The sequence below is a fragment of the Streptomyces johnsoniae genome (assembly GCF_031845565.1).
GTDB classification, from domain to species: Bacteria; Actinomycetota; Actinomycetes; order Streptomycetales; family Streptomycetaceae; genus Streptomyces; species Streptomyces johnsoniae.
Genome location: NZ_JAVREV010000008.1, coordinates 1 through 115,343 on the forward strand (window position 1 = coordinate 1; position 115,343 = coordinate 115,343).

At 72.0% G+C, this 115,343-nt stretch carries 70 protein-coding genes and 3 pseudogenes (1 of these 73 running past the window's edge); 30 read left to right on the forward strand and 43 right to left on the reverse strand.

The features are described from left to right. A pseudogene (locus tag RM779_RS15880) lies at positions 1–106 on the forward strand (IS982 family transposase); the annotation flags it as partial. A 232-nt stretch (positions 107–338) separates the two neighbouring features. Here the strand turns inward: RM779_RS15880 and RM779_RS15885 are convergent. Next, positions 339–977, reverse strand: a complete 639-nt coding sequence (locus tag RM779_RS15885) for a sulfite oxidase-like oxidoreductase (RefSeq protein WP_311618353.1) — start codon at positions 975–977, stop codon at positions 339–341. A 195-nt stretch (positions 978–1,172) separates the two neighbouring features. Between RM779_RS15885 and bfr the strand changes: the two genes are divergently transcribed. After that, positions 1,173–1,655, forward strand: coding sequence for a bacterioferritin (gene bfr, locus RM779_RS15890; RefSeq protein WP_077061945.1), 483 nt, complete (start codon positions 1,173–1,175; stop codon positions 1,653–1,655). 13 nt (positions 1,656–1,668) lie between these two features. Here the strand turns inward: bfr and RM779_RS15895 are convergent, their stop codons facing one another. Continuing rightward, entirely contained in the window at positions 1,669–1,929 is a 261-nt protein-coding gene (locus RM779_RS15895) for a (2Fe-2S)-binding protein (protein WP_311618567.1), read from the reverse strand. Positions 1,930–2,040: 111 nt separating this feature from the next. Beyond that, complete coding sequence (locus tag RM779_RS15900) at positions 2,041–3,390, reverse strand: class II 3-deoxy-7-phosphoheptulonate synthase (protein WP_077061944.1); 1,350 nt, start codon at positions 3,388–3,390, stop codon at positions 2,041–2,043. Between the two features lie 293 nt (positions 3,391–3,683). Here RM779_RS15900 and RM779_RS15905 point away from each other — a divergent pair, with 293 nt between their 5' ends. Further along, the gene (locus tag RM779_RS15905) at positions 3,684–5,591 is read left to right on the forward strand and encodes a chorismate-binding protein (protein ID WP_311618568.1); all 1,908 of its coding nucleotides are present in this window, start codon (positions 3,684–3,686) and stop codon (positions 5,589–5,591) included. Positions 5,592–5,658: 67 nt separating this feature from the next. Here the strand turns inward: RM779_RS15905 and RM779_RS15910 are convergent, their stop codons facing one another. The 3 genes from RM779_RS15910 to RM779_RS15920 are packed head-to-tail and all read right to left on the reverse strand — an operon-like array spanning position 5,659 to position 8,306. Then, positions 5,659–6,318, reverse strand: coding sequence for a response regulator transcription factor (locus RM779_RS15910; RefSeq protein ID WP_311618354.1), 660 nt, complete (start codon positions 6,316–6,318; stop codon positions 5,659–5,661). Beyond that, complete coding sequence (macS, locus tag RM779_RS15915) at positions 6,315–7,499, reverse strand: MacS family sensor histidine kinase (protein ID WP_311618355.1); 1,185 nt, start codon at positions 7,497–7,499, stop codon at positions 6,315–6,317. The genes RM779_RS15910 and macS overlap by 4 nt, the downstream gene beginning before the upstream one ends. 48 nt (positions 7,500–7,547) lie before the next feature. Then, positions 7,548–8,306, reverse strand: a complete 759-nt coding sequence (locus RM779_RS15920; RefSeq protein ID WP_311618356.1) for a lysophospholipid acyltransferase family protein — start codon at positions 8,304–8,306, stop codon at positions 7,548–7,550. A 122-nt stretch (positions 8,307–8,428) separates the two neighbouring features. On the opposite strand from RM779_RS15920, the gene RM779_RS15925 reads away from it, so the two are divergent. Continuing rightward, positions 8,429–9,199: an alpha/beta hydrolase gene (locus RM779_RS15925; protein ID WP_311618357.1), complete on the forward strand. Its 771-nt coding sequence runs from the start codon at positions 8,429–8,431 to the stop codon at positions 9,197–9,199. Beyond that, the gene (locus tag RM779_RS15930) at positions 9,186–9,761 is read left to right on the forward strand and encodes a hypothetical protein (protein WP_311618358.1); all 576 of its coding nucleotides are present in this window, start codon (positions 9,186–9,188) and stop codon (positions 9,759–9,761) included. Before RM779_RS15925 ends, RM779_RS15930 begins: the two co-directional genes overlap by 14 nt. A 49-nt stretch (positions 9,762–9,810) precedes the next feature. Here the strand turns inward: RM779_RS15930 and RM779_RS15935 are convergent, their stop codons facing one another. The 5 genes from RM779_RS15935 to RM779_RS15955 all read right to left on the reverse strand — a co-directional run bounded on the left by RM779_RS15935 (position 9,811) and on the right by RM779_RS15955 (position 14,016). Next, positions 9,811–10,536: an endonuclease/exonuclease/phosphatase family protein gene (locus tag RM779_RS15935; protein ID WP_311618359.1), complete on the reverse strand. Its 726-nt coding sequence runs from the start codon at positions 10,534–10,536 to the stop codon at positions 9,811–9,813. Between the two features lie 16 nt (positions 10,537–10,552). Next, positions 10,553–11,494, reverse strand: a complete 942-nt coding sequence (locus RM779_RS15940; RefSeq protein ID WP_311618360.1) for an ROK family glucokinase — start codon at positions 11,492–11,494, stop codon at positions 10,553–10,555. 251 nt (positions 11,495–11,745) lie between these two features. Next, a complete protein-coding gene (locus tag RM779_RS15945) occupies positions 11,746–12,288 on the reverse strand; it encodes a DUF5304 family protein (RefSeq protein ID WP_311618361.1) in 543 nt (180 codons plus the stop codon). Positions 12,289–12,323: 35 nt separating this feature from the next. Then, positions 12,324–13,550, reverse strand: a complete 1,227-nt coding sequence (locus RM779_RS15950) for an ArsA family ATPase (protein ID WP_311618362.1) — start codon at positions 13,548–13,550, stop codon at positions 12,324–12,326. 4 nt (positions 13,551–13,554) lie between these two features. Next, positions 13,555–14,016, reverse strand: coding sequence for an SRPBCC family protein (locus RM779_RS15955; RefSeq protein WP_311618363.1), 462 nt, complete (start codon positions 14,014–14,016; stop codon positions 13,555–13,557). Positions 14,017–14,165: 149 nt separating this feature from the next. Between RM779_RS15955 and RM779_RS15960 the strand changes: the two genes are divergently transcribed. Further along, positions 14,166–15,974, forward strand: a complete 1,809-nt coding sequence (locus RM779_RS15960) for an AMP-dependent synthetase/ligase (protein WP_311618364.1) — start codon at positions 14,166–14,168, stop codon at positions 15,972–15,974. Between the two features lie 29 nt (positions 15,975–16,003). Here the strand turns inward: RM779_RS15960 and RM779_RS15965 are convergent, their stop codons facing one another. The 4 genes from RM779_RS15965 to RM779_RS15980 form a co-directional block, all read right to left on the reverse strand. After that, entirely contained in the window at positions 16,004–17,158 is a 1,155-nt protein-coding gene (locus tag RM779_RS15965; protein ID WP_311618365.1) for a glycosyltransferase family 4 protein, read from the reverse strand. 24 nt (positions 17,159–17,182) lie between these two features. Continuing rightward, the gene (locus RM779_RS15970) at positions 17,183–18,256 is read right to left on the reverse strand and encodes a C40 family peptidase (RefSeq protein ID WP_394813305.1); all 1,074 of its coding nucleotides are present in this window, start codon (positions 18,254–18,256) and stop codon (positions 17,183–17,185) included. Between the two features lie 187 nt (positions 18,257–18,443). Continuing rightward, the gene (locus RM779_RS15975; RefSeq protein ID WP_311618367.1) at positions 18,444–19,502 is read right to left on the reverse strand and encodes a C40 family peptidase; all 1,059 of its coding nucleotides are present in this window, start codon (positions 19,500–19,502) and stop codon (positions 18,444–18,446) included. A gap of 322 nt (positions 19,503–19,824) precedes the next feature. Further along, complete coding sequence (locus RM779_RS15980; protein ID WP_311618368.1) at positions 19,825–21,183, reverse strand: NYN domain-containing protein; 1,359 nt, start codon at positions 21,181–21,183, stop codon at positions 19,825–19,827. Positions 21,184–21,311: 128 nt separating this feature from the next. Between RM779_RS15980 and RM779_RS15985 the strand changes: the two genes are divergently transcribed. Then, complete coding sequence (locus RM779_RS15985; protein ID WP_077061929.1) at positions 21,312–21,593, forward strand: Lrp/AsnC family transcriptional regulator; 282 nt, start codon at positions 21,312–21,314, stop codon at positions 21,591–21,593. A gap of 10 nt (positions 21,594–21,603) precedes the next feature. On the opposite strand, the gene trpD is transcribed toward RM779_RS15985, so the two are convergent. The 5 genes and pseudogenes from trpD to ctaE all read right to left on the reverse strand — a co-directional run bounded on the left by trpD (position 21,604) and on the right by ctaE (position 27,031). Next, a complete protein-coding gene (trpD, locus tag RM779_RS15990; protein ID WP_311618569.1) occupies positions 21,604–22,782 on the reverse strand; it encodes an anthranilate phosphoribosyltransferase in 1,179 nt (392 codons plus the stop codon). Positions 22,783–22,842: 60 nt separating this feature from the next. After that, positions 22,843–24,471 (reverse strand): annotated as a pseudogene (qcrB, locus tag RM779_RS15995) (cytochrome bc1 complex cytochrome b subunit); the annotation flags it as partial. Further along, a complete protein-coding gene (gene qcrA, locus RM779_RS16000; RefSeq protein WP_311618369.1) occupies positions 24,468–25,538 on the reverse strand; it encodes a cytochrome bc1 complex Rieske iron-sulfur subunit in 1,071 nt (356 codons plus the stop codon). The gene qcrA and the pseudogene qcrB, both read right to left, overlap by 4 nt. Further along, positions 25,535–26,344, reverse strand: coding sequence for a cytochrome bc1 complex diheme cytochrome c subunit (gene qcrC, locus RM779_RS16005; RefSeq protein ID WP_311618370.1), 810 nt, complete (start codon positions 26,342–26,344; stop codon positions 25,535–25,537). Before qcrC ends, qcrA begins: the two co-directional genes overlap by 4 nt. 69 nt (positions 26,345–26,413) lie before the next feature. After that, positions 26,414–27,031 (reverse strand): aa3-type cytochrome oxidase subunit III, encoded by a 618-nt coding sequence (ctaE, locus tag RM779_RS16010; RefSeq protein WP_311618371.1) that lies wholly within the window; start codon positions 27,029–27,031, stop codon positions 26,414–26,416. A gap of 133 nt (positions 27,032–27,164) precedes the next feature. On the opposite strand from ctaE, the gene RM779_RS16015 reads away from it, so the two are divergent. Continuing rightward, entirely contained in the window at positions 27,165–27,566 is a 402-nt protein-coding gene (locus RM779_RS16015; protein ID WP_077061924.1) for a response regulator transcription factor, read from the forward strand. Between the two features lie 60 nt (positions 27,567–27,626). Here RM779_RS16015 and RM779_RS16020 read toward each other — a convergent pair whose 3' ends face one another. From RM779_RS16020 to ctaC, 4 genes and pseudogenes are all read right to left on the reverse strand, one after another. Continuing rightward, a complete protein-coding gene (locus tag RM779_RS16020; RefSeq protein ID WP_311618372.1) occupies positions 27,627–28,889 on the reverse strand; it encodes a L,D-transpeptidase in 1,263 nt (420 codons plus the stop codon). 111 nt (positions 28,890–29,000) lie between these two features. Continuing rightward, on the reverse strand, positions 29,001–29,399 hold the full coding sequence (locus RM779_RS16025; protein WP_311618373.1) for a cytochrome c oxidase subunit 4: 399 nt from the start codon (positions 29,397–29,399) through the stop codon (positions 29,001–29,003). Beyond that, positions 29,396–31,063: pseudogene (ctaD, locus tag RM779_RS16030) on the reverse strand (aa3-type cytochrome oxidase subunit I); the annotation flags it as partial. The gene RM779_RS16025 and the pseudogene ctaD, both read right to left, overlap by 4 nt. 53 nt (positions 31,064–31,116) lie before the next feature. Continuing rightward, positions 31,117–32,082: an aa3-type cytochrome oxidase subunit II gene (gene ctaC / locus RM779_RS16035; RefSeq protein WP_077061920.1), complete on the reverse strand. Its 966-nt coding sequence runs from the start codon at positions 32,080–32,082 to the stop codon at positions 31,117–31,119. 248 nt (positions 32,083–32,330) lie between these two features. On the opposite strand from ctaC, the gene RM779_RS16040 reads away from it, so the two are divergent. Then, positions 32,331–33,749 (forward strand): cysteine desulfurase/sulfurtransferase TusA family protein, encoded by a 1,419-nt coding sequence (locus RM779_RS16040; protein WP_311618374.1) that lies wholly within the window; start codon positions 32,331–32,333, stop codon positions 33,747–33,749. A 62-nt stretch (positions 33,750–33,811) separates the two neighbouring features. Here RM779_RS16040 and RM779_RS16045 read toward each other — a convergent pair whose 3' ends face one another. Further along, positions 33,812–34,786 (reverse strand): carbohydrate kinase family protein, encoded by a 975-nt coding sequence (locus RM779_RS16045; RefSeq protein ID WP_311618375.1) that lies wholly within the window; start codon positions 34,784–34,786, stop codon positions 33,812–33,814. A 201-nt stretch (positions 34,787–34,987) separates the two neighbouring features. Between RM779_RS16045 and RM779_RS16050 the strand changes: the two genes are divergently transcribed. Continuing rightward, positions 34,988–36,646: a hypothetical protein gene (locus tag RM779_RS16050; RefSeq protein WP_311618376.1), complete on the forward strand. Its 1,659-nt coding sequence runs from the start codon at positions 34,988–34,990 to the stop codon at positions 36,644–36,646. Between the two features lie 84 nt (positions 36,647–36,730). Here the strand turns inward: RM779_RS16050 and RM779_RS16055 are convergent, their stop codons facing one another. Continuing rightward, positions 36,731–37,084 carry a HesB/IscA family protein gene (locus RM779_RS16055; protein WP_077061917.1) on the reverse strand — a complete coding sequence of 118 codons (354 nt, stop codon included), beginning with the start codon at positions 37,082–37,084 and terminating at the stop codon, positions 36,731–36,733. Between the two features lie 239 nt (positions 37,085–37,323). Here RM779_RS16055 and nadA point away from each other — a divergent pair, with 239 nt between their 5' ends. Together nadA and RM779_RS16065 are read left to right on the forward strand one after the other, a co-directional pair. Next, positions 37,324–38,511, forward strand: a complete 1,188-nt coding sequence (nadA, locus tag RM779_RS16060) for a quinolinate synthase NadA (RefSeq protein WP_311618377.1) — start codon at positions 37,324–37,326, stop codon at positions 38,509–38,511. A gap of 34 nt (positions 38,512–38,545) precedes the next feature. Next, complete coding sequence (locus RM779_RS16065; RefSeq protein WP_311618378.1) at positions 38,546–39,397, forward strand: GNAT family N-acetyltransferase; 852 nt, start codon at positions 38,546–38,548, stop codon at positions 39,395–39,397. Positions 39,398–39,431: 34 nt separating this feature from the next. Here RM779_RS16065 and RM779_RS16070 read toward each other — a convergent pair whose 3' ends face one another. Genes RM779_RS16070 through RM779_RS16085 form a run of 4 tightly spaced genes read right to left on the reverse strand, consistent with a single transcriptional unit; the run spans position 39,432 to position 42,487 of the window. Next, positions 39,432–40,115, reverse strand: coding sequence for a response regulator transcription factor (locus RM779_RS16070; protein WP_394813306.1), 684 nt, complete (start codon positions 40,113–40,115; stop codon positions 39,432–39,434). Further along, entirely contained in the window at positions 40,103–41,392 is a 1,290-nt protein-coding gene (locus tag RM779_RS16075; RefSeq protein WP_311618380.1) for a sensor histidine kinase, read from the reverse strand. Before RM779_RS16075 ends, RM779_RS16070 begins: the two co-directional genes overlap by 13 nt. A gap of 17 nt (positions 41,393–41,409) precedes the next feature. Next, positions 41,410–41,688 carry a PspA-associated protein PspAA gene (pspAA, locus tag RM779_RS16080; protein WP_311618381.1) on the reverse strand — a complete coding sequence of 93 codons (279 nt, stop codon included), beginning with the start codon at positions 41,686–41,688 and terminating at the stop codon, positions 41,410–41,412. 16 nt (positions 41,689–41,704) lie between these two features. Continuing rightward, on the reverse strand, positions 41,705–42,487 hold the full coding sequence (locus RM779_RS16085; protein WP_077061911.1) for a PspA/IM30 family protein: 783 nt from the start codon (positions 42,485–42,487) through the stop codon (positions 41,705–41,707). A gap of 219 nt (positions 42,488–42,706) precedes the next feature. Between RM779_RS16085 and RM779_RS16090 the strand changes: the two genes are divergently transcribed. Continuing rightward, positions 42,707–43,297, forward strand: a complete 591-nt coding sequence (locus RM779_RS16090; protein ID WP_311618382.1) for a DUF3043 domain-containing protein — start codon at positions 42,707–42,709, stop codon at positions 43,295–43,297. Between the two features lie 130 nt (positions 43,298–43,427). Further along, positions 43,428–44,489, forward strand: a complete 1,062-nt coding sequence (locus RM779_RS16095) for a S1C family serine protease (RefSeq protein ID WP_311618383.1) — start codon at positions 43,428–43,430, stop codon at positions 44,487–44,489. 27 nt (positions 44,490–44,516) lie between these two features. Here RM779_RS16095 and RM779_RS16100 read toward each other — a convergent pair whose 3' ends face one another. Continuing rightward, complete coding sequence (locus RM779_RS16100) at positions 44,517–44,726, reverse strand: hypothetical protein (RefSeq protein WP_077061908.1); 210 nt, start codon at positions 44,724–44,726, stop codon at positions 44,517–44,519. Between the two features lie 125 nt (positions 44,727–44,851). On the opposite strand from RM779_RS16100, the gene RM779_RS16105 reads away from it, so the two are divergent. Continuing rightward, positions 44,852–46,048 carry a bifunctional adenosylcobinamide kinase/adenosylcobinamide-phosphate guanylyltransferase gene (locus RM779_RS16105; protein WP_311618384.1) on the forward strand — a complete coding sequence of 399 codons (1,197 nt, stop codon included), beginning with the start codon at positions 44,852–44,854 and terminating at the stop codon, positions 46,046–46,048. Positions 46,049–46,081: 33 nt separating this feature from the next. Continuing rightward, on the forward strand, positions 46,082–47,230 hold the full coding sequence (cobT, locus tag RM779_RS16110; RefSeq protein ID WP_311618385.1) for a nicotinate-nucleotide--dimethylbenzimidazole phosphoribosyltransferase: 1,149 nt from the start codon (positions 46,082–46,084) through the stop codon (positions 47,228–47,230). A 7-nt stretch (positions 47,231–47,237) separates the two neighbouring features. On the opposite strand, the gene RM779_RS16115 is transcribed toward cobT, so the two are convergent. Continuing rightward, positions 47,238–47,987: a hypothetical protein gene (locus RM779_RS16115; RefSeq protein WP_311618570.1), complete on the reverse strand. Its 750-nt coding sequence runs from the start codon at positions 47,985–47,987 to the stop codon at positions 47,238–47,240. 34 nt (positions 47,988–48,021) lie between these two features. On the opposite strand from RM779_RS16115, the gene RM779_RS16120 reads away from it, so the two are divergent. The 6 genes from RM779_RS16120 to RM779_RS16145 all read left to right on the forward strand — a co-directional run bounded on the left by RM779_RS16120 (position 48,022) and on the right by RM779_RS16145 (position 55,841). Continuing rightward, positions 48,022–48,870 carry an adenosylcobinamide-GDP ribazoletransferase gene (locus tag RM779_RS16120; protein ID WP_311618386.1) on the forward strand — a complete coding sequence of 283 codons (849 nt, stop codon included), beginning with the start codon at positions 48,022–48,024 and terminating at the stop codon, positions 48,868–48,870. 88 nt (positions 48,871–48,958) lie between these two features. Next, complete coding sequence (locus tag RM779_RS16125) at positions 48,959–50,482, forward strand: leucyl aminopeptidase (protein ID WP_311618387.1); 1,524 nt, start codon at positions 48,959–48,961, stop codon at positions 50,480–50,482. Between the two features lie 186 nt (positions 50,483–50,668). Continuing rightward, a complete protein-coding gene (gene lpdA / locus RM779_RS16130) occupies positions 50,669–52,057 on the forward strand; it encodes a dihydrolipoyl dehydrogenase (protein ID WP_311618388.1) in 1,389 nt (462 codons plus the stop codon). Positions 52,058–52,124: 67 nt separating this feature from the next. Then, on the forward strand, positions 52,125–53,888 hold the full coding sequence (sucB, locus tag RM779_RS16135) for a 2-oxoglutarate dehydrogenase, E2 component, dihydrolipoamide succinyltransferase (protein WP_311618389.1): 1,764 nt from the start codon (positions 52,125–52,127) through the stop codon (positions 53,886–53,888). Between the two features lie 114 nt (positions 53,889–54,002). Then, the gene (locus RM779_RS16140) at positions 54,003–54,626 is read left to right on the forward strand and encodes a GntR family transcriptional regulator (RefSeq protein WP_077061901.1); all 624 of its coding nucleotides are present in this window, start codon (positions 54,003–54,005) and stop codon (positions 54,624–54,626) included. Between the two features lie 243 nt (positions 54,627–54,869). Beyond that, a complete protein-coding gene (locus tag RM779_RS16145) occupies positions 54,870–55,841 on the forward strand; it encodes a helix-turn-helix transcriptional regulator (RefSeq protein ID WP_311618390.1) in 972 nt (323 codons plus the stop codon). 7 nt (positions 55,842–55,848) lie between these two features. Here the strand turns inward: RM779_RS16145 and RM779_RS16150 are convergent, their stop codons facing one another. Next, positions 55,849–56,778 carry an SDR family oxidoreductase gene (locus tag RM779_RS16150; RefSeq protein ID WP_311618391.1) on the reverse strand — a complete coding sequence of 310 codons (930 nt, stop codon included), beginning with the start codon at positions 56,776–56,778 and terminating at the stop codon, positions 55,849–55,851. A 160-nt stretch (positions 56,779–56,938) separates the two neighbouring features. Here RM779_RS16150 and RM779_RS16155 point away from each other — a divergent pair, with 160 nt between their 5' ends. Continuing rightward, positions 56,939–57,856, forward strand: a complete 918-nt coding sequence (locus RM779_RS16155) for a TIGR01777 family oxidoreductase (protein WP_311618392.1) — start codon at positions 56,939–56,941, stop codon at positions 57,854–57,856. A gap of 211 nt (positions 57,857–58,067) precedes the next feature. Next, a complete protein-coding gene (locus tag RM779_RS16160; RefSeq protein WP_311618393.1) occupies positions 58,068–59,363 on the forward strand; it encodes an FAD-dependent oxidoreductase in 1,296 nt (431 codons plus the stop codon). A 3-nt stretch (positions 59,364–59,366) separates the two neighbouring features. Here the strand turns inward: RM779_RS16160 and RM779_RS16165 are convergent, their stop codons facing one another. Next, the gene (locus tag RM779_RS16165; RefSeq protein WP_311618394.1) at positions 59,367–60,956 is read right to left on the reverse strand and encodes a regulator; all 1,590 of its coding nucleotides are present in this window, start codon (positions 60,954–60,956) and stop codon (positions 59,367–59,369) included. Positions 60,957–61,460: 504 nt separating this feature from the next. On the opposite strand from RM779_RS16165, the gene lipB reads away from it, so the two are divergent. From lipB to RM779_RS16185, 4 genes are all read left to right on the forward strand, one after another. Then, positions 61,461–62,255 (forward strand): lipoyl(octanoyl) transferase LipB, encoded by a 795-nt coding sequence (lipB, locus tag RM779_RS16170; RefSeq protein ID WP_077061896.1) that lies wholly within the window; start codon positions 61,461–61,463, stop codon positions 62,253–62,255. A 64-nt stretch (positions 62,256–62,319) separates the two neighbouring features. Further along, entirely contained in the window at positions 62,320–63,252 is a 933-nt protein-coding gene (gene lipA, locus RM779_RS16175) for a lipoyl synthase (protein ID WP_077061895.1), read from the forward strand. Positions 63,253–63,351: 99 nt separating this feature from the next. After that, positions 63,352–63,570 (forward strand): hypothetical protein, encoded by a 219-nt coding sequence (locus tag RM779_RS16180; protein ID WP_311618395.1) that lies wholly within the window; start codon positions 63,352–63,354, stop codon positions 63,568–63,570. A 51-nt stretch (positions 63,571–63,621) separates the two neighbouring features. Next, positions 63,622–64,329 (forward strand): DUF4191 domain-containing protein, encoded by a 708-nt coding sequence (locus RM779_RS16185; RefSeq protein WP_311618396.1) that lies wholly within the window; start codon positions 63,622–63,624, stop codon positions 64,327–64,329. A gap of 233 nt (positions 64,330–64,562) precedes the next feature. Here the strand turns inward: RM779_RS16185 and RM779_RS16190 are convergent, their stop codons facing one another. Beyond that, complete coding sequence (locus tag RM779_RS16190) at positions 64,563–65,027, reverse strand: RDD family protein (protein ID WP_311618397.1); 465 nt, start codon at positions 65,025–65,027, stop codon at positions 64,563–64,565. A gap of 196 nt (positions 65,028–65,223) precedes the next feature. Between RM779_RS16190 and glnA the strand changes: the two genes are divergently transcribed. Together glnA and RM779_RS16200 are read left to right on the forward strand one after the other, a co-directional pair. Beyond that, positions 65,224–66,639 carry a type I glutamate--ammonia ligase gene (gene glnA / locus RM779_RS16195; protein WP_077061891.1) on the forward strand — a complete coding sequence of 472 codons (1,416 nt, stop codon included), beginning with the start codon at positions 65,224–65,226 and terminating at the stop codon, positions 66,637–66,639. A 145-nt stretch (positions 66,640–66,784) separates the two neighbouring features. Then, the gene (locus tag RM779_RS16200) at positions 66,785–67,426 is read left to right on the forward strand and encodes a response regulator transcription factor (protein ID WP_311618398.1); all 642 of its coding nucleotides are present in this window, start codon (positions 66,785–66,787) and stop codon (positions 67,424–67,426) included. Positions 67,427–67,495: 69 nt separating this feature from the next. Here RM779_RS16200 and RM779_RS16205 read toward each other — a convergent pair whose 3' ends face one another. From RM779_RS16205 to RM779_RS16240, 8 genes are all read right to left on the reverse strand, one after another. Then, complete coding sequence (locus RM779_RS16205; protein WP_311618399.1) at positions 67,496–68,605, reverse strand: HAD-IIIC family phosphatase; 1,110 nt, start codon at positions 68,603–68,605, stop codon at positions 67,496–67,498. A gap of 68 nt (positions 68,606–68,673) precedes the next feature. After that, complete coding sequence (locus RM779_RS16210) at positions 68,674–69,777, reverse strand: acyl-CoA dehydrogenase family protein (RefSeq protein WP_311618400.1); 1,104 nt, start codon at positions 69,775–69,777, stop codon at positions 68,674–68,676. Continuing rightward, entirely contained in the window at positions 69,774–70,058 is a 285-nt protein-coding gene (locus RM779_RS16215) for an acyl carrier protein (protein ID WP_311618401.1), read from the reverse strand. Before RM779_RS16215 ends, RM779_RS16210 begins: the two co-directional genes overlap by 4 nt. After that, positions 70,055–70,945 carry a 3-hydroxyacyl-CoA dehydrogenase family protein gene (locus tag RM779_RS16220; RefSeq protein WP_311618402.1) on the reverse strand — a complete coding sequence of 297 codons (891 nt, stop codon included), beginning with the start codon at positions 70,943–70,945 and terminating at the stop codon, positions 70,055–70,057. The genes RM779_RS16215 and RM779_RS16220 overlap by 4 nt, the downstream gene beginning before the upstream one ends. Further along, positions 70,938–81,044 carry a type I polyketide synthase gene (locus RM779_RS16225; RefSeq protein WP_311618403.1) on the reverse strand — a complete coding sequence of 3,369 codons (10,107 nt, stop codon included), beginning with the start codon at positions 81,042–81,044 and terminating at the stop codon, positions 70,938–70,940. Before RM779_RS16225 ends, RM779_RS16220 begins: the two co-directional genes overlap by 8 nt. A gap of 80 nt (positions 81,045–81,124) precedes the next feature. Beyond that, positions 81,125–94,960: a type I polyketide synthase gene (locus RM779_RS16230; protein WP_311618404.1), complete on the reverse strand. Its 13,836-nt coding sequence runs from the start codon at positions 94,958–94,960 to the stop codon at positions 81,125–81,127. Between the two features lie 6 nt (positions 94,961–94,966). Continuing rightward, complete coding sequence (locus RM779_RS16235; protein WP_311618405.1) at positions 94,967–108,859, reverse strand: type I polyketide synthase; 13,893 nt, start codon at positions 108,857–108,859, stop codon at positions 94,967–94,969. A 68-nt stretch (positions 108,860–108,927) separates the two neighbouring features. Next, a protein-coding gene (locus RM779_RS16240; RefSeq protein WP_311618406.1) for a type I polyketide synthase crosses the window boundary here: on the reverse strand, positions 108,928–115,343 show its end. Its footprint extends 20,908 nt past the window's final position; the window shows 6,416 of its 27,324 coding nt (coding positions 20,909–27,324); its start codon lies beyond the right edge, outside the window — the gene reads right to left on this strand; it ends in the stop codon at positions 108,928–108,930.

Genomic DNA, 115,343 nt, shown 5'->3' on the forward strand with positions numbered 1-115,343 from the left:
CACCGTCCGCGTCAGCCAGCGCATCCTCGCCCTGACCGCCGCCATCTGGCACAACCGAGCCACCGGCCAGCCCATCACCCGCTCACTAATCGCCTTCGACCACTGAGATCGGCATAACTCGTCTAGGTCCTGTGCTGTCGATCTTGTCGGATCAGCCCGCGGCTCCCCCGGGCTCCTCCCCCAGACTCCTCCCCCAGACTTCGTCTGGGAGGTGCCCCCAGGGAGGTGCCCCCAGATGCGGTGCTCCCCCAGCCTGGCGGCTGGGGGAGTGCCGTAGCTGGCGTCGCGGGCCCGGCAAGATCGGCAGGACAGGGCCTAGGGTCTGGGCGGGGAGCGGCCTACAAGTCCGGGCCGTCGCCCGGCTCCTCCTGGTAGGAGTAGCGCTGCTCACGCCAGGGGTCGCCGATGTTGTGGTACCCGCGCTCCTCCCAGAAGCCGCGCCGGTCGGCCGTCATGTACTCGACGCCGCGGACCCACTTGGGGCCCTTCCACGCGTACAGCTGCGGCACCACCAGGCGCACCGGAAAGCCGTGCTCCGCCGTCAGCAGCTCGCCGTCGCGGTGGGTGGCGAAGACCGTGCGCCGGGCCGCGAAGTCCGCGAGCCGCAGATTGGCGCTGTAGCCGTACTCGGCCCACACCATCACGTGCGTCACCTCGGGCGCGGGCGGGGCGAGGGCGAGGAACGTGCCCGCCGACACGCCGCCCCATTCGGCGTCCTGCATGCTGAACTTCGTGACGCAGTGCAGGTCGGCCACCACCGTCTCGTACGGCAGCGCCGAGAACTCCTCGTGCGTCCAGCAGCGCTTGCCGCCGTCGGCCGTCGCGCCGAAGACGCGGAACTCCCAACGCTCGGGCCGGAAACGTGGCACCGGGCCGTAGTGCGTCACGGGCCATCCGCGCTGGGGCCGCTGCCCCGGCGGGAGCCGGTCCGCGCCGTGCTGCGGCGCCTGTCCCCCGCGGCTGTCCGGCTGACCCATGCCCTCCATGGTGACAGACCCGCTCCCGGCGCTCGCACCGCCACCCCGGCACCCCTGTGACCTCGGAAAACGGCGGAGAATCCGGCAAATTCGGTAAGCCTTCGCTTACTGGACGGATCGCCGCGGCGGTGCCACGATGCGCGGGCAGCAGCAACGAATGACGACCCACGCAGCCGACAGAAGGAGCGCGCCGTCATGCAGGGCGACCCCGAGGTCATCGAGTTCCTCAACGAGCAGCTGACCGCCGAGCTGACCGCCATCAACCAGTACTTCCTGCACGCCAAGATGCAGGAGAACTTCGGCTGGACCAGGCTCGCCGCCTACACCCGCGCCGAGTCGTTCGACGAGATGCGGCACGCCGAGGTGCTGACCGACCGCATCCTCTTCCTCGAAGGGCTGCCGAACTACCAGCGGCTGTTCCACGTGCGGGTCGGGCAGACGGTCACCGAGATGTTCCAGGCGGACCGGCAGATCGAGGTCGAGGCGATCGACCGGCTGCGCCGCGGCGTGGAGGTGATGCGCGCCAAGAGCGACATCACCTCGGCGAAGATCTTCGAGTCGATCCTCAAGGACGAGGAGCACCACATCGACTACCTCGACACGCAGCTTGAGCTGATCGACAAGCTGGGTGAGGCGCTCTACATCGCGCAGCAGATCGAGCAGCCGAGCAGCGCCTGAGAGCCGCCGGAGGTCACGGCAGCGGGGCCGCCACCCCCGCGGACGGCACCGCGGACACGGCGGCAACCGCGGGCGCCGCCGGCACCGTCCCGGCGACGGTCTCCCGGCGCGGGCATCCACCGCGGCCCAGCAGGCCCTGGATGCGCCGCACGCACGAGCCGCAGTCCGTTCCGGCCTTGGAGGCGGAGGCGATCTGCCGCGGGGTGCACGCACCGGCCGCGGCGTGGTCACGCACCTGCTGCTCCGTGATGCCGAAGCACGAGCAGACGAACACGGTCACCCCTCCGGTGGCTTACTGAGGTAAGGCTCACCTTACCCGCCCACCGTGACGACGCACCAGTGCCCCGGGATGTGGCTCGGGCCACCCCGGGGCACCACCACCTGGTCAGGCCCGGTACATCTCCGCCACCAGGAACGCCAGGTCAAGCGACTGGCTCCGGTTCAGCCTGGGGTCGCAGGCCGTCTCGTACCGCTGGTGCAGATCGTCGACGAAGATCTCGTCGCCGCCGCCGACGCACTCCGTCACGTCGTCGCCGGTCAGCTCCACGTGGATGCCGCCCGGATGCGTGCCCAGGCCCTTGTGCACCTCGAAGAAGCCCTTGACCTCGTCCAGCACGTCGTCGAACCGCCGGGTCTTGTGCCCGGAGGCCGCCTCGAAGGTATTGCCGTGCATCGGGTCGCACACCCAGGCCACCTGGGCGCCCGACGCGGTGACCTTCTCCACCAGCGTCGGCAGCCGGTCGCGGATCTTGTCCGCGCCCATCCGCGTGATGAACGTCAGCCGGCCCGGCTCGCGCTCCGGGTCCAGCCGCTCGATGAGGGCCAGCGCCTCCTCGGGCGTCGTCGTCGGACCGAGCTTGACGCCGATCGGATTGCGGATACCGGCGGCGAACGCGATGTGCGCGCCGTCCAGCTGCCGGGTCCGCTCGCCGATCCACACCATGTGGCCCGAGACGTCGTACAGCTTCCCGCTGCGGGAGTCCGTGCGCGTCAGCGCCGCCTCGTAGTCGAGCAGCAGCGCCTCGTGCGAGGCGTAGAACTCCACCGAGTGGAACTCGGCCGGGTCGGCGCCGCACGCCTTCATGAAGTTCAGCGCGTTGTCGATCTCCCGCGCCAGCGCCTCGTACCGCTGCCCCGAGGCCGAGGTGCGCACGAAGTCCTGGTTCCACGCGTGCACCTGCCGCAGGTCCGCGTAGCCGCCGGTGGTGAAGCCACGCACCAGGTTCAGCGTGGAGGCGCTCGCGTGGTACATCTTCCGCAGCCGCTCCGGGTCGGGCATCCGCGCCTCGGCCGTGAACTCCGCGCCGTTGACCGAATCGCCGCGGTAGGTGGGCAGCGTCACGCCGTCCCTGGTCTCCGTCGGCTTCGACCGCGGCTTGGAGTACTGCCCCGCGATCCGCCCCACCTTGACCACGGGCACCGCCGCGGCGTAGGTGAGCACCGCGCTCATCTGGAGCAGCGTCTTCAGCTTGGCGCGGATCTGGTCGGCACCGACCTGGTCGAACGCCTCGGCGCAGTCCCCGCCCTGGAGCAGGAACGCCTCGCCCCTGGCCACCGCGCCCACCTGGGCACGCAACTGGTCGCACTCGCCGGCGAAGACGAGCGGCGGATAGGTTTCCAGATCCGTGGTCACAGCGCGCAGAGCTTCGAGATCCGGGTAATCGGGCTGCTGCGCCGCGGGCAGGTCCCGCCATGAGGTGGCGATGGAGGTGCTGCTGTCAGCGTTCACGGTCACCGTTCCAGATTACGGGGTCGGGTCCACCGCGTTCCGCCCCTGATCACGGAGTGAGACGCTGGTCCAGGCTTCGCGTATAGTGCCCGCATGTTCGCGCAAGCCAGCCGCACCTGGTGGTGGCCCGCTCATCCGGCGGCCACCTGACTGCGCGTTCCCCACAACTCGCATCGTCCGACGCGAAGGCCGCCCGAGGGGCGGCCTTCGGCGCGTGTACGGGCCGCCCTTCCCCGATTCCCTGAAGGGGACCCGTTCCCGTGACAGATTTCACGACAGCACCGGCAGCCGCCGGGGCTCTGCTCTCCTCGCTCGCCGCGGGGAACACCCCGTTCGCCCTGCTGCGCCGCCGCACGCCCGGCCACGACGACAGTGTGGTCGAGGTCATGACCGGGCCGGTGACCGAGGCCGCCAGGCTCGCCGACCTCCCGGTGCCGGACGCGGGCGCGCTGGCGCTGGTCCCGTTCCGGCAGATCGCCGAACGCGGCTTCGAGGCCACCGACGACGGCACGCCGCTCGCCGTGCTGCTGCCCGAGCACACCGCCCGCCTCCCGCTGGACGACGCGCTCGCCGCGCTGCCCGCGCACCCCGTCACCGTCCGCGAGGGCGGCTTCGACGTTTTTGATGCCGCGTACGCGCGTACCGTCGCCGACGTCCTGACCGAGGAGATCGGCGCGGGCCAGGGGGCCAACTTCGTCATCAGGCGCACCTTCACCGGCCGGATCGACGGCTTCGGCGCGCGCGACGCGCTCGCCCTCTTCCGCCGGCTGCTGCTCGCCGAACGCGGGGCTTACTGGACGTTCGTCGTCCACACCGGGCGGCGCGTGCTGGTGGGCGCGAGCCCCGAGGTCCACGTGCGGATGACCGGCGGCACGGTCGTGATGAACCCGATCTCCGGCACCTACCGCTACCCGCCCGGCGGCCCCGACCTCGACGGGCTGCTCGCGTTCCTCGACGACCGCAAGGAGCGCGAGGAACTGTCCATGGTCGTCGACGAGGAGCTGAAGATGATGTGCACCGTCGGCGACCGCGGCGGCCACGTCGTCGGCCCGCGGCTGCGCGAGATGGCCCACCTGGCGCACACCGAGTTCGAGCTGCGCGGCCGCACCTCGCTCGACGTGCGGGAGGTGCTGCGCGAAACGATGTTCGCGGCCACCGTCACCGGCAGCCCGGTGGAGAACGCCTGCCGCGTCATCCGCCGCCACGAACGCGGCGGGCGCGGCTACTACGCGGGCGCGCTGGCGCTGCTCGGACGCGACGCGTCGGGCGGGCAGACCCTCGACTCCCCCATCCTCATCCGCACCGCGGACATCGACGCCTCCGACGGCACCCTGCGCGTCCCCGTCGGCGCGACGCTGGTCCGCGGCTCCGACCCGGCGGACGAGGTCGCCGAGACGCACGCGAAGGCGGCCGGCGTGCTGGCCGCCCTCGGCGTGCGGCCGGCCGCCCCGGAGCCCGCGGCGCGCGGCCCGCGGCCGGGCGCGTCCCCGCGGGTGCGGGCCGCGCTCGCCGGGCGGCGGGCCGGGCTCGCGCCGTTCTGGCTGCGGATGCAGGAGCCGCCCGCGGGCGGCGGGGACGGCGCGGACGGTGGGAGTGCTGACGACGTGCTGGTGATCGACGGCGAGGACACGTTCACGTCGATGCTCGCTCACCTGCTGCGCTCCACCGGCGCCCGGGTCGAGGTGGTGCGCTTCGACGCGCCGGGCGCGCACGACCTGGCGCTGCGCCACTCGGGCCCGGTCGTGCTCGGCCCCGGGCCCGGCGACCCGAACGACGCGGCCGATCCGAAGATGCGGCTGCTGCGCGGGCTGACGGCCGCGCTGCTCGGCGGCCATCCGCATCCGGTGGCCGGCCTGTGCCTGGGACACGAGCTGATCGCCGCGGAACTCGGCCTGCCCGTGGTGCGCAAGGACCGGCCGTACCAGGGCGCCCAGGAGCGGATCGACCTTTTCGGCCGCGAGGAGACCGTCGGCTTCTACAACTCCTACGCGGCGCGCTGCGACGACGCCGCGGCCACGCGGCTGGCGCGGCGCGGAGTCGCGGTCGGCCGCGACGGGAGAACGGGCGAGGTGCACGCGCTGCGCGGGCCCGGCTTCACGAGCGTGCAGTTTCACCCGGAGTCGGTGCTCACGCTGAACGGCCCCGCGATCGTCGCCCGGCTGCTGCGCCCGGTGCCCTCCGCACCACAGACGCCCGCCGGAACGTAGCCCAGAGCCCCACCGGTTCGCCCGCCCGCGCGCGGGCGGGCGATCCGACCCCGCCCCCAGGGCGCGTTCAGCCGGCGTCGAGGCCGCTTTCGATGGCGTAGCGCACCAGCTCTGCGCGGTTGTGGAGCTGGAGCTTGCCCAGCGTGTTCTGTACGTGGTTCTGCACCGTGCGGTGCGAGATCACCAGCCGGTCCGCGATCTGGCGGTATGTCAGCCCTTTCGCCACCAGCCGCAGCACCTCCGTCTCGCGCTCGGTGAGGCGCGGCACGTCCGCGGCGCCGCCCGCGTCCGGGGCGGACGCGGTGGCCAGCCGCCGGAACTCGCCGAGCACCAGGCCCGCGAGCCCCGGCGTGAACACCGCGTCCCCGACGGCCGTCCGCCGGACCGCGTCGACCAGCTCGGCCGCGCTCGCCGACTTCACCAGGTAGCCGGTGGCGCCCGCCTTCACCGCCTCCAGCACGTCCTCCTGCTCGCCGCTCGCCGAGAGCACGAGCACGTGGATGTTCCCGGCCAACTGGCGGCACACCTCGGCGCCCGGCAGACCCGGCAGGTTCAGGTCCAGGACCAGCACGTCCGGCCGGACGGCCCGCGCCCTGCGCACCGCCTGCGGGCCGTCGCCCGCGGTGGCCACCACATCGCAGCCCGCCTCGCCGAGGTCGCGGGCCACCGCGTCCCGCCACATCGGGTGGTCGTCGACGACCATCACGGTCAACGGCCGTTCACTCATGCCCCGTTGTCCTTTCCGCCGTATCCGCCGTTTCCGCCGTTTCCGCCGCTTCCGCCGCCGGTTTTCGGCAGCCGCAGTTCGACCTCGGTGCCCTGCCCGGGCAGGGACACCCACTCCGCGCTGCCGCCCAGGTCCCGCAGGCGCCCGCGGATCGAGAGGGCAGCGCCGAGGCGGCCCTCCGCCTCCGCGGCGGCCAGCCGCCCAGCGGGGATGCCCCGGCCGTCGTCGCGCACCGTCACCAGCACCTCGTCCGGCTCGTCCTCCAGCAGAATCCACGCGCTCGCCGCGCCGCCCGCGTGCCTGCGCACGTTATCCAGCGCCGCGGCGACCGCCGCGGCCAGCTCGCTCGCGGCCGGCGCGGGCAGCAGCACCGGCTCGCCGGGGCCCGCGTAGGTGACGCGCTCGCCCGAACCGGCCGCGCCCGTCAGCAGCATCCGCAGATCCGCCTCGGCCGGGCCGCCGGCCGGCGTGGGGTCGGCGCTGACCAGCGCCCGCAGCGCCCGTTCCTGCTCGCCCGCGAGCCGGCCCAGCTCCGCGGCCTCGCCGCCGATGGCCGTGCCGCGCCGCTGCACCATCGCCAGCACCTGGAGCACGCTGTCGTGGATGTCGCGGGCCAGCCGCTCCCGTTCCCTGGTGGCGGCCTCGATGCGCACCGCTTTCGCCAGGGTCCGCTCGCTGGCCCTGGCGACCTCCACGACGTAGCCGATGGTGATGGCCGCGACGCACACCAGCACCGCGTTCTGGAGGGTGACGCCGGAAAGCTCGCCGTCCTCGACGAGGTTGGCTGCCCCGACCACCACGGCGGCGGCCAGGCCCAGGCGCCAGCCGCCCTTCAGCGACACGGCGAGCACGGAGCCGGCCACCCAGATCGAGGGGAGAGTCGGCCCCACCACGTCGGGCGGGTCGGCGGGCGGGCTCAGCAGAATGCCCGTCACCCCGAGCACCACGTCGGCCGCGAGGAAGGCGGGCCGGCAGCGTTCGGCCGAGGAGACGGCGCGGAACGTCACGGCCGTCCACAGCATCAGCACGCCCAGGTAGCCGACGCCCACCCAGGGCCGGGCGTAGTCCCCGTACGCGAGCAGGAACAGTACCCAGGCGTAGCCCGCGGCGAGCAGCCGGTACGCGGACAGGGCCCGCCACATCGGCTGTTCGACGGTTATCGACGCCGGCTCTCCGGCCATGTGCCTCCCCCGCTCCCCGTTCCCCTTGCCGCGGTGCCCCGCCCGCGGTCAGTCGTCCCCGGCCTTGTCCTGCTTCTCCTGCGCCTTGTCCTGAGCCTTGCCCTGCGCCTTGTCCTGCTGCTTCTCCTCGGCCAGCAGCCGCTTGGCGGCGGTCGCGTAGACGTCGACGTACTCCTGGCCGGAGAGCTTCATGATGGCGTACATCACCTCGTCGGTGAGCGACCGCAGGATGAAGCGGTCGCCCTCCATCCCCTGGTACCGCGAGAAGTCCAGCGGCTCGCCGATCCTGATGCCGGGGCGCATCAGCTTCGGCACGACCTTCCCCGGCGGCTGGATCTTCTCCGTGTCGATCATCGCGACCGGCAGCACCGGCGCCCCGGTGGCCAGCGCGACCCGGGCCAGGCCGCCCGGCCTGCCGCGGTAGAGACGCCCGTCCGGCGAACGCGTGCCCTCCGGGTAGATCCCGAACAGCTCGCCGCGCTCCAGCACCGCGATCCCGCTGCTTATGGCCGCCTCGCCGGCCCCTCTCGCACCCGAACGGTCCACGGGAAGCTGGCCGACCCCCTTGAAGAACGCGGCGGTCAGCCGGCCCTTGATCCCGGGTGAGGTGAAGTACTCGGCCTTCGCGATGAACGTGACCTTGCGGTCGAGCACGGCCGGCAGGAAGAACGAGTCGGAGAACGACAGGTGGTTGCTCGCCAGAATGGCGGGCCCTTCGGCGGGCACGTGCTCCTTGCCCTCCACCCAGGGCCGGAAGGCCAGTTTCAGCCCCGCCCCCACGGACACCTTCATCGCCCCGTACAGCACCCCGGCCGCCTTCCTGTCTTTTGTCTGGCCCGACCCTACTGGGCAACGGCCGCGCATGGCGCACCCAGAAGCGCCCGCGTAGGGTGGCAGCCGTTTCCGAGAAGAGGAACGGAGTCGAGCCGATGCTGCTTCTTCCCGGGGCCGGGCCCTTCACGCACGACGGCTCGGCAACAGGCGTCCTGCTGTGTCACGGGTTCACCGGCTCCCCGCAGTCCCTGCGGCCGTGGGCGGAGCACCTGGCGGCCCGGGGGCTGACCGTGTCCCTTCCGCTGCTGCCGGGCCACGGCACCCGCTGGCAGGATCTCCAACGCACCGGCTGGCAGGACTGGTACGCGGCCGTCGACCGCGAGCTGCGGCAGCTGACGGAACGGTGCGAGCACGTCTTCGTGTGCGGCCTGTCGATGGGCGGCGCGCTGGCGCTGCGCCTCGCCGCCCGCCGCGGTCCGGCCGTCAGCGGCGTCGTGGTGGTCAATCCCGCGGTCACATTTCCGCGGCTCCAGGGCTATGCGCTGCCGGTGCTGCGGCACCTGGTGCCCAGCACCAAGGGGCTGATCTCGGACATCGCGAAGGAGGGGGTCCTGGAGACCGGGTACGACCGGGTGCCGCTGCACGCGGCCCACTCGGTGCGCTCCCTGTTCTCCCGGGTCAGGGAGGAACTGCCGCAGGTCACGCAGCCATTGCTGCTGCTGCGCAGCCGGGTCGACCACGTCGTGCCGGTCGGGGACTCGGCCGTGGTGCGGGCCGCCGTCTCCTCCACGGACGTCACCGAGCATGTGCTCGAATTCAGCTTTCATGTGGCCACCCTCGACCGCGACGCGGAGCGTATCTTTCAAGAGACGGACGCCTTCATCAGCAGGCTCGCGACAAGGAAGACTGCCCGTGACGGAACGTGACCAGGAGCGCGGCGACGGCCGCGACCCGATCGACGAGGAAGCCGCGTGGGCCGAGATCGTCGCCGGCTACGGCGAGGAGCCCAAGGACCCGCCGGGCGTCTGGCCACTGGCCTCGCCCCCGGTGGAGAGCGACCGGTTCGACGCCGGGGACGGCACCGACCGCGTCCACGTCGCCGAGCCACCGGCCGAGCCGGTGGCGGAGGGAACGGCCGAAGGGACGGCTGAGGGGACCACCGAGGGGCCCGTGGAGGGGCCAGCGGAGGGGCCCGCCGCCGGCCCACGGGACTGGGACGCGGCGGAGGACGAGGAGGACGACCACTTCGTTCCACCGGAGCCGCCGCCGCTGCCGGAGACCGACCTCTCCACCAAGCTGGCCTGGCTCGCCGTGCTCGGCGGCCCGTTGCTGCTCATCGGAACGATGCTGCTCCAGCGCGAGATGAGCTGGTGGGTCGTCACCCTGGGCATCGGCGGGTTCCTCGGCGGCTTCGCCACGCTGGTCTCCCGCATGCGCGACGGCCACGACGACGACTGGACGGACCCGGGCAACGGCGCGGTCGTGTAGACCGGCCCCGCGGGCGACGCCGGTCCCGGCGTCGCCCGCGGGAAGCCGTTCAGGGCACGCCGGGCAGGCGGAGCCGGGCGAGGAGCGGCAGGTGGTCCGTCGCGGCGGCCAGGTCGCCGGGGCGTACCCCCGGCAGCCGCCGCGGCACACCGCAGCCGAGGACGTCCACGGCGGGCGTGCACAGCACGGCGTCGATGCGGCGGTCCCGGCCCGCCGAGGGGAACGTGTCCCCGCCGCCCTCGGGCGCCTGCCGCCAGGCGTCCGCGAGCGCCCCGGCGAGCAGCCGGAACGTGCGTCCGCCCGGCAGGTCGTTCAGATCCCCCGCCACCACCGCCGCCGGGCCGCCCCGCGCGCGGAGCTCGGCCAGCCGTCCCAGCAGCAGCCCGCCCTGCCGGTACCGTTCGGCCGCGTTCAGGCTCAGGTGGCAGCTGACCACCGCCAGACGCGCGCCGGTGGCCAGGCGCAGCACCGCGGTGGCCAGGCCACGGCGGTGCAGTCCCGGCGTGCGCGGAAACGTGACGTCCTCCGCGTACGCGACGGAGAGGCGCGGCGCGGCCAGGATCATCGTGCCGCAGGACGGCGCCCCGCCCGTCACGTACAGCAGGCCCGTCTCCCGCGCGAGGCGCGCGGCGCTCGCACGCCAGCCGAAGAAGCGGGGGGCCTCCTGGACGCACACCACGTCGGGGGCGCAGCCGCGGATCACGCGGCCGAGCGCCGCCCGGTCGTCGCGCAGGGAGCGGACGTTGTAGCTGAGCAGCCGCAGCTCCGCGGGCACCGCGGCCCGGCCCCCGTTAACCCTGGCGGGCGAGGTCGGCCGCGCCCACCAGACCCGCCCGGCCGCCCAGCTGCGCGGCGAGGACCTGGGCGTGCGGCCGGTACCTGCTGCCGACGAGCCAGCGGCGGAACGACTTGCGGATCGGGTCGAGCACGAGGTCCCCCTCGTCGGAGACGCCGCCGCCGACGATGAACGCGGAGGGGTCGAACAGGGAGGCCAGATCGGCAAGACCGGCGCCGGCCCAGCGGGCCAGCTCGCGGAAGGAGTCGATGGCGACCGGGTCGCCCTGCCGGGCGGCGGCGCTGACGTGCCGGCCCTCGATGCCCTCGGGGGTACCGTCGCCCTCGGCGAGCAGCACCTCGGCGGCCTCCGGGGTGGCCGTGGCCCGCTGCCTGGCGTACCGCACCAGGGCACGGCCCGAGGCGTACTGCTCCCAGCAGCCCTGGCTGCCGCAGCCGCACAGCAGGCCGTCGGGGACGACGCGCAGGTGCCCGAACTCGCCGGCCACGCCGAACCTGCCGCGGTGCAGCCGCCCGCCGATGATGATGCCGCCGCCCAGGCCCGTGCCGAGCGTGATGACCACGACGTCGTCGTGCCCGGTGCCCGCGCCGAAGCGGTACTCGCCCCAGGCCGCGGCGTTGGCGTCGTTCTCCACGACGACGGACAGGCTGACGCGCTGCTCGATCTTGTCCTTCAGGGTCTCGTGCCGCCAGGCGATGTTCGGCGCGAAGAGGACGGTGGCCCGCTTGTCGTCGACGTAACCGGCCGCGCCGATGCCGACGGCCTCGGCCGAGGTGCCCTTGCCCACGGTCTTGATGGCATCGGCGATGGCCTCGACGACGCCTTCGGGAGAGGGTGGGGTCGCCACCTGACAGGTGTCGAGGATGGTGCCGTCTTCGTCGACCACGCCGGCCGCGATCTTCGTGCCGCCGATATCGACGCCGATGGTCAGTCCCATCAGATCTCCTTCGCATGGACCGCGCACCCCGATCCGCCCGCGCGCGGCAGGGCCGCGCCGTGGCCTCCGGTCCGTGCACCTCCCCGGGCACAGGACAGGGCCGAACCGCCGTGGTCGCCACGGCGGCCGGGTGAAAACCCCCTCGCGCCGAAGGGGGGTGGAGTGACTGGTCCCTCAAGTGATGTCAGGTAGTGGATCGATCCCCGCCGCTGACCACGGTACCGGAGGGAGGCGTACGTCACTCCCCCGCTTCAGTCCAGGTCGATGCGCTGCGATCCGGGCGGAGCTTCGGGGTCGTCCGGATTCTCACCGTTCTCCCGCTTCGCCTGGCGGTCGGGGGGATCGGCCGTCTCCTGGGGGCGGGACCAGCGCTGCTCCTGGCCGAGCACCGCGGCGCGGTAGGCGGCCAGCAGCTCCTGGCCCGCACCGGCGAGGTGCTGGATCACGTCCGCGTTGCGCTCGATCACCGGCTCGAAGGCGGCCCTGGCCCGCTCCGCGAGCGGGCCCGCGGCGAGGCCCGCGGCCGGGCCCAGCCCGCTGCCGAGTGCCGCGCCGAGGTGGCCGAGGCGCTCGGCGACCGCGTCGGCGAGCTTGCGCAGCTCGTCCGCCGCGTCGCCGGTCGGCTCGCCGTACTCCCTGCGGCGCCGGTCGCGCTCCGCGGCGAGGTCCTCCTCGCAGGCGGCGGCCCAGGCGTCCGGGTCAGGCTCGGGTCCCGCGGACCCGGAACTCCCCGGCACCCGGGGGCGCTCGGGCCCCGCGGCGTCTTCTGCGGGGTGCTCGCCGGTGTTGCTCATCGCGGCCTCCTCGGACATGAGCCTGCCCTTCGAGACTACCCCGGGCCGCCGGAACCTTCGGAGCCCGCGTCCGGCCAACGGCCGGGATCAGGCGCGAAACGGACGGCCAGCGCGCCGTCGTCCGCCAGCGCCGCGCCCGCGACGGTGCACCGGCGCAGGACCGCGGGCAGCGGCAGGGCGCGGCGGAACGGGCCCGCGGTGACGATCAGTTCATCGCCCCGGCGGACCAGGCCGAGCCCTGCGCGGTCCGCGCCGGGCAGCGGCAGCCGCCACACCAGCAGCCCGTCCGCGTCCCGCCGGTCGGTGAGCCGCGGCTCCGCCCGCAGCGGCGGGCCCGGCGGCGGCAGCGGCAGCGCCGCGAGGCCGGCGGGGCCCGGCTCGGCGCCCAGGTGCGGCAGGCGGTGCGGCTCGGGCAGCCGGGCGGCGCGGACGAACGCGGTGAGCACCGACTCCTGCCGCGCCGCGAGCCGCGCCGCCCACGCGTCGGCGGGCGCGACGGGCACCAGTCGGTTGGCGACGACCGACTCCACCGCGATGCCGTGCAGCGCGAGACCGGCCCGTGCGGCGCGGAGTTCGGCGGCGGAGCGTTCCGTCGGGTCGAGGACCAGGCGGGCCGCGGTGTCCGGCCCGGCGATCAGTGCCTCAAGCGCGGCGAGCCCCGCGTCCCAGCCCTCCGCGGCGCCGAGCAGCGCGGCGGCCGGCAGCGGCACCCCGGCCAGCTGCGCCAGCAGCGGGTGCAGGGCGCGGGCGGTGCGCCGTTCCTGCGGCAGCAGGCGGCGCAGGTAACGGCGCAGCTGACCGGGCAACGCGAGCAGCCGCACGGCGTCGACGGCACCTGGCAGGTCGAGAACGATCAGCCGCGGCGGGTCCGCGGCGGCGTGCGCGGCGTGCAGCGCGCCCAGGACCGCGGCCTCGCCCGAGCCCGGCAGCTCGGTCAGCTCGTCGTCGTCGAGCACGGCCGCGCCCACCAGGTCGAGCGCGGGCCTGACGCGCCGCTGCGCGGCCAGCACGCCCGTGCGGAACGCGGCGGCCCGGTCGATGCGGGCGGCGGTCAGTCCCGGCGCGACGCGCGCCGGCCCGTCCGGCGCTCCCCCGGGCGGCGGCGCGGCGCCGAGCAGCGCGGCGAGGCGGTCCTCGGGTGCGGGGCTGAGCAGCAGGGTGTCCGTTCCGGCGCGGGCCGCGGCCAGCGCGGTGGCGGCGGCGACCGTGGTGGCGCCGTCCCCGCCTGGGCCGGTGACGAAGAGGGTCCGCGGGCCGCTCACCTGGTCAGGCCCGGACGCCGTCGCCCGGGAGGCTCTCGACGCGCTTCTTCAGTCCGTCCAGGGCGCGGTCGATGATGACCTTCTCGGCCTTGCGCTTGATGGTGCCCAGCATCGGGATCTTGACGTCGACGGTCAGCTGGTAGGTGACCTCGGTGTGCCGGCCGTCGGGGGCCGGCACCAGCCGGTAGGAGCCGTCGAGGGCGCGCAGCATGCGGGACTTCACCAGGGACCAGCTCACCTCCTGCTGCCCCTGCCAGGTGTAGGCCAGCGTGTGCTCGTCCTTGATCGCGCCGGCGTCGAGGAGCAGCCTGACCTGCTCGGCCCTGCCCTCGGTGTCGGTGCCGAGCACCTCGGCCTCCTTCACCTCGCCCGTCCACTCCGGGTAGCGGCCGAAGTCGGCGATCACCGCCATGACATCGGCCGGGGTGGCTTCGATGGTGATGCTCGACCTGGTGTGTTCGGCCATGGCCGTGGCTCCTCGCGCTGATCTCCCACTGGCGTCCGTCCGTGGGAAGGCTACCGCGAGAAGGCCGCCGCACCGCCACGGGAACCGGGCAGTAGGCTGCCGGAAGGGCCGTGGAACGTGACGGAGAACGTGACAGATGAGGAGCAGCGGTGCAGGAGTTCAGCCTTCCGGCCCGGTATGAGGTACCCGCGGACGGTCATCTTCCCGGGCTGCTCACGGCGAACGCCGGGCGGCACCCGGACGTCGCGGTGTACTCCCGCAGGACGGACGGCGGCTGGGCGGACGTGACCGCGACCCGGTTCCTCACCGAGGTGCGGGCGGTCGCCAAGGGTCTGCTCCGGGCCGGGATCGCCCCGGGCGAGCGGGTCGGCCTGATGTCGCGTACCCGATACGAGTGGTCCCTGTTCGACTTCGCGATCTGGTCGGTGGGCGCGGTCACCGTCCCGGTGTACGAGACCAGCTCGCCGGAACAGGTCGTGTGGAACCTCAAGGACTCCGGCGCCGTCGCCGTCGTCGTGGAGACCGCGGAGCACCGGGACACCGTGGAGTCGGTGCGCGGCGAACTGCCGGAGCTGGCCCACCTGTGGTGCATCGAGCCCGCCGGGGGCGAGGCCGCGGTCGGCCGGCTGACCGCGGCCGGCGCGGACGTCGCCGACGGGGAGCTGGACGCCGCGACGGCGACCCTGACCCCGGACTCCCCGGCCACCGTGATCTACACCTCGGGCACCACGGGACGGCCGAAGGGCTGCGTGCTGACCCACCGGGCGTTCCTCGCGGACTGCGGGAACGTGGTGGCCGCGCTCGGGCCGCTGTTCCGCACCGGCGAGAGTTCGGTGCTGCTCTTCCTGCCGCTGGCCCACGTCTTCGCCCGCATGGTCCAGGTGGCCTCGGCGCTCGCCCCGATCAGGCTCGGCCACGTCGGGGACGTCAGCGCCCTGACCGACGACCTGGCCTCGTTCCGGCCCACGATCGTCCTCGGCGTGCCGCGGGTCTTCGAGAAGGTGTACAACTCGGCGCGGGCCAAGGCCCGCGAGGGCGGCAAGGGCCGGATCTTCGACCGGGCCGCCGAGGTGGCCATCGCCCACAGCAGGGCGCAGGACACGGCGTCCGGCCCGCCGCTGGGGCTGCGCCTGCGGCACCGGGTGTTCGACCGGCTCGTGTACCGGCGGCTGCGCGCGGCGCTCGGCGGGCGCGCGACGCACGCGATCTCCGGCGGCGCGGCGCTGGGCGAGAGGCTGGGGCACTTCTACCGCGGCATCGGCTTCACGGTCCTGGAGGGGTACGGGCTGACCGAGACCTGCGCGCCGACCGCGTTCAATCCGTGGGACGCGCCACGGATCGGCACCGTCGGCCGCCCGCTGCCCGGCTCCGCCGTGCGCATCGACGGGGACGGCGAGGTACTGGTGCGCGGCGAGCACCTGTTCACGCGGTACTGGAACGCCGAGGGCGCCGCCGCCGAGGCGATGACGGACGGCTGGTTCCGCACCGGGGACCTCGGCTCCCTGGACGAAGACGGTTATCTGACCATCACCGGGCGGAAGAAGGAGATCCTGGTGACGGCCGGCGGGAAGAACGTGGCGCCCGCCGTCATGGAGGACCGGATGCGGGCGCACGAGCTGGTCGCCGAGTGCATGGTGGTCGGCGAGGGCCGCCCGTTCGTCGCCGCGCTGATCACGCTGGACGACGCGTTCCTGCCGCGGTGGGCGGCCGAGCAGGGCCTGGACGAGCTGCCCCGCGCCGAACTGCTGGCCCACCCCGGCCTGCTCGCGGCCGTGCAGGAGGCGGTCGACCAGGGCAACGCGGCGGTCTCGCGCGCCGAGTCGGTCCGCGCGTTCCGGGTGCTGCCCGGCCAGTTCACCGAGGAGTCGGGCCACCTGACGCCCTCGCTGAAGCTGAAGCGGCACGTCGTGACCCGGGACTTCGCCGCCGACATCGACGCCCTGTACACCCGCGGTTAGGTCACTGACCGCGGGAGCGGGGCCCGCGGTCAGGCGAGCAGGTCCCTGAGGCGGTCGACCAGCAGGTCCCAGCGCCAGCGTTCCTCGATCCAGGCGCGGCCCCGCTCGCCCATGCGGCGGCGCAGTTCGGCGTCGCCCAGGAGGGTGAGCACGCGCTCCGCGGTCTCCGCGGGCGCGGCGTCGCCGCCGCCGCGCACGACCCAGCCGGTCTCGCCGTCCAGCACGGCGTCGGGGGCACCGCCCGAGTCCCCCGCGACGACCGGCAGTCCGGTCGCGGACGCCTCCAGGTAGACGATGCCGAGCCCTTCGACGTCCAGGCCGCCGCGCCGGGTGCGGCACGGCATGGCGAACACGTCACCCGCCCCGAAGTGGGCGGGCAGCTCCTCCCAGGGCACCGCCCCGGTGAACAGGACCGACGCCGTCACGCCGAGCCGCGCCGCCAGCTTCTCCAGGTCGGCGCGGTACGGGCCGCCGCCGACGATCAGCAGCACCGTCTCCGGCTGCGCGGCGAGGACGCGCGGCAGGGCGCGGATCAGGGTGTCCTGGCCCTTGCGCGGCACCAGGCGGGACACGCAGACCACGACCGGCCGGTCGGTGAGGCCGAGCCGGGCGCGCACGGCGTCGCCGCCGGAGCCGGGGTGGAACGTCTTCTCGTCGACGCCCGGCGGCAGTTGCACCATCCGCGCGGCGGCGTCCGCGGAGACCGCGCCCGCGATGCGGCTGCGCGTGTACTCGCCGAGGTAGGTCAGGGTGTCGGTGGAGGAGCCGATCCGGCGCAGCAGCGCGCGGGCACCCGGCAGTTGTGCCCAGCCCGCCTCGTGGCCGTGGGTGGTGGCCACCAGCCGCTCCGCGCCCGCGGCCCGCAGGGCGGGCGCCATCAGGCCGAGCGGCGCCGCGGCCCCGAACCACACCGCGGTGCAGCCGTGCGCGCGCAGCAGCGCGGTGGCACGGCGGGTGGCCCGCCGGGTCGGCAGCAGCGTGGTGGCGTGGTCGCGCACCACGGGGAACGGCTGCTCGGCATCGAACTCGGCTACGGCCCTGGCCTCTTCGCCGTCGCGCCCCCAGGTGGAGGCATAGACCACCAGCTGCCGCGGGTCGAGCCGCAGCGCCATGCTGTGCAGGAACGCCTGAATCCCCCCGGGCCGCGGCGGGAAGTCGTTCGTCACGATCAACGTCTTACGCATCAGACGAGACGATACCGAGCCCGTTCAGGGGCGGACGACCGAGGAGACCGGCATGACGTCCACCGCCTCGTACCGGACCTGCGCGCCGGGGTAGGGGGCGTGCACCATCTGCCCGCCGCCCACGTACATCGCGACGTGGCTCGCGTCCTCGCGGTAGACGACGATGTCGCCCGGCCGCGCGTCGGACAGCGCGACCCGGCGGCCGGCCCCGGCCTGGGCCTGCGAGGTGCGCGGCAGGGCGACCCCGGCACGGGCCCACGCCCACTGGATCAGCCCGGAGCAGTCGAACGCGTCGGGGCCCGCCTGCCCCCAGCCGTACGGCAGGCCGACGGCCCCGCGGGCGGCGGCCACCGCCGCGGCCGCGCGCCCGGACACGGGAGCGCCGGCGCGCGGAAGCGCGCCCGCCCGCGCGCGCTTGCCGTGCTCCGCCGTCGGCGCGGCCGCGCGCTCCGCGGCGCGGTCGGCGCGCTCCCTGGCGTGGCGTTCCTGGTCGCTCAGGCGCTCGTACTGGCGCCGCGCGGTGGCGAGCCGGGACTGCACGGCGCGCTTGTGGCGGGCCAGGCTCGCCTGTTCCTCGGTGAGTTCGGAGAGCTGCTCCTCCGCCTCCTGCCGGTGCTGGTCCAGCACCCGCTGCGCGGCGAGCAGCTCGCGCAGCCCGGCGACCCGCCGGTCGCCGAGCCGGTCCAGGACGGCGGCGTGGTCGAGGTAGGTCTCGGGGCTGCCGGAGAGCATCAGCACCAGCGTCGGCTCGAACCCGCCGGCCCGGTACTCGGCGGCGGCGGCGGAACCGAGAGCGCGCCGCGCCTCGTTGACGGCCTCCTGGCCGCGGGAGACCCGGTCCTGCTGGCGCTCGAACGAGGTCCGCAGCGTCTCGACCCGCTCCGCCGTTCCGTTGTACGCCTCGACGGCGCGCTCCGCGTCGGCGAACAGGCGGTCCACCTCGCGGGCCGCGCCCGCGCTGTCCGCGGGCGGCGCGCCGGGCTCGGCGAGCACGGGGACGGCGCTGATGACGGCCGCCGCGGTGGCGGCCGCGGACAGCACGGTTGCCCGTGCCACCCGTCTCGAACAGGCATGGCGGTTGAGTCGATGGGAAACCACTGCGGGCCGCGCTCCCTTCGGTGGGGACCTGAGCGGAGCAGAATGTAGCCGCGCGGCAGTGGGAGTTGACGGATCACCACCGCCCGCGCGGCCCCCGTCAGGAGACGCAACCGCAGGTCATGCAGGGGGCGCGACGGCGCACTTGGACCCCGGAATCACCTGGATGGACCAGGCGGGGCGCGGCGCGTCAGCCGACGCGCACGCCGTACTGGAACGGCATCGCGTTGATCGACAGGTACTCGACGCTCGAACCGGGCCGCGGGGCGTGGATGATCTGGCCGTTCCCGGCGTAGATGCCCACGTGGTGCAGGTCGCTGTAGAAGAACACCAGGTCGCCGGGGGCGAGTTCGCTCATGCCCAGCGCGGGGCCCATGCCGGCCTGCGCCTGGGAGGTGCGCGGCAGGGAGACCCCGGCCTGGCTGAACGCCCAGGAGGTGAGGCCGGAGCAGTCGAAGGAACTGGGGCCCGTGGCGCCCCACACGTAGGGGGCGCCGATCTTGCTGGCCGCGGCGTCGAGCGCGGCGTGGCCGTAAGAGGTGCCGGTCCCCCCGGAACCGCCGAGCTCGCCGCGGGAGTCGCCGTCGCGGCTGGCCCGGTCCGCCGCCGCGGCCGCTGCCGCGGCCTCCTCGTCGGCGATGCGCTGCCGCTCTTCGTCGGTCAGCTGATTGAGGAGTGACTGGGCTTCGCTGAGCTTGCCCTGGATCGTCTCCTTCTGGTCGCCCAGCTCGACGCGCAGATCCTCCAGCTCGGCCAGCCGGTCGGTGGCCTCCTGGCGCTGCTGGTCGAGGGTGCGCTGCCGGTCCTCGATGAGGCGGAGCGTCTCCGCCTGCTTGCCGCTGACCTGGTCGAGCGTCGACGCCTGGTCGAGGTAGGCATCGGGGTCGGAGGACAGGAACAGCTGCACCGACGGGTCGAGGCCGCCGTTGCGGTACTGGGCCGAGGCGACGGAACCGAGCGTGCCGCGCAGCTCGTTCAGCTCCTCCTGGCCGCGGGCGGTCGAGTCCTGGAGGTCCTCGACCTCGGACTGGAGCTCTTCCTCCCGCTCCTTGGCGCCGTTGTACTCCTCGGTGGCGGCTTCCGCCTCCTGGTACAGCCGGTCGACCTCTTCCTGGACCTCTTCGATGGACTGTCCGGGGTCGGCCTGGGCCGTCTGCGTCGAAATAGCGACGGTGGCGGCGGCTGCGGTCGCGCCGAAGATGGTGACACGGGCCCGGCTCGGCTGCTTGGGACGACGGTGGGACGCCACTGGGGCGAGCTCCTTCTTCCTCAGCCGCCTGCCGGGAGTGGGGGCGTGGCCCCGGCTCCGCGCAACTGCCGCGGATTCGGCGGTTCCCCCGCGGACATCCCGGATGGATGGTCTACCGCGCGGAGGTTCGAGGCCCGACCCTAGCGAGGTCGTATTCGTTCCTTCAAATCCCCGCGGGCATATTTTACTTACCTCACACGAGCGGCGAGCGACGGCACACGCACGGTGGCGGACGAGACCGTCACAACCGGCACGACACGGAACGAAGGAGCGGCAAAGGCCCGAGAAGGGACAAGCAGCGCCAAGGGTGTGCCAACCGGTCCTACGTGCGGGAGAGCCGCCGCAACAGCAGCGCGGAGGCGACGGGGCGGGCGCCTGCCTGGGCGACTCCGTCGGCCACCTCGCGGTCCGCGGAGACCACCACCACGGGCCGGCCCGGCGGTTCCGCGCGCACCAGCCGCCGGATCAGCTCGTCCGCGGTCTGCCGCGGCTTGCTGAACAGCACCCGCACGCCACGCGGCGGCGTCAGCAGCACCGGGGCGGCCAACTCGGCGCCGTCGAAGACGCAGGTCATCTCCGCGCCGGTCTGTGCCGCGAGCACCGCGAGACCGCGCATCAGGCGCAGCCGCTGCTTCTCCAGCGGCATCGTGGGATAGCCGGTCTTCGTCACGTTGTAGCCGTCCACGACCAGATGCGCCTGGGGCAGGGCGAGAAGCTGGTCGAGCAGGGCGGGGTCGTCCTCCGCGAGGGCCCGCTGCGCGATGTCCTGCGGCGTCATCCCGCCCGGCTCCACCGCGTCAACGGTCTGCGCGGGCTTCAGTTCGGTGGGGGGCAAGGCGAGTTCACGCCGAATTCCCTGGGCCGCGTCCAGCACCGTATCCAGCAGCAGGCGCAGCCGCATGTCCTCGATGCCGCGGCCCTCCCGCACCGACCTGCGGCTCGTCTCCAGCGCCGCCTCCGCCTCCGCGAGCCGCGCGCGCAGCCGCCGCGCGTCGGCCTCCGCGGACGCCCGCGCCCCCGCCGCCTCGGCCCGCTCCTCCTCGAACTCGGCCCGCAGCTTGCGCAGCGCGGCCTCGCCGCGCCGCACGTCGGCGAGGGCGCTGCGCAGTTTGCGGTGCACCGCGTCGGTCTCCTTGCGGGCCGCGTCCAGCTCGGCGCGCAGCCGTTCGCCCTCGGCGCGGGCGGCGGAACGCGCCTGCGCCAGCTCCTCTTGCAACCGCGTCAGCTCCAGCTCCCGTTCGCGCCCCTCCCGCTCGGCCTGCGCGCGCTGCGCCTCCTCGCCTGCGGCGGCGACCAGCTTGGACCAGCCCTGCGGCCGCAGCACGAACGCGGCGGCGGCCACGTCGACGGGGTCGGCGGCGGGCGGCGGGGCGCCGCGTTCGACGGCCTCGGCGAGCACCGGCTCCGCGGTGCGCAGCCGCGCCGCCACGCGCTGCCGGAAGACGGTGTCGCTCTCCAGGGCCGCGGCCATGGCACTGCCGCCGAATTTCACCCGCCGGGAGGGAGTGAACCGCGCGTACTGCCGGAGCGCGGCGGGCAATTCGCTCATGGTCAGCCCGGAGAACGTGTCTCCGGCGAGCAAGATGACCCGGTGCCGGACCCGCTCCGGCAGGGGGTGGTCGAGGGTCTCGGCCGGCTCCGGCCGCCCCGCCGCCTCCTCACCGTCCGTGGGTTCCACCACCGCACACACCGTCCGTCGCCCCTGCCGTTATCGACTGTCACCCTACGGCCTGGTAGCCGTCGCGGCCCACGTGCCGGGCTAAGGTGAGCCCTGCGTACCGCGTCCGCCGCACAGGGAAAGGCCCAGCCGTGATCACTTCGATCGTGCTCATCAAGACCAGTGTGGACCGCGTCCCGGAGGTCGCGGAGCAGATCGCGGCGATGGAAGGGGTCAGCGAGGTCTACTCGGTGACCGGCCCGCACGACCTTATCGCCATGGTCCGGGTACGCGACCACGACGACCTCGCGGAAGTCATTCCCGGCCGTATCAGCAAGGTGCCGGGCGTGGAGTCGACCGAAACGCACGTCGCGTTCCGTACCTACTCGCGGCACGACCTGGAGGCCGCGTTCGCCATCGGCCTGGACTCCTGATCCGCGGCACCTACCGGTGGGTGGCGGTGACCCACCGCTCCAGCGCGGCGCGGGCGGCGCCCGAGTCGATGGACCGCGCCGCGCGCGCCATGCCCGCCGCGAGCTGGTCGGGCAGCGGCGCGTCCTGCTGGTCGAGGGCGACCAGGGCCGCCGCCGAGTTGAGCAGGACGGCGTCGCGGACGGGGCCGGTCTCGCCGTCGAGGAGGCGGCGGGCGACCTCCGCGTTGTAGGCGGCGTCGGCGCCGCGCAGCGCCTCCACCGGGGCCAGGGAGAGCCCGACGTCCCGTGGGTCGAAGGACTGCTCGCGCACCTTGCCGTCGCGGACGGTCCACACCGTCGACGTGGCGGTGATGGTCAGCTCGTCCAGCCCGTCGTCGCCGCGGAAGATCAGCGCGGAGGCGCCCCGTTCGGCCAGGACGCCCGCCATGATGGGAGCCATCCGCGCGTCCGCGACGCCGGTCGCCTGGGCGGCGACGCGGGCCGGGTTGGTCAGCGGGCCCAGGAAGTTGAACGGGGTGGGGACGCCCAGCTCCCTCCTGGCCGACGCGACGTGGCGCAGCGCCGGGTGGAACTTCACCGCGAAACAGAAGGTGATGCCGGCCTCCACGGCGACCTCGGCGACCCGCTGCGGCGTCAGGTCCAGGCTGACGCCCAGCTCGCCCAGCACGTCGGAGGCGCCGCTCGCGCTCGAGGCCGCGCGGTTGCCGTGCTTGACGACCGTGGCCCCCGTGCCGGCGACGACGATCGCGGACATCGTCGAGATGTTGACCGTTCTGGCCCGGTCGCCGCCGGTGCCGACGATGTCGACCGTGGGTCCTGGGACCTCGATGAGATTGGCGTGCTCGTACATGGTCCGCACCAGGCCGGAAACCTCGTCCACCGTCTCGCCCTTGGCCCGCAGGGCGACCGCGAAGCCGGCGATCTGCACGTCGGTGGCCTCGCCGCTCATGATGCGGTCCATGGCCCAGGCGGCCTCGTCCGTGGTGAGGTCCCGTCCGGCGATCAGCGTGCTCAGCACGTCGGGCCAGGTGCGAGCCGCCGCGGGGGAGCCTCCGGCGGGGGTCACGACGCTCATGGGAATCACTCCTGGCGAGTCGGCTGGTGGTCGGGCAGGGCGCAAGGCCGTGCCGGTCGGCCGGGAACCATGCGGACACACCCTAGCGGCGAAGGAACGCGCCCAGGACAGCATGCCCGCACTGCGGACGCCCGCGACAGGCGCGGACGGTGGCGCGGAAGGGCGCGCGAAGGGGCCGTGGCCGCTGGTGATCTCCCGGTACTCCTCGCTGGTCGGCTTCGGGATCTGCGCGTGCTCACCGAAGTAGCCGCGGTTGATCCTGACCCGCAGCCGCTCCAGCGGGCTGATCTTGCGCCGGACCCCGTTCTCGTCGGTCGGGGGGCCCAGCTCCTGCGGCGCGTCCTGGTCGTGCGCCGTGAGCGTGTACAGCGCGTCCCGCGACAGGGGCTCGTGCACCTCGACGAACTCGCCGTGCGGCAGCCGTTTGATGATGCCCGTCTCCCGCCCGTGCAGCACTTTCTCCCGGTCGCGGCGCTGGAGGCCGAGACAGATGCGCCGGGTGGCGATGAACGTGAGCACCGGCAGCACGAAGAACGCGATGCGGCAGAACCAGGTGATGGCGTTGATCGACAGGTTGAAGTTGATCGCCCAGACGTCGTTGCCGCCGGCCACCAGCGTGACGAAGTAGGCCGTCAGCCAGGCCACGCCGAGGCCGGTCCTGGTCGGCGCGTTCCGTGGCCGCTGCGCGATGTGATGCTCGCGGTTGTCCTTCGTCAGCCAGGACTCGAAGAACGGGTAGATGCCGATGAGCACCAGCATCAGCGGGAAGAGGCCGAGCGGGATGAGGATGCCGAAGTTCAGCGTGTAGCCGCCCGGGATGACCCACTCCCATCCCGGCATCATCCGGATCAGTCCCTCGGAGAAGCCGAGATACCAGTCCGGTTGGGCGTTGGTCGACACTTGGTCCGGTCGATATGGCCCCAGTACCCAGACGGGGTTGATCTGCACGGTCGCCGCGATGGCCGCGATCACGCCGAAGACCAGGAAGAAGAAGCCGCCGGCCTTGGCCATGTAGACGGGCAGGAGCGGCATGCCGACCACATTGTTGTTGGTACGGCCGGGGCCCGCGTAGTGCGTGTGCTTGTGGTACACGATCAGGATCAGGTGGGCGACCACGAGACCCAGCATGATGCCCGGCAGCAGCAGCACGTGGATGACGAAGAACCTCGGGATGATGTCGTGCCCGGGGAACTCCCCGCCGAACAGGAACATCTGGAGGTACGTGCCGACGACCGGCGTGGCCAGGATGGCGCCCTCGGCGAAGCGGACGCCGGTGCCGGAGAGCAGGTCGTCCGGCAGCGAGTAGCCGGTGAGGCCGGTGAAGACGGCCAGGATGAACAGCGTCCAGCCGAACAGCCAGTTCAGCTCGCGCGGCTTGCGGAAGGCGCCCGTGAAGAACACCCGCATCATGTGGAACATGATGCCGACGATGAAGATCAGCGCCGCCCAGTGGTGGATCTGCCGGACCAGCAGACCGCCGCGCACGTCGAAGCTGATGTCCAGTGTGGAGGCGTACGCCTCGGTCATCCGCACGCCCTGCATCGGCACGTACGACCCGTCGTACTCGATCTCGCCCATGCTCGGGACGAAGAAGAGGGTCAGGTAGACGCCGGTCAGGATGATGATGATGAAGGCGTACAGGCAGATCTCGCCCAGCAGGAACGACCAGTGGTCGGGGAAGATCTTGCGCATGTTGGCCTTGGCGAGGCTGTAGAGGCCCAGCCGGCCGTCGGCCCAGTCGGCGACCTTCTCGCCGGCCGGTGCTTTGCCCCGTGCCTTCGGGGACTTCGTGGCCGTACTCATCCGCGCTCCCAGAAGCTCGGGCCGGTGGGCTCATCGAAGTCGCCGAGCGCTTCGAGGAAGCCTTCGTCGTTCGCCCTGATGCGCAGCTGCGGCAGCGGGTGGCCCGCCGGGCCGAAGAGCACCCGCGCGCCGTCCGAGAGGTCGAACGTCGACTGGTGGCAGGGGCAGAGCGCGTGGTGGGTCTGCTGCTCGTACAGGGTGGCCGGGCAGCCGATGTGGGTGCAGATCTTGGAGTAGCAGAGGATGCCCTCGTAACCCCAGTCGGCCGAGCGCTCGTCCTTGATGTCCTCAGGTTCGAGCCGCACGAGCATGACCGCCGCCTTGGCGATCTCCACGTTGAAGTCCTCGGAGTGCGGGTCGAGCCCCTCGGGCATCGCCTGGGTCAGCGAGCCGACCGTGATGTCCTCGGGCCGCAGCGGCTGCATGGTGGCCTCGTTGATGATCAGCGAGCCCTCCTTCCATGCGGTGTGCCGCAGCTTCGTGCCCGGCAGCGGGCCGAGGTCGCGCAGCAGCACCACGCCGGAGAGCGGCACCAGGGCCAGCGCGCCGAACAGGGTGTTGCGGACGAGCTTCCTGCGGCCGATCTGCGATTCCTCGCCGCCCTTGCGGAACTCCTCCAGGACGTGCGCCTTCACCTCGGGCGTGGCCTCGATGGCGTGCCGCTCCTCGGCGACCTCGACGTCCGACATCAGCGTCCTGGCCCAGTGGATGGCGCCGGCACCGATGCAGAAGAGGGCCACGCCCAGGGTCAGGCCGAGAGCGAAGTTGAGTCCGCTGACGTGCCCGAACGGCCAGATGAAGACGATCTCGTCGATCGGGATGGCCACGTAACTGACGATGAACCCGACCGTGGCCAGCATCGACAGCGTGAACAGGAAGGCGACGGTGCGCTCGGAGCGCTTGGCCGCCCGCTCGTCGACGTCCTGCCTGCGCGGCTCGTGGGGCGGGAGGCCGGGGTCGGCGAACGGGTCGTCCGCCACCGCGACCGCGCCACCCTCGCGGCTCTCGGTGAGGTGGCCCCCCTGCGCGTCGTCGCGCGCTTCTGTGTGTTCCGTGTGGCTACTCATGACTTCCTGGCCTTAGCGGTGCTGACCCCGATCCACACGGCCACCGCGATGAGCAGGCCGATGCCGAACGTCCAGGCGAAGAGTCCTTCGCTGACCGGGCCGAAGCCGCCGAGTGTGAAGCCGCCGGGGTTCGGGGACTCGGAGGAGTTGACCGCGCGCAGCCACGCGAGGATGTCCTGCTTCTCCTGCTCGGGCAGCGTGGTGTCCGGGAAGGAGGGCATGTTCGACGGGCCCGTCACCATGGCCTCGTAGATGTACCGCGGGTCGACGTTGTCCAGCGAGGGGGCTTCCTTGCCGTGGGTGAGGGCGCCCCCCTGGCCGGTGAAGTTGTGGCACTGCGAGCAGTTGGTGCGGAAGAGCTCGCCGCCGCGGGCGGCGTCGCCCTCCGAGGGGTCGTAGCTCGATTCGTCCGGCACGGCGGGCCCGGGGCCCAGGGAGGCGACGTACGCGGCGAGCTGGTCGATCTCGGCCTGCGTGTAGGCGACGGGCTTCTCCGGGGCCTGTGGCCCGGGGGCCTGCAGCGGCATGCGCCCGGTGCCGACCTGGAAGTCGACGGCGGCGGCGCCGACGCCCACCAGGCTCGGGCCGTCGCTGCCGCCCTCACCGCCGGCGCCGTGACAGCTGGAGCAGCCAACGTCGTAGAGCTTCTTGCCCTCCTCGATGGCCAGGGACTGGGCCGAGGCGTCGGCCTGGGCCTCACCCGCGGGGGCGAGCGCGGCGTACAGCCCCCCCGTGGCCGCCAGCGCGAAGAGGAGGACGACGAGCGCCGCCAGCGGATGGCGCCGTCGTGCGGAGAGCTTTTTCACGGATTACCCCGGTGTCAGGATCTTCTGCGTCGGTGCTTGAAAGGTGCGCGTCCGGTGTGGTCGACGGTGCTACTTGATCAAGTAGATCGTGGCGAACAGGCCGATCCAGACAACGTCGACGAAGTGCCAGTAATAGGACACGACGATGGCCGTCGTCGCCTGCTCATGGGTGAAACGCCGAGCGGCGTAGGTACGGCCCAGGACGAACAGGAAGGCGATCAACCCGCCGAGGACGTGCAGTCCGTGGAAGCCGGTGGTCAGGTAGAAGGCCGAGCCGTAGGGGCCGGAGGAGAGCGAGATGCCATGGTGCACCAGCTCCACGTACTCCGTGACCTGACCGCCGATGAAGATGGCCCCCATGACGAAGGTGACCACGAACCACTTGCGGAGCTTCTTCACATCGCCCCGCTCGGCGGCGAACACGCCGAGCTGACAGGTGAGCGAGGAGAGCACCAGGATCAGGGTGTTGGTGCCGGAGAACGGGAGATTGAGCGTGTCCGCGTTCTCCTGCCAGTAGTCCGCCCCCATCACCGACCGCAGGGTGAAGTACATCGCGAAGAGGGCCGCGAAGAACATCAGCTCGGAACTCAGCCAGATGACGGTTCCGACACTGGTGACGTTCGGCCGGTTGACCGAAGGGATCGCGTGCCCGGTTTCTGCTGCTGTTGCTGTCGCCACGCCCGTCATTATGTCGGTCGCTTTTCCGGGGCTTGTCCCGGGGGTGGGGTTCGGTGTGTCCTGGCAGTTCCGGCACTGCCCACACCGCCCCTGACGGAGTAGCATCCGGCCCAACGAGATCCGTCCACCTCGCGGAGGAACGATGCAGCGCACCGCCACGGTGCTGGTCTACAGCGACGACACCAACACCCGCGAGCAGGTGCGGCTCGCTGCCGGCCGGCAGCCCGCGCCCGACGTTCCCGCGGTCGAGTACCTGGAGTGCGCCACACTGCCCGCCGTGCTCTCCGCGCTGGAGAACGGCGGCATCGACGTCTGCATCCTGGACGGCGAGTCCGCCCCGGCCGGCGGGATGGGCGTGTGCCGGCAGATCAAGGACGAGATCTTCGAGTGCCCGCCGGTGCTCGTGCTGATCGGCCGCCCGCAGGACGCGTGGCTGGCCACGTGGTGCCGGGCGGAGGCCGCCGTGGCCCATCCGCTGGACCCCTCGGACCTGGCCGCCGCCCTGGCCGCACTGCTGCGGGACCGGCTGCCCTCCGTGGCCTGAGGGGCCCGAGGAGCCCGAGGAGCCTGAGGGGCCCGAGGAGCCCGAGGGGCCCGCAGGCGGTCACACACGGGGCTGGAGGCGGCCCGCCACCGGGTCGGCGCGCCGGTCGGCGTCCGCGCCGCCACCGGCGTGCACGGCGCTGCCCGTCAGCCACTCCTCCCAGCTGAGGTTCCAGTCGCCGAAGCCGTTGCCGAACGGGGCCATGTCCTCGCCGAAGCCGTTGACGTGCTCCACGATGTCGCCCGGCTTGACCAGCTCGTAGAACCACTGCGCGTTCTCCGTGCTCAGGCCGGTGCACCCGTGGCTGACGTTCGCCGAGCCCTGGGAGGCCACCGACCAGGGCGCGCCGTGTACGTACTCGCCGCTCCAGGTCAGGCGCGCGGCCCAGTAGACCGGCAGGTCGTAGGATTCGGCGGAACCGGCCGGGATACCGATGCTGGTACCCGTCATCCGGACGAACTGCTCGCGGCCGAGGATCACCTTCTTGCCGTTGCGGGTGGCGAAGCCCTCCTTGCCCGTGGTGATCGGGATGGTGCGCAGTTCCTCGCCGTTGCGGGACACCGTCATGGTGTGCGCGCCGATGTCGGCGACCGCCTCGACACGGTCCCCCGTCGTCAGCTCGAGTGACGTGCCGTTGCCGCCGCGCAGGCCCTCCCTGATGGGGAGGCCGGCGAGGTGGGACCGCACGGAGATCCGCGCGTTCGCCGGCCAGTAGTCGCGCGGCCGGTAGTGCAGCTCCTTGTCGTCCACCCAGTGCCAGGCGCCCTCCACGCGGGGCGTCGAGGTGACCGTCAGGGCGCCCTCGACCAGGGCCCGTTCCGCGGGCTCGCCGACCTTGCGGCTCAGCTCGGCCGTCACCGGCTGCCCGACGCCGTAGGTGCCCGGCTCGGGGCCGAAGGTGACGTCCAGGCGCTTGCCGCCCGCGGGGCGCGTGGTGAAGCTGTGCACGCCGCGGCCAGGGGTGCCGCTCCCGCTCTCCGTGCTCACCCGGACGGTGTAGGTGGCGTCGGCCGCCAGCGGCGAGGTGCTGTGCCAGCCGCGGCCGTCCGCGGACAGTTCGCCGGCCAGCGGACGCCCGCCCGCGTCGGTGGCTTGGACGTCCGTGATGCGGGTGCCGTTGCCCTTGGTGCTGATCTTCAGCGGCTGGTCGGGGTCGACGGCGGTGGCGTCCTTGCCGCCGGCCGCGCCGAAGGACAGGGACCCGGCGGCGTCCTGGAGGTCGCCGGTGAGGGAACGGCCGCCCCCGCCGCAGGCGGTGAGCCCGGCCAGCAGGGGGGCGAGTATCAGCGCGCAACCGAGTTTTATGCCATTTTTGTGACTCATAGCCACAACGTACGGACATGCCGGTCACGAGGCGCGGCGGCCTACTGCAAACGGGCGGCGCGGCCCCCGGGGCATCCCCGGGGGCCGCGCCGTTGGTGCGTCACCGCCGCGTCACTGGTTCTGGTTCTCGCCGCGGTAGTACTCGAAGACCCACAGCCACAGGCCGATGGCCACGAGCGGGGCGGTGAAGTACAGGAACCACCAGCCGAAGACCGGGCCCATGAAGGCCGCGAGACCGCCGGCACCGAGCACCAGCGGCGCCCAGCTGTGCGGGCTGTAGAAGCCCATCTCGCCGGCGTCGTCGGCGACGTCCGCCTCCTTGTTGTCCTGCGCGCCGGTGTCGACCCGGCGGGCCGTGAAGATCAGGTAGAACCCGATCATCGCGGACAGCGCGAACGACAGGAACAGCGCCGTGGTGCCGACCGGCTCCTTCGACCACACGCCGTAGACGATGGCCACGGCGAGCATGAAGACGGCGATCCAGCTGAACAGGTGCCCCTGAATCCTCACTGGCCCGCCTCCTTTCCGGTGAGGGCCTCCGCCTCGTGGCGGGCGTCGTTCTCCAGCTGGTCGAGCGCCACGATCTCGGGGTGGTGCAGATCAAAGGCGGGCGACTCGGAGCGGATCTTGGGCAGGGTGGTGAAGTTGTGCCGCGGTGGCGGACACGCGGTCGCCCATTCGAGCGAACGGCCGTAGCCCCACGGATCGTCCGTGTCGACTTTCTCGCCGTACTTCCAGGTCTTCCAGACGTTGTAGAAGAACGGCAGCATCGACATGCCGAGCAGGAACGAACTGATGGTGGAGATGGTGTTCAGGGCCGTGAAGCCGTCCGCCGCGAGGTAGTCGGCGTAGCGGCGCGGCATGCCCTCGGCGCCCAGCCAGTGCTGGACGAGGAAGGTGCCGTGGAAGCCGATGAACAGTGTCCAGAACGTGATCTTTCCGAGGCGCTCGTCGAGCATCTTGCCCGTCCACTTCGGCCACCAGAAGTGGAAGCCGGCGAACATCGCGAAGACGACCGTTCCGAAGACCACGTAGTGGAAGTGGGCCACCACGAAATAGGAGTCGGAGATGGCGAAGTCGAGCGGCGGCGAGGCCAGGATGACGCCGGTGAGCCCGCCGAAGAGGAAGGTGACCAGGAAGCCGACCGACCACAGCATGGGCGTCTCGAAACTGAGCGAGCCCTTCCACATGGTGCCGATCCAGTTGAAGAACTTCACACCGGTCGGGACCGCGATCAGGAAGGTCATGAAGGAGAAGAACGGTAGGAGTACCGCGCCTGTGACGTACATATGGTGCGCCCAGACCGTCACGGAGAGACCGGCGATCAGAATCGTCGCCGCCACCAGGCCGATGTAGCCGAAGATGGGCTTGCGGCTGAACACCGGGATGATTTCCGAGACGATGCCGAAGAATGGCAGCGCGATGATATAGACCTCTGGATGGCCGAAGAACCAGAAGAGGTGCTGCCACAGGATGGCTCCGCCGTTGGCCGCGTCGAAGATATGCGCCTCGAACAGGCGGTCCGCGGCGAGTGCGAACAGCGCGGCGGCCAGCACCGGGAAGGCCAGCAGGACCAGCACACCGGTCAGCAGCACGTTCCAGGTGAAGATCGGCATGCGGAACATCGTCATGCCGGGAGCGCGCATGCAGATGATGGTGGTGATGAAGTTGACCGCGCCCAGGATGGTGCCGAAGCCGGACAGCGCCAGGCCCATCACCCACATGTCGGCGCCGACGCCCGGTGAACGGATCGCGTCGGACAGCGGCGAGTAGGCGAACCAGCCGAAGCTGGCGGCGCCCTGCGGGGTGAAGAAGCCGGCCACGACGAGCAGGCCGCCGAAGAGGTACAGCCAGTAGGCCAGCATGTTGAGCCGCGGGAACGCCACATCCGGGGCGCCGATCTGGAGCGGCATGATCCAGTTCGTGAACCCGGCGAACAGCGGGGTCGCGAACAGCAGCAGCATGATGGTGCCGTGCATGGTGAACAGCTGGTTGAACTGCTCGTTCGAGACGACCTGGGTGCCCGGCCTGGCCAGCTCGGCGCGCATGATCAGCGCCATGGCGCCGCCGATGATGAAGAAGCCGAAGGACGTCAGCAGGTACATCGTGCCGATCGTCTTGTGGTCGGTGGTGGTGAGCCACTTGACCACGGTGGAGCCCGGCTCGCGGCGGCGCGCGGCCCGTACGGCGGGCGCGACGTCCGACGCCTGGTTCTTGTCGAGGATGGTCACGACTGCCCCTCGTTGGTCTCGGCGTTCCGGGCGGCATCCGTCTGCTCGATGCCCGCCGGGACGTAGCCGGTCTGGCCGGCGTCCGCCAGCTCCTGCAGATACGCGTCGTATTCCTCGGGGGAGACGACCTCGACGTTGAACAGCATGCGGGCGTGGTCCGTGCCGCACAGCTCGGCGCACTTGCCCATGAAGGTGCCCTGCCGGTCGGGCGTCACCTCGAAGGTGTTGGTGTGCCCGGGGATCACGTCCATCTTCATCAGGAACGGCACCACCCAGAAGGAGTGGATGACGTCCCGTGAGGTGAGGACGAACTGCACCGTCTCGCCCTCGGGCAGCACGAGCGTCGGGCCGGGGTTCCCCGTGTTCTCGTTGCGGTCGCTCGGGGTGCCGACCTCGTACACGCCATCGGCGTTGTCCGGGAAGCGCTCGGCGATCCGGTCCGGGATGGCGGACAGCTCCGGGGCGTCGCGGGCGTCGCCGTCCCCGGCACCGACGGGCTCGATGTAGTTGAACGCCCAGCTCCACTGGAATCCGACCACGTTGATGATGTGGTCGGGCTCGTCCGAGGTCTTCATCAGCTCCGTCTGGTCACGGGCGGTGAAGTAGAACAGCACCGACACGATGATCAGCGGCACGAGCGTGTACAGCGCCTCGATGGGGAGGTTGTACCGGTTCTGCGGGGGAACTTCGACCTTCGTCCTGGAGCGCCGGTGGAAGAACACGCTCCACAGGATCAGACCCCACACCAGCACACCGGTGACGAGCGCCGCGGCCCACGAGCCCTGCCACAGGGACAGAATCCGCGGCGCCTCCTCCGTGACCGGGGTGGGCATGCCGAGACGGGGAAAGTCCTCGGATGTGCAACCTGTCGCGGTTGCCAGGACCAGGCCCGCGATCAGCGCCCGCGGCAGGAACCGCCGCACCGGGCGCCGCGACGAGCGGTCGGAGCCGTTGGGACTCACGTAGCGCCTTCCCGAGAGTCTCGCCCATGGCCCGGGCTTGCCTTCGCACGGAGTGGCGGGGGCCGGCCCTGACACGGGCAGGGGTTTGGATGTTTATGCGGACCAAACCCTACTGGACGCCCCCGGGCGTCACGCGGGGAGGGTACGTCAACGCGCCGGGGCGGCCGGGGCGCGGACATGCCGGGCGCCGCGGCGGCATTTCCGGCGCGCCCTCCGGCGGGGCGGGGACAGGCGTTAGCGTGCTGATCGTGCCTTATTTCGACGCCGCTTCCTCGCTGCCGCCGCATCCCGTCGCGCGCCAGGCCCTGCTGGCCGCGTTCGACGACGGCTGGGCCGACCCCTCGCGCCTGCACCGGGAGGGGCGGCGGGCCAGGATGCTGCTCGACGCGGCCCGCGAGACGGCCGCCGAGGCCGTCGGCTGCCGACCCGACGAGCTGACGTTCACCTCCTCGGGTACGCGGGCCCTGCACACGGGTATGGCCGGGGCCCTGGCCGGCCGCGCCAGGGCCGGGCGGCACCTGCTGGTGTCCGCGGTGGAGCACTCGGCGGTGCTGCACGCCGCGGAGGCCCACCGCGCCGCGGGCGGCACGGTGGCCGAGATCGGGGTGGACCGCGGCGGTCTCGTGGCGCCCGCGGACGTGGCCGCCGCGCTGGCCGCGGGGCCCGCCGCCGCCCTGGTGTGCGTGCAGTCGGCCAATCACGAGGTGGGCACCCGTCAGCCGGTCGCGGACATCGCCGAGATCGGGCGCGCCGCGGGGGTGCCGCTGCTGGTGGACGCGGCCCAGTCACTGCCCTGGGGGCCGGTGGCGGGCGCCTGGTCACTGCTCGCGGCGAGCGCGCACAAGTGGGGCGGCCCCGGGGGCGTCGGGCTGCTGGCGGTGCGCAAGGGCGTGCGGTTCGCGCCCGCTTCGCCGGTGGACGAACGGGAGTCGGGGCGGGCGCCCGGCTTCGAGAACATCCCCGCCGTGGTCGCCGCGGCGGCCTCGCTGCGCGCGTTCCGGGCGGAGGCGGGGGCCGAGGCGGCGCGGCTGGCCGCTCTGGTGGACCGCATCCGCGAGCGGGTACCGCGGCTGGTGCCCGATGTGGAGGTGGTGGGCGAAGCGGCGCACCGGCTGCCGCACGTCGTCACCTTCTCGTGTCTCCATGTCGACGGGGAGGCACTGCTGCACGCGCTGGACCGGGCGGGCTTCGCGGTCTCCTCCGGCTCGTCGTGCACCTCCAGCACCCTGACGCCCAGCCACGTGCTGCGCGCGATGGGCGTGCTGTCGGAGGGGAACGTCCGGGTCTCCCTGCCGCCGGGCACCACGGAGGAGGACGTGGAACGTTTCCTCGCGGTCCTGCCTGAGGCGGTGGCGGGGGTGCGCGCCCAGCTGACGCCGCCCACGGTGACGGGCGGGGCGGGCAGGGCGGGCGGGGCGGCGGAACCGGCGGGGACCGGGACGTTCACCGTCGACTCGCTCGGCAAACGCTGCCCGGTCCCCGTCATCGAACTGGCCGGCGCCATCGGCCGGGTGGCGGTCGGCGGCGTCGTCACCGTGCTGGCCGACGACGCCGCGGCCCGCCTCGACATCCCGGCCTGGTGCACGATGCGCGGCCAGGAGTACCTGGGCGAGTCACCGCACGGGGACGGGCCCGGCACGGCCTACCGGGTGCGCCGCCTCGTCTGAGGACGGGCCCCGGCCGCCGCGGTCGGATGCGGTCGGATGCGGTCGGACGCGGTCGGATGCGGTCAGATGAGGTGGCCGCGCACCTCTTCCGCGGCGTCGGTGCCGTACGCCTTGGCGAACCTGTCGATGAACGAGCCGCGGGTCAGCGTGTATTCCTGGGTGCCGACCGTCTCGATGACCAGGGTGGCGACCATGCAGCCGACCTGGGCGCAGCGTTCCATGGAGGCGCCCCAGGCGAGACCGGCGAGGAAACCGGCGCGGAACGCGTCGCCGACGCCGGTGGGCTCGGCCTTCCGCTCCTCCTCGGGACAGCCGACCTCGACCGGGTCCTCGCCCGCCCGTTCGATCAGGACTCCGCGCGGGCCGAGGGTGGTGACGCGGGTGCCGACCTTGCCGAGCACCTGCTCGGCGGACCAGCCGGTCTTGGACTCCACGAGTGCCTTCTCGTACTCGTTGTGGAAGAGGTAGGCGGCGCCCTCGGTCAGCGTCCTGATGTCCTCGCCGTCCATGCGCGCCAGCTGCTGGGAGAAGTCGGCGGCGAACGGGATGCTCCGGGTACGGCACTCCTCGGTGTGCCGCAGCATGGCCTCGGGGTCGTCGGCGCCGATGTGCACCAGGTCGAGGCCGCCGACGCGGTCGGCGACGGACTTGAGCTCGATGAGGCGGGCCTCGCTCATGGCGCCGGTGTAGAAGGAGCCGATCTGGTTGTGGTCGGCGTCCGTGGTGCACACGAAGCGCGCGGTGTGCAGTATTTCGGAGATCCGCACCGAGGCGGTGTCCACGCCGTGCCGGTCGAGCCAGGCCCGGTACTCCTCGAAGTCGGCGCCGACCGCGCCGACGAGGATCGGGGAGGCACCCAGCTGTCCCATGCCGAAGCAGATGTTGGCCGCGACTCCCCCGCGGCGCACTTCCAGGGAGTCGACCAGGAAGGACAGCGAGACGGTGTGCAGCTGATCACCGACGAGCTGGTCGGCGAAGCGGCCGGGGAAGGTCATCAGGTGATCGTTGGCAATGGAGCCGGAGACGGCGATGCGCACGGTGGTCTGCTCCCGGGGAGGCGACAGGGGGGACCAGGCTACCGAGCGGCTCTTGTGGGCGGAGCAACTGGCAACGGCGTACGTCAGGTCAACGGGCGCGCACGGGAGCCTGCGCGGGCGCGCGGCACCCGCGGGGAACCGGCGGCGACCGGTGCCCGTCCAACCGGCGTACGGATTCCGTGATTCCGAGGAGCGATTGCAGTGGCTGACGAGGAGATCCGCGAGGAGGCGGACACCCCCGGGAGCGGCCAGGACGGCACCGCGGCGCGGCGCCGGTGGCCGGTGGTCACCGCCGCGGCGGTGGCCGTCGCGGTCGTCGCGGGCGGTCTGTACGGAGCGCAGGCATTCACCGGCGACGACGCGGACGACCCGGCCGGGAACGAGGACGAGGCGCTGGTGCTCGACGCCCCGCCGGCCGCGGCCGCGGAGACGGCGGCCGCCGGGGACGGGGCGGCCCCGGCGTGGCCCGGCGCGGCCACGCTGCGGCTGGCGGAGAGCCCGGCCGACGCCCCGGACGAGGCGGCGGTGTACCGGTTCGAGGGCGTCGCCGAGGAGCGGGTGGCGGAGCTGGGAGCGGCCCTCGGCCTGGACGGCGCGCCGCAGCGCGGAGCCGAGGACTCCTGGACGATGGCGGGCGCGGGCGCGGACGCCCCGGCGCTCAACGTGGTGGGAGAGCCCGGCTTCTGGTACTACGGCGCGGAGGCGGAGCTGAGCATCTCGGTCGGCGGCGACCCCGACGGCACGGTGAGCAGCGAGGCTCCGGCGGACGACGGCGCGGACGGCGGCGCGGACAGTCGCGCGGACGACGGCGCGGACAGTCGCGCGGACGACGGTGCTAACGAAGGCGCGGACGGCGGCGAGGCGCCCTCCGAGGCGGAGGCGCTGGCGGCGGCGGACGAGGTGCTCGACGCGCTGGGCCTGGGTGACGCGGCGGTCGACGCGCGGGAGACGAGCGGCGCGGACCGGATCGTTTCCGCGGCTCCCGTGATCGACGGGCTGCCGGTGCACGGTCTGGACACCGAGTTGTACATCGGCCCCGACGGCGAGCTGACGATGGCGTTCGGCACGCTGCACGCGTTCGCCACGGCCGAGGAGCGTTCGGTGACGGGCGCCGAGGACGCGGTCGAGGAGTACAACCGGACGGCCGGGGACGTGGAGCTGCCGGCGATCCAGTGCGGTGCGGGCGGCCCGGCCGAGCAGCCGGAGCCGATGCCGATGCCGGAGGAGGCCGAGGCCGGCGGTGACGCGCAGCGGCAGGAGGCCGACGGCACCTGCCCCTCACCGGCCGAGAAGCCGGAACCGGTGTCGGTGACCGCCGAGTTCGGCCTGGCGATGACCTACGCCGAGGAGGAGCCGGTGCTGGTCCCGTCCTGGCTGTTCCGGGGCGAGCGGGAGTCGGGTGAGGCGTTCGCGGCGACCCAGCCCGCGGTGCCGCACGAGTACCGGACGCAGTCGGATGGCGGGGCCGGGCAGCCGGAGGAGGCACCGGCGCAGCCCGCCGAGCCGGAGGAGCAGCCGGGCGCCGGGGCGGGCGGCGACGGTGCCGAGCCCGGTCAGACGCAGCCGGGCGCGCCGGGCGAGGCACCGGACGGCACGGAGACCGGGTGGTCCGTCGAGCCGTACGAGGAGTCGGCCGAGTCGCTGACGGTGACCTTCTGGGCCAGCCCGTGCGACGAGTACGAGGCGACGGCCCGGGAGTCGGGCGACGAGGTGACGGTGCACGTGGACGTGGTGAACCCGGACCCGGAGCGCGTGTGCGTCCAGCTGGCCGAGGAGCGGACGGCCGAGGTGGAGCTGGAGGAGCCGGTGGGCGAGCGGACCCTGACCGACGAGCAGGGCCGGGAGCTGCCGGTTGGCTGACCGCCGTGGCGGCGGCACGCGGAAGGCCCGGCACCCGTGGGGGGTGCCGGGCCCTTCCGTGTGAGCCGGCCGGGTCCGGCCGGCTCAGCTGAACGAGTCGCCGCAGGCGCAGGAGCCCGAGGCGTTCGGGTTGTCGATGGTGAAACCCTGCTTCTCGATGGTGTCGACGAAGTCGATCGAGGCGCCGCCCAGGTAGGGGGCGCTCATGCGGTCGGTGACCACCTTCACACCGTCGAAGTCCTTCACGACATCGCCGTCGAGCGACCGCTCGTCGAAAAAGAGCTGGTAGCGCAGACCGGAGCATCCGCCGGGCTGGACCGCCACGCGGAGCGCGAGGTCGTCGCGTCCCTCCTGCTCAAGCAGGCTCCTGACCTTCGCCACGGCCGTGTCGGAAACGATGATGCCGCCGCTGACAGCGGTCTCTTCCGTTACGGACATCTGCGTATCTCCCGGGTAGTACGGAAAGCTCTGGCGAGTGCACCAACAGACGACGGCCCGGATTCATTCCGGGCGGGGCCGTCCTTTTCATTTCTCTCATGCTCGCACACCGGGCGGCGGGGCGGAATGCGTCACAGTGACGCAATGGGCATCGTCAAACTGACGCGAAGGAGTTATGATCCATTGTGTCAGTTCGACGAAAAGCCGTCGGAACAGCAACAGAAAGAAGGCTGAGTGCCGTGACCACCGCCCAGCCCCTGGACGTCACGCCGACCCCGCTGGCCCTCCTGCTGCTCGGACGCGCGTCCGACCCGTCGAGTGAACGCGGCGTGGACTGCCCCGGCGACCTCCCCTCCCCCTCCGACCCGGGACTCGTCGAACGGGCCCGCGCCGCCAGGGAACGGCTCGGTAGCCGCCTGTTCGTCCTCGGCCACCACTACCAGCGGGACGAGGTCATTCAGTTCGCGGACGTCACCGGCGACTCCTTCAAACTGGCGCGCGACGCCGCGGCCCGCCCCGAGGCCGAGTACATCGTCTTCTGCGGCGTCCACTTCATGGCCGAGTCGGCCGACATCCTCACCACCGACGCGCAAGCGGTGATCCTCCCCGACCTCGCCGCCGGCTGCTCCATGGCCGACATGGCCACCGCCGAGCAGGTCGCCGAGGCGTGGGACGTGCTCACGGAAGCGGGCGTGGCCCGGTCCACCGTTCCCGTGACCTACATGAACTCCTCGGCCGACATCAAGGCGTTCACCGGCAGGCACGGCGGCACCGTCTGCACCTCGTCCAACGCCGAACGCGCACTCACCTGGGCCTTCGCCCAGGCCGGGGAGGACGGCAAGGTCCTGTTCCTGCCCGACCAGCACCTCGGCCGCAACACCGCGGTGCGCGATCTCGGCCTCTCCCCCGACGACTGCGTCGTCTACAACCCGCACAAGCCGGGCGGCGGGCTGACCGCCGACCAGCTGCGGCGGGCCAGGATGATCCTGTGGCGGGGCCACTGCTCGGTGCACGGCCGCTTCTCGCTCGACTCCGTCGAGGAGGTCCGCGCCCGCATCCCCGGCGTCAACGTCCTCGTGCACCCCGAATGCCGCCACGAGGTCGTCGCCGCCGCGGACCACGTGGGCTCCACCGAACACATCATCCGCCTCCTCGACCGGGCCCCGGCCGGCTCCCGCTGGGCCGTCGGCACCGAGCTGAACCTCGTACGCCGCCTCGCCGCCCGCTACGCGCCCGAGGGCAAGGAGATCGTCTTCCTCGACCGCACCGTCTGCTTCTGCTCCACCATGAACCGCATCGACCTGCCGCACCTGGTGTGGGCGCTGGAATCGCTGGCCGACGGCAAGGTCGTCAACCGCATCCAGGTCGACCAGGACACCGAGCACTTCGCGCGGCTCGCCCTTGACCGGATGCTTGCGCTGCCGTAGCCCGCACTCCGCCGGCCGCGCCACGATGGGTGCCATGCTCCTGCGCCGGGTACGCGACAACCGAGCCGATGCCGAGGCCGTCCGCGCGGTGGCCACCGCCGCCTTCGGGCCCGGCGCACACGACGAACGGCGGCGGGTCGGCTTCCTGCGCAGGGTCAGGCACCTGGCGGCCACCGACCCGAACGGCTGCTGGCTCGCCGAGGACGACGCGGGCCGCCCGCTCGGCGCCGTGCTCGCCGGGCTGCGGGAAAACCTGTGGGGGCTCTCGCTGCTTGCCGTGCTGCCGCAGGCGCAGGGCAAGGGCGTGGGCGGCGAGCTGATGCGCCGGGCGGTGGCCCACGGCCGCGGCACGCTGCGCGGCATGATCTGCGCCACCCCGCACCCGGCCGCGCCCCGCGTCTGCCGCGCCGCCGGATTCAGCCTGCACCCCACGATGCGGCTGACGGGCACGGTCGACGCCGCCCGGCTGACGGCGCCGGACGGCCCGGCCATCGAGGGCGGGGCGGCGCACCGCGACCTGATGGACTCCGTGGACCGCAGGGTGCGCGGCGCCGCCCACGGCCCCGACCACGGCGAACTGCTCCTGCACTGCCGGGTCGTCGTCGCCGACGACCTCGCGGGCAGCGGCTACTGCTACCTCGACGACGGCGGCCGCGTCGAACTGCTCGCCGCCACCTCGCGCCGAATCGCCGTCCGGCTGCTCACCTCGGCCCTGCTCAGCCTTCCGGCCGGCGCGGACACCGCCGTGCGGCACCTGACGGCCGGGCAGGAGTGGGCCGTGGACGTGGGCCTGGCCGCCGGCCTCGAACTGGCCGCGGACGGCTACCTGTGCCTGCGCGGCATGCGCCCGCCCGCGCCCTACCTGCCCTCCGTCGCGTACCTGTGACCGGCGCGCCTGCGACCGGCGCACGCACCGGCGGTCAGCCGGTGCGCGGGCGCACCAGGCCGGTCTCGTAGGCGGTCACCACCAGCTGCGCGCGGTCCCGGGCCGACAGCTTGGTCAGCAGCCGGTTGATGTGGGTCTTGACCGTCAGCGGGCTGACCGACAGCCGCCCGGCGATCTCGTCGTTCGACAGCCCGCCGGCCACCTCGACCAGCACCTGCCGCTCCCGCGCGGTCAGCACCCGGAGCACCGAGTCGTCCAGGCCGACGCCCTCGCGCTCCCCCGCCTCGGCGACGAACCGCGCGATCAGCCCCCGCGTCGCGGACGGCGAGAGCAGCGCCTCCCCCGCCGCCGCCAGCCGTATGGCCGCCAGCAGCTCCGCCGGCTCCGCGCCCTTGCCCAGGAACCCGGACGCGCCCGCCCGCACCGCCTCCACGACGTAGTCGTCCGATTCGAACGTGGTGAGCATCACGACCTTCACGTCGGCGAGGCCGGGGTCGGCGCCGATCTCCCGCGTCGCGGCGAGGCCGTCCACGCCCGGCATCCTGATGTCCATGAGCACCACGTCGGCACCCGACTCGCGGATCACCGCGAGCGCCTCCGCCCCGTCGGACGCCTCGCCCGTGACCGTCATCCCCGGATCGGAGTCGACCAGCACCCGGAACGCGCTGCGCAGCAGCGCCTGGTCGTCGGCCAGCACCACACGGATCACACGCACCATCCCCTGACGTGCTCGATCGCGGGCTCCTCCGGCCGCGGTGGCTGGAGCGGCAGGGTCACCCGCACCCGGAACCCGCCGTCCGACCGGGGGCCCGCCTCGCACGTGCCGCTGAGCGCGGCGGCCCGTTCGCGCATCCCGGTCAGGCCGTGGCCGCTGCCGGGAGTGCCGTTGCGCGGCTCCGGCACGCCGGGCCCGTCGTCGTCGACGGTGATGTCGAGCGCCGCGTCCGCGGCCTTCCCCTCGCGAACGATGCGGACCCGGGCGCCGGCCCCGGGTCCCGCGTGCTTGTGCACGTTGGTCAGCGCCTCCTGGACCACCCGGTAGGCGGCCAGGTCGACGGCGGACGGCAGCGGCCCGGCCGCCGCGGGGGCGTCCACGGTCACCGCCATCCCGGCCCTGGTGAAGCCGTCCACCAGATCCTGGAGAACGCCGAGGCCGCGCGCCGGCTCGGTCGGGGCGATCGGCTCGTCCCGGTGGCGCAGCAGGCCCACGGTGGTCTGAAGCTCGCCCAGCGCCCTGCGGCTGGCCTCGCGGATGTGCCCCAGCGCCTCCTTGGCCTGGTCCGGGCGGCTGTCCATCACGTGCGAGGCGACGCCGGCCTGCACGTTGACCAGCGCGATGTGGTGGGCGACGACGTCGTGCAGCTCACGTGCGATCCGCATGCGCTCCTCCGCGACCCTGCGGTGCGCCTCCTCCTCGCGGGTGCGCTCGGCCCGCTCGGCCCGTTCCCTGATGGCGTCCAGCGCGGCACGGCGGCTGCGCGCCGCCTCGCCGGAGGCGGCGGCCAGCGCCGTCCAGGCGAAGACGCCCAGGTTCTCCGAGTCGTACCAGGGCTGGGCGCCCAGCATCATCGACGTCGGCGTGAACACCGCGGCGGTGACCAGGCCCGCCCGCCAGGTGGTGGACCTGTCGGTGCTCACCGCCACCGTGAACAGCGCCACCACCACGACGATCAGGAACGACACGTGCCGCTCCTGCGGCGAGTGGGAGGACGTGCCGAGGATCAGCTCGATCAGGGACAGGCCGCCCAGGAGGGACAGCACCGTCATCGGGTACCTGCGGCGCTGCACCAGCACGGCGCAGGCCAGCACGGTCATCAGCAGCGTGTGCAACGGCAGCTCGCGCTTGCCGAAGCCGGGTCCGCCGTCGGGCGGGCGCGCCACCGTGACCGAGGCGCACAACACGGCGCACAGCACGACGACGGCCAGCACGGCGTCGAACGCGAGAGGGTGGGCACGCAGCCACTGAACGGCGCGGGCAGGCTGTCGAGGAGTCACGGCCTTGCGGCTTCGTCTCAGTCCGGAATGAGCCCGTCTTCGGTGAGCATCGTGCGCACCTCGTCCATGGACGCCTCGGGGGCGGGGAGGATCAGCTCCGAGGGTTCGAGCGAGTCGTCCGGGAGCGGGGTGCCCATCGTCCTGACGGCTTCGAGCAGGGCGCCGAGCGTGCGGCGGAAGCCGTCGCCGTCCCCCGACTCCAGCTCGGCCATCAACTCGTCGTCGAGCGCGTTGAGAGTGGGGAAGTGACTGTCGTCCAGCTTCACCTGCCCCTCCCCCATGATCCGCACGATCACGATGCCCTCCAGAGAATCACTGCTTGTCGAACTTGGGGGATTCCTGCTGCTCCGGCTGTGCCCCCGCGGTGTTGCCGCCCTCCAGGGCCTGCCGTCCCGCGGAGCTGCCGCCGGCCAGCTCGGCCTTCATCCGCTCCAGCTCGAACTCTACGTCCGCGTTGCCGGAAATGCGGTCCAGCTCCGCGGTGAGATCGTCCTTCGAGGCGCCCGTCGGGTCGTCCAGGGCACCGGAGGCCAGCAGCTCGTCGATGGCACCGGCGCGGGCCTGGAGCTGGGCCGTCTTGTCCTCGGCCCGCTGGATGGCCATGCCGACATCGCCCATCTCCTCGGAGATGCCGGAGAACGCCTCGCCGATGCGGGTCTGCGCCTGGGCGGCCGTGTAGGTCGCCTTGATCGTCTCCTTGCGGGTGCGGAACGCGTCGACCTTCGCCTGGAGCCGCTGGGCCGCCAGGGTGAGCTTGTCCTCCTCGGACTGGAGCGTCGCGTGCTGCTGCTGGAGGTCGCTGACCTGCTGCTGCAGCGACGACCGCCGGGTCAGCGCCTCGCGGGCCAGGTCCTCCCGGCCCAGGGCCAGCGCCTTCTTGCCCTGCTCCTCCAGCTTGCCGGACTGGCCGTTCAGCTGGTTGAGCTGAAGCTCCAGGCGCTTGCGGGACGTCGCGACGTCGGCGACGCCGCGCCGGACCTTCTGCAACAGCTCCAGCTGCTTCTGGTACGAGTAGTCCAGCGTCTCGCGCGGGTCCTCGGCCCGGTCCAGGGCCTTGTTGGCTTTCGCGCGGAAGATCATCCCCATCCGCTTCATGACACCGCTCATGGGCTTCGCGCGCCCCCTTCATGACGGGCTCGAACCTCTGACCAAACTGCTGCTGATCCCCTACTACCCTACGGGGCCTGTATCCATTAGCGCACTGCTCGTCCCCGAATGACTCCTCCCCGAGGACGATCACGCGCCACGGGTCCTCCCGCCTGAGGAGTAGCCGCACCCGTTGGGGTCGGCGCGTTGAGACCGTACTCTTGTGGCGTGTTCCGAAGCCGTTCGAAAGTAGACTCCGCCGCCGAGCCGTCGGCGGAGCAGCCCCATGTCCGTGACCCGCAGGCGCCGAAAGGCCGCCCCACGCCCAAGCGCAGCGAGGCGGAGGCGCTGCGCCGCGCCGTCGTCAAGCCGGCGACGAACCGCAAGGAGGCGGCCAGGCGGGCCAAGGAGGCGAGGAAGACCGCGCTGTCCAAGCAGCGGGAGGCCCTGCTCTCCGGCGACGAGCGGCACCTGCCCGCCCGCGACCGCGGTCCCCTGCGGCGCTTCACGCGTGACTTCGTGGACGCCAAGTGGCACGTGGCGGAGTTCTTCCTGCCGATCGCGGTGCTCATCCTCGTGCTGAGCATGATGCCGTCGCTCCAGCTGCGGAACATCGCGCTGCTGCTGTGGCTCGCGGTCATCCTCATGATCGTCGCCGACTCGGTTCTGCTGACCCGGCGCCTGAAGAAGCAGCTGCGGGCCCGCTTCCCCGACGAGAGCCTGCGCGGCACCTCGGCGTACGCGCTGATGCGCACCATGCAGATGCGCCGCATGCGCCTGCCGAAACCCCAGATCAAGCGCGGCGAAGTCCCCCGTTAGGTCTCCGCCGGGCCGTGACCGGACGGTCTGCGCCGGCCCGGCCGCCGGGGCGCCGCGGCGGCGGTAGCTCGCCCGGAACGGCGTAGTGGTGTTCCCGGGCCGTGGTCGGTGCCGCGGACACAATGCGGCTATGGCCCTCACTGCCCCGCCCCTGCCCCGGTCCGGTGCCGCGCTGCTCTGCGCGGGGGCGCTGCTCGCCGCGGGCGGCGCCTGCACCTCGGCATCCGACCCGGACCGGACGCCCGCCGGACGCGCCTCCCGCGCGCCGGCCCCCACCGTCTCGGACGCGCTCCAGGAGCGGTACGAGGAGGTGGTGACCGACGTGCTGCCCTCGGTGGTGCAGATCACCACGCCCGACGGCCAGGGCTCGGGGGTCGTCTACGACGACGAGGGCCACATCGTGACCAACGCGCACGTCGTGGGGCGCGAGCGCACGTTCGATGTACTGCTGGCCACCGGGCAGGAGCCGGAACGGGCCGAGCTGGTGGCGTCCTACCCCGAGCAGGACCTCGCGGTCGTCGCGCTGAACGACGTGCCGGACCAGCTGCGCCCCGCGACGTTCGGCGACTCCTCGCGCGTGGCGGTCGGGCAGATCGTCCTGGCCATGGGCAACCCGCTCGGCCTGTCCTCCAGCGTCACGCAGGGCATCGTCTCGGCCGTGGGCCGTTCCGTCAGCGAGGGCGAGGGGCAGGCGACGCTCGGGAACATGGTGCAGACCTCGGCCGCGATCAATCCGGGCAACAGCGGCGGCGCGCTGGTCAACCTCTCCGGGCACGTCGTCGGCATCCCCACGCTGGCCGCCCGCGACCCGGGGCTCGGGGGCGGGCAGGCGCCCGGGATCGGCTTCGCGATCCCCGCCTCGACGGTGATCTTCCTGGCCGACCAGATGATCGAGCACGGCCGCGTCGTCGACTCGGGGCGCGCCGCGCTCGGCGTCTCGGTGCGCACGGTGCTCGGCGACGGCTTCCAGCCCGCGGGCGCGGCGATCGTGACCGCCGAGGAGGACGGCCCGGCCGGCCGCGCGGGGCTGCGGCCCGGCGACGTGGTGGTGCGGGTCGGCGACGACGAGGTCACCGACGTCGTCTCGCTGGCCGAGGCGCTGGCCGGGCACCGGCCGGGCGAGAAGGTGGAGGTCACCTACGAGCGCAACGGCGAACGGCGCACCGCGGAGGTCGCGCTCGGCGAGGCGTGAGGGGGTCCGGGCGGGGGTTGAGCCGGCTCAGCCCTCGGCGCCGTGGAGGCTCATCGGCCCGTAGATCTTCACGCCGTCCTCGAACAGCGAGACCTGGTCGATGCCCTCGGCCAGCAGTTCTGGCCACAGTTCGCCGATCCAGGACTCGGCATCGCCCTGGGTACCGAAGTCGCCGGGGGCCGCGGTCGGCTCGGCCGCCGTGCCGTCCGCCTTTTCGAACCGCCACTCCCACGCCATGCGAAGCCTCCGCTTCCTGACCGACTGTTGGATCGCCCGACTGCCTGATCGCAGACTAAATCACGGCCGGCGCTCCCAGCGCACCACCGCGCGCGTGACCGGGCGCGGGGCGAGAGGATCGGGGCATGCACGTCACTCTGCTCGGCACGGGCGCCCCGGCCGGGCTTCCGCGCCCCGGCTGTTCCTGCGCCGCCTGCGCCCGTGCGCTCGGGGACGAGGTCCGCACCGCGACCGCCGTGCTGGTCGACGGCGTGCTGCTGCTCGACCTCACGCCGGGCCTCGCGCTGTCCGCCGCGCGGGCCGGGCAGTCCCTCCACGGCGTACGGCAGGTCCTGCTCAGCCACCCGCACGAAGGGCCCGCGCTCGAACTGCCGCGGGAGCTGCCGGTCCCGGTACGGCTGCCGGACGGCCGCGAGTTGACGCTGCTCGACGGGCACCGGGTGCGGGCGCTCGCGGTGGACGGCCCCGGCACCGGCTATGCGGTCACCGGGCCGGGCGGCGGGCGGCTGCTGTACCTGCCGCCCGGGGCCGGCCCGGCCGGTGAATTCGCGGGGCCCGCGTACGACCTGTGCCTGCTCGACGTGGTGGGCAGGCCCGATGCCCTGGCCCGGCTGCGCGGCGCGGGGGCCGCGGCGCTCACGACCGACGTGGTGGCCGTGCACCTGGACCACGACGTCCAGCCGGGCGCGGAACTGCGCCGCCGGCTGGCCGCGCTGGGGGCGCGCACCGAACCGGACGGCGCTACCCTCACCGCCGGTGACTACCGGCGGATTCCCGATGTGCCCCGGCGCACGCTGGTACTCGGGGGCGCGCGTTCCGGAAAGTCCGCCGAGGCGGAGCGCAGGCTCGCGGCGTTCCCCGAGGTGATGTACGTCGCCACCGGCGGCAGGCGCGGGGACGATCCGGAGTGGACGGCGCGGGTCACGGCGCACCGCGAACGCCGCCCGCCGGGCTGGACCACCGTCGAAACCTGCGATCTGGTCCCGCTGCTCGCTCGCGCGGAGGGGCCGCCGCTGCTGATCGACTGCCTCGCGCTGTGGCTGACCGACGCGATGGACGCGGCGGGCGCCTGGGAGACGGAACGGTGGGCGGACGGCGGGGCGCGCGAACTCGCGGCACGTACCGCCGCGCTGGTCGCGGCGGTACGCGGCACGCAGCGCACGGTGGTCCTGGTGAGCAACGAGACCGGCTCCGGCATCGTCCCCGCCACCGCGTCAGGACGCCTCTTCCGCGACGAACTCGGCCGCCTCAACGCGGCGGTGGCCGCCGAGTGCGAGCACGTGCTGCTGACCGTGGCGGGCACCGCGCTGCCACTGCGCTGAACGCCCGGGTGACCGGACGGTAGTCTCGTGCGCATGAGTGACGGCGGTCTCAACCTCGACGACTTCGGCGACCTCATCGAGCGCCCGAGTGTCCGGCTGCGGCGCAAGGCGGAGGAGCGGCGCACCCGTACCGGCCTGCCGCCCAAGGCACTTGGGCGGCTGGACACGATCGGCGCCTGGCTGGCCGCCGCGCAGGGACACGTGCCGGTCACGCCGGTCGCCCGGCCCCGGGCCATCCTGTTCGCCGGCGACCACGGCGTCGCCTCGCTCGGCGTCTCCGCCCGCCCGGCCGGCGGCACCGCCGCCCTGGTGCGCGCCGTGCTGGACGGCGGCAGCCCGGCGGCCGTGCTCGCCCGGCACGCCGGGGTCCCGCTGCGCGTCGTGGACCTCTCCCTCGACTGCCCGCCCGAGGAGCTGCCCGAGGAGGTGACCCGTCACCGGGTGCGCCGCGGCTCCGGACGCCTGGACATCGAGGACGCGCTCACCGCCGAGGAGGCCGAGCAGGCGTTCCGCGCGGGCATGGCCGTCGCGGACGAGGAGGCCGACGCGGGCACCGATCTGCTGGTGCTCGGCGACCTGTCGGTCGGCGGCACCACGGCCGCCGGGGTGCTGATCGCGGCGATGTGCGGCACCGACGCCTCGGTGGTCACCGGGCGCGGCGGCGTGCGCATCGACGACCTGGCCTGGATGCGCAAGTGCGCGGCGATCCGCGACGGGCTGCGCCGCGCCCGCCCGGTGCTCGGCGACCAGCTCAAGCTGCTCGCGGCCGTCGGCGGCGCCGATCTGACCGCGATGACGGGCTTCCTGCTCCAGTGCGCCGTACGCCGCACGCCGGTCATCCTGGACGGCGTCGTCTCGGCGGCCTGCGCGCTGGTGGCGCAGCGGATCGCGTTCCGCGCCCCGGACTGGTGGCTGGCCGGGCAGGCGAGCGGGGAGCCGGGCCAGGCCAAGGCCCTGGACCGGATGGCGCTCGAACCGCTGCTCGACCACGGGGTCACCGTCGGGGAGGGTTCGGGCGCGCTGCTCGCCCTGCCGCTGGTGCTCGCGGCCGGGGCGCTGGCCGCCGAGCTGCCCGAACGGCCCGAACGGCCCGACGAGGACGCGGCGGAGGCGGCGGGGGCGGCAGAGGCCGCCGAGTCCGAGTCGGCGGACCATTCCGCCGCGGTGGCCGAGGCGACCTGACGGGCGCTCACTCCTTGCCCGTGCTGCGCGGGATGCCGCCCACGACCTGCTGCACCCACCGGCGGACCCGGCCCCACCTGGCGTCGTGCGCCCGCGCGCGGCGTTCGGCGCGCGCCGCGGTGCGCGGCAGGCGCCGGTAGCAGCGCCGAGCCCAGAGCGAGCCGGGTCTGGCCAGCCGCAGCGCGCCGGTCAGCGCCGCCAGCGGCACCAGCACCCCGACGACGGCGAGCCTGATCTTGCCCTTGACGAGGGTGATCAGCACGAAGACCAGGTTGATCAGGACGGTGGCGATCGCGCTGCCGCGGGTGAGGCGTTCCTCGGGGCCGACGTCGTCCACACCGAGCGGGGTGAAGCCGGTCAGCAGCATGGTGGCCAGCGCCGCCGTCAGCACCACGGCCTCGACGCTGCGGCGGCCCTGGTCCGACCAGTACACGTCGTGCAGGTAGAGGATCAGCGCGAACTCGTCGAGCACCAGGCCGGTGCCGATGCCGAACACGACGGCCGTCGCCCCGGCGGCCCAGCCGCGCCCGCCCGCCGCCAGGCCACCGAAGCCGCCCACGGTCATCAGCACCACGCCGGGCACGGCGTGGTGCACGTGCGCCCCGCCCGCCGACACGTCGTGGAACGGCCCGCGCCCGGCACGGATCAGCCGGGTCACCGCGCGGGTCACCAGAAAGGTGCAGATGAACGCCGCCAGGGCCAGCAGCAGCGGCAGCTTTCCCGGTTCGACGATGTTGCGTTCCCACCAGCACTCCATGGCATCCCAGCGTCTGGCGCTACGCTGCCGGACGATGAACGCCACGCCGCCACCGCCCCCGCACCCCCCGGGTGCGCCTCCGCCACCCGGGAACGCCGCGCCCGCCGACGGTCTTCGCTTCGCGTTCGGCACGCTCACCGTGCTGCCGGTGCGCGTGCCGCGCTGGGACCGGGCCGCGGCCAGATCCGGCATGCTGTGCGCGCCGCTGGCGGGCCTGGCGATCGGCCTCGCCGCCGGCGGCGTCTCGTGGGCGTTCCTGGCCCTGGAGACCGGCTGGCTGCTGACGGCCGTGCTCACCGTGACGACGATGGCGGCGCTCAGCCGCGGGCTGCACCTGGACGGGCTCGCCGACACCGCGGACGGCCTCGGCAGTGGGAAGCCCGCCGCCGAGGCGCTGGACGTCATGCGGCGGTCCGACATCGGCCCGTTCGGCGTCATCGCCCTGGTCTGCACGCTGCTCGCGCAGATCGCGGCGCTCTACGAGCTGTACGGGCACGGCCGCGGCTACGCCGTGACGGCCGTGGTGCTGGCCGGTCTCGTCTCGCGCACCGCGCTGACGTGGGCCTGCCGCAGCGGCGTGCCCGCGGCGCGGCCGGACGGCCTGGGCGCGGTGGTGGCCGGGTCGGTGCCGCGCGGCACCGCGGCGGCGGTCGCGGGCGCGGTGGCGCTGGCGGCGGCCGTCGCGGGCGGCCTGGCCGGCGAGCCGACCGCGGCGGGCGCGGTGGTGGGCGTGTGCGCGGTGGTGCTCGCGCTGAGCGCGGCGGAGCTGCTGGTGCAGCACTGCCGGCGGCGGTTCGGCGGTGTCACCGGCGACGTTCTCGGCGCGGTCGCCGAGGGCGCCGCCGCGGTGACGCTCCTGGTGCTGACGGTGGGCGGCACCTGAACGGGGGCGCGGCGTAGTCTTCTGCCGGATTGCCGCGGCGCCGGCCGGCCCACGACGAAACGACACAGACAGAACGGAATATCTGACCGTGACTGCACTGACCCTCAGCAACCTCCCCGCGACCACGGTGCCCGCGGACGCCGTGGTCATCGGCGTCGCCAAGGGCGAGTCCGGGCCCGTCCTGCCGGCGGGGTCGCCCGCCGCGGCGGCGGCCGACGAGGCACTCGGCGGCACCCTGGCCGCCACCCTGACCACGCTCCGGGCCAAGGGGACCGAGGACGAGATCACCCGGCTGCCCGCCCCCGCGGGCTGGGCGGTGCCGCTGGTGGTGGCGGTGGGTCTGGGCCCCGAGCCCACGGACGGCTACCGCCCCGAGGCGCTGCGGCGCGCGGCGGGTGCCGCGGCCCGCGCGCTGACCGGCTCCGAGCACGCCACGTTCGCGCTGCCCGCCGACGACGCGGAGTCGATCGGGGCCGTGGCGGAGGGGGCGCTGCTGGGGGCGTACACGTTCACGGCGTTCCGCGGCCGGGCCAACGTCACACCGGCCGGTGCCGCGCTGGCCCGCATCACGGTGCTCGACGCCGACGCGGGCGACGAGGAGCACGCCGAGGCGGCGGAGCGCGCGCTGGTGGTGGCCGAGGAGGTCGCGCGGGCCAGGGACCTGATCAACACCCCGCCCAACGCGCTGTCCCCGGCCGACTTCGCCGCCGTGGTCGAGGCCGCGGCGCCCGAGTACGGCGTGACGGCCGAGATCATGGACGAACTGGCGCTGAAGGACGGCGGCTACGGCGGGATCATGGGCGTCGGGCAGGGCTCCGCGACCCCGCCGCGGCTGGTGCGCGTCACCTACACGCACCCGTCCGCCGCGGCGACGCTCGCGCTGGTCGGCAAGGGCATCACCTACGACTCCGGCGGCCTCTCGCTGAAGCCGGTGGGGCACAACGAGACGATGAAGTGCGACATGAGCGGGGCCGCCGCGGTCTTCTCCGCGGTGGTGGCCGCCGCGCGCCTTGGCCTTGAGGTGAACGTGACCGGCTGGCTGGCGCTGGCCGAGAACATGCCCTCGGGCGGTGCGGTGCGCCCCGGCGACGTGCTGACCATGTACAGCGGCAAGACCGTCGAGGTGCTGAACACCGACGCCGAGGGCCGGCTGGTGATGGCGGACGCGCTGGCCCGCGCCTGCGAGGAGTCGCCGGACGCGCTGGTGGACGTGGCGACGCTGACCGGCGCGATGGTGCTGGCGCTCGGCAAGCGCACGTTCGGGGTGCTGAGCGAGGACGACGCGTTCCGGGAGCTGCTGCACGAGACCGCGGGGCAGGCCGGTGAGCAGTCCTGGCCGATGCCGATGCCTCCGGAGCTGGCGGAGGGCCTGAAGTCGCCGGTCGCGGACCTGGCGAACGTGGGCGAGCGGATGGGCGGCGGCCTGTCCGCGGGTCTTTTCCTGAAGGAGTTCGTGGCCGAGGGCACCCGGTGGGCGCACCTGGACATCGCCGGGCCCGCGTTCCACGAGGGCGCGCCCTACGGCTACACCCCCAAGGGCGGCACGGGTTCCGCGGTGCGGACCCTGATCCGGCTGGCCGAACGGATCGCGGACGGTGAGCTGGCCCCGTGACCTGGGGGTCGGCCCCGGAGATCCGGCCCGGCGCGGCAGCGTGCGAAGATGGGTTTCCGGCAGGACAGGGCCGGGCTCAACCACCAAGGCGAGCCACACACGGGCCGCGACCAGCGGCTCACACAGGACCGTCGGCCGGTCACCGTCGACCGGCCCGCGGCGAATCCATCCTTGGAGGAACGTGACGTGGCGAACGACGCCAGCACCGTTTTCGACCTAGTGATCCTCGGTGGCGGCAGCGGTGGTTACGCCGCGGCCCTGCGTGCCTCGCAGCTGGGCCTGGACGTCGCCCTGATCGAGAAGAACAAGCTGGGCGGCACCTGTCTGCACAACGGCTGCATCCCCACCAAGGCGCTGCTGCACGCCGGGGAGATCGCCGACGCGGCGCGCGAGGGCGCCGAGTTCGGCGTGAAGGCCACCTTCGACGGCATCGACATGGCGGGGGTGCACAAGTACAAGGACGGGGTGGTCTCCGGCCTGTACAAGGGGCTCCAGGGCCTGGTGGCCTCCCGCAAGATCACCTACGTGGAGGGCGAGGGCCGGCTGTCCTCGCCGACGTCCGTCGACGTGAACGGCCGGCGGTACGAGGGCCGCCACGTGCTCCTCGCGACGGGTTCCGTGCCCCGGTCGCTGCCCGGCCTGACGATCGACGGCGACCGGGTCATCTCCTCGGACCACGCGCTGGTCCTCGACCGGGTGCCGAAGTCCGCCATCGTGCTGGGCGGCGGCGTCATCGGCGTCGAGTTCGCCTCCGCGTGGAAGTCCTTCGGGGCCGACGTCACCATCGTGGAGGGGCTGCCGCACCTGGTGCCCGCCGAGGACGAGAACAGCTCCAAGCTGCTGGAGCGGGCCTTCCGCAAGCGCGGCATAAAGTTCAACCTCGGTACCTTCTTCAAGTCCGTGGAGTACACGTCCGACGGGGTGGCCGTCACCCTGGCGGACGGCAAGACCTTCGAGGCGGAGCTGCTGCTCGTCGCGATCGGCCGCGGCCCGGTGTCCCAGGGCCTGGGGTACGAGGAGGCCGGGGTGGCGATGGACCGCGGCTTCGTGCTGGTCGACGAGTTCTGCCGGACCAACGTGCCGACCGTCTCGGCCGTCGGGGACCTGATCCCGACGCTCCAGCTCGCCCACGTCGGTTTCGCCGAGGGCATCCTGGTGGCCGAGCGCCTGGCGGGCCTCTCGCCGGTGCCGATCGACTACGACGGGGTGCCGCGGGTCACCTATTGCCACCCGGAGGTCGCCTCCGTCGGCGTCAGCGAGGCCAGGGCCAAGGAGCTGTACGGCGCCGACCAGGTGGTCACTCTCAAGTACAACCTCGCGGGCAACGGCAAGAGCAAGATCCTGAAGACTGCGGGCGAGATCAAGCTCGTACGGGTCAGGGACGGCGCGGTCGTCGGCGTGCACATGGTCGGGGACCGGCTCGGCGAGCAGGTCGGCGAGGCGCAGCTGATCTACAACTGGGAGGCGCTGCCCGCGGAGGTGGCGCAGCTCATCCACGCGCACCCGACGCAGAACGAGGCGCTGGGCGAGGCTCATCTCGCCCTGGCCGGCAAACCACTGCATTCCCACGACTGACCCGGCCGCGTTATCACCAGAGCGCGCAGTAATCATTTGCCACTTTTCGTAAGGAGCAACAGAAACCATGGCGGTTTCCGTAACCCTTCCGGCGCTCGGCGAGAGCGTGACCGAGGGCACCGTCACCCGCTGGCTGAAGGCCGAAGGTGAGCATGTGGAGGCCGACGAGCCGCTGCTCGAGGTCTCCACCGACAAGGTCGACACCGAAATCCCCGCGCCCGCCGCCGGAGTCCTGTCGTCCATCAAGGTGGCCGAGGACGAGACCGTCGAGGTGGGCGCAGAGCTTGCGGTCATCGACGACGGTTCCGGCGCCCCCGCGGCCGAGCCGGCGCCGGCCGCCGAGCCGGAGCAGGCCCCCGCACAGCAGCAGCCGCAGCAGGCCGAGCAGCCCACGCAGGCCGAGCCGGCGTCCGACCCGGCCGAGGGCGCGGCGCCGACCCCGGCCCCCGCGGCGCAGCAGGGCGGCGCGGCCGAGGGCACCGACGTGGTGCTGCCCGCGCTGGGCGAGTCCGTCACCGAGGGCACCGTCACCCGCTGGTTGAAGGAGGTCGGCGAGGAGGTCGACGCCGACGAGCCGCTGCTTGAGGTGTCCACCGACAAGGTCGACACCGAGATCCCCGCGCCCGTCGCGGGCACGCTGCTCGAAATCACCGTCGGCGAGGACGAGACGGCCGAGGTCGGCGGCAAGCTGGGCGTCATCGGCGCCGCCGGTGCCGCGCCCGCGGCACCGGAGCCGGCGCCCGCGCCGGCGCCCGCGAAGGAGCCCGAGCCGGCGCCCGCGCCCGCGCAGGCCCCGAAGCCGGAGCCGGCGCCCGCCGCCCAGGCCCCCGCCCAGGCCCCCGCGCCGGCGCCCAAGCCGGAGCCGAAGGCCCAGCCGCAGGCTGCCCCGGCGCCCGCCCCCGCCACGGACGGCGCCTACGTCACCCCGCTGGTGCGCAAGCTGGCCGGTGAGAACGGCGTGGACCTGAGCACGGTCAAGGGCTCGGGCATCGGCGGCCGGATTCGCAAGCAGGACGTGCTGGCGGCGGCCGAGGCCGCCAAGGCCGCGGCGGCGGCCCCGGCCGCACCGGCGGCCCAGGCGAAGGCCGCGGCCCCGGCCGCTCCTTCGCCGCTGCGCGGCCAGACGGTGAAGATGCCGCGCATCCGCAAGCTCATCGGCGAGAACATGATGAAGGCGCTGCACAACCAGGCGCAGCTGTCCTCTGTCGTCGAGGTCGACGTCACCCGCGTCATGCGGCTGCGGGCGCGCGCCAAGGAGTCGTTCCTCGCGCGCGAGGGCGTCAAGCTCTCCCCGATGCCGTTCTTCGTGAAGGCCGCCGCCGAGGCGCTGAAGGTCCACCCGGTCATCAACGCCAAGATCAACGATGACGGGACCATCACGTACCACGACGTGGAGAACGTGGGCATCGCGGTGGACTCGGAGAAGGGTCTGATGGTCCCGGTCATCAAGGGGGCCGGCGACCTGAGCCTGGCGGGCATCGCCAAGAAGACGGCGGAGCTGGCCGGGAAGGTCCGTCAGGGCGGGCTGGCGCCGGACGACATGTCCGGCGGCACGTTCACGATCAGCAACACGGGGTCGCGCGGCGCGCTGTTCGACACCATCATCGTGAACTACCCGCAGGTCGCGGAGCTGGGCATCGGCGCCACCGTCCGCCGCCCCGTCGTCGTGAACCACCCGGATCTCGGCGAGACCATCGCCATCAGGGACATGGCCTACCTGACCCTGTCCTACGACCACCAGCTGGTGGACGGCGCGGACGCCGCCCGGTACCTGACGGCCGTCAAGGAGCGTCTGGAAGCGGGCGAGTTCGAGGGCGAACTCGGCCTGTAGCACGGTCGGCCGCCACCGGCCGGCGCCACAACAGAAACCGGCCGCGCCCCCCCCGGACCCTCCGGGCGGGGCGCGGCCTGTTGGGGCCGCCACGCGGCCCGATAGGAGGGTGAGATGAGTCCGCCCGTCGTCCACTCGCTGCGCCAGCAGATCCGCGAGCACATCCTGGAGGGGATCGTCTCGGGGCGCTGGCAGCCGGGCGAACGGATCGTGGAGCGGCGGATCGCGGTCGAACTCGACGTCAGCCAGACGCCGGTCCGTGAGGCGCTGCGCGAGCTGGAAGCGCTGCGGCTGATCGAATCGGCGCCGAACAAGGGCGTCCGGGTCCGGGCGCTGAGCGCCGCCGATCTGGAGGAGATCTACCCCGTGCGGGCCGGTCTGGAGCAGATCGCGGCCGAGCTGGCCGCGGCCCGGCTGGCCGCCGACGTGTCGGCGCTGGTGCCCGAGGTGGCGGCGTTGCAGCGGGCCGACCGGCTCGGGGACGCGGAGGCGCAGGTGGGGCACACGGTGGCCTTCCACCGCGAGCTGGTGAAGGCATCGGGCAACAGCGTGCTGCTGCACACCTGGGAGGCACTGGGCATCGAGGTGTGGACCGCGCTGTCGATCCGCTGGCTCGGTACGAGGCAGCGGTCGTACGCGGAGGAGCACCAGGAGCTGATCGACGCCTTCCTGCGCCGTGATCCGCACATCGGGCAGCTCGTGAAGGAGCACGTCCTGAACTGTGCACCGCGTGCCTGAACGCGGCGATTCGCCGGGAATCTCCCCGGCCTCCGCTGGCACGGGATGCCAATTTCGCCGATTCGCAAAGAATTTCCCCGGAAAGCTTTGATCGATCATCGATCAGGGGCATACAGTTCCCGGGAAAGCGAGCCGCGCCGCCAAGCTCCTGTCCTGCCCAGTGGCGCGGCTCTCGCCCGCAGGACCGGGTCCCGATTGTCGCGCCAACGCACGGGGCCCGGCCCTCACGGTCATCATGGTGCCATGCGAGCTGCCCGCCTGATCAAGATGGTTCTGCTGCTCCAGGCGCGGCGGACGATGACGGCCGCCGAGCTGGCCGGTGAGCTGGAGGTGTCCGAGCGCACCGTCGCCCGCGACGTGCTGGCCCTCGCCGAGGCCGGAGTCCCCGTCTACGCCGACCGCGGCCGTGCCGGCGGTTACCGGCTGATCGGCGGCTACCGCACCAGGCTGACCGGCCTCGGCCGCAGCGAGGCCGAAGCCCTCTTTCTCTCCGGAGTGCCCACCGCGCTGCGCGACATGGGGCTGGCCGACGCCGCGTCCGCCGCCCGCCTGAAGGTGTCCGCGGCCCTCCAGCCGGAGCTTCGCTCCGCACACGACAGCGCCGCGCAGCGCTTCCACCTCGACGCCCCCGGCTGGTGGCAGCCGCCGGAGACGCCGGACCTGCTGCCCGCCGTCGCCGACGCGGTCTGGGACGACCTGCTGCTCGCCGTCCGCTACCGCCGCGGCGACGGCACGGAGGTCGACCGCCGGCTCGAACCGTACGGCCTGGTACTCAAGGCCGGCACCTGGTACCTGGCGGCCCGCCCGCCCGGCGGCGGCCACCGGGTCTACCGCGTCGACCGGTTCGCCGCGGCCGAGCCGGCGGGCACCCGCTTCGAACGGGACGAGACGTTCGACCTGTCCGCCTTCTGGTCCGAACGGTCCGCGGCCTTCGCCCGTTCGATCCTGCACGAGGAGGTCCTGCTGCGCCTGACCCGGGACGGGGCGCGGGCCCTGCGGTACGTCACGGACCGGGCGGCGGCCGATGAGGCGCTGGCCGCCGCCGCGGACCCGGACGGGCAGGGCCGGATCACCGTGACCCTGCCCGTCGAATCCGCGGACGTCGCCTACACGCAGTTCCTCGCCCTGGGCCCGGAGTGCGAGGTCCTCGCCCCGCCAGGACTGCGCGCACGCATGGCGCGGGCGGCGGAGCGGACCGCGGACCAGTACCGGTGAGGAACGTTCAGCGGTAGTCCGCCGCGTCCGGCTTCTCGCCCGCGAGCAGCGCCGTGATGAACGGCCAGGCGTCCGGCCGCGAGCCGTCCGTGTCGGTGAACCCGTACACCTTCGCCAGGCCGCCGCTGGAGAGGGACTGCCCGTTCCAGCGCGCCACGTCCGGGTCGGCGGCCAGCGCGGCGACGGCCCGGCCGACGAACGCCGGGGACTCCGAGATCGCGAACGCCGGGTCCTGTTCGATGCCCGCCCGCCAGTTCTCCTCGGTGACCTTGAAGTACGTGTCGAGCATCGCCTCCGAACGCAGGAAGCCGGGCGTGATCGCGACCGCGGTGCCGCCCGCGTCCCGCAGCTCCTCGCCCAGGGCCAGCGCCATGCGGAGCGGCGCGTACTTCGCCAGGTCGTAGAAGAAGTGCTCCCGGTACTTCGCGTTGCTCTCCGCCGTGCCGTCGGTCACCTCCACCACAAGACCGCCCGGCCGCCGGATCAGCAGCGGCAGCGCGCAGTGGCTGGTGATGATGTGGGTCCTGACGCCCAGTTCGAGCATGCGCAGCCCGTCGTCCAGGTTCTGTTCCCACATCTTGCCCGTGAACGGGTGGTCCACCAGGTGGTCGGCGCCCCACACGTCGTTCACCAGCACGTCGAGCCGCCCCTGCTCGCGGTCGATGCGGTCCACCAGCGCCTGCACCTGGTCACGTTCCAGGTGGTCCGTCGGCACCGCGATGCCCTCGCCGCCCGCGGCCGTGACCAGTTCCGCGGTCTCCTCGATCGTCTCCGTGGCGCGGCCGATCTCGCTCACCGACGAGCGGGTGGTGCGGCCCGTGACATAGACCGTGGCCCCGGCCGCGCCGAGTTCGACGGCCATGGCCCGCCCCGCGCCCCGCGTCGCGCCCGCGACGAGGATGATCTTTCCCGACAGCGGCCCGTTCTCCTGATCCACGCGTTCGTCCTTCCGTGTCCCGCACAGACGCGTGTGCGCCTGTGCACGACCCTGACCCTCGCAGCGAAACCCGACATCTTCTGTCGGGCTTTCCGGGGGAATCCTCGGACCTGGGCGCCCCGGTTGGCCGGGGCGCGGCGTGATCCACGAGGATGGGCCCATGACGCCTCGCCGCATCGCCGTCACCGGCACCAGTGGTCTCATCGGCGGCGCCTTCGCGGGCGCGCTCCGCGCGGACGGCGCCGCCGTCGTGCGCCTGGTGCGCCGCCCGCCGCGGGCGGGGGACGAGGCCAGGTGGGACCCGACGGGGCGGGAGCAGGAGCTGAACGCCGCGGCGCTGGCGGGCTGCGACGCCGTCGTGCACATGGCCGGGGCCCCGGTGGCCGCCCGCCGCTGGACCACCGCGTACAAGGGCGTGATCCGCGACAGCAGGGTGCTCGGCACGGCCGCACTCGCCGCCGCGATGGCCTCCCTCGACACCCGGCCGCGCGTCTTCCTGTCCGGCAGCGCCATCGGCTACTACGGCGACACCGGCGAACGGGCCGTGACCGAGGACGCCCCCAACGGCACCGGCTTCCTCGCCGAGCTGGCCCGCGACTGGGAGGCCGCGGCGGCACCGGCCGCCGAGGCCGGGGTGCGGACCGTCTTCACCCGCACCGGCCTGGTGGTCGCGCGCTCCGGCGGGGCCTGGGGAAAGCTGTTCCCCATCTTCCGGGCCGGGCTCGGCGGCCGGATCGGGAACGGGCGGCAGTTCTGGAGCGCGATCTCGCTGGCGGACTACCTGTCCGCGCTGCGCTTCCTGCTCGCCGACACCTGCGAGGTGGCGGGCCCGGTCAACTTCACCGGCCCCACCCCCGTGACCAACCGCGAGGCCACCCGGGCCATGGGCCGCGTGCTGCGCCGCCCGACGGTGTGCGCGGTGCCCGGGCCACTGCTGCGGCTGGTGCTCGGCGAGTTCGCCGAGGACGTGCTCGGCAGCCAGCGCGTGCTGCCGCAGCGGCTGCTCGACGCCGGGTTCACCTTCGCGCACCCCACCGTCGAAGAAGCGGTACGCGCCGCGATCGCCCGCCCCGCGTAGACCCGGTCTGCTATCTCCCGCACCGGTGTGCGACCTGTGTGCCCCCATGCCCGGTGCATGCGCTCTGCCGCATTCCGCCCGGCGTGAGAGGGTCGGCTCCGGTTCGGGCATGGCCCGCGCCACCGCGGGCAGCAGCACCGAAGGCCACCAGGTTCTGGCCGGCCGCGAGCCCGCCGCTCGGATGCACCGACCACCTCACCAGGGAGGCCACGTGCTTAAGCGCCGAACGCCTCGCGCGTTCTCCGACATCGCCGACATCGTCGTCATCGGGGGCGGAGCGGCGGGACTCGCCGCTGCCCACTACCTGACCGCCGCCGGGCTCACGGTGACCGTGCTTGAGGCGGAAAGACGGATCGGCGGCCGGATGGCCACCGAAGTCCGCGACGGCTTCCGCCTCGACCGCGCCAGCCAGCTCTCGCTGCCCGACTCCCCCACCCTGCGCCGCCTCCCGCGCCCGCTGCCCCTGCGCCGCCTGACCGGTGGCATCCTGCTGCGTGGTCAGGGGTCGGCCCGGCGGATCGGCGGCACCGCGGACGGCCGTTGCGAACCGGCGGACGGCGAGCCCGACACGGCCGGCGACCCGGTCTTCGAACGGATCTGGCTGCGGGCCAACCTCGCCCGCCTCGGCCGCTCCCCCGAGGCGCGGCTGCGCGCGCGGCCCGAGCTGACGGCCGCAGGTGCCCTGACCACCCGCGGGATACCCCCGCGGATAGCCGAGCGTTCGCTGCGCCCGCTGCTGTCCGTGCTGCTGCACGACCCGGAGCTGGCCACCTCAAGCCGCCTGGGCGATCTGGCGCTGCGCGCGTTCGCCCGCCGCGGCCTCGGCCTGCCGGCCGGCGGCGCCGCGGTGCTGCCGGAACTGCTCGCGGCCGGGCTGCCGCCGGGCGCGGTGCGCACCGGCGTGCGGGCCGTCGCGGTGACCACGACGGCGGTCGTGACCGAGGCGCACGGCACGTTCGGCTGCCGGGGCGTGGTCGTGGCCACGGGGGCCGCCGAGGCGGCCCGGCTGCTGCCGGGCCTGCGGGTGCCCGCCTTCCGGCCGGTGACGGTGCTGCACCACGCGGCCCCTGCCGCCGTGCCCTCGGGGGCCACGCTCGTCGTGGAGGCCGGGGCGCGCGGTCCTGTCGCGCACAGCGTGGCGGCCTCGGCGGCCGACCCGTCCCGCGCTCCCGCGGGCCGGACGCTGGTCACGTCCGTCGTCCTCGGCTCGCAGGCCGCGGAGCCGCCCGAACTGCTGGACAAGGCCGCGCGGCCCCAGCTCGGCGAGATGCACCAGACGACGGCCGAGGACTGGGAGCTGCTGGCCGCCCACCACGACGCGCAGGCCGTGCCCGCCGTGCCGCCCCCGTACACCGGCGTCCGCCCGGTCCGGCTGCTCGACGGCCTGTACGTGTGCGGCGACCACCGGGACGCGCCAGGACCGGCGGGCGACCTGGCCTCGGCCCGCCGCGCCACCGCCGCGGTACTCGCGGACGCGGGCCTGCGCCCGCCCGCATGGGCGGGCTGACGGTCAGCCCAGGGCCGCCAGCTTCTCCCGGTAGACGCGCGCGGCCGCGGCGTCGCGGAACGGGTCCAGGCGCCGTTCGAAATCGTGGAGGTACTCGTGGGCCCGCACGGACCGCATGTCGTTGGCCTGCGCGGCGGCCTCGGCGGCCAGCGTGCAGGCGTGCTCGACGTCGCCGAGGCCGAGCCGCGCGCTCGCCAGCACGATCCGGCAGAAGAGCCTGCTGCGCGCGTAGGCGGGGCTGCGCAGTTGGAGGGAGCGCTCCGCGTGCCTTGCGGCGGCCCGGTACTGCTGGAGGTCGCGGTGGCAGTGCGCGAACTCGTCGGCCAGCTGCGCCTCGTCGAAGAACCGCGCCCACGCGGGCACGTCGTCGGCCGTGCGCGCCGTCTCCAGGGCGCGCTCCGCGCGGGCGAGCGCCGCGGTGCACGAGCGGACCTCGCCGAGCAGGCCGTGCCCGCGGGCCTCGACGCTGTGCAGCAGGGCCTGGACCACCGGCGGCACCGAGCTGGCCATGCCCTGCTGGGCGACGCGGGCCAGCTGGACGGCCTCGCGGCCGTGCCCCAGGTAGACCGCCTGTCTGCTCATGGAGACGAGCACGTAGGCGCCGTAGCTGCGGTCGCCCGCGGCCTGCGCGAGCCGCAGGGCCTGCACGAAGTACCGCTGGGCCAGGCCGTGGGCCGCGATGTCGTACGCGGTCCAGCCGGCGAGCCGGGTCAGGTCGGCCGCGGCGGAGAACAGCTTGCGGCCGGTCTGCTCACCGTAGGCGCCGCGCAGCATCGGCTCCAGCTCGTTCTCCAGGTAACGCACGAGCGCCTGCCTTGCGTGGCCGCCGCCGTACGCCTGGTCCAGCGTGCGGAACAGGTCGGCGACGGAGCGCAGGGCGGCGATGTCTCCCGGGGTGACGCGCTGTCCTGGCCCCCGTTCGACCCGGTCGAGGCGGCTCGGCCGCGCGGGCGGCGGCACGGGGCGGCGGACGCCCTGCGCCTGCGGCGGGCGTCCCGGGGCCGCCGGCTCTCCCGGCTGCGGCGGCCGGACGGCGCCGCGCGCCTGCTCGGGGACCCGGGCGGCGGGCGGCGCCTCCGGGCCGGGCGGCGTGCCTTCCGGCGGCTCGCCGCGGGCGACCCGGTCGTCCGGGCGCCCGATGAGCCAGTCCCGGCTCGGCACGACGAGCCCGGCCGGGGTGAACGCGATCTTGCGCAGCTCGGCGTAGCTGCCGGAGTCCTTGCGCCACAGGCCGGCGACGATGTCGACGGCCTCGGCGGGGCTGGCGGCGAACTCCAGGCCGGCGTAGACGGGGGCGCACGCCTCAAGACCGAGGTCCTGGGCGGACAGCCGGCGGCCGAGCCGCCGGGTGAACACCTCGGCGATCAGCGCCGGGGTGGTACCGCGGGGGCGCTGCCCGCGCAGCCAGCGGGTGACCGACGTCTTGTCGTACCGGAGATCGAGGCCGTGTTCGAGGCCGAGCTGGTCGACACGTCTGGCCAGACCGGCGTGCGAGAATCCCGCCTCGGCGATGAGTGCGGCGAGCTGGCGGTTCGGTGTACGCGGTGTGGCGGACTGCGGGGAGGGCGGGCCTCCGGGTCGTTCCGTGGACATCGGCGGTGCGGTCTCCTGCCTTACGGCTGTGCGGCTGGAACGGCGTGAATGTAACGGTCCTGCCCGGTTTAGTCGGCTCGTCGACCGAGGATTCATCCATATGTGTGAGCCCAAGGGCCTCGGGAGGACGGCTTCTGCCCGGGGCTAGGTCCTGTCCTGTCGATCTTGTCGGATCAGCCCGCGGCTCCCCCGGACTCCTCCCCCAGACTTCGTCTGGGAGGTGCCCCCAGGGAGGTGCCCCCGGATGCGGTGAATCGCGTGGGCCCCTCTTGCACGATGCGTGCAAGAGGGAGCCGGATCGCAGCTCATACCTGTCCGTATTCGCGCGATTCGGTAACGCAGCGTGGGGGCACCTCCCAGCCGCCAGGCTGGGGGAGTGCCGTAGCTGGGGGCACCTCCCGGACGGAGTCTGGGGGAGTCGCGGGCCCGGCAAGATCGGCAGGACAGGGCCTAGAGTGGGGTCGAGACGCGAAACGTGTGTACGAAAACGAAGGAGCCGCGGCCGTGAGCGAGCTGCGCTTTGTCCATCTGGGGTTCGGCGCCGAGGCCGTCGAGTATCACGCGGCGTGGCAGGAGCAGCGGCGCGTGCACACGGCCAGGTTCGCCGACGAGATCCCCGACACCTGTCTCCTGCTTGAGCACACCGCCGTCTACACGGCCGGGCGGCGCACCGAGGACAGCGAACGGCCCCTGGACGGCACGCCGGTGGTGGACGTCGACCGGGGCGGGAAGATCACCTGGCACGGTCCCGGGCAGCTGGTCGGCTACCCGATCCTGAAGCTGCCGCGCCCGGTGGACGTCGTGGCGCACGTGCGGCGCATCGAGGAGGCCGTGATCCGGGCCTGCGCCGACTTCGGCCTGGCCACGACCCGGGTGGAGGGCCGCAGCGGGGTGTGGGTGCTGGGTGACGCGCTGGAGGACGAGGGCGCCGGCCGGCCCGGCCTGGGCGGCCTGGCGCTCGACTTCGATCCGCGGCTGCACGACGAGGAGTTCGACCCGCGGCTGAGCGGTCCCGAGTACGCGCCGTCCAACGCCGGGCAGCGCAACGAGGACCGCAAGCTGTGCGCCATCGGCATCCGTGTCGCCAAGGGCGTGACGATGCACGGTTTCGCACTGAACTGCGATCCGGACAACACCTCGTTCGACCGCATCGTGCCGTGCGGCATCAGGGACGCGGGTGTGACGTCGATCTCGCAGGAGTTGGGGCGGAATGTTCCGGTCACCGAGGTGATTCCGGTAGTGGAGCGGCATCTGCGCGGTGTGCTGGAAACCGCGGACCCGCTGCCCCGGGCGGTCTGAGAGGACCCCAAGCACAGGCGTACGCTGGAGTTCGCCGAAGAATCGAAAGTGTAGGGAGCCGGACGTGTCCGCTGTCGCACCCGATGGCCGCAAGATGCTGCGCCTTGAGGTCCGGAACAGTCAGACCCCCATCGAGCGCAAGCCCGAGTGGATCAAGACCAGGGCGAAGCTGGGCCCCGAGTACCGCGAGCTGCACAGCCTGGTGAAGCGGGAGGGCCTGCACACGGTCTGCCAGGAGGCCGGCTGTCCCAACATCTTCGAGTGCTGGGAGGACCGCGAGGCCACGTTCCTCATCGGCGGCGAGCAGTGCACCCGGCGCTGCGACTTCTGCCAGATCGACACGGGCAGGCCGGCCGAGCTCGACCGGGACGAGCCGCGGCGGGTGGCGGAGTCGGTGCGGCAGATGGAGCTGCGGTACGCGACGGTGACCGGCGTGGCGCGGGACGACCTGCCGGACGGCGGGGCGTGGCTGTACGCGGAGACGGTGCGGCAGATCCACGGGCTGATGCCGGACACCGGCGTGGAGCTGCTGATTCCCGACTTCAACGCCGTTCCCGAGCAGCTGGCCGAGGTGTTCTCCGCGCGGCCCGAGGTGCTGGCGCACAACGTGGAGACGGTGCCGCGGATCTTCAAGCGCATCCGCCCGGCGTTCCGCTACGAGCGGTCGATGAGCGTGCTGACGCGGGCCCGCGAGGAGGGCCTGGTCACCAAGTCCAACCTGATCCTGGGCCTGGGCGAGACCCGCGAGGAGGTCAGCCAGGCGCTGCGCGACATGCACGCGGCGGGCTGCGAGCTGATCACGATCACCCAGTACCTGCGGCCTTCGCCGCGGCATCACCCGGTGGAGCGGTGGGTGAAGCCCGCGGAGTTCGTGGAGCTGCGGGAGGAGGCCGAGGAGGTCGGCTTCTCCGGGGTGATGTCCGGGCCGATGGTGCGTTCCTCGTACCGGGCGGGGCGGCTGTACCAGCAGGCGGTGGCGCAGCGGTCCGCCGCGTGACGGAGCCTTTCACCGGGATTGACCCCCGGGTCATGGGTCCGTAATACCGTTCGATAACAATAGGAGCACGTTGTCCGACCGCCTGGGGAGGGGCCGTCCATGTCGTACGCCAGTCCGGTGCGCCCGAGCGTGACCGGGACACTGCGCGCGCTTGAGGGGATGCTGCTGCGGGCCGGGCGGCAGACCGCCCTCGCGAACGCCCGCGCGGCCGTGCAGGAGGACCGGGCCCGCGCGGCGGCCCGGCGCGACGCGGAGCGCGCCCTCGCGGCGGTGACGGCGCGCGCCGAGCCCGCCGTACTGCCCGCGCCCGGTACCTGAGGCGCGCGACCCGTGGGGCCGGTGCGCCGTGCTGCCCCGTAGACTTGGGCCATGGCGCGGAAGGAAAAGGCACAGGATTCCGAGAACCCGGGGCGACTGAAGCAGATCGCCCTGACGTACAAGATGACCAAGCGGGGCGACCGCTGGATCGGCTGGATCATCTCGGCAGTCGGCCTGGGCACTTTCGCGGTGGTCCTCGGCCTCGGCTTCCTCATCGGGCATCCGATCTACCTGGGCATCCTCGGTTTCCTGGTCGCGCTGCTCGCCACGGCGATCGTCTTCGGGCGGCGCGCCGAGCGGGCGGCGTTCGGCCAGATGGAGGGCCAGCCCGGCGCGGCGGCCGCCGTCCTGGAGAACATGAAGCGCGGCATCGTCTTCACGCCCGCGGTGGCGATCAACCGCCAGCAGGACGTGGTGCACCGGGCCGTCGGCAAGTGCGGCGTGGTGCTGGTCGGGGAGGGCAATCAGAACCGGCTGAAGAGCCTGATGGCCGCCGAGAAGCGCCGGATGAACCGGACGGTGTCCGATGTGCCGGTGCACGACGTGATCGTGGGGAAGGGCGAGGGGCAGGTGGAGCTGAAGAAGCTGCGTTCCACCATCCTCAAGTTCCCGCGGGTGCTCGCGGGTCCGCGCGTCACCGAGGTGAACGACCGGCTGCGGGCCATGGGTGACCTCATGAACAACATGCCGCTGCCGAAGGGCCCAATGCCCAAGGGCATGCGCATGCCCAAGGGGAACGTGCAGCGCCGCGGCCGCTGAGCGGGCCCGGCCCGCGGCGTACCGTGGGCCGCCGACCGCCCGGCCGGGAAGCGCGCCCCCGTCCCGGGAGCCGCTGGCCGGGCGCACGCTGAAGGCACGGGCAGGGCCGACGCCTGCGCCTCGGACCCTGACCCGCGATCCTCAGACGCGGGCCCGGCCTCGGTGCGAGGTCCGAGGTCCGGGGTCCGGGGTTCCGACGCGAATCTGGCCTGGACCCTGCCCCTCAGGGTCCCTCAGGTGCGGACCTGGACCGCGCCGGCGAGGCGGTCGTGCAGGCCGCGGGTGTCGCGGTCCCAGACCAGTGGCGGGATGGCCAGGGCCAGGAGCAGGGTCCGCAGCGCGGCGCGGGGGAAGCTCAGCCGCTGCCCGTCGAGGGCGATGACCCGCAGGTGGAACAGCCGTTTGCCCGGCGTCATGCCGAGCGTCCCGACGGTGATCAGGGTCATCACGACGAAGACGATCAGGGTCCAGTTGCTGACGGAGGCCGGCTCCCGGGTGAGCAGACCGTATGCGATCAGCAGGCAGAGCCCCCAGTCGACGAGAATGGCGCCGACCCGCTTGCCGAGGGGCGCCACCGAGCCGGGGCCCTCCTCGGGGAGGCCGAGCCGCTGTCCGCGGTAACCGAAGTCGATGCCCATGTCCTCGGCCGCCGCGCGGGGCCCGGAGAGCCATGAGCCAATTGCCTGCCGATTGTCCACGCCTCAACCGTAGCGCGCCCGCCCGGGCGGGTCGTCAGCGGTATCAGATGAGAAGTCCGGTTAACAGTGGCGAAACAAACGGGTCATCCTTGAGAAATGGCCCGTCCTTAGGGTCGGCCCCGGCAGGCCCACGCACTGGGTCATCCCCGAGCTGCACGTTCCCGGCCCCCTCCGGCCGGGACTAGGAGGACACCGGATGTTCCGAAACGCCGACGAGATCAAGAAGTACATCGCGGACAACGACGTCAAGTTCATCGACGTCCGATTCTGCGACCTGCCGGGCATCATGCAGCACGTCACGGTGCCGGTCGGGACCTTCGACCCGACCGCGAGCCTGATGTTCGACGGTTCGTCGATCCGGGGCTTCCAGGCCATCCACGAGTCCGACATGGCGCTCGTCCCGGACCTGTCCACGTCGCGGGTGGACCCGTTCCGCAAGGACAAGACCATCAACATCAACTTCTTCATCCACGACCCGATCACGGGCGAGGCGTACAGCCGCGACCCGCGGAACGTGGCGAAGAAGGCCGAGGCGTACCTTGCCTCCTCCGGCATCGCGGACACCGCGTACTTCGGCCCCGAGGCCGAGTTCTACGTCTTCGACGACGTCCGCTTCGAGACCAAGTCGAACGCCGGCTACTACTACATCGACTCCGAGGCGGGCGCCTGGAACACCGGCGCCATCGAGGAGGGCGGCAACCGCGGTTACAAGGTCCGCTACAAGGGCGGCTACTTCCCCGCGCCCCCCGTGGACCACTTCGCGGACCTGCGGGCCGAGATCACCCTGGAGCTGATCGAGGCCGGCCTCAAGGTCGAGCGCCAGCACCACGAGGTCGGCACCGCGGGCCAGGCCGAGATCAACTACGAGTTCAACACGCTGCTCGCCGCCGCCGACGACCTCATGCTGTTCAAGTACATCGTGAAGAACGTGGCGTGGCGCAACGGCAAGACCGCGACGTTCATGCCCAAGCCGATCTTCGGCGACAACGGCTCCGGCATGCACGTCCACCAGTCCCTGTGGCAGGGCGGGACGCCGCTGTTCTACGACGAGCAGGGCTACGCGGGCCTGTCGGACACCGCGCGCTTCTACATCGGCGGCATCCTCAAGCACGCGCCGTCGCTGCTGGCGTTCACCAACCCGACGGTGAACTCCTACCACCGCCTGGTGCCCGGCTTCGAGGCCCCGGTCAACCTGGTCTACTCCCAGCGGAACCGGTCGGCCGCCATGCGCATCCCGATCACCGGGTCGAACCCGAAGGCCAAGCGCGTCGAGTTCCGCGCGCCCGACCCCTCCTCGAACCCGTACCTCGCCTTCTCGGCGCTGATGCTCGCGGGTCTCGACGGCATCAAGAACAAGATCGAGCCCGCCGAGCCGATCGACAAGGACCTGTACGAGCTTGCCCCCGAGGAGCACGCCGAGCTCCCGCAGGTCCCGACCTCGCTCCCCGCGGTCCTCGAAGCCCTGGAGGCGGACAACGAGTACCTTCAGGCCGGTGGCGTGTTCACGGCCGACCTGATCGAGACGTGGATCGACTTCAAGCGGGAGAAGGAAATCGCCCCGATGCAACTGCGCCCGCACCCGCACGAGTTCGAGCTGTACTTCGACGTGTGAGGGCGGCACACCCGCGTTCCGGCACAGGCCGCCGCCCCGGACGGGCGGCGGCCTGTGCCGTGCGCCCCGGCCGCCGAATCCGGTCCTCGGTATTGACCGGACGCCGAGAAGTACGCGATTCTCACTCGCGTAGTGTGGTGACGACATGACTGACATCACGCTGCTGCTCGTCGATGACCACCCCGTCGTACGGGACGGGCTGCGCGCCATGTTCACCGCGGCCCCGGGTTTCACCGTGCTCGGGGAGTGTTCGAGCGGCGCCGCGGCCACGGGCCTCGCGCTGCGCCTCGATCCCGACGTCGTCCTGATGGATCTGCGCATGCCGGAAGGCAACGGCGTCGACGCCATCGCCGAGTTGACGCGCCGCGGCTCCCGCACCCGGGTCCTCGTCCTCACCACCTTCGACACGGACACCGACACGATCCCCGCGATCGAGGCGGGCGCGACCGGATACCTGCTCAAGGACGCGCCCCGTGAGGAGCTGTTCGCCGCTGTGCGGGCCACGGCGGCGGGCCGTACGGTCGTTTCCCCCGCGATCGCGTCCCGGCTGCTGAGCGCCGTGCGCGGCCCTGCCGCGCCCATCGGCGAGACGCTCTCGGCCCGCGAGCGCGAGGTCCTCGCGCTCGTCGCCCGGGGCACGTCCAACCGCGAGATCGCGACCGAGCTGTTCATCAGTGAGGCCACCGTCAAGACGCATCTCTCCCACGTCTACGGCAAGTTGGGCGTGAAGGACCGGGCCGCGGCGGTCGCGGTCGGATACGACCGGGGCATCCTGGGCCGACCCTGACGTTCCCCCACGCGCTCCGCCCGAGGTCCTTCGGCGAAGGGCCCTCGGGCGGGTCGGCGGCGCGGGTGGTCAGGCGAGGGCGGCTCCCGCCGCGTCCTCGGCCCCCAGGGCGGGGCCCACGACGCTCATGGTGGTGGGGCCGGGGCGGCGCTCGGCCACCAGGTGACGGAACTCGATGTCCGCGCGGTCGGGCGCGGTCTCCGCGGGCAGCTCGGCGAGGCAGTCGCAGGCGTCGCCGGTGAAACCGGCGAACCGGTAGGCGATCTCCATCATCCGGTTGCGGTCGGTGCGGCGGAAGTCGGCGGCCAGGTGGACGCCGGACTCGGCCGCTTCGGTGATCAGCCAGTTGAGCAGAACGGCGCCCGCGCCGAAGGACACCACCCGGCAGGAGGTGGCCAGCAGCTTCAGGTGCCAGACCCGCTCGTGGTAGCCGAGCAGCATCACGCCGACGGCGCCGTGCGGGCCGAAGCGGTCGGTGAGGGTGACGGTGAGGACCTCGTGCCCCGGGTCGGCGATCAGGGCGCGCAGGTCGGCGTCGGAGTAGTACACGCCGGTGGCGTTCATCTGGCTGGTGCGCAGGGTCAGTTCCTCGACGCGGGACAGGTCTCCCTCGTCGGCGGGCTTGATCTCCATGACCAGGTCGAGGGAACGCAGGAACTCCTCGTCGGGTCCCGTGAAGCTTTCGCGCTCCGCGGTGCGGCGGAAGCCCGCCTGGTACATGTCGCGGCGGCGGGCGGCGTCGACGGTGACGACGGCGGGGCTGAACTCGGGCAGGCCGGTCAGCTCGGCCGCCTGATCGGCGTCGTAGCAGCGGACTTCGGCGTGGTGGTAGGCGACCTCGGCCCGCTCGGCCGGCTGGTCGTCGATGAAGGCGATCGTCTTCATCGCGAAGTTCAGCTGGTCGGCGATCTCCTTGATGGACTGGGACTTCGGGTGCCAGCCGATCTGCGGCAGCACGAAGTACTCGGCGACGCCGAGCCGCTCCAGCCGCTCCCAGGCGTGGTCGTGGTCGTTCTTGCTGGCCACGGCCTGGAGTATGCCGCGGGCGTCGAGTTCGATGATGGTACGGCGGATGTCATCCGGCAGCGCGACCTCGGAGTCCTCCAGCAGGGTGCCTCGCCACAGGGTGTTGTCGAGGTCCCAGACCAGGCATTTCACGAGGGTGGGAGCGTCGGACACGGGTCTCTCCTTCGAGGGCGTCAACTACTGCGTCGTGGTGGGCTCGTGGGGTGCACGGCAGTGGCCCGTCAAAGGACGTCGAGGGCGTGCCGGGCCAGGATCAGCTGGGAGATCTCGGTGCTGCCCTCGATCAGCTCCATCGCCTTGGCGTCCCGGTAGGCGCGGGCCACCACATGGCCGTCGGTGAAGCCGCGGGAGGCCAGCACCTGGACGGCCGTGGCGGCGCCGCGCGCCGCGTGGGTGGCGGCGACCTGCTTGGCCAGTACGGCCGCCACCGCCGCGTCCGGGGCGCCGCGGTCCCACTGCTCGGCGGCGTGACCGCAGACCTGGGTGGCGATCCGTTCGGAGGTGTACAGCTCGGCGAGATGCCGGGCGACCAGCTGGTGCTCGGCGATCGGGGAGCCGCCCTGTTCACGGGTGCGGGCGTCGGCGGTGGCGGCGGCCAGGCAGGCCCGCAGGATGCCGGTGCAGCCCCAGGCGACGGACATGCGGCCGTAGGAGAGGGCAGTGGTGAACAGCAGCGGGAGCGGCTGACGGCCGCCGCCCAGGACGGCCGCGGCGGGAATCCTGACGTCGTCGAGAACGACGCGGCAGTGGGTCGCGGCGCGGCAGCCCAGCGGGTCCTGAACGGGCTCGATGCGGACGCCGGGGGCATCGGCCGGGACCATCGCGGCCGAGCCGGCGTCGTCGTGCAGGCCGAAGACCACGAGGACGTCGGCGTAGGCGGCGCCGGTGATCCACATCTTCTCGCCGGACACGAGGAGGTCGCCGGTGCCGTCGGCGGCCGGGCGGATGCGGGTGGCCATGCCGTTCAGATCGGAGCCGGCGCCCGGCTCGCTGAACGCCACGCAGGCCAGGCCGCCGTCCGTCAGCTGCCCGAGGTAGCGGCGGCGCTGCTCGCGGTCGCCGAAGCGGCGAACGGTGGCGGCGGCGATGCCCTGCACCGTCATGATGCTGCGCAGCGAGCTGCACAGGGCACCGACGTGGGCGGTCAGTTCTCCTCCTGCGAGGCTGTCGGCGCCCGGCCCGCCGAAGCGGGCCGGTACCTCGGCGCACAGCACGCCCATCTTCCCGAGCCGGCGCAGCAGTTCGACGGGTATGCGGCCGGCCGCGTCCCAGGCGGCCGGCCCGTCGCCGACGAGCGCGTCGATCTCGGCGGTGTCGACGTTCATTCGTCCCGGCTGCCCGTGTCGGCGTCCTGGAGGCGCAGTACCAGCGCGGACATGGTGCGGACGCTGCGGAAGTTGTCCATGGACAGCTCGGGGCCGACGATCTCGATGTCGTATTCGTCCTCCAGGTGCACCACCAGTTGCAGGGCGAACATCGAGGAGATGACGCCCGTGGCGAAGAGGTCCTGGTCGGCAGCGGGCTCGGTGCCCGTCTGCTCGGCGAGGAAGGCGGTCAGCTCCTTCTCGACGGTGGCGCCGTCGGTACCGCCTTGCACGGCAGTCATCGTGTGTGCCTTTCCGTAGCTGAGTGGTAGTCGTAGAAACCACGGCCCGTCTTGCGGCCGTGGTCCCCGTCGCGGACCTTCTGCAACATCAGCTCGCAGGGGTCGCATTCGGGGTCGCCGGTGCGGTCGTGCAGCACGCGCAGCGAGTCGACGAGATTGTCGATGCCGATCAGGTCGGCGGTGCGCAGCGGCCCCGTGGAGTGGCCCAGGCAGCCTTCCAGCAGGCCGTCCACGGTTTCCGCGGTGGCGACGCCCTCCTGCACGAGCATCGCCGCCCGGTTGATCAGCGGGTGCAGCAGCCGGTTGATGACGAAGCCGGGGGCATCGTTGATCACCAGCGCGTCGCGGCCCAGCGCGGTCAGCAGGTCGCCGACCGCGGTCATGGTGGCTTCGCTGGTGGCGGTGCCGCGGATCACCTCCACCATCTTGATCAGGTAGGAGGGGTTCATGAAGTGCACGCCGACGAGTTCGTCGCCGCGGGCGACCCAGCCGGCCATCTCGTCGACGGGGATGCAGGAGGTGTTGGAGATGAGCAGGGTGCCGGGGGCGACGAGCTCCGAAACCTCGGTCAGCACCTTGCGTTTGACCTCGGCGATCTCCACGACGGCCTCGATGACGGTGGTGGCGTCGGCGACGTCGGCCGGCGAGGTCGTGGTGACCAGGGTGCCGCGGGGGCGGTCCGCCGGGAGGGCCTTCATCAGCTGGGCGTGCTTGAGCTTGTGGCGGATCGTCCGGCCGGCCGAGGCCAAAATCTCGTCCTCGACATCGACGAGCGTGACGTCCACGCCGTGGCCGAGGGCGAGGGCGGAGATATTGGTGCCCATGACGCCTGCGCCGACGACGGCGAGGCGGTGCCGCCGGGCCTGTTGCTCCTGTTGGTCAGTCATCGTCCCTGTCCTGAGTGGCGGTGAAGCGCGTGGCGAGCCAGGATTCGACGGCCAGCGCGGTGGTCTCGGCGCGGGAGCCGATCATGGAGAAGTGGTCGCCCGGCACGGCCACCGGGGTGACGTCGCCCGAGTAGGCCCACGGGACCTGGACGAAGTCGGCCGCCCCGTCGTCGCCGTCGGCGTGACGGATGAGCAGCGTCGGCAGGTCGGCGGCGTGCGGCAGGTGGGCGCGCCAGTCGAAGTCGTAGTAGTGGCCGCAGGCGATCAGCCAGTCGTCGCCGCCGATGCCGTCCGCGCCGACGTTGTTGGCGAGCACGGCGGCCGGAAGCTCGGAGATCACCTCGTCGGACACGCCTGCCCTGTCCGGGGTGAAGGTGTCGAGCAGCACCAGCGCCGCGGGCGGGCGGCCGCGTTCGGCCAGGCGGGCGGCGAGGGCGTGCGCGGTCACCCCGCCGGACGAGTAGCCGACCAGTACGAACGGGCCCGCGTCCGGGGCCGCTTCCGGACTGGCCAGAACCGTTCCGGCGTAGAGGTCGAGCAGCGCGTCCGGGCCGGCGGCCAGCGGCTCGCCCGGGATGTAGCCGGGGACCGTGACGGCGAGGATCTGCCGCTTGCCGCGGAAGCCGTGGGCCAGGCGCACGAACTCCTGCGCGTCGGCGGTACCGCCGAACGACGGCAGGCAGATCAGCGTGGGCCCCTCGGGACCGCGGGTGAGCGGTACGAGGGGCGGGATGCCCGCCAGTTCCTCCGGGCTGGTGAAGGAGGGCCGGAAGGCGCCGAGGCCGGTGATCATCCGCATGGCGTCGGCCCCGCGGCCCGAGCCGTGGGCCCGCAGGTAGAGGGCCGTCAGGGAACTCGAAGCCGCGGCGCCCGGGTCCGAGGGGCCGGCCGGGGGCCCGTCCTGGGCTTGGGGCGCGGCGGGGAGGAGGAAGCGGGGCGCGGGCTGGTCCGTGCCGCCCTGCCGCCCTGCCTGGTCCGTCGCGAACAGCTCCCTGAGGTGGGCGGCGGTCGCGGTCGGGGTGGGGTGGTCGAGCATCATCGGGCCGGTCAGCCGTAGGCCGGTGACCCGGGCGAGCCGGTTGCGCAGCTCCACGGCTGACAGGGAGTTGAAGCCCTGTTCCAGGAAGGTGCTGTCCGGCTGGACGGCCGCCGCGCCGGTGTGACCGAGCACTGCGGCGGCGTGCTCGCGGACCACGTCGAGCAGGATCGTCTCCCGTTCGAGCGGGGACGGCGCCGCGGCGAGCCGCTTGCGCAGTGCGGCGGCCTCGATCGAGGTCTCCGCTTCCTGTTCGTTCTCGGCCTCCGCGGCGTGGGCGCGGATGGCTTCGGGGAGGGTGGACAGCAGCGGGCTGGGCCGATAGACGGTGTAGGTCTGCAGGAAGCGGTCCCAGTCGATGTCGGCGACGACCAGCAGGTCCTCCCCGTCGTCCAGGGCCTGGGCCAGGCCCTGGATACCGCGCTCGGCAGCCATCGGGCGCAGCCCGTAGCTGCTGAGCTGCTCGCCGGCCTCGCCGGCGCCCATACCGCCGCCACCCCACAGACCCCACGCCACGGACGTACCCGCCAGCCCCGCGCCCCGGCGCCGCGCCACCAGCGCGTCCAGCGCCGCGTTCGCCGCGCCGTAGGCGGCGAGGATGCCGCTGCCCCATACGGCGGCGCCGGAGGAGAACGTCACGAACGCGTCCAGGTCCACGCCGCGTTCGAGAGTCAGCTCGTGCAGGTGCAGCGCCCCGCCGACCTTCACCGCGGACACCGCCTCCAGCTCGGCGGCGGTGGTGTCCACGACCAGCGCGCCGGTCGCCGTCCCTGCCGAGTGCACGACGGTGGACAGTTCAGGTCCTGTCGCGGAGATCCGGTCCAGCAGGGCCCCGACCTCGGCTCGCTCGGCGACATCGCAGGAGAGTACCTCGACGGTGCTGCCGGCCGCCGCGAGATCCGCGGCCAACGACGCGACACCCGCCGCCGAAGGACCGGAACGCGACACCAGCACCAGCCGCTTGGCACCCCGCCCCGCGAACAACCGCGCCGTGCGGCCACCGATCATCCCCGTACCACCAGTGATCAACGCCGAACCACCCGGCACAAACACCGCCCGCTCCCCAGCATCCTCGGAACGCGGAGCCCGCACCAGACGCCGCCCGAACACACCAGCCGAACCACGCAACGCCACCTGATCCTCACCACCACGCCCACCCGCCAGCACCGCCACCAACCCCGCACCCACCACCTCATCAAACTCCTCCGGCACATCCACCACACCACCCCACAACCTCGCCAACTCCAACCCCGCCGTCTGCCCCAACGCCCACACCTGCGACTGCGCCACACTCGGCACCTCACCCGGCAACACACCCACCCCACCACGCGTCAACGCCCACACCGGCACCTCAACCCCCACATCCACCAACGCCCCCACCAACCCAGCCGTCGCCACCACACCACCCGGCACCACCCCACCACCAGCCACACCCACCTCATCCAAGCCAAGCAACGACACCACACCAGCCACCCCGTCCACAGCCCCCGCAACCGCAACCCCCAACGCCTCACGACCCACCCCATCCACCCCATCAACCTCAACCACCCGCACATCCGCACCACCCACACCAGACACCACACGCGCCACCTCGGCCGCCAACCCCACCTCAGCCGACGACGTCACCACCAACCACGTCCCCGACAACACCCCACCCGACAACACCCCAAACGACTCCCACACCACCCGATAACGCAACCCCGCCACCACATCCCCCACCACACCCGGCACCCGGTCCGGGAACTCCGGCCAATACCGACGCCGCTGGAACGCATACGTCGGCAACTCCACAAACCCATCAAACCCAGCCCCGCCGTCCGGCAACACCACCGGCCAATCCACGGGCAGACCACGCACGAACGCCTCGGCGAACGAACGCAGCAAACGATCCGCACCCCCGTCATCACGCCGCAGCGTGTCGATCAGCACCGGGTCGGGCAGATCGGCCCGCGGAACGAGGACTTCCTCCACGGCGGTCAGCAGCACCGGGTGGGCCGAGACCTCCACGAAGCTGCGGTGCCCGGAGGCCGCCAGGGCCTCGACCGCCTCGGCGAACCGGACCGACTGCCGCACGTTCGCGTACCAGTAGTCCGGGCCCAGCTCCGTTCCGTCGATCAGGCGTCCCTCCACGGTCGAGAAGAAGGGGGTCTCGCCCGACCGCGGCTCGATGCCGGCCAGTGCCGCCGGCAGCGTGCCGGCCAGCGGCTCGCACAGGCGGGAGTGGGCCACGAAGCCCGACACGGGAATGCGCCACCGCATCACGCGCTGTTTCCGCAGCTTCCGCTCGAACTTCAGGAGCGCTTCCGGCTCCCCCGTGACCACCGTGGACAGCGGCGAGTTCACCGCCGCCACCGACAGCCGCCCTTCCCACGGCTTCAGCAGTTCCGCGACCTCGTGCGCCGGCAGCACCACCGACAGCATCCCGCCGTCGACTCCCAGACCGGCCAGCATCCTCGCGCGCACGGCCACCACCCGCGCCGCGTCTTCCAGCGACAGGATGCCCGCCACCGCAGCGGCCGCGATCTCACCCTGCGAGTGCCCCACCACCACGTCGGGGCGCACTCCCGCGGCCCGCCATACCGAGGCCAGCGACACCATCACCGCCCACAGCACCGGCTGCAACACCTCGGGACCCTCCACCGGGGGAGCGCCCTCCGCCTGTTCCAGCACCGCGTACGGGTCCCACTCGATGTGCGGGGCCAGCGCCTCCGCGCACCGCGTGAACTCCGCCGCGAACAGCGGCGACTCCGCGAGCATCCGGCGTCCCATCCCCACCCACTGCGAACCCTGCCCGGGGAACAAGAACACCGTGCGCCCCGGGCCGCCCGTGGGGATGGTGCCGACGGCGGCCGCGGCGTCCGGGCGGGCCTCGGCGACGGCGGACAGCCCTTCGGCCAGCGCCGCGCGGTCGGCACCCACGACGACCGCCCGATGGGAGAAGAGGCTGCGGCGGGTGACCAGGGCACGGGCCACGGCCGCCGGTTCCGCCCCCTCCGCGTCACGCGCGAGGGGGAGCACCCGGTCGGCCTGAGCCGCCAGCGCCTCCTGCCCGCGCGCGGACAGCGGCCAGGCAACGACCTGCACGTCCGGACCGAGCACCGGCACCTCGGCCTGGCCCTGCCCCTGGCCCTGCTCCTGGCCGTCCTCGTCGTTCCCGCCCGTCGTGGGCAGGGACAGGGGCTCGGTGGGCGGCTCTTCCAGGATGATGTGCGCGTTCGTGCCGCTGATACCGAAGCTGGAGATGCCCGCGCGGCGCGGCGCGCCGTCCCGCGCCGACCAGGGCCGCCGTTCGGTCAGCAGCCGCACCTCGCCCGACTCCCAGTCGATCTGTTCGGAGGGCTGCTCGGAATACAGGGTGGGCGGCAGCGTCCCGTGGCGCATCGACAGCACCATCTTCATGAGCCCGGCGACACCGGCGGCGGCCTGCGCGTGCCCGATGTTCGACTTGATCGACCCCAGCCACAGCGGCCGGCCTTCGGGACGCTCCTGACCGTAGGTGGCCAGCAGCGCGCTGGCCTCGATCGGGTCACCGAGGACGGTTCCGGTGCCGTGGGCCTCCACCGCGTCCACCTGATCGGGCGTCAGCCCGCCGGAGGCCAGAGCGGCGCGGATCACCCGTTGCTGCGCGAGGCCGCTGGGCGCGGTGAAGCCGTTGGAGGCACCGTCCTGGTTGACCGCCGTGCCGCGCACCACCGCCAGCACGGGGTGGCCCAGACGCCGGGCGTCGGACAGCCGCTCCACGGCGAGCATCCCGGCGCCCTCGCCCATGCCCATGCCGTCGGCGGAGGCCGAGAACGCCTTGCTGCGCCCGTTCGGGGACAGGCCCATGTTCGATCCGTAGCCGAACGCGCCCGGGTCGGACATCACCGTGACGCCACCCACCAGCGCGAGTTCGCACTCGCCCGAGCGCAGCGCCTGGGCAGCCAGATGCAGCGCGGCCAGCGAGGCGGAGCAGGCGGTGTCGATGGTGAGCGAGGGGCCCTCCAGGCCCAGGACGTAGGAGACACGGCCGGAGAGCACCGCGCCGCCGTCGCTCACCGGAGTGCTGTCCAGCATGTTGGCCGTGCTGCCGATCAGCGCATGGGTGTAGAGCTGCATCCAGCCGCCCACGAACACGCCGGTGCGGGAGCCCCGCAGGCTCGTGGGGTCGATGCCCGCACGTTCCAGGGCTTCCCAGGAGACCTCGAGCAGCACCCGCTGCTGCGGGTCCATGGCCAGCGCCTCGTTCGGCCCGATGCCGAAGAAGGCGGCGTCGAACTCGGCGGCCTCGTAGACGTATCCGCCCTCCCGGCCGAACTCGCTCTGGATGTCCCAGGCACGGTAGTCGGGAACCGGGCTGATGGCGTCCGTGCCGTCGGCGAGCAGGCTCCAGAGCCGCTCGGGCGTGGTGGCGCCGCCCGGGTAGCGGCAGGCCATGCCGACGATGACGATGGGGTCGTCGTCCGCGGGCGAGTGCCGGGGAACGGGAACCACCTCGGCCACCGGGGCGGCGTTCCCGAACAGGTCGCCGTACATCCTGGCCGCCAGGGCCGTGACAGACGGGTAGTCGAAAACCACGGTCGACGGCAGGCGCAGGGCGGTGACTTCGCCGAGCCGGTTGCGCAGGGAAACGGCCATCACCGAATCGAAGCCCATGTCGCGGAACGCCTGATCGGGGTCGATCTCCGCGGCGTCGGCGTGACCGAGCGCGGCGGCGGCCTCGGCCCTGACGGCCTCGGTGAGCGCCGCCTCCCGCTCGGCGGGCGGCAACGCGGTCAGGCGGCGTATCAGCGGCGTGACTTCCGTGGTGGCAGCCGCATCCGCCTCCGCCTCCGCGGCGTGGGCGCGGATGGCTTCGGGGAGGGTGGACAGCAGCGGGCTGGGCCGGTAGACGGTGTAAGTCGGCAGGAAGCGGTCCCAGTCGATGTCGGCGACGACCAGCAGGTCCTCCCCGTCGTCCAGGGCCTGGGCCAGGCCCTGGATACCGCGCTCGGCAGCCATCGGGCGCAGCCCGTAGCTGCTGAGCTGCTCGCCGGCCTCGCCGGCGCCCATACCGCCGCCACCCCACAGACCCCACGCCACGGACGTACCCGCCAGGCCCGCGCCCCGGCGCCGCGCCACCAGCGCGTCCAGCGCCGCGTTCGCCGCGCCGTACGCCGCCAGCCCGCCGCTGCCCCACACGGCGGCGCCGGAGGAGAACGTCACGAACGCGTCCAGGTCCAGGCCGCGTTCGAGAGTCAGCTCGTGCAGGTGCAGCGCCCCGCCGACCTTCACCGCCGAGGCCGCCCGGAGATCCTCGGCCGTCATTTCCGCCACGGCAGCGCCATGCTCCGCTCCCGCCGAGTGCACGACGGTGGACAGTTCAGGTCCTGTCGCGGAGATCCGGTCCAGCAGGGCCCCGACCTCGGCTCGCTCGGCGACATCGCAGGAAAGTACCTCGACGGTGCTGCCGGCCGCCGCGAGATCCGCGGCCAACGACGCGACACCCGCCGCCGAAGGACCGGAACGCGACACCAGCACCAGCCGCTTGGCACCCCGCCCCGCGAACAACCGCGCCGTGCGGCCACCGATCATCCCCGTACCACCAGTGATCAACGCCGAACCACCCGGCACAAACACCGCCCGCTCCCCAGCATCCTCGGAACGCGGAGCCCGCACCAGACGCCGCCCGAACACACCAGCCGAACCACGCAACGCCACCTGATCCTCACCACCACGCCCACCCGCCAGCACCGCCACCAACCCCGCACCCACCACCTCATCAAACTCCTCCGGCACATCCACCACACCACCCCACAACCTCGCCAACTCCAACCCCGCCGTCTGCCCCAACGCCCACACCTGCGACTGCGCCACACTCGGCACCTCACCCGGCAACACACCCACCCCACCACGCGTCAACGCCCACACCGGCACCTCAACCCCCACATCCACCAACGCCCCCACCAACCCAGCCGTCGCCACCACACCACCCGGCACCACCCCACCACCAACCACACCCACCTCATCCAACCCAAGCAACGACACCACACCAGCCACCCCGTCCACAGCCCCCGCAACCGCAACCCCCAACGCCTCACGACCCACCCCATCCACCCCATCAACCTCAACCACCCGCACATCCGCACCACCCACACCAGACACCACACGCGCCACCTCGGCCGCCAACCCCACCTCAGCCGACGACGTCACCACCAACCACGTCCCCGACAACACCCCACCCGACAACACCCCAAGCGACTCCCACACCACCCGATAACGCAACCCCGCCACCACATCCCCCACCACACCCGGCACCCGGTCCGGGAACTCCGGCCAATACCGACGCCGCTGGAACGCATACGTCGGCAACTCCACAAACCCACCAACCCCAACCCCGCCGTCCGGCAACACCACCGGCCAATCCACCGCCACACCACGCACGAACGCCTCGGCGAACGAACGCAGCAAACGATCCGCACCCCCGTCATCACGCCGCAGCGTGCCGAATGCCGCGGGCGCCTGCGCGTCGGGGCCGTCGGTGGCCGAGATGGCCGGGGTCAGCACGGGATGCGGGGACACCTCGACGAACGTGCCGTGGCCGGTCCCGACGAGGGTCCGCACGGCCCGGTCGAACTCCACCGGCTCCCGCAGCGAGGCGAACCAGTACTCCGCGTCCATCTCCGGGCCGGTGATCATGTCACCGCTCATCGCGGAGATCATCGGGATACGCGTCTCCCGCGGGGCGATGCCCTCCAGAACGGTCAAAATCTCGTTCCGCAGCTCGTCCACCTGGGGGCTGTGCGAGGCGTAGTCCACCGGAATCATCCTGGCGCGCGCCGACTCCGGGCACGCCTCCTTCACCTCACGCAGGGCGTCGGGGTAGCCGGAGACGACCGTCGCCGAGGGGCCGTTGACCGCCGCGACCGACAGCCGTTCCCCGAACGGGGCGATGCGCTCGCGCACCGCGTCGGCCGGCTCGGCGATCGACAGCATCCCGCCACGCCCCGCCAGCGCCGTGAGCGTCCGGCTGCGCAGCACCACAACCTTCGCCGCGTCCTCCAGCGACAGAATCCCCGCCACCGCAGCCGCCGCGATCTCACCCTGCGAGTGCCCCACCACGGCCTTGGGAACGACACCGGCCGCCTCCCACACGGCGGCCAGCGACACCATCACCGCCCACAACGCCGGCTGCACCACATCAGCGGCCTCAAACCCATACTCACCCGCCAGCACATCCTCAAGCTCCCACTCCACAAACGGAGCCAGAGCCGCCGCACACTCCGCAAGCCTGGCCGCGAACACCGGCGAGGACTCGGCCAACTCCCGGCCCATCCCCACCCACTGCGAACCCTGCCCCGGGAACACGAACACCGTCTTCCCCACCCCAGCCGGAGCCACCGCCCCGCTCACCACGCCGGGCGCGGGCTGGTCGGTGGCCACCGCCGCCAGCCCGGCCACCAAGTCATCACGGCCCGACCCCAGCACCACGGCCCGCCGCTCGAACACCGAACGCGTCGTGATCAGAGACCGCGCCACATCGGACGCGACCAGTTCGGGCCGCGCCACCACATGTCCCCGCAGCCGCTCCGCCTGGTCGACCAGAGCGGACACGGACCGCCCGGAGAGCACGAACGGCATCAGTCCGGCATCGTCCCGCAGCAGCGGCGTACGGTCGGCGCCGGAATCACCCGAGGCGGCTTCCGCCGCGGCGGGCTCCTCGGCCGGCGCCTCCTCCAGGATGAGGTGGGCGTTGGTACCGCTGATACCGAACGCCGAAATGCCCGCACGGCGCGGCTGATCGCCCGCCGGCCACTCGACGGCCTCCTGGAGCAGGCGAACGTGCCCGGCCGACCAATCGACATGAGGAGTCGGCTCCGCCGCGTGCAGCGTCTGCGGCAGAACGCCGTGCTGGAGCGCCAGCACCATCTTGATCACGCCCGCGACACCGGCCGCCTGCTGCGTGTGCCCGAGGTTCGACTTGATCGACCCGAGCCACAGCGGCCGGTCCGCCGGATGCCCCTGGCCGTAGGTTTCCAGCAGGGCCTGCGCCTCGATCGGGTCACCCAGCGTGGTCCCGGTCCCGTGCGCCTCCACAACGTCCACATCGGCCGTCGTCAGACGGGCGTTGGACAGGGCGGCGCGGATCACGCGGCGCTGCGAAGGCCCGTTCGGCGCGGACAGACCATTGGAAGCGCCGTCCTGGTTGTGCGCACTGCCCACGATCGTGGCCAGCACCTTGTGCCCGTTGCGGCGCGCATCCGAAAGCCGCTCCAGCACGACCACGCCCACGCCCTCGGCCATGCCCATACCGTCGGCGCCCGCCCCGAACGCCTTGCAACGGCCGTCCGGCGCCAGCCCGTTCTGCGCCGAGAAGCCCACGAACGCGCCGGGGCCGACCAGCACGGTCACCCCGCCCGCCAACGCCATCGTGCACTCCCCCGCCCGCAGCGACTGCACCGCGAGGTGGACAGCCACCAGGGAGGAGGAACAGGCCGTGTCCACCGACACCGCCGGTCCCGTCAGACCCAGCGTGTACGCAACGCGGCCGGACAGCACACTCATCGACGTACCCGTGATCAGGTGCGCCTCCGAACCGGATATGTCCCCACCGGAGTTGGCGTAATCGGACGGCGAAGCACCCACGAACACGCTGGTCGGCGTGCCGCGCAGGCCGGCCGGGTCGATCCCGGCCCGTTCGATCGCCTCCCACGACGTCTCCAGCATCACCCGCTGCTGCGGGTCCATCGCCAGCGCCTCACGCGGACTGATCCCGAAGAAGGCCGCGTCGAAGTCGGTGGCCTCGGACAGGAATCCGGCCTGCGAGACATCACTGGTGAACACCGCGTCCGGGCTGGGGTCGAAAAGCGTTTCGAGGTCCCAGCCACGGTCAGTGGGGAAGCCCTCAATCGCGTCCCCACCCGCCGCCAGCAGCTCCCACAGCTCCTCAGGAGTACGCACCCCACCCGGGTAACGGCAGGCCATCCCGACGACCGCGATCGGTTCCCGGTCTCGCTCCGTCACCTCGCGCAGCTGCGCCCGCGTGTCACGAAGCTTCGCGGTGGTCTGCTTGAGGAAGTCGAGGAGTTTTTCCTCGTTCTGCATCGTCCTTGTACCTCTCGACCTGTTCAGGAGTGGGGTGGAGGAGTGGGGTGGAGCCAGCGGGACCGCCGGGACCGGCAGGGTCAGTTGATTCCGGGGTCGTCGAGTTCGTCCTCCAGGAGCGCGAACATCTCTTCGGCAGTGGCTTCCTGGAGCTTGCGCTTCCCCGCATCGCCCGCGGCCGACTCCGCCGGCCCCTGGTCGGATCGAAGGGTCCGGAAGCGCTGGGCCAGCGCCTCCAGATGCGCGGCAATCTCGTCGCAGGCCGCGTCGTCCGGCGGGGTGATCCCGGCGGCCAGGCGGTCGAACTGGCCCAGCATGGCGGAGTGGCTGAGCAGCTCGTTGCCGAACAGTTCCGTGAGCAGGTAATCGGCCAGGGCCGTCGGGTTCGGGTGGTCGAACACCGCCGTGGAGGGCAGCCGCACCCCGGCAGCGGTGTTCAGCCGGTTCCGCAGCTCCACCGCGGTCAGCGAATCGAAGCCGACATCCCGGAACGCCCGCTCGGCCGGCATGTCGGTCACCGACTCGTACCCCAGCACGGCGGCGGCGTGGGAACGCACCAGCTCGATGACCGTCTGACGGCGCTCGTCCAGCGGCAGTCCGGCCAGCTTGGAGACGTACTCGCCGCGCGCGGCCGCCTGCGCGTCCGCCGATCCGACCGGATCGAACTCCTCGCGCGCCTCCGGGATCGTCTCCAGCAGCGGACGCGGACGGGCCGCGCAGAACACCGGCGCGAACTTCTGCCACTCCACATCGGCGACCGCCATGAACGTCTCGTCCTCGCTGAGGATTTCGCCCAGCGTGTCCAGCGCCCGGCCCGTGTCCATGAAGCTCATGCCCTGCCGCCGCAGCAAGCTGGGCGTTACCTGCCCCACGCCCTGGTCCAGGGTGGCGTCCACCGCGTCCCAGTCCCGGCTGTTCCACACGCCCCAGGCGACGGACGTGGCCGGCAGGCCACGGGCCCGCCGCTCCTCGGCCAGCGCGTCCAGATAGGCGTTGCCCGCCGCGTAGGCGCCGTGGTCGTTGCTGCCCCACGTCGCCGAGATCGACGAGAACAGCACGAACTCGTCGAGGTCGAGAGCGGCCGTCGCCTCGTCCAGGTGCAGCGCCCCGCGGGCCTTCGCCCCGAGCGCCACCGAAAGGCCCTCCCGGTCGGTGTCCTCCACCCGCGCCAGGTAGGGCAGGTTCGCCGAGTGCAGCACGGTCGACAGGCCAGGACCGGACTCCTCGATCCACCTGACCAGGTCCGACACCTGCTCGCGCGCGCCCAGGTCGCAGCTGATCACCTCGACATCCGACCCGGCGTTCGCCAGGGAAGCGGCCAGCCCGGGAACACCCGACGCGGACGGACCCGAACGGGACGTCAGCACGACGCGCGGCGCGCCGCGATCGGCGAGCCAACTCCCGATGTGCGGGCCGATCGAGCCGGTGCCGCCGGTCAGCAGCGCCGTGCCTCGCGGAGTCCACTCCGCGGCTTCCGCTCGACGCGCCTCGGCCCGCACCAGACGCCGGACGAACACGCCCGAGGGCCGCAGCGCGACCTGGTCCTCACGACCGTCCGCGAGAACCGCGGTCAGCCGGGCCGCGCTCTGGGCATCGAACTCCGCGGGCAGGTCGATCAGACCGCCCCAGAAGTCCGGGCGTTCCAGGCCGACCGCACGGCCAAGACCCCACACCTGCGCCTGCGCCGGGCTGGTCGTCGCCTCACCCGCACCCGTCTGCACCGCACCCCGCGTCACCACCCACACCGGAGCCTGCACCCCGGCCCGAGCGAGGACCCGCACCAGGTCCACCGTCGCCGCCGTGCCACGCGGCACCCACGGATACTCCGCATCCGGCGACTCATCCAGCGCCAGCAACGACACCACACCACTCACACCCGCCACCACGGACGCGTCCAACTCCTCAGGCCCGGCAACCGCAACCACCTCGGCACCATGCCCCGCCAGCACACCGGAGATCACCGACGCATCCGGCGCCTCACCCACCAGCAGCCACGTCCCCGACAGCGAAGCAGCAACGCCGTCCCCGCCGGTCTGCTCCCAGGCGATCCGGTAACGCCAGTCGTCCCTGGACCTGGCAGCGCGCCTGGCCTCCGGCACCTCGGGCCAGTAGCGGCTCCGTTGGAACGCGTAGGTCGGCAGCTCGACGGTCTCGCCACCGCCCAGCACACCGGCCCAGTCGACCGGGACGCCCTGGGCCCAGGCCTCGGCGAAGGAGGTCAGCAGGCGCTCGGCGCCGCCCTTCTCCCGCCGCAACGTACCGACCGTGACCGGGAAGGACTCCTCCAGCGTCCCGGAGACAGCCTGAATGAGTGCCGGGTGCGGGGACGTCTCGATGAACACGCCGTGCCCCGACTCACCCAGAGTCCGCACCGCCCGCTCGAACTCCACGGTCTCCCGCAGCGAAGCGAACCAGTAACCCGCGTCCATCTCCGGACCCGACAGCCACTCCCCGCTCATCGCCGACACCATCGGGATACGCGCCTCACCCGGAACGATCCCCTCCAAAGCGGTCAGGATCTCCTCGCGCAACTCCTCCACCTGCACACTGTGCGAGGCATACGCAATCGGAACCCGCGAAGTCCGCACCGACTCACCACAGGACTCCTGTAGCTCGCGCAGCGCATCCGGCTCACCCGACACCACCGACGACAACGGACCGTTCACCGCCGCGAGCGACAACCGCTCCCCGAACGGGGCGATGCGCTCGCGCACCGCATCGGCCGACTCCGCAACCGACAGCATCCCCCCACGCCCATCCAGCGCACTCAACGCCCGCGCACGCAACGCCGCCACCTTCGCCCCATCCTCCAACGACAACACCCCAGCCACCGTCGCCGCCGCAATCTCCCCCAGCGAATGCCCCACCACCGCATCCGCCACCACACCAGCCGCCTCCCACACCCCGGCCAGCGCCACCGTCACCGCCCACAACGCCGGCTGCACCACATCCGCAGCCTCAAAATCATGCCGACCCGCCAGCACATCCCCCAACTCCCACTCCACGAAGGGAGCCAGAGCCGCGGCACACTCCGCGAGCCTGGCCGCGAAGACCGGCGAGGACTCGGCCAACTCCCGGCCCATCCCCGCCCACTGACTGCCATGCCCGGGAAAGACGAACACCGTCTTCCCCACACCAGCCGGAGCGACCTCACCAGTCACCACACCCGACGCGGGCTGGTCGGTGGCCACCGCGGCCAGCCCTGCCAGCAGCACCTCACGCTCCGCACCCAACACCACCGCACGATGCTCAAACACCGAACGCGTCACGACCAAAGAGCGCGCCACATCAGACGCCGCCAACTCCGGCCGCCCGACCACATGCTCCCGCAACCGGCCCGCCTGACCAGCAAGCGCCACCGCACTACGACCCGACACCACCCACGCCGGAACACCAGACGACAACACCGGCAACCCCGGCTCGCCCTCGCCCTCGCCCTCCGGCGCGGGCTCCGCCGCAGCCTCAAGCGGCGCCTCTTCAATGATCACGTGCGCGTTCGTGCCGCTGATACCGAACGCCGACACACCCGCCCGCCGCGGCCGGTCACCCGCCGACCACTCCCGCGTCTCCTGGAGCAGCTGCACGTTCCCGGCCGACCACTCCACGTGTGTGGACGGCGTCTCCGCATACAGCGTCTTCGGCAGGACACCGTTCTGCATCGCCAGCACCATCTTGATCACACCGGCGACACCCGCCGCCTGCTGGGTGTGCCCGATGTTCGACTTCACCGACCCCAGCCACAACGGGCGGTCCCCGTCGGGCCGTTCCTGCCCGTAGGTGGCCAGCAGGGCACCGGCCTCGATCGGGTCACCCAGCTCCGTGCCCGTACCGTGCGCCTCCACCACATCAACATCAGCCGCGGAGACCTGCGCGTTCGCCAGCGCCGCACGGATCACCCGACGCTGCGAAGGACCATTCGGCGCCGACAAACCGTTCGACGCACCATCCTGATTCACCGCACTGCCACGGATCACCGCAAGCACCTGATGCCCGTTACGCCGTGCGTCCGACAGACGCTCCAGCATGACCATGCCCGCACCCTCGCCCCAGCCAACGCCGTCGGCCTCGTCCGAGAACGCCTTGCACCGGCCGCTGGAGGCCATACCGCCCTGCTCGGAGAAGTCGAGGAAGGCGCCCGGCAGGGCCATGACCGCGACACCGCCGGCCAGCGCCATCGTGCACTCACCAGCCCGCAGAGCCTGCACCGCCTGGTGCAAAGCCACCAGAGAGGAGGAGCAGGCCGTGTCCACCGTCACCGCCGGACCCGTCAGACCGAGGCAGTACGAGATCCGGCCGGAGACGACGGAGGAGATGGTGCCGGTGAGCCGGTAACCGTTCAGGCTCTGGTCGTCCACCGGCAGGCTGCTGTCGTAACCCGAGTGGCTGGCGCCGATGAAGACACCGGTGGCCGAGCCGTGCAGCGAGGACGGCGCCAGACCGGCCCGCTCGACTGCCTCCCAGGAAGTCTCCAGCAGCAGCCGCTGCTGCGGGTCCATCGCCAATGCCTCACGCGGACTGATCCCGAAGAACCCGGCATCGAACTCCGCGGCGTCGTAGACGAATCCGCCCTGCCGGGTGTAAGCCTCCCCGGCACGGATCGCCTCACCGCCGAACTCCTCCTCGAACACCTCCCAGCCACGGTCGGTCGGGAACCCGCCCACCGCATCCGTGCCCGCAACCAGCAAGTCCCAGAACTGCTCGGGACCGCGGACATCACCCGGGTAACGGCAGCCCATACCGACGATCGCGATCGGCTCGCCACCGGCCGCGGCCACCACCTGCACCGCACCCTCGGACCCGGACTCGGCCGAGCCGACGAGTTCACCACGTATGTACTCGGCGAGCACCGCGGCGTTCGGGTAGTCGAAGACCATCGTCGAAGGCAGCCGCACACCCGCCGCCGCCGACAAGCGGTTCCGCAGCTCGACCGCACTTGACGAATCGAAGCCCAAGTCCTTGAACGCCCGCTGCGGCAGCACATCCGCCGCCGACTCATGCCCGAGCACGGCCGCCGCGTTACTGCGCACCAGATCCGTCAGTACCTGCCGCTGCTCACCCACCGGCATACCCGACAGCCGCGCCGTCAGCTCCGACGTGTCCGCCGAGACACTGGGCTCCGCTTCGGCCGCGAGGATCGCGCGGACCTCGGGCAGGGCGGACAGCAACGGGCTGGGGCGATGCAGGGTGTAGGTCGGCACGAACTGCGCCCAGTCGAAACCGGCAACCGCGACCGCACCCTCACCCGCGTCCAGCACCTGGCCCAGAGCCCGCATCCCGCGCTCCGCGTCGATGCCCTCCATGCCGTAGTGCAGCAGCCGGTCCCCGCCTTCACTGGCAGCCATGCCGACGCCGGCCCACAGGCCCCACGCCACCGAACTGGCCGCAAGACCACGGCCCCGCCGGCTGTCACACAGCGCGTCGAGGTAGGCGTTCGCCGCCGCGTAAGCGCTCAGCCCGCCACTGCCCCAGGTGCCCGCTCCGGAAGAGAACAGCATGAACGCGTCCAGGTCCCGGTCCGCGGTCAGCTCATCCAGCACCGCCGCACCACCGGCCTTCGCCGACAGCATGGCCGACAGATCAGCCGCCTCGACTTCCGCCACCAGTTTGCCGCTGCTCAGCCCGGCGGCGTGCATCACCGACGACAGACCCACACCCGTGGCGTCCATCCACGCCAGCAGCGCACCCGTCGCCTCACGATCCGCCACATCGGAAGCGACCACGTCCACCGCCGCACCCGAAGCAGCGATCGAAGCAGCAAGCCCCGCCACCCCCGCGGCCCCTGGGCCGGACCGGCTGGTCAGCACCACCCGCTCCGCACCACGCTCAGCCACCCAACCCGCCGTAATCGCACCCACACCACTCGTCCCACCCGTCACCAGCACCGCACCCCCAGGCCGCCACTCCTCCCCCACCACAGGACGACCCGCACGCTCCAACCGACGACCCAGTACCCCACCCGAACGCACCGCAACCTGATCCTCGCCACCATTCGCGAGCACCCCGACCAGCCGCGCACCCACCCGCCCATCGAACTCCGCAGGCAGATCAACCAGACCACCCCAGCGCCCGGCCAACTCCAGCCCCGCCGTCACACCCAGACCCCACACCTGCGCCTGCACCACACTGGTCGGCACCTCACCCGCGCCCGCGCCCACCGCACCCCGCGTCAACACCCACAACGGAGCCTCCACCCCAGCACCGCCCAACGCCCGCACCAACTCCACCGTCGCCACCAGACCAGCCGGAACCACCGGATACTCCGGATGCCACGCCTCCGACATCGCCAACGTCGACACCACACCCGCGACTCCGCCAGCCACCGACGCATCGACCCCGGCCGGGCCAGCGACAGTGACCACCTCGGCACCACACCCGGACAGCGCCTCCGCAACAGCCTCGGCATCCGCCCCCTCACCCACCACCAGCCACGACCCCGACAACACCACACCCGACTCCACCACCGGAACCGGCACCCACGAAACCCGATAACGCCAATCAGCAACCTCCGCATCCACCCGACTCCGCCGCCGGTAATCGACCAGCGCAGGCAACACGGCTGCCAGGCTGTCACCGTCATCGACATTCAACGTGGCAGCAAGCTCATCCAGGTCACCGCCCTCAACTGCCGCCCAGAACTCCGCATCGCCCTCGGAAACCACCGTCTCCGGAACGCGCTCGTCCTCCGGCCAGTAATGACGGTGCTGGAACGCGTAGGTCGGCAGCTCGACGGTCTCGCCACCGCCCAGCACACCGGCCCAGTCCACCTCAACACCCCGGACCCAGGCCTCGGCGAATGAGGCCAGCAGACGCTCGGCACCACCGTTATCCCGCCGCAACGTACCGACGACCACAGCGTCCTCAACACCCTGCACGGCATCACCTATCGCACCGGTGAGCACCGGGTGCGGAGACGTCTCCACGAACACGCCGTGCCCCGACTCACCCAGCACCTGGATCGCGCGCTCGAACTCCACGGTCTCGCGCAGCGAAGCGAACCAGTAACCCGCGTCCATCTCCGGACCCGACAGCCACTCCCCGCTCATCGCCGACACCATCGGGATACGCGCCTCCCGCGGGGCAACGCCCTCCAGAACATTGAGGATCTCGTCGCGCAGTTCGTCCACCTGGGGACCGTGCGAGGCGTAGTCCACCGGAATCATCCGGGTCCGCACCGACTCACCACAGGACTCCTGCAACTCCCGCAGCGCATCCGGCTCACCCGACACCACCGACGCCGAGGGCCCGTTCACCGCCGCGAGCGACAACCGCTCCCCGAACGGGGCAATCCTGCGTCGCACCGCGTCGGCCGGCTCGGCGACCGACAGCATCCCGCCACGCCCGGCCAGCGCCGTCAACGTCCGGCTGCGCAGCGCCACGACCTTCGCCGCGTCCTCCAGCGACAGAATCCCCGCCACCGCAGCGGCCGCGATCTCACCCTGCGAGTGGCCGACCACGGCCCTGGGAACGACACCGGCCGCCTCCCACACGGCGGCGAGCGACACCATCACCGCCCACAGCGCCGGCTGCACCACATCAGCGGCCTCGAAGCCATGCCGCCCGGCCAGCACGTCCTCAAGCTCCCAGTCCACAAACGGAGCCAGAGCCACCGCACACTCCGCAAGCCTGGCCGCGAAGACCGGCGAGGACTCGGCCAACTCCCGGCCCATCCCCACCCACTGCGAACCCTGCCCCGGGAACACGAACACCGTCTTGCCAAGACCGACCGGAGCGACCTCGCCGGTCACCACACCCGCCGCGGGCTGGTCGGTGGCCACCGCGGCCAGCCCCGCCAGCAGCACCTCACGCTCCGACCCCAGCACCACCGCACGATGCTCAAACACCGACCGCGTCGCCACCAACGACCACGCCACATCAGACGCCGCCACCTCCGGCCGCCCGATCACGTGTTCCCGCAGCCGGCCCGCCTGACCAGCAAGCGCCGCGGCGCCCTGGCCGGAGACCGTCCACGCCGGAACACCGGACGACAGCACCGGCAGCCCCGGCTCGCCCTCGCCCTCCGGCGCGGGCTCCGCCGCTGCTTCCTCGTGCGGAGTTTCCTCCAGGATCAGGTGCGCGTTGGTGCCGCTGATACCGAACGCCGACACACCCGCCCGCCGCGGCCGGTCACCCGGCTGCCACTCCCGCTCGTTCTGAAGGGCCCGCACATTGCCGGCCGACCAGTCCACGTGCGTGGACGGCTTCTCGACATGGAGGGTTTTCGGCAGGACGCCGTGCTGAAGCGCCAGCACCATCTTGATCACGCCCGCGACGCCGGCCGCCTGCTGGGTGTGGCCGAGGTTCGACTTCACCGACCCGAGCCACAACGGCTGTTCATCGCGACGTTCCTGCCCGTAGGTCGCCAGCAGCGCCTGCGCCTCGATCGGGTCACCCAGCTCCGTGCCCGTACCGTGCGCCTCCACCACATCAACATCAGCCGCGGAGACCTGCGCGTTCGCCAGCGCCGCACGGATCACCCGACGCTGCGAAGGACCATTCGGCGCCGACAAACCGTTCGACGCACCATCCTGGTTGACCGCGCTGCCGCGGATCACCGCAAGCACCCGATGCCCGTTGCGCCGCGCGTCCGACAGCCGCTCCAGCATGACCATGCCGACGCCCTCGGCCATGCCCATACCGTCCGCACCATCCGCGAACGCCTTGCACCGCCCGTCCGAGGACAGCGCCCGCAGCCGCGAAAAGCCCACGAACTCACTCGGGTCGGCCATCAGCATCACACCACCGGCCAGCGCCATCGAGCACTCACCGCCACGCAGCGCCGTGACCGCCTGGTGCATGGCGACCAGCGACGACGAACACGCCGTGTCCATCGACATCGATGGGCCGGTCAGGCCCAGCGTGTAGGAGATGCGTCCCGACAACACACTCAGCGCGTTGCCGGTGATCAGGTGGGCCTGGGCGCCGGCTTCTCCGCTGACCGTCGCGACGTAACCGGAGGGGGCGGCGCCGACGAACACACCGGTGGCCGAACCACGGAGAGACGTCGGAGCCAGCCCGGCCCGTTCAATCGCCTCCCAGGAGGTCTCCAGCAGCAGCCGCTGCTGCGGGTCCATCGCCAACGCCTCACGCGGACTGATCCCGAAGAACCCGGCATCAAACTCCGCAGCCCCCGAAAGGAAACCCCCCTCCACCACATACGTCGAACCCTCAGCATCCGGGTCCGGATCAAACAACGCCTCCGCATCCCAACCGCGATCCACCGGGAACCCCGAAATCGCATCCCCACCCGAAACCAGCAACTCCCACAATTCCTCAGGACTCCGCACCCCACCCGGATAACGGCACGCCATCCCCACAATCGCAATCGGCTCCGACGGCGCCGCAGCAGCCACCGCCACCGCCTCGTCCGAGGCCGTGCCCAGCAACCGGGACAAGATCTCCTCGGCCAGCATCGTGGCATTGGGGTGGTCGAACACGGCCGTGGAAGGCAGTCGCACCCCGGCAGCGGTGTTCAGCTGGTTCCGCAGCTCCACCGCGGTCAGCGAATCGAAGCCGACATCCCGGAACGCCCGCTCGGCCGGTATTTCGGCGATCGACTCGTATCCCAGCACGGCCGCGGCGTGGGAGCGCACCAGCTCGATGACGGTCCGGCGGCGCTCGGCCACCGGCATCCCGGCCAGCCGGGACGCGTACTCCCCACGTTCCGCGGCCTGCGACTCCCCAGAGCCCGCCGGGTCGGTCGCCTCGCGCGCCTCCGGAATCGTCTCCAGCAGCGGACGCGGACGAGCCGCACTGAACACCGGCGCGAACCGGTCCCACTCCACATCCGCAACCGCGATGAACGTCTCATCATCCGCCAGGACCTGTCCCAAGGCGGACAGTGCGCGTTCGACGTTCAGGAAGTGCATGCCCTGCCGCCGAAGCCGACTGGGCGTCACCTGACCGGCACCCTGGTCCAGCACGGCGTCGACCTCGTCCCAGTCCCGGGTGTCCCACACGCCCCAGGCGATGGACGTGGCCGGCAGGCCACGGGCCCGCCGCTCCTCAGCCAGCGCATCAAGGAACGAGTTACCCGCCGCGTAGGCGCCATGGTCGTTACTGCCCCACGTCGCCGAAATCGACGAGAACAGCACAAACTCATCCAGGTCAAGAGCGGCCGTCGCCTCGTCCAAGTGCACCGCCCCGAGCGCCTTCGCACCCAGCGCCGCGGACAGACCCTCCCGCTCGGTCTCCTCCACCCGCGCCAGGTAAGGCAGGTTCGCCGAGTGCAGAACGGTCGACAGCCCAGGACCGGACTCCTCAAGCCAGGTCACCATCCCGGCCACCTGCTCACGCACACCCAGATCGCAGCTGATCACCTCAACATCCGACCCCGCGTGCGCCACCGACGCGGCAAGCCCGGCCAGACCCTCCGCGGACGGACCCGAACGCGACGTCAGCACCACACGCGGCGCGCCACGCTCAGCCAGCCACACACCGACACTGACACCGATCGAGCCCGTGCCACCGGTCAGCAGCACCGTCCCCCGCGGCTGCCAGGCCTCACGGCCACCAGCCCTCGCCTCGGCCCGCACCAGACGCCGCAGGAACACACCCGAAGGCCGCAGCGCGACCTGGTCCTCACGACCGTCCGCCAGCACCGACACCAACCGGGCCGCGCTCTGGGCATCGAACTCCGCCGGCAGATCGATCAGACCGCCCCAGAAGTCCGGGTGCTCCAGGCCGACCGCACGACCAAGACCCCACACCTGCGCCTGCGCCGGGCTGGTCGTCGCCTCACCCGCACCCGTCTGCACCGCACCCCGCGTCACCACCCACACCGGAGCCTGCACCCCGGCCCGAGCGAGGACCCGCACCAGGTCCACCGTCGCCGCCGTGCCACGCGGCACCCACGGATACTCCGCATCCGGCGACTCATCCAGCGCCAGCAACGACACCACACCACTCACACCCGCCACCACGGACGCGTCCAACTCCTCAGGCCCGGCAACCGCAACCACCTCGGCACCATGCCCCGCCAACGCATCGGAGATCACCGACGCCTCCGGCGCCTCACCCACCAGCAGCCACGTCCCCGACAGCGAAGCAGCAACGCCGTCCCCGCCGGTCTGCTCCCACGCGATGCGGTAACGCCAGTCGTCCACCGACCACGCCCGCTGCACCTCACGGACCTCGGGCCAGAACCGACGCCGCTGGAAGGCATACGTCGGCAGTTCCACAGCCGTGCCGCCGTCCAGAAGCGCCGCCCAGTCAACGGCGACACCCTGAACGTAAGCCTCGGCGAATGACGCCAGCAGACGCTCGGCGCCACCGTTGTCCCGCCGCAACGTTCCGACCGTAACCGGGGAGATCTCCTCCAGCGCATCACCTATCGCGCCGGTGAGCACGGGGTGCGGCGAGACCTCGACGAACACGCCGTGGCCGTTCCCGGCAAGAGAGCGGATCGCGCGCTCGAACTCCACGGTCTCGCGCAGCGAGGCGAACCAGTACTCCGCGTCCATCTCCGGGCCGGTGATCATGTCACCGCTCATCGCGGAGATCATCGGGATACGCGTCTCCCGCGGGGCGATGCCCTCCAGGACGTTGAGGATCTCGTCACGCAGCTCGTCCACCTGGGGACCGTGCGAGGCGTAGTCCACCGGAATCATCCGGGTCCGCACCGACTCACCACAGGACTCCTGCAACTCCCGCAGCGCATCCGGCTCACCCGACACCACCGACGCCGACGGCCCGTTCACCGCCGCGAGCGACAGCCGCTCCCCGAACGGGGCAATCCTGCGTCGCACCGCGTCGGCCGGCTCGGCAACCGACAGCATCCCGCCACGCCCCGCCAGCGCCGTCAACGTCCGGCTGCGCAACGCCACAACCTTCGCCGCGTCCTCCAGCGACAGAATCCCCGCCACCGCAGCCGCCGCGATCTCACCCTGCGAATGCCCCACCACCGCATCCGGCACCACACCAGCCGCCTCCCACACCGCGGCCAGCGACACCATCACCGCCCACAACGCCGGCTGCACCACATCAGCAGCCTCAAACCCATGCCGCCCCGCCAGCACATCCCCCAACTCCCACTCCACAAACGGAGCAAGAGCCGCCCCACACTCCGCGAGCCTGGCCGCGAACACCGGCGAAACCTCCGCCAACTCCCGGCCCATCCCCACCCACTGCGAACCCTGACCCGGGAACACAAACACTGCTCGCCCCACGCCCCCGGGGGCGACCTCACCAGTGATCACACCCGCCGCGGGTTGCTGCGTCGCCACCGCGGCCAGCCCGGCCAGCAGCACCTCACGCTCCGACCCCAGCACCACCGCACGATGCTCAAACACCGACCGCGCCGCCACCAACGACCACGCCACATCACCCACGGCGACCTCGGGCCGCCCGATCACGTGCTCGCGCAGCCGGCCCGCCTGACCCGCAAGCGCCACCGCACCACGACCCGACACCACCCACGCCGGAACACCAGACGACAACACCGGCAACCCCGGCTCTTCGTCAGCTTCCGGGGCAGGCTCGGGCTGCTCAGGGGCGCCCGGAGCCTCCTCGAGGATCATGTGGGCGTTGGTGCCACTGACGCCGAAGGCCGAGACACCGGCCCGGCGGGGCTGGTCGCCCGCGGGCCACTCCTGGTCTTCCTGGAGCAGCTGCACGTTCCCGGCCGACCAGTCCACGTGTGTGGACGGCTCCTCGGAGTAGAGGGATTTCGGCAGGAGACCGTGCCGCAGCGCCAGCACCATCTTGATCACACCCGCCACGCCCGCGGCTTCCTGGGTGTGGCCGATGTTCGACTTCACCGACCCCAGCCACAGCGGCCGGTCCTCAGCACGCTCCCGCCCGTAAGTCGCCAGCAGGGCACCGGCCTCGATCGGGTCGCCCAGCGCGGTCCCGGTACCGTGCGCCTCCACCACATCGATATCAGCCGCCGACAGCTGCGCGTTCGCCAGCGCGGCACGGATCACGCGGCGCTGCGAAGGACCATTCGGCGCCGACAAACCGTTCGACGCACCATCCTGGTTGACCGCGCTACCGCGGATCACCGCAAGCACCTGGTGCCCGTTACGCCGCGCATCCGACAGACGCTCCAGCACCACCACACCCGCACCCTCGCCCCAGCCGATGCCGTCCGCATCGTCCGAGAACGCCTTGCACCGGCCGCTGGAGGCCATACCGCCCTGCTCGGAAAACTCCATGAACGCGCCCGGCGAAGTCATCACCGCGACACCGCCGGCCAGCGCCATCGAGCACTCACCACCGCGAAGCGCCTGCACCGCCTGGTGCAACGCCACCAGCGACGAAGAACACGCCGTGTCCACCGTCACCGCCGGACCCGTCAGACCCAGCGTGTAGGAGATCCGGCCGGAGACCACTGATGACAGGCCACCGGTGAGGCGGTAGCCGTCCAGGCTCTGATCGTCGGCCGGCAGAACGGAGCTGTATCCGGAGTGGTTGGCGCCGATGAAGACACCGGTGGCCGAGCCGTGCAGCGAGGACGGCGCCAGCCCGGCCCGTTCGATCGCCTCCCAGACGGTCTCCAGCAGCAGCCGCTGCTGCGGGTCCATCGCCAACGCCTCACGCGGGCTGATCCCGAAGAAGGCCGCGTCGAAGTCCGCAGCGTCGTAGACGAATCCGCCCTGGCGGACATACGCCTGCCCGTTCCGGACCGCCTCGTCGCCGAACTCCTCCTCGAAGGCTTCCCAGCCGCGGTCGGTCGGGAAGTCCGAGATTGCGTCCGTGCCGGCGGTCACCAGGTCCCAGAACTGCTCGGGGCCACGGATGTCACCCGGGTAACGGCAACCCAATCCCACAATCGCGATCGGCTCGCGGGTGCCGTACTCCAGCTCCCGGATGCGTTCGCGCGCCTCGTAGTAGTCGGCCGCCAACTTCTTCAAGGCGTCGAGCATCTGCTTGTCATCAGCCACGGTGAACCCTCCTCGACAGCGCCCCAGCCTGACCACGCGTGATCATCGCGAGCCCCCCAGTTCCTTGTTGATGAAGTCCAGCACCTCATCGGCAGAGGCTTCGTCAAGCTGCCCGGTGATGGCTTGCCGTCCGGTGGCGCCGGGGTCGGATTCGTTGGAACCGCTGCTGCGCAGCCAACGGGACAGCATGGTCTGCATGCGTTCAGTGATGTCCTGGCGCACGTCGGCGCCGCCTTCAATGGATTCCAGTGCGGCGGCCAACCGGTCCAGGTCGGCTAGCACCGCATCTTCCTGGCCGGCGCCATCTGTAGCCCCGCCGCTATCGACGAGTTCGCCTCGTATGTACTCGGCGAGCGCGGCGGGGTTCGGGTAGTCGAAGACCATCGTCGAGGGCAGCCGCACTCCGGCCGCCGTCGACAAGCGGTTCCGCAGCTCGACCGCGCCAACCGAGTCGAAGCCCAAGTCCTTGAACGCCCGCTGCGGCAGCACATCCTGCACGGATTCGTGCCCGAGCACGGCCGCGGCGTTACTGCGCACCAGGTCCGTCAGTACCTGCCGCTGCTCACCCACCGGCATACCCGACAGCCGCGCCGTCAGCTCAGAGCCATTGGCGGAGGCGCCGGGATCGGCTTCGGCCGCGAGGATCGCGCGGACCTCGGGCAGGGCGGACAGCAACGGGCTGGGGCGATGCAGGGTGTAGGTCGGCACGAACTGCGCCCAGTCGAAACCGGCGACCGTGACCGCGCCCTCGTCCGCATCCAGCACCTGGCCCAGAGCCCGCATCCCGCGCTTGGCGTCGATGCCCTCCATGCCGTAGTGCAGCAGCCGGTCCCCGCCTTCACTGGCAGCCATACCGATCCCCGCCCACAGGCCCCACGCCACCGAACTGGCCGCAAGACCACGGCCCCGCCGGCTGTCACACAGCGCGTCGAGGTACGCGTTCGCCGCCGCGTAAGCGCTCAGCCCGCCGCTGCCCCAGGTGGCAGCGCCGGAGGAATACAGCATGAACGCGTCCAGGTCCCGGTCCGCGGTCAGCTCATCCAGCACCGCCGCACCACCGGCCTTCGCCGACAGCATGGCCGACAGATCAGCCACCTCGACTTCCGCCACCAGTTTGCCGCTGCTCAGCCCGGCGGCGTGCATCACCGACGACAGACCCACACCCGTGGCGTCCATCCACGCCAGCAGCGCACCCGTCGCCTCACGATCCGCCACATCGGAAGCGACCACGTCCACCGCCGCACCCGAAGCAGCGATCGAAGCAGCCAGCCCCGCCACCCCCGCGGCCCCTGGGCCGGACCGGCTGGTCAGCACCACCCGCTCCGCACCACGCTCAGCCACCCAACCCGCCGTAATCGCACCCACACCACTCGTACCACCCGTCACCAGCACCGCACCCCCAGGCCGCCACTCCTCCCCCACCACAGGACGACCCGCACGCTCCAACCGCCGACCCAGTACCCCACCCGAACGCACCGCGACCTGATCCTCACCACCATTCGCGAGCACCCCGACCAGCCGCGCACCCACCCGCCCATCGAACTCCGCAGGCAGATCAACCAGACCACCCCAACGCCCAGCCAACTCCAGCCCCGCCGTCACACCCAGACCCCACACCTGCGCCTGCACCACACTGGTCGGCACCTCACCCGCACCCACCGCACCCCGCGTCAGCACCCACAACGGAGCCTCCACCCCAGCACCGCCCAACGCCCGCACCAACTCCACCGTCGCCACCAGACCAGCCGGAACCACCGGATACTCCGGATGCCACGCCTCCGACATCGCCAACGTCGACACCACACCCGCGACACCCGCGACCACCGACGCATCGACCCCGGCCGGGCCAGCGACAGTGACCACCTCGGCACCACACCCGGACAGCGCCTCCGCAACAGCCTCGGCATCCGCACCCTCACCCACCACCAGCCACGACCCCGACAACACCACACCCGACTCCACCACCGGAACCGGCACCCACGAAACCCGATAACGCCAATCAGCAACCTCCGCATCCACCCGACTCCGCCGCCGGTAATCGACCAGCGCAGGCAACACGGCTGCCAGGCTGCCACCGTCATCGACATTCAACGTGGCAGCAAGCTCATCCAGGTCACCGCCCTCAACTGCCGCCCAGAACTCCGCATCGCCCTCGGAAACCACCGTCTCCGGAACGCGCTCGTCCTCCGGCCAGTAATGACGGTGCTGGAACGCATACGTCGGAAGTTCCACAGCCGTGCCGCTGCCGAGAACCGTTGCCCACTCCACCGGAACGCCCTGGGCCCAGGCCTCGGCGAAGGAGGTCAGCAGACGCTCGGCGCCGCCCTTCTCCCGCCGCAGCGTCCCGACCACCACAGCATCACCCTGCACCACATCGCCGATGGCGCCGGTGAGCGCGGGGTGCGGGGAGGTCTCGATGAACACGCCATGCCCCGACTCACCCAGAGTCCGCACCGCCCGCTCGAACTCCACCGTCTCCCGCAGCGAAGCGAACCAGTAACCCGCGTCCATCTCCGGACCATTGATCATGTCGCCACTCATCGCGGACACCATCGGGATACGCGCCTCACCCGGGACGATCCCCTCCAGGGCGGTCAGGATCTCCTCGCGCAACTCCTCCACCTGCACACTGTGCGAGGCATACGCAATCGGAACCCGCGAAGTCCGCACCGACTCACCACACACAGCCGCGAACTCATCCAACGCCCCCGGCTCACCCGACACCACCGACGACAACGGCCCGTTCACCGCCGCCAACGACAGCCGCCCCTCAAACGCCGCCAACCGCTCCCGCACCGCGTCGGCCGGCTCGGCGACCGACAGCATCCCGCCACGCCCATCCAGCGCACTCAACGCCCGCGCACGCAACGCCGCCACCTTCGCCCCATCCTCCAACGACAACACCCCAGCCACCGTCGCCGCCGCAATCTCCCCCAGCGAATGCCCCACCACCGCATCCGCCACCACACCAGCCGCCTCCCACACCCCGGCCAGCGCCACCGTCACCGCCCACAACGCCGGCTGCAACACATCCGCAGCCTCAAAATCATGCCGACCCGCCAGCACATCCCCCAACTCCCACTCCACAAACGGAGCCAGAGCCGCCCCACACTCCGCGAGCCTGGCCGCGAACACCGGCGAAACCTCCGCCAACTCCCGACCCATCCCCACCCACTGACTGCCATGCCCAGGAAAGACGAACACCGTCTTCCCCACCCCAGCCGGAGCCACCGCCCCGGTCACCACCCCAGCGGCAGGCTGATCCGTCGCCACCGCCGCCAACCCCGCCAGCAGCACCTCACGCTCCGACCCCAGCACCACCGCACGATGCTCAAACACCGACCGCGTCGCCACCAACGACCACGCCACATCACCCACGGCGACCTCGGGCCGCCCGATCACGTGCTCCCGCAACCGGCCCGCCTGACCCGCAAGCGCCGCAGCACCATGGCCGGAGACCGTCCACGCCGGAAGAGCAGGCGACAACACCGCGGCAGGAGCCACGACCGGCTCCTCCTCAGCCACCGCCGCTTCGTTCTCCTCCGGGGCCTCTTCCAGGATCAGGTGCGCGTTCGTGCCGCTGATGCCGAACGCCGACACACCGGCCCGCCGCGGCCGGTCACCCGGCTGCCACTCCCGCGTCTCCTGGAGCAGCTGCACGTTCCCGGCCGACCAGTCCACGTGCGTGGACGGTGCCTCTGCATAGAGCGTCTTCGGCAGGACGTCCTTCTGCATCGCCAGCACCATCTTGATCACACCGGCAACGCCGGCCGCCTGCTGCGCGTGACCGATGTTCGACTTGATCGACCCCAGCCACAGCGGGCGGTCCCCTTCAGGACGCTCCTGCCCGTAGGTCGCCAGCAGCGCCTGCGCCTCGATCGGGTCACCCAGCTCCGTGCCCGTGCCGTGCGCCTCCACCACATCAACATCCGCTGCCGACAGCTGCGCGTTCGCCAGCGCCGCACGGATGACGCGGCGCTGGGAAGGACCGTTCGGCGCGGACAAACCGTTCGACGCACCATCCTGATTCACCGCACTGCCGCGGATCACCGCAAGCACCTTGTGCCCGTTACGCCGTGCGTCCGACAGCCGCTCCAGCATCAGCATGCCGACACCTTCAGCCATGCCCATACCGTCCGCACCATCCGCGAACGCCTTGCACCGCCCGTCAGAAGCCAGGACCCTCAGCCGCGAGAAGCCCACGAACTCACTCGGGTCGGCCATCAGCATCACACCGCCGGCCAGCGCCATCGAGCACTCACCGCCACGCAACGCCTGCGTTGCCTGATGCAGGGCGACGAGGGAAGCGGAGCACGCGGTGTCCATCGACATTGACGGGCCGGTCAGGCCGAGCGTGTAGGAGATCCGGCCGGACAGGACGCTCAGCGCGTTGCCTGTCATCAAGTGGGCCTGGGCGTCCGGCTCTCCGGCCACTGCGGCGATGTAGCCGGAGGGAGCGGCGCCGACGAAGACGCCCGTGCCCGAGCCCTTCAGCGAAGCCGGGTCGACGCCCGCCCGTTCGATCGCCTCCCAGGAGGTCTCCAGCAGCAGCCGCTGCTGCGGGTCCATCGCCAACGCCTCACGCGGACTGATCCCGAAGAACCCGGCATCAAACTCCGCAGCCCCCGAAAGGAAACCCCCCTCCACCACATACGTCGAACCCTCAGCATCCGGGTCCGGATCAAACAACGCCTCCGCATCCCAACCGCGATCCACCGGGAACCCCGAAATCGCATCCCCACCCGAAACCAGCAACTCCCACAGTTCCTCAGGACTCCGCACCCCACCCGGATAACGGCACGCCATCCCCACAATCGCAATCGGCTCCGACGGCGCCGCAGCGGCCACCGCCACCGCCTCGTCCGAGGCCGTGCCCAGCAACCGGGACAAGATCTCCTCGGCCATCGCTGTCGGGTTCGGGTGGTCGAACACGGCCGTGGAAGGCAGTCGCACCCCGGCAGCGGTGTTCAGCTGGTTCCGCAGCTCCACCGCGGTCAGCGAATCGAAACCGACATCCCGGAACGCCCGCTCGGCCGGCATCTCGGCAGTGGACTCGTATCCCAGCACAGTGGCCGCGTGGGAGCGCACCAGCTCAATAACCGTCCGACGACGGTCAGCTGCGGGCATCCCGGCCAGCCGGGACGCGTACTCCCCACGTTCCGCGGCCTGCGACTCCCCAGAGCCCGCCGGGTCGGTCGCCTCGCGCGCCTCCGGAATCGTCTCCAGCAGCGGACGCGGACGAGCCGCACTGAACACCGGCGCGAACCGGTCCCACTCCACATCCGCGACCGCGATGAACGTTTCATCGTCGTTGAGGACTTCGCCGAGCGCGATCAGCGCCCGGTCCGCGTCCAGGAAGTGCATGCCCTGCCGTCGAAGCCGACTCGGGGTCACCCGGCCAGCGCCCTGATCGAGGGCGGCGTCCACTATGTCCCAGTCTCGGCTGTCCCACACGCCCCAGGCGATGGACGTGGCCGGCAGGCCACGGGCCCGCCGCTCCTCAGCCAGCGCATCCAGGAACGAGTTACCCGCCGCGTAGGCGCCGTGGTCGTTACTGCCCCACGTCGCCGAAATCGACGAGAACAGCACAAACTCATCGAGATCAAGAGCGGCCGTCGCCTCGTCCAAGTGCACCGCCCCGAGCGCCTTCGCACCCAGCGCCGCGGACAGACCCTCCCGCTCGGTCTCCTCCACCCGCGCCAGGTAAGGCAGGTTCGCCGAGTGCAGAACGGTCGACAGCCCAGGACCGGACTCCTCAAGCCAGGTCACCATCCCGGCCACCTGCTCACGCACACCCAGATCGCAGCTGATCACCTCAACATCCGACCCCGCGTGCGCCACCGACGCGGCAAGCCCGGCCAGACCCTCCGCGGACGGACCCGAACGCGACGTCAGCACCACACGCGGCGCGCCACGCTCAGCCAGCCACACACCGACACTGACACCGATCGAGCCCGTGCCACCGGTCAGCAGCACCGTCCCCCGCGGCTGCCAGGCCTCACGGCCACCAGCCCTCGCCTCGGCCCGCACCAGACGCCGCAGGAACACACCCGAAGGCCGCAGCGCGACCTGGTCCTCACGACCGTCCGCCAGCACCGACACCAACCGGGCCGCGCTCTGGGCATCGAACTCCGCCGGCAGATCGATCAGACCGCCCCAGAAGTCCGGGTGCTCCAGGCCGACCGCACGACCAAGACCCCACACCTGCGCCTGCGCCGGGCTGGTCGTCGCCTCACCCGCACCCGTCTGCACCGCACCCCGCGTCACCACCCACACCGGAGCCTGCACCCCGGCCCGAGCGAGGACCCGCACCAGGTCCACCGTCGCCGCCGTGCCACGCGGCACCCACGGATACTCCGCATCCGGCGACTCATCCAGCGCCAGCAACGACACCACACCACTCACACCCGCCACCACAGAGGCGTCCAACTCCTCAGGCCCGGCAACCGCAACCACCTCGGCACCATGCCCCGCCAGCACACCGGAGATCACCGACGCCTCCGGCGCCTCACCCACCAGCAGCCACGTCCCCGACAGCGAAGCAGCAACGCCGTCCCCGCCGGTCTGCTCCCACGCGATGCGGTAACGCCAGTCGTCCACCGACCACGCCCGCTGCACCTCACGGACCTCGGGCCAGAACCGACGCCGCTGGAAGGCATACGTCGGCAGTTCCACAGCCGTGCCGCCTCCGAGGAGCACCGTCCAGTCAACGGCGACACCCTGAACGTAAGCCTCGGCGAATGACGCCAGCAGACGCTCGGCACCACCGTTATCCCGCCGCAACGTGCCGACCGCAAGGGGAGAAGTCTCCTCCAGAGTCCCGGAGATGGCTTGGATGAGCACCGGGTGCGGGGAGGTCTCCACGAACACGCCGTGCCCCGACTCACCCAGCACCTGGATCGCGCGCTCGAACTCCACGGTCTCGCGCAGCGAGGCGAACCAGTAACCCGCGTCCATCTCCGGACCCGACAGCCACTCCCCGCTCATCGCGGAGACCATCGGGATACGCGTCTCGCCAGGAACGATCCCGTCCAGGACGTTGAGGATCTCCTCGCGCAGCTCGTCCACCTGGGGGCCGTGCGAGGCGTAGTCCACCGGAATCATCCGGGTCCGCACCGACTCACCACAGGACTCCTGCAACTCCCGCAGCGCATCCGGCTCACCCGACACCACCGTCGCCGAGGGCCCGTTCACCGCCGCGAGCGACAGCCGTTCCCCGAACGGGGCGATGCGCTCGCGCACCGCGTCGGCCGGCTCGGCAACCGACAGCATCCCGCCACGCCCGGCCAGCGCCGTCAACGTCCGGCTGCGCAGCGCCACGACCTTCGCCGCGTCCTCCAGCGACAGAATCCCCGCCACCGCAGCCGCCGCGATCTCACCCTGCGAATGCCCCACCACCGCATCCGGCACCACACCAGCCGCCTCCCACACCGCGGCGAGCGACACCATCACCGCCCACAACGCCGGCTGCACCACATCAGCAGCCTCGAAACCATGCCGCCCCGCCAGCACGTCCTCAAGCTCCCACTCCACGAACGGAGCCAGAGCCGCCCCACACTCCGCAAGCCGCGCCGCGAACACCGGCGAGGACTCGGCCAACTCCCGGCCCATCCCCACCCACTGCGAACCCTGACCCGGGAACACAAACACCGTCGAACCGGTACCGGCCGGGGCCACCGCCCCGCTCACCACGCCGGGCGCGGGCTGGTCGGTGGCCACCGCGGCCAGCCCGGCCAGCAGCACCTCACGCTCCGACCCCAGCACCACCGCACGATGCTCAAACACCGACCGCGCCGTCGCCAACGACCACGCCACATCAGACGCCGCCAACTCCGGCCGCCCGATCACGTGCTCCCGCAGCCGGCCCGCCTGACCAGCAAGCGCCGCAGCGCTGTGCCCCGACACCGCCCACGCCGGAAGAGCAGGCGACAACACCGCGACAGGAGCCGCAACCGGCTCCTCCTCAACCACCGCCACCGGGGCCTCAAGCGGCGCTTCCTCAACGATCAGGTGCGCGTTCGTGCCGCTGATACCGAACGCCGACACACCCGCCCGCCGCGGCCGGTCACCCGCCGACCACTCCCGCGCCTCCTGAAGCACCCGGACATCCCCCGAGGCCCAGTCCACATGCGACGAAGGGGTTTCGGCGTGCAGCGTCCTCGGCAGAACGCCGTGCCGCATCGCCAGCACCATCTTGATCACACCCGCCACGCCAGCCGCCTGCTGGGTGTGGCCGATGTTCGACTTCACCGAGCCCAGCCACAGCGGCCGGTCCTCAGCACGCTCCCGCCCGTAGGTGGCCAGCAGGGCACCGGCCTCGATCGGGTCGCCCAGCGAGGTCCCGGTGCCGTGCGCCTCCACCACATCAACATCCGCCGCCGACAGCTGCGCGTTCGCCAGCGCCGCACGGATCACCCGACGCTGCGAAGGACCATTCGGCGCCGACAGCCCGTTCGACGCACCATCCTGGTTGACCGCGCTGCCGCGGATCACCGCAAGCACCTGATGCCCGTTGCGCCGTGCGTCCGACAGCCGCTCCAGCACCACCACACCCGCGCCCTCGCCCCAGCCGATGCCGTCGGCCTCGTCCGAGAACGCCTTGCACCGGCCGCTGGAGGCCATACCGCCCTGCTCGGAGAAGTCCATGAACGCGCCCGGTGAGGCCATGACCGCGACGCCGCCGGCCAGCGCCATCGTGCACTCGCCGCCGCGAAGGGCAGTCACCGCCTGGTGCAACGCGACCAGGGAGGAGGAGCAGGCCGTGTCCACCGTCACCGCCGGGCCCGTCAGACCCAGCGTGTAGGAGATCCGGCCGGAGGTCACCGAGGAGATGGCGCCGGTGAGCCGGTACCCGTTCAGACTCTGGTCATCGATGGGCAGGCTGCTCGAATAGTCAGAGTGGCTGGCGCCGATGAAGACACCGGTGGCCGAGCCGTGCAGCGAGGACGGCGCGAGGCCCGCCCGCTCGATCGCCTCCCAGGCCGTCTCCAGCAGCAGCCGCTGCTGCGGGTCCATCGCCATCGCCTCACGCGGGCTGATCCCGAAGAAGGCCGCGTCGAAGTCCGCGGCGTCGTAGACGAATCCGCCCTGCCGGGTGTAAGCCTCCCCGGCACGGATCGCCTCGCCGCCGAACTCCTCCTCGAACGCCTCCCAGCCACGGTCGGTCGGGAACCCCGAAATCGCGTCCGTCCCGGCAGTCAAGAGATCCCAGAACTGGTCAGGTCCGTGGACGTCGCCCGGGTAACGGCAGCCCATGCCGACGATCGCGATCGGCTCGCCACCGGCCGCGGCCACTACCTGCACCGCACCCTCGGACCCGGACTCGGCCGAGCCGACGAGTTCGCCACGTATGTACTCGGCGAGCACCGCGGCGTTCGGGTAGTCGAAGACCATCGTCGAGGGCAGCCGCACACCCGCCGCCGTCGACAAGCGGTTCCGCAGCTCGACCGCGCCAGCCGAGTCGAAACCCAGATCTTTGAACGCCCGCTGCGGCAGCACATCCGCCGCCGACTCGTGCCCGAGCACGGCCGCCGCGTTACTGCGCACCAGGTCCGTCAGTACCTGCCGCTGCTCACCCACCGGCATACCCGACAGCCGCGCGGCCAGCTCCGACGTGTCCGCCGAGACACTGGGCTCCGCCTCGGCCGCGAGAATCGCGCGGACCTCGGGCAGGGCCGACAGCAACGGGCTCGGACGGCGCAGGGTGTAGGTCGGCACGAACTGCGCCCAGTCGAAACCGGCAACCGTGACCGCGCCCTCGTCCGCGTCCAGCACCTGACCCAGAGCACGCATCCCGCGCTCGGCGTCGATGCCCTCCATGCCGTAGTGCAGCAGCCGGTCCCCGCCTTCACTGGCAGCCATACCGATCCCCGCCCACAGGCCCCACGCCACCGAACTGGCCGCAAGACCACGGCCCCGCCGGCTGTCACACAGCGCATCGAGGTAGGCGTTCGCCGCCGCGTAGGCACCGAGCCCGCCACTGCCCCAGGTGGCAGCGCCGGAGGAATACAGCACGAACGCGTCCAGGTCCCGGTCCGCGGTCAGCTCATCCAGCACCGCCGCACCACCGGCCTTCGCCGACAGCAGCAACGACAGATCAGCCGCCTCAACCTCCTCCACACCCTTCCCGCTGCTCAGCCCCGCAGCATGCATCACCGACGACAGACCGACACCCGTGGCGTCCATCCACGCCAGCAGCGCACCCGTCGCCTCACGATCAGCCACATCAGAAGCGACCACGTCCACCGCCGCACCCGAAGCAGCGATCGAAGCAGCAAGCCCCGCCACCCCCGCGGCCCCTGGGCCCGACCGGCTGGTCAGCACCACCCGCTCCGCACCACGCTCAGCCACCCAACCCGCCGTAATCGCACCCACACCACTCGTACCACCCGTCACCAGCACCGCACCCCCAGGCCGCCACTCCTCCCCCACCACAGGACGACCCGCACGCTCCAACCGACGACCCAGTACCCCACCCGAACGCACCGCGACCTGATCCTCGCCACCATTCGCGAGCACCCCGACCAGCCGCGCACCCACCCGCCCATCGAACTCCGCAGGCAGATCGATCAAGCCACCCCAGCGCCCAGCCAACTCCAGCCCCGCCGTCACACCCAGACCCCACACCTGCGCCTGCACCGCACTCACCACCGACTCACCCGCGCCCGCGCCCACCGCGCCCCGCGTCAACACCCACAACGGAGCCTCCACCCCAGCACCGCCCAACGCCCGCACCAACTCCACCGTCGCCACCAGACCAGCCGCAACGATCTGATCACCGGCGAACACCGCATCATCCACCGCCAGCGTCGACACCACACCGGCCACGCCCGCGACCACCGACGCATCGACCCCATCGGGACCGGCGACGGTGATCACCTCGGCACCGCACCCGGACAGCGCCTCCGCAACAGCCTCGGCATCCGCCCCCTCACCCACCACCAGCCACGACCCCGACAACACCACACCCGACTCCACCACCGGAACCGGCACCCACGAAACCCGATAACGCCAATCAGCAACCGCTGAGTTGGCACGCTCACGCCTGCGGTAATCGGCCAGCGCAGGCAACACCTCACCCAGCCTGCCACCGTCGATGTTCAACGCCGCGGCAAGCTCCTCCAAGTCACCCTGCTCAACAGCCGCCCAGAACTCCGCGTCCCCCTCGGAAACCACACCCTCCGCAACGTGCACCTCCTCCGGCCAGTAATGACGACGCTGAAATGCATACGTCGGCAATTCCACAGCCGTGCCGCTACCGAGGACCGCCGCCCAGTCGACCGGGACGCCCTGGGCCCAGGCCTCGGCGAAGGAGGTCAGCAGACGCTCGGCGCCGCCCTTCTCCCGCCGCAACGTGCCGACCGTGACCGGGAAGGACTCCTCCAGCGTCCCGGAGACAGCCTGAATGAGTGCCGGGTGCGGGGACGTCTCGATGAACACGCCGTGCCCCGACTCACCCAGAGTCCGCACCGCCCGCTCGAACTCCACCGTCTCGCGCAGCGAAGCGAACCAGTAACCCGCGTCCATCTCCGGACCCGACAGCCACTCCCCGCTCATCGCCGACACCATCGGGATACGCGCCTCACCCGGAACGATCCCCTCCAAAGCCGTCAGGATCTCCTCACGCAACTCCTCCACCTGCACACTGTGCGAGGCATACGCAATCGGAACCCGCGAAGTCCGCACCGACTCACCACACACAGCCGCGAACTCATCCAACGCCCCCGGCTCACCCGACACCACCGACGACAACGGCCCGTTCACCGCCGCCAACGACAGCCGCCCCTCAAACGCCACCAACCGCTCCCGCACCACCTCAGCCGACTCCGCAACCGACAGCATCCCCCCACGCCCATCCAGCGCACTCAACGCCCGCGCACGCAACGCCGCCACCTTCGCCCCATCCTCCAACGACAACACCCCAGCCACCGTCGCCGCCGCAATCTCCCCCAGCGAATGCCCCACCACCGCATCCGCCACCACACCAGCCGCCTCCCACACCCCGGCCAGCGCCACCGTCACCGCCCACAACGCCGGCTGCAACACATCCGCAGCCTCAAAATCATGCCGACCCGCCAGCACATCCCCCAACTCCCACTCCACAAACGGAGCCAGAGCCGCCCCACACTCCGCGAGCCGCGCCGCGAACACCGGCGAAACCTCCGCCAACTCCCGGCCCATCCCCACCCACTGACTGCCATGCCCAGGAAAGACGAACACCGTCTTCCCCACCCCAGCCGGAGCCACCTCACCAGTCACCACACCCGCCGCAGGCTGATCCGTCGCCACCGCCGCCAACCCCGCCAGCAGCACCTCACGCTCCGCACCCAACACCACCGCACGATGCTCGAACACCGACCGCGTCACGACCAGGGAGCGCGCCACATCCGACGCCGCCAACTCCGGCCGCCCGATCACGTGCTCCCGCAACCGGCCCGCCTGACCCGCAAGCGCCACCGCACTACGACCCGACACCACCCACGCCGGAACACCAGGCGACAACACCGGCAACCCCGGCTCGCCCTCGCCCTCGACGTCCGCCGTTTCCTCGTCGGCAGACGCCTCTTCAAGAATCACGTGCGCGTTCGTGCCGCTGATACCGAACGCCGACACACCCGCCCGCCGCGGCCGGTCACCCGCCGACCACTCCCGCTCGTCCTGGAGCAGCTGCACGTTCCCGGCCGACCAGTCAATGTGTGACGAGGGCGTTTCGGCGTGCAGCGTCTTCGGCAGGACACCGTTCTGCATCGCCAGCACCATCTTGATCACACCGGCGACACCCGCCGCCTGCTGCGCGTGACCGATGTTCGACTTGATCGAACCGATCCACAACGGCTGGTCCTCGGTGCGTTCCCGCCCGTAGGTGGCCAGCAGGGCACCGGCCTCGATCGGGTCGCCCAGCTCCGTGCCGGTGCCGTGCGCCTCCACCACATCAACATCAGCCGCCGACAGCTGCGCGTTCGCCAGCGCCGCACGGATGACGCGGCGCTGGGAAGGACCGTTCGGCGCCGACAAACCGTTCGACGCACCATCCTGATTCACCGCACTGCCACGGATCACCGCAAGCACCTTGTGCCCGTTGCGCCGCGCGTCCGACAGACGCTCCAGCATGACCATGCCCGCACCCTCGGCCATGCCCATCCCGTCCGCACCATCCGCGAACGCCTTGCACCGCCCGTCCGAGGACAGCGCCCGCAGCCGCGAGAAGCCCACGAACTCGCTCGGTTCGACCATCAGCATCACACCGCCGGCCAGCGCCATCGAGCACTCATCGCCGCGCAACGCCGTCACCGCCTGATGCAGAGCCACCAGCGACGACGAACACGCCGTGTCCACCGACACCGCCGGACCGGTCAGACCCAGCGTGTAGGAGATGCGCCCCGACAACACACTCAGCGCGTTACCCGTCACCAAGTGCGCCTGGGCATCCGCCTCCTCGGCCACGGCAGCGATGTAGCCGGACGTGGCCGCACCGACGAAGACGCCCGTACCCGACCCCTTCAGCGAAACCGGGTCGATCCCCGCCCGTTCGATCGCCTCCCACGACGTCTCCAGCAGCAGCCGCTGCTGCGGGTCCATCGCCAACGCCTCACGCGGACTGATCCCGAAAAAGGCCGCGTCGAACTCCGCAGCCCCCGAAAGGAAGCCACCCTCCACCACATACGTCGAACCCTCAGCATCCGGGTCCGGATCAAACAACGCCTCCGCATCCCAACCGCGATCCACCGGGAACCCCGAAATCGCATCCCCACCCGAAGCCAGCAACTCCCACAGTTCCTCAGGACTCCGCACCCCACCCGGGAAACGGCACGCCATCCCCACGATCGCGATGGGCTCTCGGTTTCGCTCCGTCACCTCACGCAGCCGCGCCCGCGTGGTGCGGAGCTTCGCGGTGGTCTGCTTGAGGAAGTCGAGGAGTTTTTCCTCGTTCTGCATCGTCCTTTTACCCTTCGACCTGTTCGGGAGTGCGGTGGAGCCGGCGGGACCCGCCGGGACGGGCGGGGTCAGTCAAAGTCGGGATCGTCGAGTTCGTCTTCCAGGAGCGCGAACATTTCCTCGGCAGTGGCCCCTTGGAGTTGCCGCTGTTGTGCCTCGTCCACTGCGGCCTCTGGCTGGAGGGCTCGGAACCGCTGAGTCAGCGCTTCCAGGCGGGCGACGATCTCGGCGCGCTCCGCGTCGTCGGACGGTGTGAGTCCGGTGGCCAGACGGTCGAACTCGTCCAGCACCGCGGAGTGACCGACCAACTCGGCGAGCAGGTAGTCCGCCATGGCCGTCGGGTTCGGGTGGTCGAACACTACGGTGGCCGGCAGCCGTATCCCGGCAGCAGCGCCCAACCGGTTCCGCAGCTCGACCGCGGTCAGCGAGTCGAAGCCGAGGTCCTGGAACGCGCGTTCGGCCGGCATTTCGGCGATCGACTCGTATCCCAGCACGGCCGCGGCGTGGGAACGCACCAGCTCGATGACCGTCCGGCGCCGTTCGGCCACCGGCATCCCGGCCAGCCTGGACGCAAACTCCCCACGCCCAGCAGCCGCCGACTCCCCAGAGCCCGCCGGGGCGATCTCCTCGCGCGCCTCCGGAATCGTCTCCAGCAGCGGACGCGGACGAGCCGCACTGAACACCGGCGCGAACTTTTCCCACTCCACATCCGCGACGGCGATGAACGTGTCGTCGTCGGTGAGAATCTCGCCGAGCGCGACCAGCGCCCGCTCGACGTTCAGGAAGTGGATGCCCTGCCGCCGAAGCCGGCTGGGCGTCAGGTGACCGGCGCCCTGGTCCAGCGTGGCGTCAACCTCGTCCCAGTTCCGGGTGTCCCACACGCCCCAGGCGATGGACGTGGCCGGCAGGCCACGGGCCCGCCGCTCCTCGGCCAGCGCATCCAGGAACGAGTTACCCGCCGCGTAGGCGCCGTGGTCGTTACTGCCCCACGTCGCCGAAATCGACGAGAACAGCACGAACTCGTCGAGATCGAGAGCGGCCGTCGCCTCGTCCAAGTGCACCGCCCCGAGCGCCTTCGCACCCAGCGCCGCGGACAGGCCCTCACGGTCGGTCTCCTCCACCCGCGCCAGGTAGGGGAGGTTCGCGGAGTGCAGCACGGTCGACAGGCCAGGACCGGACTCCTCGATCCACCTGACCAAGTCCGTCACCTGCCCCTCGACCCCCAGGTCGCAGCTGATGACCTCAACATCCGACCCCGCGTGCGCCACCGAGGCCGCAAGCTCCGCCAGGCCCTCCGCGGACGGACCCGAACGCGAGGTGAGAACGACGCGCGGCGCGCCACGTTCGGCAAGCCAGCCCCCGACGCTGACACCGATCGAGCCGGTGCCGCCGGTCAGCAGCACCGTGCCCCGCGGCTGCCAGTTCTGTCGGCCGGGCTTCGGCTCGGCCCGCACCAGACGACGGAGGAACACGCCCGAGGGCCGCAGCGCGACCTGGTCCTCACGACCGTCCGCGAGAACCGCGGTGAACCGGGCCGCGGTCTGGGCGTCCAGCTCCGTCGGCAGGTCGATCAGACCGCCCCAGAAGTCCGGGCGTTCCAGGCCGACCGCGCGGCCGAGGCCCCATACCTGTGCCTGTGCCGGGCTGGTCGTCGCCTCGCCCGCGCCCGTCTGCACCGCACCGCGCGTCACCACCCACAGCGGAGCCGACGCGTCGGCCTCGCCGAGGACGCGCACCAGGTCCACCGTCGCCGCCGTGCCGCGCGGCACCCACGGATACTCCGCATCCGGCGTCTCGTCCAGCGCCAGCAACGACACCACACCGCTCACGCCCGCCACCACGGACAGGTCGATCTGCTCGGGCCCGGCGACCGCGACCACCTCGGCCCCGTATCCCGTCAGCGCATCGGAGACAGCTTGACTGTCGGCTGTCTCGTCCCCAACGACCAGCCAGGTGCCGGACAGCGACCCGCCGCCGTCCCTGTCTGCCTGCTCCCAGGTGATTCCGTAGCGCCAGTCGTCCGCCGACCAGGCCGCCCGCTGCACTTCGCGTGCCTCGGGCCAGAACCGACGCCGCTGGAAGGCATACGTCGGCAGTTCCACAGCCGTGCCGCTCCCGAGCACCGCCGCCCAGTCCACCTCAACGCCGCTGACCCAGGCTTCGGCGAACGAGGCCAGCAGACGCTCGGCGCCGCCCTTCTCCCGCCGCAGCGTGCCGACCGTGATCGGGGAAATCTCCTCCAGCGCGTCACCGATAGCGCCGGTGAGCACCGGGTGTGGGGAGGACTCGATGAACACGCCGTGCCCGGACTCACCCAGCACCTGGATCGCGCGCTCGAACTCCACGGTCTCGCGCAGCGAAGCGAACCAGTAGCCCGCGTCCATCTCCGGGCCCGACAGCCATGCCCCGCTCATCGCGGAGACCATCGGGATACGCGTCTCCCGCGGGGCGATGCCCTCCAGGACGTTGAGGATCTCCTCGCGCAGCTCGTCCACCTGGGGACCGTGCGAGGCGTAGTCCACCGGAATCATCCGGGTCCGCACCGACTCACCACAGGACTCCTGCAACTCCCGCAGCGCATCCGGCTCACCCGACACCACCGACGCCGAGGGCCCGTTCACCGCCGCGAGCGACAGCCGTTCCCCGAACGGGGCGATGCGCTCGCGCACCGCGTCGGCCGGCTCGGCAACCGACAGCATCCCGCCACGCCCGGCCAGCGCCGTCAACGTCCGGCTGCGCAGCGCCACGACCTTCGCCGCGTCCTCCAGCGACAGAATCCCCGCCACCGCAGCGGCCGCGATCTCACCCTGCGAGTGGCCGACCACGGCCCTGGGAACGACACCGGCCGCCTCCCACACGGCGGCGAGCGACACCATCACCGCCCACAACGCCGGCTGCACCACATCAGCGGCCTCGAAGCCATGCCGCCCCGCCAGCACGTCCTCAAGCTCCCAGTCCACAAACGGAGCCAGAGCCACCGCACACTCCGCAAGCCTGGCCGCGAAGACCGGCGAGGACTCGGCCAACTCCCGGCCCATCCCGACCCACTGCGAACCCTGACCCGGGAACACGAACACCGTCGAACCGGTGCCGACCGGGGCCACCTCGCCGGACACGACACCGGCCCCGGGCTGGTCGGTGGCCACCGCGGCCAGCCCCGCCAGCAGCACCTCACGCTCCGACCCCAGCACCACCGCACGATGCTCAAACACCGACCGCGCCGTCGCCAACGACCACGCCACATCCGACGCCGCCAACTCCGGCCGCCCGATCACGTGTTCCCGCAGCCGGCCCGCCTGACCCGCAAGCGCCGCGGCGCCCTGGCCGGAGACCGTCCACGCCGGAACACCGGACGACAGCACCGGCAGCCCCGGCTCGCCCTCGCCCTCCGGCGCCGACTCCGAAGTTCCGTCCGCCGTCGGCGCCTCTTCAAGGATGACGTGCGCGTTGGTGCCGCTGATACCGAACGCCGACACACCCGCCCGCCGCGGCCGGTCACCCGGCTGCCACTCCCGCGCCTCCTGGAGCACCCGGACATCCCCCGAGGCCCAGTCAACGTGAGACGAGGGCGTTTCGGCGTACAGGGTCTTCGGCAGGACACTGTGCTGGAGCGCGAGCACCATCTTGATCACACCCGCGACACCGGCCGCGCACTGCGTGTGGCCGATGTTGGACTTCACCGAGCCCAACCACAGCGGCTGCCCGTCGCGACGTTCCTGCCCGTAGGTGGCCAGCAGGGCACCGGCCTCGATCGGGTCGCCGAGGGTGGTGCCGGTGCCGTGCGCCTCCACGGCGTCGACATCCGCCGCGGAGACCTGCGCGTTCGCCAGCGCCGCACGGATCACCCGACGCTGCGAAGGACCGTTCGGGGCGGACAGCCCGTTCGACGCACCATCCTGGTTGACCGCGCTGCCGCGGATCACCGCGAGCACCTGGTGCCCATTGCGTCGCGCGTCCGACAGCCGCTCCAGCATGACCATGCCCGCGCCCTCGCCCCAGCCGATGCCGTCGGCCTCGTCCGAGAACGCCTTGCACCGGCCGCTGGAGGCCATACCGCCCTGCTCGGAGAAGTCCATGTAGGCACCCGGCAGGGCCATGACCGCGACGCCGCCGGCCAGTGCCATCGTGCACTCACCGCCACGCAGCGCCGTGACCGCCTGGTGCATGGCAACCAGGGAGGAGGAGCAGGCCGTGTCGACCGTCACCGCCGGGCCTGTCAGACCCAGCGTGTAGGAGATCCGGCCGGAGGCCACCGCGGAGGCAGTACCGGTGATGCGATAACCGTTCAGGCTCTGGTCGTCCACCGGCAGGCTGCTGTCGTAACCCGAGTTACCGGCGCCGATGAAGACACCGGTGGCCGAACCGTGCAGCGAGGAGGGAGCCAGACCGGCCCGTTCGATCGCCTCCCAGGCGGTTTCCAGCAGCAGCCGCTGCTGCGGGTCCATCGCCATCGCCTCACGCGGGCTGATCCCGAAGAAGGCCGCGTCGAAATCGGCGGCGTCGTAGACGAATCCGCCCTGCCTGACGTAGGCATCGCGCATCGCTCCGCCGCCGTACTCCTCCTCGAACGCCTCCCAGCCGCGGTCGGTCGGGAAGCCCGAGATCACGTCCGCCCCCGCGGCCAGCATGTCCCAGAACTGGTCGGGACCGTTGACGTCGCCCGGGAAGCGGCAGCCCATGCCGACGATCGCGATCGGCTCGCCACCGGCCGCGGCCACCACCTGCACCGCGCCCTCGGACCCGGACTCGGCCGAGCCGACGAGTTCACCACGCAGGTATTCGGCGAGCACCGCGGCGTTCGGGTAGTCGAAGACCATCGTCGAAGGCAGCCGCACACCCGCCGCCGTCGACAAACGGTTCCGCAGCTCGACCGCGCCAACCGAGTCGAAACCCAAGTCCTTGAACGCCCGCTGCGGCAGCACATCCGCCGCCGCATCGTGCCCAAGCACGGCCGCCGCGTTACTGCGCACCAGATCCGTCAGTACCTGCCGCTGCTCACCCACCGGCATACCCGACAACCGCGCCACCAGCTCCGACGTGTCCGCCGAGACACTGGGCTCCGCCTCGGCCGCGAGAATCGCGCGGACCTCGGGCAGGGCCGACAGCAACGGGCTCGGACGGCGCAGGGTGTAGGTCGGCACGAACTGCGCCCAGTCGAAACCGGCAACCGCGACCGCACCCTCACCCGCGTCCAGCACCTGACCCAGAGCCCGCATCCCGCGCTCCGCGTCAATGCCCTCCATCCCGAAGTCCGCCAAGCGCTCGCCTCCGTCGCTGGCGGCCATGCCGACGCCGGCCCACAGGCCCCACGCCACCGAACTGGCCACCAGGCCACGAGCCCGCCGGCTGTCACACAGGGCGTCGAGGTAGGCGTTCGCCGCCGCGTAGGCACCGAGCCCGCCACTGCCCCAGGTGCCCGCTCCGGAAGAGAACAGCATGAACGCGTCCAGGTCCCGGTCCGCGGTCAGCTCATCCAGCACCGCCGCACCACCGGCCTTCGCCGACAGCAGCAGCGACAGATCAGCCGCCTCGACCTCCTCGACCAACTTCCCGTGGCCGATTCCGGCGGCGTGCATGACCGACGACAGACCGACACCCGTGGCGTCCATCCAGGTCAGCAGCGCACCCGTCGCCTCGCGGTCACCCGCGTCGGAAGCGACCACGTCCACCGCCGCGCCCGAAGCAGCGATCGAAGCAGCCAGCTCCGCGACCCCGGCCGCGCCGGGGCCAGACCGGCTGGTCAGCACCACCCGCTCCGCACCACGCTCAGCCACCCAACCCGCCGTAATCGCACCCACGCCACTCGTACCACCCGTCACCAGCACCGCACCCCCAGGCCGCCACTCCTCCCGCACCACAGGACGACCCGCACGCTCCAACCGACGACCCAGTACCCCACCCGAACGCACCGCGACCTGATCCTCGCCACCATTCGCGAGCACCCCGACCAGCCGCGCACCCACCCGGCCGTCGAACTCCGCAGGCAGATCAACCAGACCACCCCAACGCCCAGCCAACTCCAGCCCCGCCGTCACACCCAGACCCCACACCTGCGCCTGCACCACACTGGTCGGCACCTCACCCGCACCCACCGCACCCCGCGTCAGCACCCACAACGGAGCCTCCACCCCAGCACCGCCCAACGCCCGCACCAACTCCACCGTCGCCACCAGACCAGCCGCAACGATCTGATCCCCGGCGAACACCGCATCATCCACCGCCAACGTCGACACCACACCGGCCACACCCGCGACCACCGACGCATCGACCCCATCGGGACCGGCAACCGAAACAACCTCGGCACCACACCCGGACAGCGCCTCCGCAACAGCCTCGGCATCCGCCCCCTCACCCACCACCAGCCACGACCCCGACAACACCACACCCGACTCCACCACCGGAACCGGCACCCACGAAACCCGATAACGCCAATCAGCAACCGCTGAGTTGGCACGCTCACGCCTGCGGTAATCGGCCAGCGCAG

Excerpts from the sequence above, each read along its gene's own strand:
- RM779_RS16220 (WP_311618402.1), bottom strand. The coding sequence starts at position 70,945 with ATGACTGACCAACAGGAGCAACAGGCCCGGCGGCACCGCCTCGCCGTC.
- RM779_RS15885 (WP_311618353.1), bottom strand. The coding sequence starts at position 977 with ATGGGTCAGCCGGACAGCCGCGGGGGACAGGCGCCGCAGCACGGCGCG.
- RM779_RS16200 (WP_311618398.1), top strand. The coding sequence starts at position 66,785 with ATGACTGACATCACGCTGCTGCTCGTCGATGACCACCCCGTCGTACGG.
- RM779_RS15955 (WP_311618363.1), bottom strand. The coding sequence starts at position 14,016 with ATGGCCGAACACACCAGGTCGAGCATCACCATCGAAGCCACCCCGGCC.
- RM779_RS16180 (WP_311618395.1), top strand. The coding sequence starts at position 63,352 with ATGTCGTACGCCAGTCCGGTGCGCCCGAGCGTGACCGGGACACTGCGC.
- RM779_RS16100 (WP_077061908.1), bottom strand. The coding sequence starts at position 44,726 with ATGGCGTGGGAGTGGCGGTTCGAAAAGGCGGACGGCACGGCGGCCGAG.
- RM779_RS15925 (WP_311618357.1), top strand. The coding sequence starts at position 8,429 with ATGCTGCTTCTTCCCGGGGCCGGGCCCTTCACGCACGACGGCTCGGCA.
- RM779_RS16215 (WP_311618401.1), bottom strand. The coding sequence starts at position 70,058 with ATGACTGCCGTGCAAGGCGGTACCGACGGCGCCACCGTCGAGAAGGAG.
- RM779_RS16185 (WP_311618396.1), top strand. The coding sequence starts at position 63,622 with ATGGCGCGGAAGGAAAAGGCACAGGATTCCGAGAACCCGGGGCGACTG.
- RM779_RS16105 (WP_311618384.1), top strand. The coding sequence starts at position 44,852 with ATGCACGTCACTCTGCTCGGCACGGGCGCCCCGGCCGGGCTTCCGCGC.
- sucB (WP_311618389.1), top strand. The coding sequence starts at position 52,125 with ATGGCGGTTTCCGTAACCCTTCCGGCGCTCGGCGAGAGCGTGACCGAG.
- glnA (WP_077061891.1), top strand. The coding sequence starts at position 65,224 with ATGTTCCGAAACGCCGACGAGATCAAGAAGTACATCGCGGACAACGAC.
- macS (WP_311618355.1), bottom strand. The coding sequence starts at position 7,499 with ATGGCCGGAGAGCCGGCGTCGATAACCGTCGAACAGCCGATGTGGCGG.
- RM779_RS16070 (WP_394813306.1), bottom strand. The coding sequence starts at position 40,115 with ATGGTGCGTGTGATCCGTGTGGTGCTGGCCGACGACCAGGCGCTGCTG.
- RM779_RS15910 (WP_311618354.1), bottom strand. The coding sequence starts at position 6,318 with ATGAGTGAACGGCCGTTGACCGTGATGGTCGTCGACGACCACCCGATG.
- RM779_RS16210 (WP_311618400.1), bottom strand. The coding sequence starts at position 69,777 with ATGAACGTCGACACCGCCGAGATCGACGCGCTCGTCGGCGACGGGCCG.
- RM779_RS16165 (WP_311618394.1), bottom strand. The coding sequence starts at position 60,956 with ATGTCCACGGAACGACCCGGAGGCCCGCCCTCCCCGCAGTCCGCCACA.
- RM779_RS16140 (WP_077061901.1), top strand. The coding sequence starts at position 54,003 with ATGAGTCCGCCCGTCGTCCACTCGCTGCGCCAGCAGATCCGCGAGCAC.
- cobT (WP_311618385.1), top strand. The coding sequence starts at position 46,082 with ATGAGTGACGGCGGTCTCAACCTCGACGACTTCGGCGACCTCATCGAG.
- RM779_RS16235 (WP_311618405.1), bottom strand. The coding sequence starts at position 108,859 with ATGCAGAACGAGGAAAAACTCCTCGACTTCCTCAAGCAGACCACCGCG.
- ctaE (WP_311618371.1), bottom strand. The coding sequence starts at position 27,031 with ATGACGGGCGTGGCGACAGCAACAGCAGCAGAAACCGGGCACGCGATC.
- RM779_RS16015 (WP_077061924.1), top strand. The coding sequence starts at position 27,165 with ATGCAGCGCACCGCCACGGTGCTGGTCTACAGCGACGACACCAACACC.
- RM779_RS16225 (WP_311618403.1), bottom strand. The coding sequence starts at position 81,044 with ATGCAGAACGAGGAAAAACTCCTCGACTTCCTCAAGCAGACCACCGCG.
- RM779_RS16145 (WP_311618390.1), top strand. The coding sequence starts at position 54,870 with ATGCGAGCTGCCCGCCTGATCAAGATGGTTCTGCTGCTCCAGGCGCGG.
- RM779_RS16020 (WP_311618372.1), bottom strand. The coding sequence starts at position 28,889 with ATGAGTCACAAAAATGGCATAAAACTCGGTTGCGCGCTGATACTCGCC.
- RM779_RS15945 (WP_311618361.1), bottom strand. The coding sequence starts at position 12,288 with ATGAGCAACACCGGCGAGCACCCCGCAGAAGACGCCGCGGGGCCCGAG.
- RM779_RS15965 (WP_311618365.1), bottom strand. The coding sequence starts at position 17,158 with ATGCGTAAGACGTTGATCGTGACGAACGACTTCCCGCCGCGGCCCGGG.
- RM779_RS16155 (WP_311618392.1), top strand. The coding sequence starts at position 56,939 with ATGACGCCTCGCCGCATCGCCGTCACCGGCACCAGTGGTCTCATCGGC.
- RM779_RS16055 (WP_077061917.1), bottom strand. The coding sequence starts at position 37,084 with ATGTCCGTAACGGAAGAGACCGCTGTCAGCGGCGGCATCATCGTTTCC.
- qcrA (WP_311618369.1), bottom strand. The coding sequence starts at position 25,538 with ATGAGTAGCCACACGGAACACACAGAAGCGCGCGACGACGCGCAGGGG.
- bfr (WP_077061945.1), top strand. The coding sequence starts at position 1,173 with ATGCAGGGCGACCCCGAGGTCATCGAGTTCCTCAACGAGCAGCTGACC.
- trpD (WP_311618569.1), bottom strand. The coding sequence starts at position 22,782 with ATGCTGTCCTGGGCGCGTTCCTTCGCCGCTAGGGTGTGTCCGCATGGT.
- RM779_RS16065 (WP_311618378.1), top strand. The coding sequence starts at position 38,546 with ATGCTCCTGCGCCGGGTACGCGACAACCGAGCCGATGCCGAGGCCGTC.
- RM779_RS16085 (WP_077061911.1), bottom strand. The coding sequence starts at position 42,487 with ATGAAGCGGATGGGGATGATCTTCCGCGCGAAAGCCAACAAGGCCCTG.
- RM779_RS16120 (WP_311618386.1), top strand. The coding sequence starts at position 48,022 with ATGAACGCCACGCCGCCACCGCCCCCGCACCCCCCGGGTGCGCCTCCG.
- RM779_RS15940 (WP_311618360.1), bottom strand. The coding sequence starts at position 11,494 with ATGGGACTGACCATCGGCGTCGATATCGGCGGCACGAAGATCGCGGCC.
- RM779_RS16115 (WP_311618570.1), bottom strand. The coding sequence starts at position 47,987 with ATGGAGTGCTGGTGGGAACGCAACATCGTCGAACCGGGAAAGCTGCCG.
- RM779_RS16095 (WP_311618383.1), top strand. The coding sequence starts at position 43,428 with ATGGCCCTCACTGCCCCGCCCCTGCCCCGGTCCGGTGCCGCGCTGCTC.